At 54.0% G+C, this 115343-nt stretch carries 101 protein-coding genes, 3 tRNA genes and 2 pseudogenes (2 of these 106 cut by a window edge); 41 read left to right on the forward strand and 65 right to left on the reverse strand.

The window, feature by feature from the left end; all coding sequences use genetic code 11:
• The 5 genes from AAIE03_RS15640 to AAIE03_RS15660 all read right to left on the reverse strand — a co-directional run.
• A protein-coding gene (locus tag AAIE03_RS15640) for an efflux RND transporter permease subunit (RefSeq protein ID WP_498563081.1) crosses the window boundary here: on the reverse strand, positions 1 to 2588 show its 5' portion. Its footprint begins 514 nt before the window's first position; 2588 of the gene's 3102 nt are visible here — the first part of the coding sequence; it begins with the start codon at positions 2586 to 2588; its stop codon lies off the left edge, out of view.
• Positions 2585 to 5788 (reverse strand): efflux RND transporter permease subunit, encoded by a 3204-nt coding sequence (locus AAIE03_RS15645; protein WP_498563082.1) that lies wholly within the window; start codon positions 5786 to 5788, stop codon positions 2585 to 2587. The genes AAIE03_RS15640 and AAIE03_RS15645 overlap by 4 nt, the downstream gene beginning before the upstream one ends.
• A complete protein-coding gene (locus AAIE03_RS15650) occupies positions 5785 to 7008 on the reverse strand; it encodes an MdtA/MuxA family multidrug efflux RND transporter periplasmic adaptor subunit (RefSeq protein WP_014606735.1) in 1224 nt (407 codons plus the stop codon). Before AAIE03_RS15650 ends, AAIE03_RS15645 begins: the two co-directional genes overlap by 4 nt.
• A gap of 405 nt (positions 7009 to 7413) precedes the next feature.
• The gene (locus AAIE03_RS15655; RefSeq protein ID WP_498563083.1) at positions 7414 to 9153 is read right to left on the reverse strand and encodes a penicillin-binding transpeptidase domain-containing protein; all 1740 of its coding nucleotides are present in this window, start codon (positions 9151 to 9153) and stop codon (positions 7414 to 7416) included.
• A 276-nt stretch (positions 9154 to 9429) separates the two neighbouring features.
• Positions 9430 to 11703, reverse strand: coding sequence for a molybdopterin guanine dinucleotide-containing S/N-oxide reductase (locus tag AAIE03_RS15660; protein ID WP_024472194.1), 2274 nt, complete (start codon positions 11701 to 11703; stop codon positions 9430 to 9432).
• A gap of 187 nt (positions 11704 to 11890) precedes the next feature.
• On the opposite strand from AAIE03_RS15660, the gene galR reads away from it, so the two are divergent.
• The gene (galR, locus tag AAIE03_RS15665) at positions 11891 to 12901 is read left to right on the forward strand and encodes an HTH-type transcriptional regulator GalR (protein WP_013024371.1); all 1011 of its coding nucleotides are present in this window, start codon (positions 11891 to 11893) and stop codon (positions 12899 to 12901) included.
• Positions 12902 to 13661: 760 nt separating this feature from the next.
• On the opposite strand, the gene AAIE03_RS15670 is transcribed toward galR, so the two are convergent.
• A complete protein-coding gene (locus AAIE03_RS15670) occupies positions 13662 to 16037 on the reverse strand; it encodes a beta-N-acetylhexosaminidase (RefSeq protein ID WP_015701088.1) in 2376 nt (791 codons plus the stop codon).
• A 247-nt stretch (positions 16038 to 16284) separates the two neighbouring features.
• On the opposite strand from AAIE03_RS15670, the gene nrdD reads away from it, so the two are divergent.
• Complete coding sequence (gene nrdD, locus AAIE03_RS15675) at positions 16285 to 18423, forward strand: anaerobic ribonucleoside-triphosphate reductase (RefSeq protein ID WP_019106708.1); 2139 nt, start codon at positions 16285 to 16287, stop codon at positions 18421 to 18423.
• Entirely contained in the window at positions 18420 to 18887 is a 468-nt protein-coding gene (gene nrdG, locus AAIE03_RS15680) for an anaerobic ribonucleoside-triphosphate reductase-activating protein (protein WP_014606739.1), read from the forward strand. The genes nrdD and nrdG overlap by 4 nt, the downstream gene beginning before the upstream one ends.
• On the opposite strand, the gene AAIE03_RS15685 is transcribed toward nrdG, so the two are convergent.
• On the reverse strand, positions 18879 to 19514 hold the full coding sequence (locus AAIE03_RS15685) for an NAD(P)H-binding protein (RefSeq protein WP_015701089.1): 636 nt from the start codon (positions 19512 to 19514) through the stop codon (positions 18879 to 18881). The two genes, nrdG and AAIE03_RS15685, sit on opposite strands and share 9 nt — an antisense overlap.
• A 146-nt stretch (positions 19515 to 19660) precedes the next feature.
• Between AAIE03_RS15685 and AAIE03_RS15690 the strand changes: the two genes are divergently transcribed.
• Positions 19661 to 20182: a type 1 glutamine amidotransferase domain-containing protein gene (locus AAIE03_RS15690; RefSeq protein ID WP_013024366.1), complete on the forward strand. Its 522-nt coding sequence runs from the start codon at positions 19661 to 19663 to the stop codon at positions 20180 to 20182.
• Positions 20183 to 20221: 39 nt separating this feature from the next.
• Here the strand turns inward: AAIE03_RS15690 and AAIE03_RS15695 are convergent, their stop codons facing one another.
• Positions 20222 to 20650 (reverse strand): YhbP family protein, encoded by a 429-nt coding sequence (locus AAIE03_RS15695; protein WP_014606741.1) that lies wholly within the window; start codon positions 20648 to 20650, stop codon positions 20222 to 20224.
• An 82-nt stretch (positions 20651 to 20732) separates the two neighbouring features.
• On the opposite strand from AAIE03_RS15695, the gene AAIE03_RS15700 reads away from it, so the two are divergent.
• On the forward strand, positions 20733 to 21020 hold the full coding sequence (locus tag AAIE03_RS15700; RefSeq protein WP_013024364.1) for a GIY-YIG nuclease family protein: 288 nt from the start codon (positions 20733 to 20735) through the stop codon (positions 21018 to 21020).
• Here the strand turns inward: AAIE03_RS15700 and AAIE03_RS15705 are convergent.
• Together AAIE03_RS15705 and ubiT are read right to left on the reverse strand one after the other, a co-directional pair.
• Complete coding sequence (locus AAIE03_RS15705; protein WP_013024363.1) at positions 21004 to 21510, reverse strand: GNAT family N-acetyltransferase; 507 nt, start codon at positions 21508 to 21510, stop codon at positions 21004 to 21006. The genes AAIE03_RS15700 and AAIE03_RS15705 overlap by 17 nt on opposite strands.
• Positions 21504 to 22028, reverse strand: coding sequence for a ubiquinone anaerobic biosynthesis accessory factor UbiT (gene ubiT / locus AAIE03_RS15710; protein ID WP_033770460.1), 525 nt, complete (start codon positions 22026 to 22028; stop codon positions 21504 to 21506). The genes AAIE03_RS15705 and ubiT overlap by 7 nt, the downstream gene beginning before the upstream one ends.
• A 205-nt stretch (positions 22029 to 22233) precedes the next feature.
• Here ubiT and ubiU point away from each other — a divergent pair, with 205 nt between their 5' ends.
• The 3 genes from ubiU to AAIE03_RS15725 all read left to right on the forward strand — a co-directional run bounded on the left by ubiU (position 22234) and on the right by AAIE03_RS15725 (position 25246).
• On the forward strand, positions 22234 to 23229 hold the full coding sequence (ubiU, locus tag AAIE03_RS15715) for a ubiquinone anaerobic biosynthesis protein UbiU (protein ID WP_014595166.1): 996 nt from the start codon (positions 22234 to 22236) through the stop codon (positions 23227 to 23229).
• 9 nt (positions 23230 to 23238) lie between these two features.
• Positions 23239 to 24123 carry a U32 family peptidase gene (locus AAIE03_RS15720; RefSeq protein WP_013024360.1) on the forward strand — a complete coding sequence of 295 codons (885 nt, stop codon included), beginning with the start codon at positions 23239 to 23241 and terminating at the stop codon, positions 24121 to 24123.
• Between the two features lie 112 nt (positions 24124 to 24235).
• The gene (locus AAIE03_RS15725; RefSeq protein WP_013024359.1) at positions 24236 to 25246 is read left to right on the forward strand and encodes a luciferase-like monooxygenase; all 1011 of its coding nucleotides are present in this window, start codon (positions 24236 to 24238) and stop codon (positions 25244 to 25246) included.
• A 91-nt stretch (positions 25247 to 25337) separates the two neighbouring features.
• Here AAIE03_RS15725 and AAIE03_RS15730 read toward each other — a convergent pair whose 3' ends face one another.
• The 17 genes from AAIE03_RS15730 to rlmE form a co-directional block, all read right to left on the reverse strand.
• Positions 25338 to 27230 carry a DEAD/DEAH family ATP-dependent RNA helicase gene (locus AAIE03_RS15730; protein ID WP_014595165.1) on the reverse strand — a complete coding sequence of 631 codons (1893 nt, stop codon included), beginning with the start codon at positions 27228 to 27230 and terminating at the stop codon, positions 25338 to 25340.
• Entirely contained in the window at positions 27223 to 27303 is an 81-nt protein-coding gene (gene yrbN / locus AAIE03_RS15735) for a protein YrbN (protein ID WP_100208641.1), read from the reverse strand. Before yrbN ends, AAIE03_RS15730 begins: the two co-directional genes overlap by 8 nt.
• Before the next feature lie 104 nt (positions 27304 to 27407).
• A complete protein-coding gene (gene nlpI, locus AAIE03_RS15740) occupies positions 27408 to 28292 on the reverse strand; it encodes a lipoprotein NlpI (protein ID WP_013024357.1) in 885 nt (294 codons plus the stop codon).
• 129 nt (positions 28293 to 28421) lie between these two features.
• Complete coding sequence (gene pnp / locus AAIE03_RS15745) at positions 28422 to 30551, reverse strand: polyribonucleotide nucleotidyltransferase (RefSeq protein WP_014606747.1); 2130 nt, start codon at positions 30549 to 30551, stop codon at positions 28422 to 28424.
• A 306-nt stretch (positions 30552 to 30857) separates the two neighbouring features.
• A complete protein-coding gene (gene rpsO / locus AAIE03_RS15750) occupies positions 30858 to 31127 on the reverse strand; it encodes a 30S ribosomal protein S15 (RefSeq protein WP_006121766.1) in 270 nt (89 codons plus the stop codon).
• Between the two features lie 123 nt (positions 31128 to 31250).
• Positions 31251 to 32195, reverse strand: coding sequence for a tRNA pseudouridine(55) synthase TruB (gene truB, locus AAIE03_RS15755; RefSeq protein ID WP_014595163.1), 945 nt, complete (start codon positions 32193 to 32195; stop codon positions 31251 to 31253).
• Complete coding sequence (gene rbfA / locus AAIE03_RS15760; protein WP_014606748.1) at positions 32195 to 32602, reverse strand: 30S ribosome-binding factor RbfA; 408 nt, start codon at positions 32600 to 32602, stop codon at positions 32195 to 32197. The genes truB and rbfA overlap by 1 nt, the downstream gene beginning before the upstream one ends.
• Before the next feature lie 65 nt (positions 32603 to 32667).
• Positions 32668 to 35352: a translation initiation factor IF-2 gene (gene infB, locus AAIE03_RS15765; protein ID WP_013024353.1), complete on the reverse strand. Its 2685-nt coding sequence runs from the start codon at positions 35350 to 35352 to the stop codon at positions 32668 to 32670.
• Between the two features lie 17 nt (positions 35353 to 35369).
• Complete coding sequence (gene nusA / locus AAIE03_RS15770; RefSeq protein WP_014595162.1) at positions 35370 to 36857, reverse strand: transcription termination factor NusA; 1488 nt, start codon at positions 36855 to 36857, stop codon at positions 35370 to 35372.
• A 24-nt stretch (positions 36858 to 36881) separates the two neighbouring features.
• Positions 36882 to 37334, reverse strand: a complete 453-nt coding sequence (gene rimP / locus AAIE03_RS15775; protein ID WP_006121761.1) for a ribosome maturation factor RimP — start codon at positions 37332 to 37334, stop codon at positions 36882 to 36884.
• A 211-nt stretch (positions 37335 to 37545) separates the two neighbouring features.
• Positions 37546 to 37622: transfer RNA gene (locus tag AAIE03_RS15780), tRNA-Met, on the reverse strand.
• Positions 37623 to 37681: 59 nt separating this feature from the next.
• Positions 37682 to 37768: transfer RNA gene (locus tag AAIE03_RS15785), tRNA-Leu, on the reverse strand.
• Between the two features lie 56 nt (positions 37769 to 37824).
• Positions 37825 to 38160: a preprotein translocase subunit SecG gene (gene secG / locus AAIE03_RS15790; protein WP_014606749.1), complete on the reverse strand. Its 336-nt coding sequence runs from the start codon at positions 38158 to 38160 to the stop codon at positions 37825 to 37827.
• Positions 38161 to 38378: 218 nt separating this feature from the next.
• Positions 38379 to 39713: a phosphoglucosamine mutase gene (glmM, locus tag AAIE03_RS15795; RefSeq protein WP_013024349.1), complete on the reverse strand. Its 1335-nt coding sequence runs from the start codon at positions 39711 to 39713 to the stop codon at positions 38379 to 38381.
• A 6-nt stretch (positions 39714 to 39719) separates the two neighbouring features.
• Positions 39720 to 40553 carry a dihydropteroate synthase gene (folP, locus tag AAIE03_RS15800; protein ID WP_014595161.1) on the reverse strand — a complete coding sequence of 278 codons (834 nt, stop codon included), beginning with the start codon at positions 40551 to 40553 and terminating at the stop codon, positions 39720 to 39722.
• Between the two features lie 80 nt (positions 40554 to 40633).
• Positions 40634 to 42565 (reverse strand): ATP-dependent zinc metalloprotease FtsH, encoded by a 1932-nt coding sequence (gene ftsH / locus AAIE03_RS15805; protein WP_015701098.1) that lies wholly within the window; start codon positions 42563 to 42565, stop codon positions 40634 to 40636.
• Between the two features lie 113 nt (positions 42566 to 42678).
• Positions 42679 to 43308 carry a 23S rRNA (uridine(2552)-2'-O)-methyltransferase RlmE gene (gene rlmE / locus AAIE03_RS15810; RefSeq protein WP_014595159.1) on the reverse strand — a complete coding sequence of 210 codons (630 nt, stop codon included), beginning with the start codon at positions 43306 to 43308 and terminating at the stop codon, positions 42679 to 42681.
• Between the two features lie 126 nt (positions 43309 to 43434).
• On the opposite strand from rlmE, the gene yhbY reads away from it, so the two are divergent.
• Complete coding sequence (gene yhbY / locus AAIE03_RS15815) at positions 43435 to 43728, forward strand: ribosome assembly RNA-binding protein YhbY (protein WP_013024345.1); 294 nt, start codon at positions 43435 to 43437, stop codon at positions 43726 to 43728.
• A 106-nt stretch (positions 43729 to 43834) separates the two neighbouring features.
• On the opposite strand, the gene greA is transcribed toward yhbY, so the two are convergent.
• On the reverse strand, positions 43835 to 44311 hold the full coding sequence (gene greA, locus AAIE03_RS15820) for a transcription elongation factor GreA (RefSeq protein WP_006121754.1): 477 nt from the start codon (positions 44309 to 44311) through the stop codon (positions 43835 to 43837).
• A 246-nt stretch (positions 44312 to 44557) separates the two neighbouring features.
• Between greA and dacB the strand changes: the two genes are divergently transcribed.
• Complete coding sequence (gene dacB / locus AAIE03_RS15825; protein WP_014595158.1) at positions 44558 to 45991, forward strand: serine-type D-Ala-D-Ala carboxypeptidase; 1434 nt, start codon at positions 44558 to 44560, stop codon at positions 45989 to 45991.
• 476 nt (positions 45992 to 46467) lie between these two features.
• On the forward strand, positions 46468 to 46893 hold the full coding sequence (locus AAIE03_RS15830; protein ID WP_019106705.1) for a hotdog fold thioesterase: 426 nt from the start codon (positions 46468 to 46470) through the stop codon (positions 46891 to 46893).
• A gap of 47 nt (positions 46894 to 46940) precedes the next feature.
• Here the strand turns inward: AAIE03_RS15830 and cgtA are convergent, their stop codons facing one another.
• The 3 genes from cgtA to rplU all read right to left on the reverse strand — a co-directional run bounded on the left by cgtA (position 46941) and on the right by rplU (position 48939).
• Positions 46941 to 48113, reverse strand: a complete 1173-nt coding sequence (cgtA, locus tag AAIE03_RS15835; RefSeq protein WP_013024341.1) for an Obg family GTPase CgtA — start codon at positions 48111 to 48113, stop codon at positions 46941 to 46943.
• 241 nt (positions 48114 to 48354) lie between these two features.
• Positions 48355 to 48612: a 50S ribosomal protein L27 gene (gene rpmA / locus AAIE03_RS15840; RefSeq protein WP_009092448.1), complete on the reverse strand. Its 258-nt coding sequence runs from the start codon at positions 48610 to 48612 to the stop codon at positions 48355 to 48357.
• A 15-nt stretch (positions 48613 to 48627) separates the two neighbouring features.
• A complete protein-coding gene (gene rplU, locus AAIE03_RS15845; RefSeq protein WP_013024339.1) occupies positions 48628 to 48939 on the reverse strand; it encodes a 50S ribosomal protein L21 in 312 nt (103 codons plus the stop codon).
• Between the two features lie 255 nt (positions 48940 to 49194).
• Between rplU and ispB the strand changes: the two genes are divergently transcribed.
• Together ispB and AAIE03_RS15855 are read left to right on the forward strand one after the other, a co-directional pair.
• Positions 49195 to 50166, forward strand: coding sequence for an octaprenyl diphosphate synthase (ispB, locus tag AAIE03_RS15850; RefSeq protein ID WP_013024338.1), 972 nt, complete (start codon positions 49195 to 49197; stop codon positions 50164 to 50166).
• A 233-nt stretch (positions 50167 to 50399) separates the two neighbouring features.
• Positions 50400 to 50681, forward strand: coding sequence for a helix-turn-helix domain-containing protein (locus tag AAIE03_RS15855; RefSeq protein ID WP_022622359.1), 282 nt, complete (start codon positions 50400 to 50402; stop codon positions 50679 to 50681).
• A gap of 73 nt (positions 50682 to 50754) precedes the next feature.
• Here the strand turns inward: AAIE03_RS15855 and murA are convergent, their stop codons facing one another.
• The 7 genes from murA to mlaF form a co-directional block, all read right to left on the reverse strand.
• Positions 50755 to 52014, reverse strand: a complete 1260-nt coding sequence (gene murA, locus AAIE03_RS15860) for a UDP-N-acetylglucosamine 1-carboxyvinyltransferase (protein ID WP_014595155.1) — start codon at positions 52012 to 52014, stop codon at positions 50755 to 50757.
• 64 nt (positions 52015 to 52078) lie between these two features.
• Positions 52079 to 52336 (reverse strand): BolA family iron metabolism protein IbaG, encoded by a 258-nt coding sequence (gene ibaG / locus AAIE03_RS15865; protein ID WP_010251880.1) that lies wholly within the window; start codon positions 52334 to 52336, stop codon positions 52079 to 52081.
• Between the two features lie 122 nt (positions 52337 to 52458).
• Positions 52459 to 52755 (reverse strand): lipid asymmetry maintenance protein MlaB, encoded by a 297-nt coding sequence (gene mlaB / locus AAIE03_RS15870; RefSeq protein WP_498563084.1) that lies wholly within the window; start codon positions 52753 to 52755, stop codon positions 52459 to 52461.
• Positions 52755 to 53387, reverse strand: coding sequence for a phospholipid-binding protein MlaC (gene mlaC, locus AAIE03_RS15875; protein ID WP_498563170.1), 633 nt, complete (start codon positions 53385 to 53387; stop codon positions 52755 to 52757). Before mlaC ends, mlaB begins: the two co-directional genes overlap by 1 nt.
• A 16-nt stretch (positions 53388 to 53403) precedes the next feature.
• Positions 53404 to 53958, reverse strand: a complete 555-nt coding sequence (mlaD, locus tag AAIE03_RS15880) for an outer membrane lipid asymmetry maintenance protein MlaD (RefSeq protein WP_014595154.1) — start codon at positions 53956 to 53958, stop codon at positions 53404 to 53406.
• 4 nt (positions 53959 to 53962) lie between these two features.
• Positions 53963 to 54745, reverse strand: a complete 783-nt coding sequence (gene mlaE, locus AAIE03_RS15885; RefSeq protein ID WP_013024331.1) for a lipid asymmetry maintenance ABC transporter permease subunit MlaE — start codon at positions 54743 to 54745, stop codon at positions 53963 to 53965.
• Positions 54746 to 54749: 4 nt separating this feature from the next.
• Positions 54750 to 55565, reverse strand: a complete 816-nt coding sequence (gene mlaF, locus AAIE03_RS15890; protein ID WP_014595153.1) for a phospholipid ABC transporter ATP-binding protein MlaF — start codon at positions 55563 to 55565, stop codon at positions 54750 to 54752.
• 212 nt (positions 55566 to 55777) lie between these two features.
• Between mlaF and AAIE03_RS15895 the strand changes: the two genes are divergently transcribed.
• The 11 genes from AAIE03_RS15895 (at position 55778) to npr (ending at position 63772) form a co-directional block, all read left to right on the forward strand.
• Entirely contained in the window at positions 55778 to 56758 is a 981-nt protein-coding gene (locus AAIE03_RS15895; protein WP_013024329.1) for a calcium/sodium antiporter, read from the forward strand.
• A gap of 16 nt (positions 56759 to 56774) precedes the next feature.
• Complete coding sequence (gene kdsD, locus AAIE03_RS15900; RefSeq protein ID WP_013024328.1) at positions 56775 to 57761, forward strand: arabinose-5-phosphate isomerase KdsD; 987 nt, start codon at positions 56775 to 56777, stop codon at positions 57759 to 57761.
• 13 nt (positions 57762 to 57774) lie between these two features.
• Positions 57775 to 58341, forward strand: a complete 567-nt coding sequence (kdsC, locus tag AAIE03_RS15905; protein ID WP_013024327.1) for a 3-deoxy-manno-octulosonate-8-phosphatase KdsC — start codon at positions 57775 to 57777, stop codon at positions 58339 to 58341.
• Positions 58338 to 58919 (forward strand): LPS export ABC transporter periplasmic protein LptC, encoded by a 582-nt coding sequence (gene lptC / locus AAIE03_RS15910; RefSeq protein ID WP_019106703.1) that lies wholly within the window; start codon positions 58338 to 58340, stop codon positions 58917 to 58919. Before kdsC ends, lptC begins: the two co-directional genes overlap by 4 nt.
• Complete coding sequence (gene lptA, locus AAIE03_RS15915) at positions 58888 to 59442, forward strand: lipopolysaccharide ABC transporter substrate-binding protein LptA (protein ID WP_019106702.1); 555 nt, start codon at positions 58888 to 58890, stop codon at positions 59440 to 59442. The genes lptC and lptA overlap by 32 nt, the downstream gene beginning before the upstream one ends.
• Positions 59443 to 59447: 5 nt before the next feature.
• Positions 59448 to 60173, forward strand: a complete 726-nt coding sequence (lptB, locus tag AAIE03_RS15920; RefSeq protein WP_013024324.1) for an LPS export ABC transporter ATP-binding protein — start codon at positions 59448 to 59450, stop codon at positions 60171 to 60173.
• A gap of 48 nt (positions 60174 to 60221) precedes the next feature.
• Positions 60222 to 61658, forward strand: coding sequence for an RNA polymerase factor sigma-54 (rpoN, locus tag AAIE03_RS15925; RefSeq protein WP_013024323.1), 1437 nt, complete (start codon positions 60222 to 60224; stop codon positions 61656 to 61658).
• Positions 61659 to 61679: 21 nt separating this feature from the next.
• Positions 61680 to 61967 (forward strand): ribosome hibernation promoting factor, encoded by a 288-nt coding sequence (gene hpf, locus AAIE03_RS15930; RefSeq protein ID WP_013024322.1) that lies wholly within the window; start codon positions 61680 to 61682, stop codon positions 61965 to 61967.
• Positions 61968 to 62119: 152 nt separating this feature from the next.
• Positions 62120 to 62599 carry a PTS IIA-like nitrogen regulatory protein PtsN gene (gene ptsN, locus AAIE03_RS15935; RefSeq protein WP_013024321.1) on the forward strand — a complete coding sequence of 160 codons (480 nt, stop codon included), beginning with the start codon at positions 62120 to 62122 and terminating at the stop codon, positions 62597 to 62599.
• Between the two features lie 49 nt (positions 62600 to 62648).
• Positions 62649 to 63503, forward strand: coding sequence for an RNase adapter RapZ (gene rapZ, locus AAIE03_RS15940; RefSeq protein ID WP_013024320.1), 855 nt, complete (start codon positions 62649 to 62651; stop codon positions 63501 to 63503).
• Positions 63500 to 63772, forward strand: a complete 273-nt coding sequence (npr, locus tag AAIE03_RS15945) for a PTS phosphocarrier protein NPr (protein WP_013024319.1) — start codon at positions 63500 to 63502, stop codon at positions 63770 to 63772. The genes rapZ and npr overlap by 4 nt, the downstream gene beginning before the upstream one ends.
• 2 nt (positions 63773 to 63774) lie before the next feature.
• On the opposite strand, the gene mtgA is transcribed toward npr, so the two are convergent.
• Positions 63775 to 64494 (reverse strand): monofunctional biosynthetic peptidoglycan transglycosylase, encoded by a 720-nt coding sequence (mtgA, locus tag AAIE03_RS15950; RefSeq protein ID WP_013024318.1) that lies wholly within the window; start codon positions 64492 to 64494, stop codon positions 63775 to 63777.
• 796 nt (positions 64495 to 65290) lie between these two features.
• Positions 65291 to 67710 (reverse strand): annotated as a pseudogene (gene arcB, locus AAIE03_RS15955) (aerobic respiration two-component sensor histidine kinase ArcB).
• Positions 67711 to 68600: 890 nt separating this feature from the next.
• On the opposite strand from arcB, the gene AAIE03_RS15960 reads away from it, so the two are divergent.
• Both AAIE03_RS15960 and AAIE03_RS15965 read left to right on the forward strand, forming a co-directional pair.
• Complete coding sequence (locus AAIE03_RS15960) at positions 68601 to 74132, forward strand: glutamate synthase-related protein (RefSeq protein ID WP_022622360.1); 5532 nt, start codon at positions 68601 to 68603, stop codon at positions 74130 to 74132.
• A gap of 177 nt (positions 74133 to 74309) precedes the next feature.
• The gene (locus AAIE03_RS15965; protein ID WP_013024315.1) at positions 74310 to 76067 is read left to right on the forward strand and encodes a sulfite reductase subunit alpha; all 1758 of its coding nucleotides are present in this window, start codon (positions 74310 to 74312) and stop codon (positions 76065 to 76067) included.
• A 113-nt stretch (positions 76068 to 76180) separates the two neighbouring features.
• Here AAIE03_RS15965 and sspB read toward each other — a convergent pair whose 3' ends face one another.
• The 5 genes from sspB to zapE all read right to left on the reverse strand — a co-directional run bounded on the left by sspB (position 76181) and on the right by zapE (position 79817).
• Positions 76181 to 76666, reverse strand: coding sequence for a ClpXP protease specificity-enhancing factor (sspB, locus tag AAIE03_RS15970; protein ID WP_013024314.1), 486 nt, complete (start codon positions 76664 to 76666; stop codon positions 76181 to 76183).
• A 3-nt stretch (positions 76667 to 76669) separates the two neighbouring features.
• Entirely contained in the window at positions 76670 to 77311 is a 642-nt protein-coding gene (gene sspA / locus AAIE03_RS15975) for a stringent starvation protein SspA (RefSeq protein WP_498563085.1), read from the reverse strand.
• A gap of 316 nt (positions 77312 to 77627) precedes the next feature.
• Entirely contained in the window at positions 77628 to 78020 is a 393-nt protein-coding gene (gene rpsI / locus AAIE03_RS15980) for a 30S ribosomal protein S9 (protein WP_006121723.1), read from the reverse strand.
• A gap of 15 nt (positions 78021 to 78035) precedes the next feature.
• The gene (rplM, locus tag AAIE03_RS15985) at positions 78036 to 78464 is read right to left on the reverse strand and encodes a 50S ribosomal protein L13 (RefSeq protein ID WP_006121722.1); all 429 of its coding nucleotides are present in this window, start codon (positions 78462 to 78464) and stop codon (positions 78036 to 78038) included.
• Positions 78465 to 78689: 225 nt separating this feature from the next.
• Positions 78690 to 79817, reverse strand: a complete 1128-nt coding sequence (gene zapE, locus AAIE03_RS15990) for a cell division protein ZapE (RefSeq protein ID WP_029569497.1) — start codon at positions 79815 to 79817, stop codon at positions 78690 to 78692.
• A gap of 177 nt (positions 79818 to 79994) precedes the next feature.
• Between zapE and zapG the strand changes: the two genes are divergently transcribed.
• The 3 genes from zapG to degS all read left to right on the forward strand — a co-directional run bounded on the left by zapG (position 79995) and on the right by degS (position 83039).
• The gene (gene zapG, locus AAIE03_RS15995) at positions 79995 to 80396 is read left to right on the forward strand and encodes a Z-ring associated protein ZapG (RefSeq protein ID WP_006121720.1); all 402 of its coding nucleotides are present in this window, start codon (positions 79995 to 79997) and stop codon (positions 80394 to 80396) included.
• 109 nt (positions 80397 to 80505) lie between these two features.
• Positions 80506 to 81888, forward strand: coding sequence for a serine endoprotease DegQ (degQ, locus tag AAIE03_RS16000; protein WP_014595149.1), 1383 nt, complete (start codon positions 80506 to 80508; stop codon positions 81886 to 81888).
• An 89-nt stretch (positions 81889 to 81977) separates the two neighbouring features.
• Positions 81978 to 83039: an outer membrane-stress sensor serine endopeptidase DegS gene (gene degS / locus AAIE03_RS16005; RefSeq protein WP_013024309.1), complete on the forward strand. Its 1062-nt coding sequence runs from the start codon at positions 81978 to 81980 to the stop codon at positions 83037 to 83039.
• Between the two features lie 84 nt (positions 83040 to 83123).
• Here degS and epmA read toward each other — a convergent pair whose 3' ends face one another.
• Positions 83124 to 84101, reverse strand: a complete 978-nt coding sequence (gene epmA, locus AAIE03_RS16010) for an elongation factor P--(R)-beta-lysine ligase (protein WP_029569496.1) — start codon at positions 84099 to 84101, stop codon at positions 83124 to 83126.
• 134 nt (positions 84102 to 84235) lie between these two features.
• Between epmA and AAIE03_RS16015 the strand changes: the two genes are divergently transcribed.
• Positions 84236 to 84760, forward strand: a complete 525-nt coding sequence (locus tag AAIE03_RS16015) for a lipocalin family protein (RefSeq protein WP_013024307.1) — start codon at positions 84236 to 84238, stop codon at positions 84758 to 84760.
• Positions 84761 to 84800: 40 nt separating this feature from the next.
• On the opposite strand, the gene AAIE03_RS16020 is transcribed toward AAIE03_RS16015, so the two are convergent.
• The 3 genes from AAIE03_RS16020 to efp form a co-directional block, all read right to left on the reverse strand.
• On the reverse strand, positions 84801 to 84935 hold the full coding sequence (locus AAIE03_RS16020) for an entericidin A/B family lipoprotein (protein ID WP_014606758.1): 135 nt from the start codon (positions 84933 to 84935) through the stop codon (positions 84801 to 84803).
• A gap of 104 nt (positions 84936 to 85039) precedes the next feature.
• Complete coding sequence (locus AAIE03_RS16025) at positions 85040 to 85171, reverse strand: entericidin A/B family lipoprotein (protein WP_024472200.1); 132 nt, start codon at positions 85169 to 85171, stop codon at positions 85040 to 85042.
• 48 nt (positions 85172 to 85219) lie between these two features.
• On the reverse strand, positions 85220 to 85786 hold the full coding sequence (gene efp / locus AAIE03_RS16030) for an elongation factor P (RefSeq protein WP_013024304.1): 567 nt from the start codon (positions 85784 to 85786) through the stop codon (positions 85220 to 85222).
• A gap of 40 nt (positions 85787 to 85826) precedes the next feature.
• On the opposite strand from efp, the gene epmB reads away from it, so the two are divergent.
• Positions 85827 to 86855: an EF-P beta-lysylation protein EpmB gene (gene epmB, locus AAIE03_RS16035; protein ID WP_013024303.1), complete on the forward strand. Its 1029-nt coding sequence runs from the start codon at positions 85827 to 85829 to the stop codon at positions 86853 to 86855.
• 161 nt (positions 86856 to 87016) lie between these two features.
• Here epmB and AAIE03_RS16040 read toward each other — a convergent pair whose 3' ends face one another.
• The 4 genes from AAIE03_RS16040 to AAIE03_RS16055 form a co-directional block, all read right to left on the reverse strand.
• Positions 87017 to 87367, reverse strand: coding sequence for a DUF4156 domain-containing protein (locus tag AAIE03_RS16040; protein ID WP_014606760.1), 351 nt, complete (start codon positions 87365 to 87367; stop codon positions 87017 to 87019).
• A gap of 192 nt (positions 87368 to 87559) precedes the next feature.
• On the reverse strand, positions 87560 to 89209 hold the full coding sequence (gene groL / locus AAIE03_RS16045; protein ID WP_013024301.1) for a chaperonin GroEL: 1650 nt from the start codon (positions 89207 to 89209) through the stop codon (positions 87560 to 87562).
• Between the two features lie 48 nt (positions 89210 to 89257).
• Positions 89258 to 89551 carry a co-chaperone GroES gene (locus tag AAIE03_RS16050; RefSeq protein WP_014606761.1) on the reverse strand — a complete coding sequence of 98 codons (294 nt, stop codon included), beginning with the start codon at positions 89549 to 89551 and terminating at the stop codon, positions 89258 to 89260.
• Between the two features lie 232 nt (positions 89552 to 89783).
• On the reverse strand, positions 89784 to 90245 hold the full coding sequence (locus tag AAIE03_RS16055; RefSeq protein WP_013024299.1) for an FxsA family protein: 462 nt from the start codon (positions 90243 to 90245) through the stop codon (positions 89784 to 89786).
• Between the two features lie 321 nt (positions 90246 to 90566).
• Here AAIE03_RS16055 and aspA point away from each other — a divergent pair, with 321 nt between their 5' ends.
• The 6 genes from aspA (at position 90567) to AAIE03_RS16085 (ending at position 96286) form a co-directional block, all read left to right on the forward strand.
• Entirely contained in the window at positions 90567 to 92003 is a 1437-nt protein-coding gene (aspA, locus tag AAIE03_RS16060) for an aspartate ammonia-lyase (RefSeq protein WP_015701111.1), read from the forward strand.
• 114 nt (positions 92004 to 92117) lie between these two features.
• Complete coding sequence (locus AAIE03_RS16065; RefSeq protein WP_013024297.1) at positions 92118 to 93419, forward strand: anaerobic C4-dicarboxylate transporter; 1302 nt, start codon at positions 92118 to 92120, stop codon at positions 93417 to 93419.
• Positions 93420 to 93467: 48 nt separating this feature from the next.
• On the forward strand, positions 93468 to 93791 hold the full coding sequence (gene cutA, locus AAIE03_RS16070) for a divalent cation tolerance protein CutA (protein WP_024472201.1): 324 nt from the start codon (positions 93468 to 93470) through the stop codon (positions 93789 to 93791).
• Positions 93767 to 95461 carry a protein-disulfide reductase DsbD gene (locus AAIE03_RS16075; protein ID WP_238493915.1) on the forward strand — a complete coding sequence of 565 codons (1695 nt, stop codon included), beginning with the start codon at positions 93767 to 93769 and terminating at the stop codon, positions 95459 to 95461. Before cutA ends, AAIE03_RS16075 begins: the two co-directional genes overlap by 25 nt.
• 64 nt (positions 95462 to 95525) lie before the next feature.
• Positions 95526 to 96104, forward strand: coding sequence for a division control transcriptional repressor DicD (dicD, locus tag AAIE03_RS16080; protein WP_014606765.1), 579 nt, complete (start codon positions 95526 to 95528; stop codon positions 96102 to 96104).
• Between the two features lie 106 nt (positions 96105 to 96210).
• Positions 96211 to 96286: transfer RNA gene (locus AAIE03_RS16085), tRNA-Phe, on the forward strand.
• Between the two features lie 929 nt (positions 96287 to 97215).
• Here the strand turns inward: AAIE03_RS16085 and AAIE03_RS16090 are convergent.
• From AAIE03_RS16090 to feoA, 8 genes and pseudogenes are all read right to left on the reverse strand, one after another.
• Positions 97216 to 97635, reverse strand: a complete 420-nt coding sequence (locus AAIE03_RS16090; protein WP_014606869.1) for a hypothetical protein — start codon at positions 97633 to 97635, stop codon at positions 97216 to 97218.
• 59 nt (positions 97636 to 97694) lie between these two features.
• Complete coding sequence (locus AAIE03_RS16095; protein ID WP_019105620.1) at positions 97695 to 98549, reverse strand: hypothetical protein; 855 nt, start codon at positions 98547 to 98549, stop codon at positions 97695 to 97697.
• Positions 98550 to 99317: 768 nt separating this feature from the next.
• Positions 99318 to 99529: pseudogene (locus tag AAIE03_RS16100) on the reverse strand (transposase); the annotation flags it as partial.
• Positions 99530 to 100118: 589 nt separating this feature from the next.
• Entirely contained in the window at positions 100119 to 101114 is a 996-nt protein-coding gene (locus AAIE03_RS16105) for a glycosyltransferase family 2 protein (RefSeq protein ID WP_014595139.1), read from the reverse strand.
• A gap of 402 nt (positions 101115 to 101516) precedes the next feature.
• Complete coding sequence (locus AAIE03_RS16110; protein WP_014606871.1) at positions 101517 to 102821, reverse strand: oligosaccharide flippase family protein; 1305 nt, start codon at positions 102819 to 102821, stop codon at positions 101517 to 101519.
• Positions 102818 to 103816 carry a glycosyltransferase family 2 protein gene (locus tag AAIE03_RS16115; RefSeq protein ID WP_015701205.1) on the reverse strand — a complete coding sequence of 333 codons (999 nt, stop codon included), beginning with the start codon at positions 103814 to 103816 and terminating at the stop codon, positions 102818 to 102820. The genes AAIE03_RS16110 and AAIE03_RS16115 overlap by 4 nt, the downstream gene beginning before the upstream one ends.
• 862 nt (positions 103817 to 104678) lie before the next feature.
• Positions 104679 to 107000: a Fe(2+) transporter permease subunit FeoB gene (gene feoB, locus AAIE03_RS16120; RefSeq protein ID WP_029570896.1), complete on the reverse strand. Its 2322-nt coding sequence runs from the start codon at positions 106998 to 107000 to the stop codon at positions 104679 to 104681.
• Positions 107000 to 107224 (reverse strand): ferrous iron transporter A, encoded by a 225-nt coding sequence (gene feoA, locus AAIE03_RS16125; protein ID WP_013024283.1) that lies wholly within the window; start codon positions 107222 to 107224, stop codon positions 107000 to 107002. The genes feoB and feoA overlap by 1 nt, the downstream gene beginning before the upstream one ends.
• 433 nt (positions 107225 to 107657) lie before the next feature.
• Here feoA and cspE point away from each other — a divergent pair, with 433 nt between their 5' ends.
• Both cspE and AAIE03_RS16135 read left to right on the forward strand, forming a co-directional pair.
• A complete protein-coding gene (cspE, locus tag AAIE03_RS16130; protein WP_014606872.1) occupies positions 107658 to 107870 on the forward strand; it encodes a transcription antiterminator/RNA stability regulator CspE in 213 nt (70 codons plus the stop codon).
• Positions 107871 to 108432: 562 nt separating this feature from the next.
• Entirely contained in the window at positions 108433 to 110094 is a 1662-nt protein-coding gene (locus AAIE03_RS16135; protein ID WP_013024281.1) for a methyl-accepting chemotaxis protein, read from the forward strand.
• 43 nt (positions 110095 to 110137) lie between these two features.
• On the opposite strand, the gene AAIE03_RS16140 is transcribed toward AAIE03_RS16135, so the two are convergent.
• Genes AAIE03_RS16140 through AAIE03_RS16150 form a run of 3 tightly spaced genes read right to left on the reverse strand, consistent with a single transcriptional unit; the run spans position 110138 to position 111910 of the window.
• Entirely contained in the window at positions 110138 to 110461 is a 324-nt protein-coding gene (locus AAIE03_RS16140; protein WP_013024280.1) for a YciI family protein, read from the reverse strand.
• An 18-nt stretch (positions 110462 to 110479) separates the two neighbouring features.
• Entirely contained in the window at positions 110480 to 111106 is a 627-nt protein-coding gene (locus tag AAIE03_RS16145; RefSeq protein ID WP_013024279.1) for an FMN-dependent NADH-azoreductase, read from the reverse strand.
• Between the two features lie 24 nt (positions 111107 to 111130).
• A complete protein-coding gene (locus AAIE03_RS16150; RefSeq protein WP_014595134.1) occupies positions 111131 to 111910 on the reverse strand; it encodes an alpha/beta fold hydrolase in 780 nt (259 codons plus the stop codon).
• Positions 111911 to 112029: 119 nt separating this feature from the next.
• On the opposite strand from AAIE03_RS16150, the gene AAIE03_RS16155 reads away from it, so the two are divergent.
• A complete protein-coding gene (locus tag AAIE03_RS16155; RefSeq protein WP_013024277.1) occupies positions 112030 to 113034 on the forward strand; it encodes a GlxA family transcriptional regulator in 1005 nt (334 codons plus the stop codon).
• Here the strand turns inward: AAIE03_RS16155 and AAIE03_RS16160 are convergent.
• A complete protein-coding gene (locus AAIE03_RS16160; RefSeq protein WP_228225441.1) occupies positions 113017 to 114150 on the reverse strand; it encodes an endo-1,4-beta-xylanase in 1134 nt (377 codons plus the stop codon). The two genes, AAIE03_RS16155 and AAIE03_RS16160, sit on opposite strands and share 18 nt — an antisense overlap.
• Positions 114151 to 114538: 388 nt before the next feature.
• Between AAIE03_RS16160 and AAIE03_RS16165 the strand changes: the two genes are divergently transcribed.
• Positions 114539 to 115343 carry the 5' portion of an aldo/keto reductase gene (locus tag AAIE03_RS16165; RefSeq protein ID WP_013024275.1) on the forward strand. Its footprint extends 158 nt past the window's final position, so the window shows 805 of its 963 coding nt (coding positions 1-805); the start codon lies at positions 114539 to 114541; its stop codon lies off the right edge, out of view.

Below are 115343 nucleotides of genomic sequence, written 5' to 3' on the forward strand. Positions count from 1 at the left end.
ACAATCAGCCACGGCATCGTGGCGGTCAGTTGATTAAATTCGGCCGCTGTGCCGGCATAGCCCGCCTGAATGGTTGAGGGCAAGCCAATCTGGGCCATCGCCTGTTTGATCAGCGCCTCCGCCTGCTCCAGCGAGACGCCGTCATTCAGGTTAAAGGCCACGGTGCTGGTAGCTGACTGCCCCTGATGCGTCACCGTCAGCGGGGCATTGCCGCCCGTGAAGCTGACAAAGGCCGACAGCGGAATGCGGTCGCCGCTGTCGTTAATGACGTACAGCTGCTGCAATATCGCCGGATCGCGGGTATCGCTGTCCTGCAGCGACATCACCACGTGATACTGATTGAGCGTATGGTACAGCGTGGCAATCTGGCGCTGGCTGAACGCGTTATTCAGCATCGTGTCCAGCATCTTCACATTCACCCCCAGCCGGGTGGCCTGGTCGCGGTCGATCGTCAGCATCACTTCCTGACCGCCGGTTTGCGCATCGGAATCAACGCTGTTGAGCTGCGGAATCGCCGCCAGTGCCGCCTGGACTTTAGGCGTCCACTCGCGCAGCAGGGCCAGATCGTCCGCCTGCAGGCTGTACTGATAGGTGGCATTGGCACTGCGCCCGCCGATGTGCAGATCCTGCGCCGCCATCAGAAACAGCTGCGCGCCGGGGATCTTACTGGTTTTCTGGCTTAAGCGGTTAGCCACCTGGCTGGCCGTGGCATCACGCTTGTCAAAAGCTTTAAGCCGGACAAAAAAGTCGGCGTTATTGCGCGAGCCAAACATCCCGCTGCCCATGGATGACATCACGCTTTCAACGGCAGGATCGGACCGAATGATGTTGGTGAACTGCAGCATCTTCGGCTTCATCGCCTGAAACGAAATATTCTGATCCGCCCGTAAGGCCCCCATCAGCAGGCCCGTATCCTGTTCGGGGAAAAAGCCTTTCTGCACCACCGTATAGAGAAACAGGTTAAGCAGCACGGTGAGCAACAGGCTGAACAGGGTCAGTTTCTGATGGCGCATGACCCAGTTGAGACCGCGCGAGTAGGCCGCAAGCGCGTGGTTTAACTGATTTTCAATCCACTGATAAAGCGGATGCGGGCGCTTGCTCACGTTGGGTTTCGGTTTCAGCAGCCGCGCGCAGAGCATCGGCGTCAGGCTCAGCGAGACAAACATCGAAATCACCAGGGAAACGGTTAGCGTGATCGCAAACTCGCGAAACAGCCGCCCCAGCAGGCTGCCCATCAGCAGGATGGGAATAAACACGGCAATCAGCGAGACCGTCATCGACAGCACGGTAAAGCTGACCTCCCGCGCACCGCGGATGGCCGCACGCAGCGGGCGCTGGCCGGCTTCAATATGGCGGGTGATATTTTCCAGCACCACGATGGCGTCATCAACCACGAATCCCGTGGCGATGATCAGCGCCATCAGCGACAGGTTATCCAGGCTGTAACCCAGCAGGTACATCACCGCACAGGTTCCGATCAGCGAGACCGGTAGCGCCAGGGCCGGAATGATCACCGCCTGCAGGTTGCGTAAAAAGACAAACACCACCGCAATCACCAGCAGCACCGCAATCAGCAGCGTTTCTTCGGTATCGTATAGCGAGGCGCGCACGCCGGGCGAACGGTCCACCACCACCTTAAGCTGAGTATCGGCAGGCAGATCTTTTTCCAGGGCAGGCAGGCGGGCTTTAATGGCATCGATGGTGTCCAGCATGTTGGCGCCCGCCTGGCGCTTGATGCCCACCATGACCGCCGGTTGGGCATTGAGGAAGCCGGCCTGATAGCGGTCCTCCACTGAATCGTACACGCTGGCGACGTCGCCCAGCCGCACGATATTGCCGTCTTTGTTGCTGATAATCAGGTTGCGATAGCTGGCGGCCTTGTCCAGTTGGCCATTGCCGTCCACCATCCACGACTGGCTGCTGCCCTGCAGCGAGCCTTTAGGCAGCGTGGTGGTGCTGTTGGCCACCGCGCTGCGCACCGTATCCAGCGAAATACCTGCGTGGATGAGCTTAAGCGGCTGCAGATCGATGCGGACCGCAGGCAGCGCGCTTCCCATTAATGACACGTCGCCCACGCCCTTGATCTGCCCCATCGCCTGTTCGATTTTACTTTCGGCCAGATCGTAGAGCTCACCCGGCGAGCGGGTGGCGGAGGTCAGCGCCAGCATGACAATCGGCGCATCCGAGGGGTTGGCTTTGTGGTAGGTCGGCAGCGATGCCATCGCGCTTGGCAGCAGGCTGCGTGCCGCGTTGATCGCCGCCTGCACGTCGCGTGCCGCGCCGTTGATATCACGATTAAGTTCGAATTGTAAAATGATGGTGCTGGAGCCCTGCGAGCTGTTTGAGGTCATCTCGGTGATACCGGCAATCTGCCCCAGCGAGCGTTCCAGCGGCGTGGCAACCGTTGCCGCCATGGTTTCCGGGCTGGCACCGGCCAGGCTGGCGTTAACCATAATAGTCGGGAAATCCACCTGCGGCAGCGGGGCCACCGGCAACAGGCGGTAGCCCAGCACGCCAAGCAGCAGAATCGCCATCGTCAGCAGCAGCGTGGCGACCGGGCGGAAGATAAACAGCCGGGTCAGGTTCATTGCCCGCTCCGCGCCTGTTGCTGACGGCGTTTCACCCAGGCATTGCCGCGCTGGGCAATCCCATCAAACCACAGATAGATCACCGGCGTGGAGAACAGCGTCAGTACCTGGCTGACGATCAATCCGCCGACAATCACCAGCCCCAGCGGTTGCCGCAACTCGGCACCCGATCCGGACGCGAGCATCAGCGGCAGTGCGCCCAGCAGCGCCGCCATGGTGGTCATCAGTATCGGGCGGAAACGCAGCAGACAGGCCTGATGAATGGCTTCCCGGGGGGAGAGATGCTGCTTGTTTTCGGCCTCCAGCGCAAAATCGATCATCATGATGGCGTTCTTCTTCACGATGCCGATGAGCAGAATCACTCCGATCAGCGCAATCAGGCTGAACGCCGTATTCGCCAGCAACAGGGTTAACAGCGCCCCGACCGCCGCGGAGGGCAGCGTCGAGAGGATCGTCACCGGATGGATAAAGCTTTCATACAGAATGCCCAATACCACATACATCGTCAGCAGGGCCGCCAGTATCAGCCACAGCGTGTTACCTGTGGCGCTTTGAAACGCCGAGGTTTCTCCCTGATAGCGCAGCGTAATCGCCGAGGGCAGCTGCAGCTGTGCAGTCACTTTGGTAATGGCGTTCTGCGCATCTTCCAGCGAATAGCCGTCGTTGAGATTGAAGGAGATCATCACCGCCGGAAACTGATTCAGCCGCATGTGCATCAGCGACCCGGTCCGTTGATGGATCGTGGCGATGGCGGTCAGCCTGACCATGCCGCTGCTGGTGGTTGTGGCCGTGCTGGTAGCGGTTGAGGCTGATGAGGTATCCGGGCTGCTGCTGGCAGACGTGCTGTCTGATGCGGTGCTGGACGTGCTGGCAGAGGGTTTCAGATACACATCGTCGAAAGCGGCCGGGCTTTGCTGGTATTGCGGAGCGACTTCCAGCACCACGCGATACTGATTCGACTGGGTAAAGATCGTCGAGACCAGCCGCTGTCCAAACGCGCTGTAGAGCGCAGTATCAACGTCCGCTGCGGTCACGCCCAACCGCGCGGCTTTGTCCCGGTTCAGCTCGACATAAGCCACCTGGCCCTGATCCTGTAGGTTACTTACCACGCCGTTGAACTCTGGCCGTTTCTGCAAGGCCGCCACCAGTTTCGGCGACCAGGTCACCAGGTCTTCGCTGTTGGCATCGTCAAGGGTGAACTGATACTGGCTCGGCGTGACCTGATCGTTAACCGTCAGATCCTGTGCCGGTTGCAGATAGAGCTGAATGCCGACCACGCGCGTTGCCGCCTGCTGCAGCTGTTTGATGATTGCACCGGCTTTGTCGTCGCGTTGACCAAAGGGCTTCAGGTTGATCTGCAACCGACCGCTGTTCAGGCTGGTGTTGTTGCCGTCAATACCGATGGTCGAAGAGACGCTCTCAACCGCCGGATTCTGCATGATCACCGCAGACAGCGCCTGCTGGCGCTTCGCCATCTCGGTAAAAGAGACGTCCTGCGTGGCCACGGTCACGCCCTGAATCAACCCGGTATCCTGAGTTGGGAAGAAGCCTTTGGGGACAAGGATATACAGCAGCGCGGTGAGAGCAAAGGTTGCCAGCGCCGCCAGCAGCGTCAGTTTCTGATGATCCAGCACCCGGGTCAGCAGGCGATCGTATCCGCGAATCAGCCAATCAAAAACCTCGCCGCCTTTGCGCGCGAAACGGGACTGCTTCTCGGGCGGAACAAAGTGCAGCAGGTAAGCACATAGCATCGGCGTTAAGGTCAGCGAGACCAGCATTGAAACCAGAATGGATACCGCCAGCGTGATGGCAAACTCGCGAAACAGGCGCCCCACCACATCGCCCATAAACAACAGCGGAATCAGCACCGCAATCAGGGAAAAGGTCAGAGAGATGATGGTAAAGCCAATCTGCTGCGATCCCTTTAACGCCGCCTCCAGCGGTGGCTCCCCTGCTTCCAGCCGCCGGGAAATATTCTCGACCACCACGATCGCGTCGTCGATCACAAAACCGGTGGCAATCGTCAGCGCCATCAACGACAGGTTATTGAGGCTGAAGCCGACGAGATACATCACGCCAAAGGTTCCCACCAGCGAAAGCGGTACCGCCACGCTGGGGATCAGCGTGGCCGCCACGTTACGCAGGAACAGAAAGGTCACCATCACCACCAGCGCAATGGAAAGCATCAGCTCAAACTGGACATCGCTGATGGAGGCGCGAATGGTTTGGGTACGATCGGACAGGATGGTCATTTTCACGCCGTCGGGCAGCGCGGCCTGCAGCGTGGGCAACTGCGCCTTGATGCTGTCCACCACCTGGATGACATTCGCCCCCGGCTGGCGCTGCACGCCGATCACGATGGCCGGGTGGTTGTTGGCCCAGGCAGACTGAAAGCTGTTCTCCGGTCCCTGCTCAATATGGGCGATGTCCTTCAGCCTCAGGGCGGCGCCGTTCTGGTAGGTCAGAATCAGGTTGCCGTATTCGGCGGCGGTGCGCAGCTGGTCGTTGGCGTCAATGGTGACGGAGTGATAGCGGCCATCAAATCCGCCCTTGGAGCCTTTGACGTTGCTGTTGCCGATAAGCGTATTCACGTCTTCCAGCGTCAGGCCATGGGCCGCCAGCGCCTGAGGGTTCATCTGCACGCGAATTGCCGGTTGGTGACCGCCCGCGAGCGTTACCATGCCCACGCCGGAAATTTGCGAGAGCTTGAGCGCAACGCGGGTATTCACCAGGTCCTGAACCTGCGTCAGCGGCAGAGTATCCGAGCTGGCAGCTAAGGTGATGACCGCACTGTCGGCCGGATTGACCTTTTTATAGGTGGGCGGCGTGGGCAGATCGGTCGGCAGCAAATTATTGGCGGCGTTGATGGCGGCCTGCACCTCCTGCTCGGCCACATCCAGCGACAGATCCAGGCTGAACGTCAGGGTGATGATCGACGATCCGCCTGAGCTGGTCGAGCTCATCTGGCTCAGGCCTGACATCTGCCCCAGCTGGCGCTCCAGCGGTGAAGTTATCGTCGATGCCATTACGTCCGGGCTGGCACCGGGATAGAGCGTTGTCACCTGAATGGTTGGGTAATCGACCTGCGGCAGCGCCGACGTTGAGAGAAACCGGTAAGCAAACAGGCCAGCGATCAGCACGCCCGCCATCAGCAGGATGGTGGCGACCGGACGCAGAATAAAGAGGCGTGACGGGTTCATTGTGCCTCAGCCGGTGGAGTCGGTTGGGTGCTGTCCGCGACCGAAACTTTACTGCCGTTGGTCAGGCGATCGATCCCTTCCGTGACCAGACGGTCGCCAGGCTTCACGCCCTGCAGAATAGCCTGCCACGTCTCACCGTAAGCCGGACCTGCCGTAACCGGCTGGCGCGTCACGGTGTTGTCTTTATTGATGATAAAAACAAAGCTGCCGTCGCTGCTCAACTGTAACGCCTGCGCCGGAATAATGGTGGCGCCTTTCAGCACGCTGGTTTGAAGGCGTAGGTTCACAAACTGGTTGGCGTACAGCGCCTCGTCGTCGTTAGCGAACATGGCTTTCAGCGTAATGGTGCCGGTCGCCGTGTCGATCTCGTTGCTGATAAATTTCACCTGCCCCTGACTCAGGGCATGCTGGTTATCCTGATCGAAGGCGGTGGCGGGCAGTGTCCGATCGTGATGAAGGGCTTTTACCAGCGTCGGGATATGACTTTGGGGCACGCTAAAAGTAACGGCGGCAGGCTGCATCTGGGTAATGGTCACCAGCCCGGTCGTGGAGGCACTCTGAATCATATTGCCCGGATCGACCTGACGCAGCCCTACCCGACCACTGACGGGTGCGGTGATGCGCGCATAGCCAATATTCAGCCTGGCGCTGGCAATCTGGGCCTGATCGGCAGCCACTGCGCCGCGATACTGTCCCACGGTCGCGATTTGCGTATCTAAATCCTGGCGGGACAGCGAGTCCTGGGCCGCCAGTTTACGGTAGCGTGCCAGCGTCAGTTCGGCACTTTTCAGCAACGCCATATTTTCGCTGAGCTCCCCCTGATACTGATTCAGCGTGGCCTCGTAGCTGCGGGGATCGATCTGCGCCAGCAGCTGGCCCGCTTCAACCTTCTGCCCTTCGGTGAAGTAGACCTTCTCCAGTTGACCGTCTACCCGGCTGGTGACCGTTACGCTGGCATTGGGGATCACCGTACCCAGCGCGTAGAGATAGACCGGCACATCGGCGGTGCTGGCGGTGCCGCTGTGAACCAGCGTCGTGCCGCCTTTCAGCATACCAGGGCCGCCATGGCGTCCGGCATGACCGCGCGCGGGCAGGGTGCCACCTGCGCCTTTATGGCCCATCAGTCGCCATGCCACGGCGGCAACGATTAACAGCGCAATGAGCAGAAGCAGCCATTTCAGCCAGCGGGAACCACGGGTACGGGGAGCGTGAGTAGTCATCGAACTCTTCAGGTAAACAGGGATAAAAGAAATCCTCCGGATAGGAGGCATCGTCGAAACGGCATCTGCAAAGATTATCGGCTACTTGTGTTACGACTTTCCATCGCCAAACCGTAAGGGTTGCGTTAAGAAACCTTACCAGTCCCCTGTCCACGGGGTGGACCCGCACGGATAGCAGGGGCTGACGGCCGGAATAGTGGGCAAAAAAAACCCACGCATCTGCGTGGGTTGGTGTAATAACGATTGGCCTTGCCGGAGCAGTGCCCGTTTTCACACCCATCAATACCTCTGGGATGTCCATACTCTCACCCTGCAGGAGTCAGTGACAGGTGAAAAAGGAAAATGAATTCGGCGAAATGAAACGAGGTGTAAAAACATCCACACCTCACTTACAGTTTGATTTGGTTAGGATTTATCTGAACCGCTATCCACAGGCTTGCTGTAGATGGCATCCGGGGCAATATTCATGTGCTTGAGCACCGGACCCATGATGTTACCGAACACCGGCGCGGCCACGGAGCCGCCGAAGTGATCGCCCGCGGTAGGATGGTTAATCATTACCACCAGCGCCACCTCAGGATGGCTGGCCGGGGCAATACCTGCGGTGTAGTTCACATAACCGCCGTCATACTTCCCGCTGCTGCCCATCTTTTCAGCCGTACCGGTTTTGGTGGCCAGTCGATAGCCCGGTACCGCCGCTTTCAGTCCGGTACCGCCCGGCAGGACGTCACTTTCCAGCATGTGCACCACTTCCTTGACCGTTTCCGGATTAGCGACCTGCTTGCCCAGCACCGGCGGCGTCACTTTGGTGATCGACAGCGGACGATAAACGCCATAGGAACCCAGCGTGGCGTATTCACGGGCAATTTGCAGCGGCGTGACGCGCAAACCGTAGCCGAAGGAAAAGGTCGCGCGTTCGATATCGGCCCAGCGCGTGCGGTGCAGCGGGAAATACCCCACGCTTTCGCCGGTCAGCCCCAGCCCGGTGGGTTTACCCAGGCCAAATGCGTGGTAGGTGTTCACCAGGGCTTCCGCCGGCATCGCCAGGGCGATATGAGAAACGCCGATGTCGCTCGATTTTTGCAGAATGCCGGTCATGGTCAGGCGCGGCCAGTGACCGACGTCGCGGATCAGGTGGCCGTTAACCCGGTAAGGCGTGGTATCCAGCACGGAATCCGGCCGGACGAGGTGACGTTCCAGCCCTTCCATCACCACAAGGGGTTTTACCGTTGAACCCGGCTCGTAGCTGTCATTAATGGCGGTATTGCGCATCTGCGCCGGGGTTGCCCCCTGATAGTTGTTGGGGTTGAACGAGGGATAAGAGGCCATCGCCAGAATCTCGCCCGTATCAATTTTAACCAGCACCGCCGCGCCCGAATCCGCCTTGTTTAACAGTACGCCATCGCGCAGCTTACTGTAGAGCGTGTACTGGCTGAATTTATCAATGCTGAGCTGCACCGTCGGCGGCTGAGTGGGCGGCTGATAGCTAATCATCGCGATAATATTCCCTGCCGCATCCTGCCGGTAGACTTCTTTGCCCGGCTGGCCCTGCAGGACTTTATCAAAGCCCTTTTCCAGTCCGTTGAGGCCGGTGTTATCGGCCCCCACAATACCAATCAGCGGCGCGGAGGCTTCGCTCATCGGATAAAAGCGACTGTCGTCGTAGACTTCACTGATGCCTTTAAGCTTCAGATCTTTAATATCTTTGGCGATCCCCAGTTCGACTTTGCGCCCGAGATAGAGAAAACGACGTTTGGGGTTAGCGGTGATCTGCGCCGCGACCTCTTCTGGTCGCATACTTAATGCCGCCGCCAGATAGGCCCACTTGGCGCTGGTAAAATCAGGGTTGCTCTCCAGCACGCGCTGCGGATCGGCGATGACATCCCGCGACGGTACGCTGAGCGCCAGCGCTTCGCCGTTGCGATCCAGTAAGGTGCCACGGCTGGTCGGAAGCGTAACGGTACGCAGCGAGCGCTGATCGGCCTCGTGTTCCAGCATGGGCTGATTAAGAAACTGCAAATCGGCGACGCGCACCAGCAGAACAGCCATGCAGGTAAATACGCCCAGGCAGATCAGGCGAAAACGGAAAGGGTTAAACGGGGCTTTTATCTGGTCTTTACCCAGTAATTTTTTAATCCGGGGCATGGCAATCCGCTGCGCTTAAAAAAAAGAGGTCAATCCCGCAGTTATAATCAAAGCACGGGTAAAAACACAGGAAAACTGTGTATCAGTTCGTTATCGTTCAGTTTATTTCGGGCAAAAAAAACCTGCGTATCTACGCAGGTCGGTGTAATCAAGAAAAAATCAGTTGATGTTCACCCATCAATACCTCTGGGATCCTGAATGTAGCAAGCGAAACGGCTTTTTCGCCACGACTGAAACGCAACAGATGCCTGCAAAATGTAACCAGCCGTGTGAACCTTAGGCTTTTGTGCAAACGGCATGTTTTTTAATGTCAACCAGGCAACTCATGGCGTTGGGTCCCTGCGTCAGGGATGACGTGCCGATATCCAGGGTTAACACATTGGGGTTGCCCGCCCGGTCAAACGGCTGCCACGCTTTGCCAAAACCGGGATCAAACCAGGCGCCGGTGGAAATGATCACCACGCCCTGCTTCAGCCCCTCAGTCAGACGCACGCCGGCCAGTATTCTGCCGCGCGCATTGCTGACCTCTATTTCGTCACCGTCTCCGATATCCCGCACCGCCGCATCCTGCGGATGCATATACAGGGTTTCATGCCCGGCGGTTTTGTTACTCTGAACGGTAGCCGTCGCATCTAACTGGCTGTGTAACCGGTCCGATGGCTGAATGGAGATCATGTGTAGCGGATAATCACGGCTGGCTGCCGCGCCCAGCCATTCCTGAGGCTCACGCCATTCCGGATGCCCGGCCATATCCTCCAGGTGGTAGTCAGCGATGGTCTGGCAGAACAGCTCAATCTTACCGCTGGCAGTCTGTATCGGGTTGGCCTCGGGATCGGCGCGGAAGTCTTCCATAAAGATATAAGGCTTACCGCCTTCGGGGATCTCCACAAAGCCACGCTGCCAGAACTCACCGAACTCAGGGAAAGGAATGCCACGACGGCCGTGCGCCACCGCACATTGCTGGTAGAGATGTTCTATCCACTGCATCTCGTTGCGCCCTTCGGTGAAGGTATCGCGATAGCCTAAGCGCTCGGCGAGATCGGCAAAAATATCAAAATCGTTCCGTGCCTGATGTTGCGGCTTAATCGCCTGGTGCATTGCCAGTACAAACCGGTCACGTGATGAACCGCCGATGTCATTACGCTCCAGCGTGGTGGTGGCGGGCAGCACGATATCGGCCATCTGCGCCGCAGGTGTCCAGACGATATCCTGGACCACTACGGTATCCGGCTTCTGCCAGCCTTCCACCAGCCGGTTAAGCTGCTGATGATGGTGAAACGGATTGCCGCCCGCCCAGTGCACCATATGAATGTCCGGATAGTGCAGAGTTTCGCCCTGGAAACCATAAGGCTGGCCGGGATTTAGCAGCATGTCACTGATGCGGGCAACCGGAATGGACAGGCCTGAAGGGTTCGGTCCGGTGCTCATCATCGGCGCGGGGCCTTCCTGACGCGGATTGCCCACGCTGTTCATCGAGCCGTGTCCAAACGAGAAGCCCGCGCCCGGCAAGCCCGGCTGCCCGAGCATGGAAGAGAGCGCGATCATCATCCAGTAAGGCTGTTCGCCACGGTGGGCGCGCTGAACCGAATAGGAGCAGGTGATAAAACTGCGTTTGCCGATCAGCTGTCGGGCCAGATGTACAATGCGATCCGCCGGGATATCGGTGATCTTGCTGGCCCAGCCGGGCGTTTTGGCGATGCCGTCGCTTTCACCCAGCAGATAGGCACGTAGCTGTGGCCAACCGGTGCAGTGACGGGCCAGAAACGCCTCGTCTGTCGCACCACGCTGACAAATTTCGTAACCGAGTGCCAGCATCAGCGCCACGTCGGTATTCGGCCGGATCGGGATCCACTCCGCGTTAACAAACTCTGGGCAGTCATCGCGCATCGGGCTGATGTTAATCACCGGCGTGCCTTTTGCCGCCAGCTGCTCCAGCGCCGGTTTCAGGCTGTGCTGGCCTGCGCCGCCGGATGCCACCTGGGCATTTTTTAACGCCAGCCCACCGAAGGCGACAAACACCTCCGCATGTTCCACCACCTGCGGCCAGTCGGTGACGCGCCCGGTCAGCGGCATGTAGGTGCCCATCACGTAAGGCAGGAAAAACTGCGCGGCGCCCCAGCTGTAGTTGCCTTGCTGATCGACGCCCCCGCCGCCCTGGAAATAGAAGCGGCGCACCAGGGTACGCGCATGATTGACGCGCCCTGCCGATGACCAGCCGTAAGAGCCATTAAAAATGCCGGATGCACCGTAGCGTTCGCGAATACGGCGATTTTCCTCTGCCACCAGATCCAGCGCCGTCTCCCAGTCAACGGCAACAAAATCTTCGCGTCCGCGCAGCGTGCGGTCACTGTTTTCGCGCGATTTCAGCCATGAGCGGCGCACCATGGGCTGGCGAATACGTTTGTCTGAGTAAACCAGTTCCGGGATGGTGTTGAGCATCGGCGAGGGATCGGCGTCGGCAAAAAAAGGTTCGCAGCCGATAAGACGATCGTTTTCGCTTACCGCGGTAAAGGCGCCCCAGTGCGCCAGATGTGGCACTTTAGTTTTCATGGTCATCGCTATGGCAGGTGTTGGGATCAGCAGCATAGCATGGGCCGCAACCTGAACAGAAGGCATCACCAACCGTCTGATTTTACCCTGTTTGCGACAGCGCTGGCATTCTGTTGTCTTGATGTGCGCCCGCTTTTCCGTAACACTGGTGCGATGTGTAAACGTTTCCCCAAAATCAGGTAATCGCATGGCCACCATTAAGGATGTTGCCCGGTTGGCGGGAGTTTCCGTCGCCACGGTTTCCCGCGTCATCAACAATTCGCCTAAAGCCAGTGACAGTTCACGTCAGGCGGTCAGCCAGGCGATGGAGTCGCTGCAGTATCATCCAAACGCCAATGCACGGGCGCTGGCGCAGCAGTCCACTGAAACGCTGGGGCTGGTGGTCGGGGATGTTTCCGACCCGTTTTTTGGCGCGATGGTGAAAGCCGTTGATGAAGTAGCGGGCCAGACAGGCAACTTTCTGCTGATTGGTAACGGTTACCATAATGAGCAAAAAGAGCGGCAGGCTATTGAGCAGCTGATGCGCCATCGCTGCGCGGCGCTGGTGGTGCACGCCAAGAAAATCCCCGACAGCGAGCTGGAAGTGTTGATGAAGCAGATGCCGGGCATGGTCTTACTGAACCGTCTGCTGAAGGGTTTTGAAAAGCGCTGCATCGCGCTGGACGACCGCTACGGCGCCTGGCTGGCGACGCGCCATCTGATTCAACTGGGCCATCAGAATATTGCGTTTATCTGCTCCACTCACACGATTTCCGATGCGGAGGATCGCCTGCAGGGTTATTACGACGCGCTGCAGGAGCACGGCCTGCCCTGCAACGATCGGCTGGTCGCCTGGGGCGAGCCGGACGAAGTCGGCGGCGAGCAGGCGATGACGGAGTTGCTGGGGCGCGGTAAAAACTTCAGCGCCGTGGCCTGCTACAACGACTCCATGGCCGCCGGTGCCCTGGCGGTGCTGAGCGACAACGGCGTGCAGGTGCCGGAAGAGATGTCACTCATCGGCTTCGATGACGTGCTGGTTTCCCGCTACGTTCGGCCTCGCTTAACCACGGTGCGTTACCCGATTGTCACCATGGCGCAGCAGGCCGCTGAACTGGCTCTGGCGCTGGCACATCAACAGCCGCTGCCGGAAGTGACCAATATGTTCAGTCCCACGCTGGTCCGCCGTCATTCAGTCGGCGGCCCGGCAACCTCATCCTGAGTTCATCTTTACCTTGCCGCGACGCTCAGCGCGGCATAACCGCCCCCTGGAAACCCATCCGCCAAATCATCCCCAAAACCATTGTTCCGTATCTCTTTTCCATCCCTCATCTTCTGCGGAATAAGCCGGTGGCATTCGTGTTGCAGGAAGGCGGCAAGGAGAGTCATCCCCGGGAGCTTACTGCAGTAAGTGAACAATATGTTCAGTCCCTCGCTGGTCCGCCGTCATTCTGTCGGCGGACCAGCGACCTCATCCTGAGTTGATCCTTGCCTTGCCGCGACGCACAGCGCGGCATAACCTCCCCCTGGAAACCCACCCGCCAAATCAGCTTCAGGTCATTGTTCAAAATGTCTTTTCCATCCCTCATCTTCTGCGGAATAAGCCGTTGGCATTCGTGTTGCAGGAAGGCGGCAAGGTAAGTCATCCTCGGGAGCTTACGGCAGTAAGTGACCACTATGTATAGTCCCACGCTGGTCCGCCGTCATTCAGTCGGCGGCCCGGCGACCTCATCCTGAGTTCATCTTTACCTTGCCGCGACGCTCAGCGCGGCATAACCTCCCCTGGAAACCCATCCGCCAAATCATCCCCAAACCATTGTTCCGTATGTCTTTTCCATCCCTTATCTTCTGCGGAATAAGCCGGTGGCATTCGTGTTGCAGGAAGGCGGCAAGGTGAGTCATCCCCGGGAGCTTACTGCAGTAAGTGACCGGGGTGATGAGCCGCGGCCAACGCACCTGCGGCGCGAAGGACACCCGCTTATTCATTTGAAGGCGCGGAGGAGGGCCTCAAGAGGCCTGACAAGGGCGATGACGGTTTCGTCCTGCACCTGCGCCGCCGCATCCAGCTTCGCATGCATTTGCGCCATTTCGCTGGCCCCAAACGCCTGGTTACGGACATAGGCATTCACCATGTTGATGCCCATGACGCTCAGCTCATCCACCTGTTTCGCGCTGCTTTCCAGCGCCTTAAGTGGCGCGCTGCCGTTGAGTAATGGCGCAACCTGAGCAGCGTTATCGTGCCAGCGTTGGAGTTGAGAGCGAATAGCTGCGGCAGCCGCCACGTTGCTTCTGTCTTCAACCAGCGCGACCACCTGCTTATCCAGTGTTCTGACGGCGTCGCTTTCTGCCGGTAAAACATCGGCCAGCCGGTTCAGCGGCTCAAAGTAGTTGTAATGCCCGGCCTGAAACTTGAGATGCTGTCGAGTGTAATACTGGGCCGGTTCCAGCGCCTGAGCCAGCACGCGCAGCGGCTGAATATCCGTGCTGTTTGCAAGCCGCGTCATCTGTCGGTCTGCCTGATAATGCTGCTGCAGCCCCACCGATACGGTCGTCCAGCGGTCCATTGCCGCCAGCCGCTGGTACATGCTGTCGGGATCGGTGACATCCTGGGCTGACCATAACCGCTCCGCAACCACAAACGCACGCGGCCAGAGTTTGGTATCAATAATCGCGCTGTTGACGTTTTCGGCCCACAGCGCGGCCTCACCGCCCAGCAGGTTTTGCTGCATCTGGCGCGCATCCGGCAGCACAGGCTGAATCCCCCTGGGCACCGCGTCGAGCCGCTGCCCTTCGGCCGCGTAACGGACGTTACCCACCAGCATGTATCCGCTCAGTTGATTGTTCGCCAGGGTGACGACCGGTTTGAACGGTCCCATCCAGGTATCCACCGTGAACGTCAGCCGGTTCGCCGAAAGCCAGTCGATGGCGTTCACCAGACGACGCGATTTTCCGGCAAAGTCGATAAAACCGCGCCAGCCGTCGCGGCCTTTAATCAGGGTGAAACTCCCCGTTACCGGGCTGCCTTTTAACCGTGGCATGGTAAAGGACCAGCTCTGAGCCTGTTCGCCCGACTGCACCACATCCTGGCCGTTAAGGCCCTGAGGATAGATTTCGTTGCGATAGTGATAGCTGGCCGGCTGAGGCTGATCGAGATAAAAACCCGTGGACAGAATGCCGCGATAGCCGTTTTTCGCTACCGTGCCCAGTGCATCCTGTCCCTGCCAGGACTGAATCAGAATGCTGTGCGGCAGATCGGGATGGGCAATTTCATCCCAGCCCACCATGCGCCGCTGGTGTTTTTCGAGGATTTTCTCAACGCGCTGATTGAACCAGGCCTGCAGCGCATGGGGATCGGCTAATCCACGATCGCGCATAAACTGCTGAACAGCGGCGGATGCCTGCCACTGGCTGGGATCCACCTCATCGCCACCGATATGCAGGTAGGGATCGGGGAAGATCGCTGCCATCTCCCCCACCAGCGCGTCAATAACCTGATAAACCTGTTCGTTGCTGGGATCCAGCAAGGGTTTGAAAACGCCCCACCCGCGCTCCATCTGATACGGCCCCGGCGCGCTGATCAGTTCCGGCATCGCCACCGCCAGCGCGGAGGCATGGCCGGGTATATCCAGCTCCGGCACCACGCGCACGCCACGCTCAGCCGCATACTGCACCACCTCACGCATCTCCGCCTGAGTATAGAAAAGCCCGTCGCTGGCTTTCTGCTGCAGTTGCGGATAGCGGAGGGAGGCAAAGCGCCAGCCCTGATCGTCGGTGAGATGCCAGTGCAGCACGTTCATTCGCGCCGCCGCGATCCCATCGATCTGGCGTTTCAGCGTTCTGACCGGCATAAAATGGCGGGCGCTGTCGATAAGGATGCCGCGCCAGGCAAAGCGCGGTTTATCGTGAATCGTTATCCAGGGAATACGGGTGCCTTCGGCACTGTTTTCTATCAGCTGCAGTAACGTTTCCATGCCGCGCATCGCGCCAAAGCGGCTGTTGGCTTTCAGCAGCACGCCGTCGCGGTTGACGTCCAGTTGGTAACTTTCATCGCTGTCAGGCTGAGGGACAGGGTTGACCGCCTGCGCGATGGCAATACGAATTGTGGGATGCTCAACCGGCTGATCGGCGGGTAACAGCGGCCAGCCGGTTTGGCGAGCGATGCGCGACAGCCAGCGTGTTTCGGCGCCGGGCAGCGTGTCCCCGACAATCTGTAGCGTCAGCTGTGGGGTGAGCGTCAGCCAGCCTGCGTGGGCAGGTTGCTCAACCTGCTGTGGCCACGGCATGAGCGGCAGCGTATCGGCGGCGGCGGAAAAGGTCAGCGCACAACAACAGATCAGCACATTTCGACGTAACGGCATTGGCACGGCTCCCTGCGGGTCAATGGTTAAAAAGAACGATAAACAGAGTTAAGTCATTTTGCTCCGCTAAGCAAATTCGCCCGCCGGAAAAGGCGATCTCGGGTCTGTTTTTTTTCAGTGTCGATTTTATCTTCTTGTTCAAGGCTTCTTTGCTTCAGGTCAAAAACAAGCCGATTAATTCACTGCAATTACTACATGTTGAGTCTAAAATCCAAAAACACACCCATATGTAGTTAACGGAGAAAAAATGGCAACGGTGGTGGTGAAGCGCGACGGATGCCGCGTAGGCTTTGATTCACAGCGTATCGCCGCAGCAGTGAAGGCTGCGGCACGGGCGGCAAACGTGGAAGATGCACGGTGGTGCGACACGGTGGCCGATCGGGTCAGCACTCAACTGGCCCATCGTCAGGAAGTGGATATCGGTGACATCCAGTATGCGGTGGAAGAAACGCTCATGGCCGGGCCTTACCCGCAGCTGGCACGCACCTATATTGAGTATCGTCACGATCGCGACGTGGAACGCGAGCGCCGCAGCCATCTGCATCACGCCATTCGTGGTCTGGTGGATCAGACCAACGCCGCCCTGCTGCATGAAAATGCCAATAAAGACAGCAAAGTGATCCCCACCCAGCGCGATCTGCTGGCCGGGATCGTCGCGAAGCACTATGCGCAGCAGCAGATCCTCCCCCGGGACGTCGTTCAGGCGCATGAACGCGGCGAGATCCACTATCACGATCTCGATTATTCCCCCTTCTTCCCCATGTTCAACTGCATGCTGATCGACCTGAAAGGGATGCTGACCAACGGCTTCAAGATGGGTAATGCCGAGATCGAGCCGCCAAAATCCATCGCCACCGCAACGGCCGTCACGGCGCAGATCATTGCGCAGGTCGCCAGCCATATTTACGGTGGAACCACGCTGAACCGCATTGATGAAGTGCTGGCACCCTATGTGGAAAAGAGCTTCGCAAAACACCTTGCCGTGGCGCAGGACTGGCACATTCCTCAGGCGGACGCCTATGCTCGCGAACGTACCGAAAAAGAGTGCTATGACGCCTTCCAGTCGCTGGAATACGAGGTAAATACGTTACACACGGCAAACGGGCAAACCCCGTTCGTGACCTTTGGTTTTGGCCTGGGCACGAGTTGGGCGGCACGGCTGGTTCAGACCTCCATTTTGCGTAACCGCCTGGCGGGGCTGGGTAAAAATCACAAAACCGCCGTGTTCCCAAAGCTGGTCTTTACGATTCGGGAAGGCGTGAACCGCCGTGCGGGAGAGGTTAACTACGACATTAAGCAACTGGCGCTGACCTGTGCCAGTAAGCGGATGTATCCCGACATTCTGAATTATGATCAGGTGGTCCAGGTCACTGGCTCCTTTAAAACTCCCATGGGCTGCCGCAGTTTTCTGGGCGTTTACGAGGAAAACGGTGAGCAGATTCATGAAGGCCGGAATAATATCGGCGTCATCAGCCTTAATTTACCGCGCATTGCGCTGGAAGCAGACGGAGACGAAACCCGTTTCTGGACCTTGCTGGATGCGCGGCTGGCGCTGGCGAAGCGGGCGCTCATGACGCGCGTTGCCCGACTCGAAAAAACCAAAGCCCGCGTTGCGCCTATCCTGTACATGGAAGGCGCCTGCGGCGTGCGGCTTAATGCCGATGATAAGATTGGCCCCATTTTCCGCAATGGCCGCGCCTCGCTGTCACTGGGCTATATCGGTCTGCATGAAACCCTGAATGCCCTGAGTGGCGCGCAACACCATCCTTTCGATGATGCGGCGCTGCGCGCTAAAGGCGTTGCCATCGTGGCCCATATGCGTGCGGCTACCGATGCCTGGAAAGACGAAACCGGCTACGGCTTTAGTCTCTACAGCACGCCCAGTGAGAACCTGTGCGACCGCTTCTGTCGTCTGGATGCCGCGCAGTTTGGCGTAGTAAAGGGGGTAACCGATAAAGGCTACTACACCAACAGCTTCCATCTGGACGTTGAGAAGAAGGTGAATCCCTACGATAAGATTGATTTTGAAGCGCCCTATCCGTCGTTGGCTAACGGCGGGTTTATCTGTTACGGCGAATATCCCAACGTGCAGCACAACCTCAAGGCGCTGGAAGACGTGTGGGATTACAGCTATGACCGCGTGCCCTACTACGGCACCAACACGCCGATTGACGAGTGCTACGACTGCGGGTTCAACGGGGAATTCACCTGCACCAGTCGCGGCTTTACCTGCCCCAACTGCGGCAATCACGATCCTGCCCGGGTTTCGGTTACGCGCCGCGTATGTGGCTATCTCGGCAGCCCGGATGCGCGTCCGTTTAACGCCGGTAAACAGCAGGAAGTGCAGCGTCGGGTGAAGCACCTGGATAGCGGACAGCTGGGATGATGCGCATCCATCGTTACTACGATGTGGATATCGTGAACGGGCCCGGCACGCGCTGTACGCTGTTTGTCTCAGGCTGCGAGCACCAGTGTCGCGGCTGTTACAACCAGAGCACCTGGCGGCTGGATTCCGGCGTGCCGTTTACGCTGGAAATGGAGGAGCAACTGTTAGCGGATTTACAGGATACGCGTATCCCGCGTCAGGGTTTATCGCTGAGCGGCGGCGATCCGCTGCATCCTCATAACGTGCCGCATGTTCGTCGGTTAGTGAAACGGGTAAAACAGACGTGCGCAGGCAAAGATATCTGGTTGTGGACCGGCTATGACATGCAGGCACTCAGCCCGGCACAGCGCGCGATCCTGCCCTGGATAGACGTGGTGATTGACGGGCGGTTTGAAGAGGCAGAACGCGATGCCACGCTCCTGTGGCGCGGCAGCCGAAATCAGAAAATCTGGTATCTACGCTGAAACACGGGGGATCGCGCCGGACTCGATCAGCGTGAACCCCGTATTTTCTTCGGCAAACGCCTGGTGATGCAGGCAGCGAGCCACGTCCTGAGCCGACACGGCACGCCAGTTGCCTGGCAACCAGGCGAACAGCGGAGCCATCAGGCTTTCTCCCCGACGTTTATCTTTTCGTTCACCCAGCAACAGCGAAGGCCGGACCACCGTCAGGCTCGGCCACGCCTGATGGCGCAGCGCATTTTCCATCTCACCTTTCACGCGATTGTATAAAAAGGGGGAGTGACGGTTAGCACCGTGCGCACTGACCACCAGCATCTTTCTGGCCCCCAGACGTAACGCGTTCAGGGCGGTATCCACCACCAGCGTGTAATCCACGTGAATAAAGGCCTCTTTACTGCCCGCCTGCTTACGCGTGGTGCCCAGACAGCAAAATACCGTCGTCAGCGGTGCCTCCAGCGGGCGCAGGACATCCGTGAGATCGGCTTCAACAGGGTTGACGACCTTGTTCATTGCGGGAAGCGCACGACGGCTGGGCGCAATAATTTCATCCACGCGCGGATCGTCGATCAGTAAACGCAGCAGACAGGATCCCACTAAGCCGGTTGCGCCCGTCAGTAATACACGATTCATCTCAGAATATTCCCTGTTTCGCTGCCAGCCGTGCAAAATCTGGCCAATGTGAGCCGCCTGGCTTGCGTTCTCAGAATCGACAACCAGGCTTAACAGGTCATCAGGATAGCGCAGTATGCGCCTGACATGCCTAAAGGAGAGTATAGATGAGCACCAGAATTGCGGTTCTGATCACCGATGAATTTGAAGACTCTGAGTTTACCTCGCCAGCCGAAGTCTACAAACGTGCGGGCTATGAGGTGGTTACCATTGAGGAGCAGGCGGGTAAAACCGTGAAGGGCAAACAGGGCGATGCTGAAGTCACTATCGATCGCAGCATCGACGACGTTAGCCCGGCGGAATTTGACGCACTGCTGCTACCGGGTGGACACTCGCCGGATGCGCTGCGCGGTGATGACCGCTTTGTTGCCTTTACCAAAGACTTTGTGGCCAGCGGCAAACCCATCTTTGCTATCTGCCACGGGCCACAACTGCTGATCAGCGCCAACGGCGTTCGCGGTCGTAAAATGACCAGCGTGAAGGCCATTGCGATCGACCTGATCAATGCGGGTGCCGACTTCCGTGATGAGGAAGTGGTGGTTGACGGTGACAAACTGGTCACCAGCCGTACGCCGGCGGATCTGCCTGCCTTTAACCGTGAGTCCCTGCGTATTCTGCAGGCACTGTAACGGCCCACGCCCTTTTCCGCCAGGAAGGGGGCGCTTTATTTACGCCTCGCGTTGCCAGACAATTTTTTTGCCGAAACCCAGCGCATTGTCGGTCATTTTCAGCTCATCAAGCGTAATTTCCCACAGGGGCGCAGAAACCTTGCGCGAAACCGGGAAGCGACGTTGGTACGCGGTGCGCGCCTCAGACGCGTCTTCTTCGCTGAGCGGCCGGATATGACCCCGATACTGCACGCCTTTTATCAGCAGTACCGTCTTCGGCTGTCCATTGATTGTCCCCGCCACGCGGTTATTTTTCATTGCTAACAGGCCATGGCGCGTATCCGACTCCGTCATGAGCCAGAAAGCCATGCGTAATTCATCAAACACGTAGTAGCAGTTTGCACACCACAGATCATCGTCAGCACAGCAGCACAGGGACAGCACATGCTGCTTTTTCAGGTAGCGAACAAGATGAGCAAGGTCAGACACAATCAACTCCGGGTAAGGGCAACGGATAGCACGGCGCAAAGAAGCGCGCTACACTGCCGGGCGGGCATTTCTGGAACACATTATGAGTCAGCACTGGCAACTTTACCTGATACAAACGGCCGCAGGCATGCTGTATACCGGCATCACAACCGACGTTGCGCGCCGCCTTGGACAACATGCCTGTGGGCGCGGGGCCCGGGCCCTGCGCGGTAAGGGCCCATTGGCGCTGGTCTATGCCTGCGCGGCGGGCGACCGGTCGCAGGCTTCCGCGCTGGAGTACCAGGTTAAGCAACTGACCCGTCAACGAAAACTACAGTTGGTTGCCGAGCAACCCGTAAGCCTTACCGCCTGGCTCAGCGCAGTGGATTAAAAGGCGCGGAATACTCAATGCGCCCTTCGGCCCCGTCAAACGCGTTGTCTGCCAGAGGGTACACCAGGAAAGAGGCTTCGCTATCCGGCCAGCGGCAGTGCAACCCATGCCGTGCTGCGGGCTCGAAACCCAGGTGGCTATACAATGCGGGATCGCCCCTTACCACAACGGCGCTGTAGCCAAACTCATTCAGCGTATCCAGACCTTCGTAGACCAACTGTTTCGCTATGCCCTGACCACGCAGGCTTTCATCCACGGCCAGCGGAGCCAGTCCGACCCAGTTGCGATCTTCCCCCTGCAGGGTAACCGGGCTGAAGGCGGCATAGCCCAGCACCTGCCCTTCATCGTCTGTGGCGACGACGCCCAGCGTTAGCAGCCCGTCTTCACGCAGGGCCTGAGTCAGCTCGGCTTCGGCTGAGGTGGGAAAACAGCGTCGCAGTAATGCATCGATACCGGCGGCATCCACGCCAATTTCTGTACGTATTAACATGAGACACCCGCGCGTGCCTGTGCGGCTTTCGCGTCCTGTTGCATTGTTGTCTCCACGATTGCGGCCATCTGTTGAATGGCGGTACGTAACCCCTTGGGCATGGTGTTGAGTTCAATTGCATCCATTACGTTCTTAACCTCCAGTCCCAGTTCCGTATCCCCTTCGATCAGCAGTCGGCGCTGAAAGAAAAGCATATCAGGATCCGCTTTGCGTGCTGCTACCAGCAACAAATCATTGGCGTTGCCCCGGAACCAGACATCTGCTTCGGCATGCTGCAACACCCTCAGTTGGCCGCCTTCCAGCGTGGTGATCCACGTGAGATTAATATCGCTAATCTCAATCCCCAAAAAGCGTCCCTGAAGAAAGTCTAACTCACCTTCGGCTAAAACATGACGAAATTGCCAGTTTAAGAGTTGTTGCAAGAGCTGCTTCTTCAATATGAAGGGAGCAAGTGTTGCAGGTAAGCTAAGGATTTTAGGGCCGTTTTTGACTAAACTGGCAGATAACCGCTGGAACACGTTTTGCACTCCTGTCACAAAAATTTTAGCTATATTGCCATAGAGTGCCATTCCCGCCTCCTTTGAGATCAATAAAACCTATCGTAAGCGGGTTAAAAAAAAGCCAGGCTATCTCATCAATGACCGTTTCACTGCCCTAAATCAACATTTACCCAAAGCGCCATGACTAGACTCGTGCTCCATCTGCATCACGAGAGGATTGAGTATGGAGCTGCTGTGTCCGGCCGGAAACCTGCCTGCGATACGAAGTGCGGTCGAAAATGGTGCCGATGCGGTTTATGTCGGACTGAAAGATGACACCAACGCGCGTCACTTTGCAGGATTGAATTTTACAGATAAGAAACTGCACGAAGCGGCGTACTACCTTCATCAGCATCGCCGTAAGCTGCACGTGGCGATCAATACCTTTGCACATCCTGACGGCATGCAGCGCTGGCAGCGGGCTATCGATGTGGCGGCAGACAGCGGTGCTGATGCGCTGATCCTGGCGGATATTGCAACGCTGGAATATGCCACCGCGCGCTATCCTCACATCGAACGTCATCTGTCAGTGCAGGCTTCCGCCACCAACCTTGAGGCCATTCGTTTTTATCATCGCCATTTCAATTTGCACCGAGTGGTACTGCCGCGCGTACTGTCGATTCATCAGGTAAAACAGCTGGCGCGCAGTACACCTGTTCCGCTGGAGGTCTTTGCCTTTGGCAGCCTGTGCATCATGGCCGAGGGCCGCTGCTACCTCTCTTCCTGGCTAACCGGTGAATCGCCAAACAGTAAAGGCGCCTGCTCCCCCGCGAAGTTTGTTCGCTGGCAACAAACGCCGGCCGGCATGGAGGTACGCCTTAATGACGTGCTGATCGATCGCTATCGCGCAGAGGAAAGCGCCGGCTATCCCACGCTGTGCAAAGGCCGTTATCAGGTTGACGACCAGCGCTATCACGTGCTGGAAGAGCCCACCAGCCTGAATACGCTTGAACTGTTGCCAGAGCTGATGCGGGCAGGCATTGCCTCCGTAAAAATCGAAGGCCGTCAGCGCAGCCCTGCCTACGTATCCGATGTCGCCCGCGTCTGGCGTCAGGCTATCGATCGCTGTCAAGCTCAGCCGGATAACTTTGAAGTGGCACAACAGTGGACGAAAACGCTGGGGGCCCTGTCAGAAGGCACGCAGACCACCTTAGGCGCCTATCATCGTGACTGGCAGTGAGGAAAAACCATGAAATACTCTCTCGGCCCCGTGCTCTGGTACTGGCCCACCGCCACGCTGGAACATTTTTATCACCTCACTGCTGACAGCAGCGCTGACATTGTTTGTCTTGGGGAAGCCGTCTGCAGCAAGCGACGCGCCACGCCTTTTGCCGCCTGGATGGATTTAGCACGAATGCTGTCAGCCCGTGGGAAGCAGGTGGTCATTAGCACGCTGGCTTTGCTGCAATCCCCTTCTGAGCTCAAAGAGCTACAGCGCTATGTAGAGAACGGCGAGTTTATTATTGAGGCCAACGACCTGGGCACCGTGAATATGGCGGCAGAGCGCAAGCTGCCCTTCGTTGCGGGGCCCACGCTCAATGTTTATAACGCCGATACGCTGCAGCTTTTAGTCAAAGAGGGCATGACGCGCTGGTGCTTGCCCGTTGAAATGCCGCGCGACTGGCTAGTGGAGCTGCTCCAGCAGTGTGAGACAAGAGGCATCCGCCAGCAGTTCGAGGTGGAGGTGCTGGGTTATGGTCATTTGCCGCTGGCCCTGTCAGCCCGCTGCTTTACAGCACGTTCGGAGAATCGCGCCAAAGATGCCTGCGAAACCTGCTGTATTCATTATCCTCATGGACGCCGGGTCCTCTCACAGGAATCGCAACAGGTTTTCGTCCTGAACGGTATCCAGACCCTGAGCGGTTACTGCTATAACCTGGGGAACGATCTGGTTGGTATGCACAACTATGTAGATATCGTGCGGTTGTCACCTCAGGATGAGGAAACCTTAAGCCTTATTGACCGTTTCCGCGCAAATGAAGAGGGGCAGGCGCCCCTGGATCTGGCGAAAAATCGGGACTGTAATGGCTACTGGCGCAAGCTGCCGGGCATGGTTTTGCAGGCTGGCGACTGAAAGGCACATACAGGCAACATACGGCGAGTGTAAAAAGTTTTAATATGGCGGATGTTACGCAATACTTGATGGCGCAGGGTATGACACCTGCGCTATACACTCTGGAGTACTCATGTCTGAGAAAAAAAGCGTTCGCCTCTCCGTACTCGATCTTGCCCCTGTTCCTCAGGGTGCCACGCCTCGTGATGCGTTTCACCATTCACTCGCGCTGGCGCGTCAGGCTGAAGCCCTGGGATTCGAACGTTACTGGCTGGCTGAACACCATAATATGACCGGCATTGCCAGTGCCGCCACGTCTGTGCTGATTGGCTATCTGGCCGCGAACACCACAACGCTGCGTCTGGGTTCGGGCGGCATTATGTTGCCGAATCACGCGCCGCTGGTGATTGCAGAACAGTTCGGCACTCTGGCCTCGCTTTATCCCGACCGTATCGATCTGGGATTAGGCCGCGCCCCCGGCTCGGATCAGCGCACCATGCTGGCCCTGCGCCGCAACCTGTCGGGCATTCAGGCCGATACCTTCCCGGACGATGTCGCTGAGTTGATCGACTGGTTTGATGCGGAAGCCGGCGCGCAACCACCTGTTCAGCCGGTGCCCGGCTTAGGCCTGAAAATTCCGGTGTGGCTGCTGGGTTCCAGCCTTTACAGCGCACAGCTGTCGGCCAAAATGGGACTGCCGTTTGCCTTTGCCTCGCACTTTGCCCCGGACCAGCTGTTCCAGGCTCTGCATGTCTATCGCGAGAACTTTACGCCTTCAGCCCGTCTCGCCGAGCCGTACGCTACGGTGTGCATTAACGTGGTTGCCGCTGACAGCGAAAGCGACGCGCGTTTCCTGTTCACTTCAATGCAGCAGCAGTTTATTAATCTGCGCCGCGGCAAGCCGGGCCCGCTGCCTGCCCCGGTCCAGAACATGGACAGCCTGTGGTCGCCGTCAGAACAGTATGGCGTTCAGCAGGCGCTGAGCATGTCGCTGGTAGGGGATGTCGAGAAAGTGCGTCACGGACTGGCTTCACTGCTGCGTGAAACCCAGGCGGATGAGATTATGGTTAACGGTCAGATTTACGATACGCAAGCCCGTCTGCACTCGTTTAAGCTGGCGATGGACGCTGCACGCAGCCTGTAAATCAGCAGCAGCCCTTCTGGGATAAGCCAGAATCAGGACAAAAAAAGGGAAGCCCGCAGGCTTCCCTTTTTATTACGACGATTTAGCTCGCTTACGCGTCACGACGACGTGGTGCAGCCGCACCGTCTTCACGACGTGGACCACGACCGCCTTCGCGGTTGAAGCTGCGTCCGCCTTCACGACCACCTTCACGGCGCTCAGAAGAGAAACGACGCGGGCCCTGACCTTCAGGACGTGCACCGCCGCCACGACGTTCGCCAGCACCAGCGCCAGGACGACGCTCGCCACGGCCACCTTCGTGCGGCTGAGCATCACCCAGCAGCTGCATATTCATTGGCTTGTTCAGAATACGCGTACGGGTAAAGTGCTGCAGCACATCACCTGGCATGCCTTTCGGCAGCTCGATGGTGGAGTGCGTACCAAACAGTTTGATGTTACCGATGTAACGGCTGCTGATATCGCCTTCGTTGGCAATTGCGCCCACGATGTGACGCACTTCAACACCGTCGTCACGGCCCACTTCAATGCGGTACAGTTGCATATCGCCAACGTCACGACGTTCGCGACGTGGGCGGTCGCCATCACGGCTTTCGCGTGGACCACGTGCATCACGGCTCTCACGACGATCGTCACGCTCACGGAATTCACGACGCGCTGGACGTGGTGCATCAGCAGGAACGATCAGCGGACGCTCACCCTGTGCCATTTTCAGCAGCGCAGCAGCCAGCGTTTCGATATCCAGCTCTTCTTCAGGCTGCATCTTCGCCAGCAGCGCACGGTACTGTTCCAGATCGCTGCTTTCCAGCTGCTGCTGAACTTTTGCCGCGAACTTAGCCAGACGACGCTGACCCAGCAGTTCTGCATTTGGCAGCTCAACTTCTGGAATGGTCAGCTTCATGGTGCGTTCGATGTTACGCAGCAGACGACGCTCGCGGTTCTCTACGAACAGCAGTGCGCGACCTGCACGACCAGCACGACCGGTACGGCCGATACGGTGAACGTAAGATTCTGCGTCCATCGGAATATCGTAGTTAACAACCAGGCTGATACGCTCAACGTCCAGGCCACGGGCCGCAACGTCGGTAGCAATCAGGATATCCAGACGACCATCTTTCAGGCGCTCCAGCGTCTGCTCACGCAGTGCCTGGTTCATATCGCCGTTCAGTGCCGCACTGTTGTAACCGCTGCGCTCCAGCGCTTCAGCCACTTCCAGCGTTGCGTTTTTAGTGCGCACGAAAATGATCGCAGCATCGAAGTCTTCTGCTTCAAGGAAGCGAACCAGCGCGTCAGTTTTACGGCCGTAAGCCGTCCAGTAACTCTGGCTGATGTCTGGGCGCGTAGTCATGCTTGACTGAATGCGCACTTCCTGCGGATCTTTCATAAAACGCTTGGTAATACGACGAATCGCTTCTGGCATGGTGGCAGAGAACAGTGCGGTCTGATGACCTTCTGGGATCTGCGCCATGATAGTTTCAACGTCTTCGATGAAGCCCATGCGTAACATTTCATCGGCTTCGTCCAGCACCAGACCACGCAGGTTAGACAGATCTAACGTGCCACGTTTCAGGTGATCCAGCAGACGGCCTGGAGTACCTACGACAACCTGTGGTCCCTGGCGCAGGGCGCGCAGCTGCACGTCATAACGCTGGCCGCCGTAAAGGGCAACCACGTTCAGACCGCGCATATGTTTAGAGAATTCGGTAACAGCTTCAGCTACCTGCACCGCCAGTTCGCGGGTCGGTGCCAGCACCAAAATTTGCGGTGCTTTAACAGTTGGATCGATGTTGTGTAACAGCGGCAGCGAGAACGCTGCAGTTTTACCACTCCCGGTCTGCGCCATACCTAATACGTCACGGCCCGCCAGCAGGTGAGGAATACACTCAGCCTGGATTGGGGATGGCTTGACATAGCCCATGCCGTTCAGTGATTCAAGGAGTTCGGCGTTCAGGCCAAGTTCTGCAAAAGTGGTTTGAATATCAGTCATGTAGTACACGTGCCTCGTTGATTGCGGCGGCCAGTCTACATAACTCGTCGTGAAAACTTTCAGTCATTTTCATCAAAAAGTGTGAACCGGCTCAAATTAGAAGTTTTGACGAACAGAAAAGCCCTCATCCCTGAAGATGATGACTTGACAGGTTTTACAGGCAAAAAAGTTCGTCAGCTATTGCTGGTCAGATTCTGATAAATCGTCTTGTGCCTGGCCGAGTTGCGCCAGTTCCAACAATGCGTATCGGTGTTCAACAAAGTTATTCACGTTGTTGGCAACCGCCAGTTTGAACAACGCTTCTGCGTTGTCCTTCTCCCCCAGACTTAGGTAATACTTACCTAAATAGAAGTTGGTTTCACTGAGATGTTCAGCGAGCGAGGTGTTATCCGTTGCGTCCGCCTTGAGACGTTCCATCAGTGTTGCTTCGCTGATGTCGCCCAGGTAGAACTCGACAATATTCCATCCCCATTGGTCCTTGACCGCTTTGTCGTAACGCTGCTTAAGCGCCACTTTTGCTTTGTCGGCATCCATCCTGCTTTCAACCAGGTAGAGCCACAAGCTGCGGAAAGGATCGTTAGGATCGTCTTGATAAAACGCCAGCAGATCATCTTGCGCTAACTTGTATCGACCGCCGTAATAGAGGGCGATACCACGATTTAAATGCGCATAGTTGTAAGTTGGATCAAGCTCAAGTACAGAATCAAACGCTTCATAGGCGGCATCAAAGTTGCCCGCCTGCGTTAAGTATATACCAAGATAGTTAAACACTTCTGGCATATCTGGTCTTATAGACAGCGCTTGCGAAAAATCGTTCCGCGCTAATGCCCTCAGACCCAAACTATCATACAACACTCCGCGCTCATATAACAGCTGTGCGCGTTCATCATCGGTAAGGGCTCGACTGGCAAGAATTTGTTCCATGCGAGCCAGAATCACTTCCTGTTGCAGTGTGGGCTGTAAAGGTACTGCAAGAACTTCGTTCTTACGCCAATTGGAGTTGCTGCATCCTGCCAGCGTCAAAGCTGTCGCAACAAAACACCAGCGCAAAAAAGGCTTCATTTCCCACTCCCGAATACAAACATTGGGACAACCATCCTGTTATCCGCCTGCTGTGCACAAGGATTCCCGCCCTCGCGATGACACAAAAGCCTCTCCCTGCCAGGCAAGGAGAGGCAAATCAGGAAAGACTTATTCAGCGTCAGGTGCGCTCTCAGCTGCAACAGCTTCAGGCTTGGTTTCTGTCGCTTCTTTGATGCTCAGACGTACGCGGCCCTGGCGATCGACTTCCATCACCTTCACCGGGACTTCCTGACCCATCTGCAGATAGTCAGTCACTTTCTCAACGCGCTTATCGGCGATTTGAGAAATATGCACCAGACCTTCTTTACCACCGCCGATAGCGACGAAGGCACCAAAGTCTACGATACGTGTGACTTTACCGCTGTAGATACGGCCCACTTCGATTTCTGCGGTGATCTCTTCGATACGACGAATCGCTTCTTTCGCTTTCAGACCATCGGTTGCTGCGATTTTCACGGTACCGTCATCTTCGATTTCGATGGTTGTACCGGTTTCTTCGGTCAGCGCACGGATCACAGAACCGCCTTTACCAATCACATCTTTGATCTTGTCTGAATTGATCTTGATGGTGTAAATGCGCGGTGCGAACTCAGAGATTTCCTGACGCGGCGTGCTGATAGCCTGTTCCATTACGCCCAGAATGTGCAGACGCGCACCTTTGGCCTGGTTCAGCGCAACCTGCATGATCTCGCGGGTGATGCCTTCAATTTTAATGTCCATCTGCAGCGCAGTGATACCTTCACGGCTACCGGCGACTTTAAAGTCCATATCGCCCAGATGATCTTCATCACCCAGGATGTCGGACAGGACAACAAACTTGTCGTCTTCTTTCACCAGGCCCATTGCGATACCCGCAACAGAGGCCTTGATTGGCACACCGGCATCCATCAGTGCCAGAGAGGCACCACAGACCGAGGCCATAGAAGAGGAACCGTTAGATTCGGTGATTTCAGAAACCACACGCACGGTATACGGGAAATCTTCAGCTTTAGGCATCACGGCCAGCACGCCGCGCTTCGCCAGACGACCGTGACCGATTTCACGACGCTTAGGCGAGCCCACCATACCAGTCTCACCAACGGAGTACGGAGGGAAGTTATAGTGGAACAGGAAGCTGTCGGTGCGTTCGCCCATCAGCTCATCCAGGTTCTGCGCATCGCGGGTGGTGCCCAGCGTCGCGGTCACCAGCGCCTGTGTTTCACCACGGGTGAACAGTGCGGAACCGTGTGTACGTGGCAGAACGCCCGTGCGCACGTCCAGACCACGGATCATGTCTTTTTCACGGCCATCAATACGTGGCTCGCCGTTCAGGATGCGGGTACGAACCACATTCTTTTCCAGGCTGTGAACGATATCGCCGATTTCGGCCGCATCGAGTGATTCATCTTCTGCCAGAAGCGCAGCAATGGTTTCGTCTTTAATGACGCCAACCTGGGTGTAACGCTCTTGCTTATCGGTAATGCGGTATGCATCGCTGATACGGGTTTCGGCCAGCGCCGCAACGCGTGAAATCAGTGCAGTATTTGCCTGCTCTGGCTGCCAGTCCCAACGCGGTTTGCCCGCTTCGGCAACCAGTGAGTTGATGTTTTCAATCACGATCTGCTGCTGATCGTGGCCAAACACCACCGCACCCAGCATCTGCTCTTCAGACAGGATTTCCGCTTCAGATTCCACCATCAGAACGGCGTTCTGTGTACCGGCAACAACCAGGTCCAGACGGGATGTTTTCAGCTCATCAGCCGTTGGGTTCAGTACATACTGGTCATTGATATAACCTACGCGTGCCGCACCGATAGGGCCGTTGAAAGGCAGACCTGACAGCGCCAGGGCTGCAGAAGCACCGATCATGGCAACGATGTCCGGGTGAACCTGTGGGTTAACTGAAACAACGGTCGCAATAACCTGCACTTCGTTGACGAAACCTTCCGGGAACAGCGGACGCACCGGACGGTCAATCAGACGTGAAATCAGGGTTTCACCTTCGCTTGGGCGACCTTCACGACGGAAGAAGCTACCTGGGATACGACCAGCAGCGTAAGTACGCTCCTGATAGTTAACGGTCAGTGGGAAAAAGTCCTGACCTGGCTTGGTTTTTTTCTGACCAACAACGGTGACAAATACTGCGGTATCGTCCATGCTCACCATCACGGCGGCGGTCGCCTGGCGAGCCATCATGCCGGTTTCCAGCGTGACGGTATGTTGACCATATTGGAATTTGCGTACGATCGGATTAAGCAAAATCAAAGTCCTTAACATCGGGGCAGTGCTATATTGAGCCTGCCATTGATTACCGATCCTCGTTGCATCCTCGCGACTAATGACAACCCTTAACCGCCCCTGCGGTAAAAGCCTCTCATTAGCCGCGCGAACCTCTGCAAACAAAGATCACACCCAACAACAATACATGAGTTTGCTCAGGATTGCTGCGCATTGCTCGAAAAAAGGGGCCATAAAGGCCCCCTTTTCATGAAACTCGCACAAATCAGATCGCCAGTCGGGTTTTAGCGCACTTAAGTGGCATCCCTGACGACCCAATTTTAAGACTTAGCGACGCAGACCGAGACTTTCGATCAGGCTGCTGTAGCGTGCAACGTCTTTACGCTTCAGGTAGTCCAGCAGCTTACGACGCTGAGATACCATGCGCAGCAGACCGCGGCGGCTGTGGTGGTCTTTCTTGTGCTCAGAGAAGTGGCCCTGCAGATGGCTGATCTGCGCGGTCAACAGTGCAACCTGAACTTCGGTTGAACCGCTATCGTTAGCACCACGACCATATTTAGCAACGATCTCTGCTTTAGCTTCTACGCTTAGAGACATAATAAACTCCAGTTAAATGAATGTATGGGCGCCGATCTCTAATTCAGCATCCCGCTTTAAAGCCGCGCCATTCTACTCTTCGCCAGAGGGCAACGCAAATGCCCAACGCGGAAAGCGCACAACTTAATTCTGATACTCCACCACTAAACGGCGGGGGGCAATTCGGCCATCCTCGGCAATTTCGGCCATGCCGATAAATTTGCCCTCTTCACCTTCGGTGACGCGGACTAAGCCCTGGGCTGGCGCCTGACTGGCGTGAACCGGCTGGCCCTGCTTAAAGTACGCGGCGACATCGGATGAAACGTTAACCGCCGGATAATCGGACGCCGGGCTATCCATTGGCAGAAGCAGCGGATCAAGGTGCTGCGCCAGATCTTCACCTGTCTCACTGGCGCGATGCTGCAGTGCCTGGAGCTGCTCCAGTGTGACCATCTTCTCAAACGGATAACGGGCAACCTGTACCCGGCGCAGCATGATAACGTGCGCACCGCAGCCAAGCTTCTCGCCCAGATCGTCAATAATGGTGCGAATGTAGGTGCCTTTGGAACAGTGGACGTCCAGCTCCAGCTCATTGCCCTGCCAGCGAATAAACTGCAGCGCATAAACGGTAATCGGGCGGGGTTCACGTTCGATGGTGATGCCTTCACGTGCGTACTCATACAGTTTTCTGCCCTGATGTTTCAGTGCAGAAAACATGGAAGGCACCTGCATGATATCGCCACGAAAACTGTCCAGCGCCGTGTCGAGTTCTGACTGAGTGAAGGTCACAGGACGGGTCTGCACCAGATTGCCGTCCGCATCGGAGGTATCGGTGCGTTCACCCAGGCGGGCAATCACACGATAGCGCTTATCGGAGTCCAGCAGATACTGAGAAAACTTGGTGGCTTCACCCAGGCAAATCGGCAACATGCCGGTGGCCAGAGGATCGAGCGCGCCGGTATGTCCTGCACGGTTAGCGTTGAAAATACGCTTGACCTTTTGCAGGACATCGTTGGATGACATCCCTTGTGGTTTATCCAGCAATAAGACGCCATGGACGTCGCGACCGCGACGACGAGGACGACTCATTACGCCTCCTCGTCATCGTCCGTGGCCTCAGGACCACGACGCTCAACGTCTTTTTTCACCACGTTGGTGACGAGGTTAGACATGCGCATCCCTTCGATCAACGAGTTGTCGTAGAAGAAGGTCAGTTCCGGCACGATACGCAGGCGCATGGCTTTACCCAGCAGCGTGCGAATATAACCCGAGGCTTCTTTTAACGCTTTCAGGCCATTTTGTACGGCTTCTTCATCTTTATCATTGAGGAAGGTAACAAACACTTTGGCGTAAGCGAGGTCACGGGATACCTCAACGCCAGAAACGGTCACCATCATGCCCAGGCGCGGATCTTTAATTTCACGCTGCAGGATCATGGCTATCTCTTTTTGCAGCTCCTGCGAAACACGCTGCGGACGGCCAAATTCTTTCGCCATTTTTATTTCTCCCAAATAATTCGGGAGGCCAGCGGCCTCCCAAATTGCATCATTAACGCTAAGACTTAAGCGATAGTGCGTTTAACTTCAATCACTTCGAAGACTTCGATCATATCGCCGACACGAACGTCATTATAGTTCTTCACGCCGATACCGCACTCCATGCCGTTACGCACTTCGTTCACGTCATCTTTAAAGCGACGCAGTGATTCCAGTTCGCCTTCGTAGATCACCACGTTATCGCGCAGTACGCGGATTGGGTTGTGACGTTTGATATTGCCTTCCGTCACCATACAACCTGCCACTGCACCAAATTTCGGTGATTTGAACACGTCACGCACTTCAGCCAGACCGATAATCTGCTGTTTGTACTCTGGAGCCAGCATACCGCTCATCGCGGCTTTCACTTCGTCAATCAGGTTATAGATGACGGAGTAGTAACGCAGATCCAGGCTTTCAGCATCGATCACGCGGCGCGCGGACGCGTCAGCACGAACGTTGAAGCCCAGCAGGATAGCGTTGGATGCCGCTGCCAGCGTGGCGTCGGTTTCGGTGATCCCACCTACGCCTGAACCGACAATCTTCACCTTCACTTCGTCGGTGGAGAGTTTCAGCAAGGAGTCGGAGATCGCTTCCACAGAACCCTGTACGTCAGCTTTGAGCACGATGTTCAGTTCGGACACTTCGCCTTCGGTCATGTTCGCAAACATGTTTTCCAGCTTAGATTTCTGCTGACGCGCCAGTTTCACTTCGCGGAATTTGCCCTGACGATACAGTGCCACTTCACGCGCTTTCTTCTCGTCACGAACCACGGTCGCTTCATCACCCGCTGCCGGTACACCGGACAGGCCGAGGATCTCAACCGGGATTGAAGGACCCGCTTCCATCACTTCGCGGCCCAGCTCGTCACGCATCGCACGGACACGGCCGTATTCGAAGCCGCACAGGACGATGTCGCCCTTGTTCAGCGTACCTTCGCGTACCAGCACGGTGGCAACCGGACCACGACCTTTGTCGAGGAACGATTCAATCACCACGCCGCTCGCCATACCTTCACGGATAGCGGTCAGCTCAAGGACTTCAGCCTGCAGCAGGATAGCATTTAACAGGTCATCGATACCGGTACCCGCTTTCGCAGAGACGTTAACGAACATGTTTTCGCCGCCCCACTCTTCCGGGATGATCCCGTACTGCGTCAGCTCGTTTTTAACACGATCTGGATCGGCTTCTGGCTTATCGCACTTGTTCACCGCAACCACTACCGGCACTTTCGCCGCTTTGGCGTGTTGGATAGCTTCAACGGTCTGTGGCATCACGCCATCATCCGCCGCGACGACCAGGATAACGATATCCGTTGCCTGCGCACCACGTGCACGCATCGCGGTAAACGCGGCGTGGCCCGGGGTATCCAGGAAGGTTACCATGCCGTTTTCAGTTTCGACGTGATACGCACCGATGTGCTGCGTAATACCGCCCGCTTCGCCAGAGGCGATTTTGGTCGAGCGGATATAGTCCAGCAGGGAGGTTTTACCGTGGTCAACGTGGCCCATGATGGTCACGACCGGCGCACGGGATTCCTGTGCGGCATCGGTATCACGATCGTCCATTACCGCTTCTTCCAGCTCGTTCTCACGACGAAGGGTCACTTTGTGGCCCATTTCTTCGGCAACCAGCTGTGCGGTTTCCTGGTCGATGACCTGATTGATGGTCGCCATGGCGCCCATTTTCATCATCGCTTTAATGACCAGTGAACCTTTGACGGCCATTTTGTTAGCCAGTTCGGCAACGGTAATGGTTTCGCCAATGATGACATCACGGTTAACCGCCTGCGCTGGCTTGTTGAAGCCCTGCTGCAGTGCGCTTGGTTTGCGATGTTTACCGCCTTTACCGCCACGAACCTGCGCACGCGCTTCTTCGCGGTCAGTTTTGGCTTCTGAATGCTTGTTGCCTTTTTTCACCGGACGGGCAGCTTTCGCACTGCGGGTACGGGCACGGCCTGCTTCAACCTGACGATCGTTCTCGTCTTCGGCCTGGCGGGCATGCGTAGAGGTGGTGACGTGATAGTCGCCCTTATCCTCTTCTTCAGGCTTTTCCCATTCAGCCGCTTTTTCTACGGCTAAACGGCGGGCTTCTTCCGCAGCGAGGCGGGCAGCCTCTTCCAGCTTACGGCGCGCTTCTTCTTCCGCTTTACGCTTCAGTTCGGCGGCTTCCGCTTCACGACGTGCTTTATCGGACTGCGCGGCCTTGGTCACTTCGTCGGTAGGTTGATTAGTCACTTTCTCATTTTCCGCTGCTGCACGCTTGGCCTTTTCAGCGGCTTCGCGCCTGGCTTTCTCTTCGGCTTCACGTTGCGCTTTCTGTTCCGCTTCACGACGCGCTTGTTCAGCGGCCTCGCGTTGCGCCTGCTCTTCCGCTTCACGCTGTGCCTCAGCTTCCGCTTCTGCCTGAGCTTGCTCAGACTCTGCATCACCTTTCACGTACGTACGCTTTTTGCGGACTTCGATTTGCACCGACTTACTTTTACCCCCGGTGCCAGGAATATTCAAGGTGCTACGCGTTTTGCGCTGCAATGTCAGTTTGCCTGAACCGGCCTGACCATGCTTCAGGTGAGACAGTAAGGTTTCTTTCTCGTGCTGGGTCACCGCATCATTTTCAGACTTTGGGATCCCCGCATCAGCAAACTGCTGTACCAGGCGATCGACCGAAGTCTGAATTTCTGCTGCCAGCGATTTTACGGTTACATCTGTCATGCTGTTCCTTCCTGTTATTACGCGTCATCGCCGAACCAGCAGATATTGCGTGCGGCCATAATTAGCGCGCCAGCTTGCTCATCAGTCAGCCCTTCAATATCCGTCAGGTCGTCAACACCTTGCTCGGCGAGATCTTCCAGCGTGCAAACGCCTTTCGATGCCAGACGGAAAGCCAGTGCACGATCCAGACCTTCGAGATTCAGGAGGTCTTCTGCAGGTTCCTGATTACCCAGGCTCTCTTCTTTTGCCAGTGCCAGGGTGGTTAACGCATTTTTTGCTCGTTCACGCAGGGCTTCAATGGTCTCTTCGTCGAGGCCGTCAATTTCCAACAGCTCGTTGATTGGCACATAGGCCATTTCTTCCAACGTTGAGAAGCCCTCTTCCACCAGAATGGTGGCGAACTCTTCGTCGATGTCGAGATGTTTAGTGAACATATCGATCGCCGCATGTGCTTCAGCCTGATGCTTGGCCTGCAGATCATCGACGGTCATCACGTTCAGCTCCCAGCCACTCAGCTGTGAAGCCAGACGCACGTTTTGGCCATTACGGCCGATCGCCTGGGCCAGATTGCCAGCCTCAACAGCGATATCCATCGTGTGGTTATCTTCATCAACCACGATTGACGCCACATCGGCCGGAGCCATGGCGTTAATCACAAACTGTGCCGGGTTGTCGTCCCACAGCACGATATCGATTCGCTCGCCGCCCAGCTCACTAGACACTGCCTGAACACGCGCACCGCGCATACCCACACAGGCACCAACGGGATCGATACGTTTGTCATTGGTTTTTACTGCAATTTTGGCACGCGAACCCGGATCGCGGGCAGCGGCTTTAATTTCAAGGACTTCTTCGCCAATTTCTGGCACCTCAATGCGGAACAGTTCGATCAGCATTTCAGGTTTAGAACGCGTCACAAACAGCTGCGCGCCGCGTGCTTCAGGACGCACGGCATACAAAACGCCGCGGATACGGTCGCCCGGGCGGAAGTTTTCACGTGGCAGCATGTCTTCACGCAGGATCACGGCTTCAGCATTGTTGCCCAAGTCCAGCGAGATGTTGTCGCGGTTAACTTTTTTCACCACACCGGTGATGATTTCGCCTTCCTGCTCGCGGAACTGATCCACCACCATCGCACGTTCGGCTTCGCGCACTTTTTGTACGATAACCTGCTTTGCCGTCTGCGTCGTGATACGGTCAAACGTAACAGATTCAATCTGGTCTTCTACGTATTCGCCCAGATTGAGAGACTCGTCTTCGTAGCGCGCCGCATCCAGCGTAATTTCGCGCGTAGGCTGCGTAACCTGCTCTACGATTTCCCAACGACGGAACGTGTCGAAATCGCCGCTCTTACGGTCGATGCTGACGCGTACGTCAATTTCCTGCTCGTACTTTTTCTTGGTCGCAGTCGCCAGCGCGCTCTCCAGCGCTTCGAAGATTTTCTCACGCGGCAGGGCTTTTTCGTTAGAAACGGCTTCTACAACAGCTAAGATCTCTTTGTTCATCCTGGTTAGCCTCAATCCGGACTTTTAAAAGTGGGGGACCAGGTTCGCTTTCTGAATATTACTCAGCGCGAACACCTCGTCGTTACCCTCAACGTTTACCGTTATCATCTCGCCCTCAACAGACTTGATGATTCCCTGCCATTTACGGCGGTTTTGAACGGCCATACGCAGCACCAGGCTCACCTCATCGCCGGTAAAGCGTGCATAATGTTCTGCAGTGAACAGAGGACGATCGAGCCCCGGTGAGGACACTTCAAGGTGGTAAGGCACCGTGATGGGATCTTCCACATCCATCACCGCACTCACCTGGTGGCTGACGTCCGCGCAATCGTCAACATTGATGCCATCTTCACTATCAATATAGATGCGCAGGGTTGATGTGCGACCACGAACGAATTCAATTCCGACCAGTTCGTAGCCGAGCGCTTCTACCGGAGCAGATACCAACTCTGTCAATTTTTGCTCTAATGTGGACAAGCCCACCCCCAAGACATAAAAAAAGGGCCTATAGCCCAGTATTACGATTCGCTAATAACAAAAAACCCCGAATATTCGGGGCTTTTTATCACTGGACCCTGTATGCCGCACTGCGGCCCGGACGCCCATCCAAAAGAATTTTTTTCAAAATTCGCTGCTTATGCGCCCGTCGATGCACACAGTATATTTGAAAAAGAACTCTAAGGGAAAGTGGTTGCGGGGGCCGGATTTGAACCGACGACCTTCGGGTTATGAGCCCGACGAGCTACCAGGCTGCTCCACCCCGCGTCCGAAAACGTGGCGAATATTACGCCGAACATGCATAAAATGCAAGTAATACTAAGATTTGGTACCGAGGACGGGACTTGAACCCGTAAGCCCTTTCGAGCACTACCACCTCAAGGTAGCGTGTCTACCAATTTCACCACCTCGGTACTGCACTGACTGCGACGCTGCTCTGCCGCTTTTTCCTGACGCTATATTGCTGCTATTAGTGCGGGATATCATTGCCCGGCGTAGCCGGTTTAGCTGGCTGAGTCTGCTGTTGAGACTGAGCTGGCGCAGTGAGGTTTTCCCACTCGCTTCCTTTGGAGGTCTTGTTACTGTTCAGGTTACCCAGAATCAGGCTGATCACGAAAAACAGCGTAGCCAACACTGCGGTCATGCGAGTCATAAAGTTACCCGACCCGTTAGAACCAAACAGCGTGCCAGACGCGCCTGCACCAAATGATGCTCCCATATCAGCGCCTTTGCCTTGCTGCAGCATAATAAGACCCACAAGGCCAATCGCTACAATAAGGAAAACAACTAACAGAGCTTCGTACATAATCAACCTGTTTCCTTGCGCGTAATCCGCACAGTTAAAGCTTCAACCAATATGACGGGGAGTATGTTCATCACCCATCAGAAGCGGGTGTGAATACTAACCAATGGCGCATACCTCTGCAAGTGCAATTTAGCTGTGGCAGGCTGATTGCAGAAAAAAGCGCCAGTGCGATGATTTTACAGGCAGGAACAGCACGCTGTCCCGGCCTGTCACCTGCGTCAGACCGCTTTCACCGCATCCGCAATCTGGTTAGCCAGCGCCGTCACCTGGGCTGCATCCTCGCCTTCTACCATCACGCGGATTAACGGCTCAGTACCGGATTTACGCAGCAACACGCGCCCACGGCCGGCCAGGGTTTTCTCCACGTCCTGCGCCACGGTTTTCACCGTTTCGCTTTCCAGAGGATCGTGTTCACCCGTAAAGCGCACGTTGACCAGCACCTGAGGCAGCATCTTCATCCCAGTGCACAGGTCATGCAGGCTCATGTGATTGCGCACCATCGCAGTAAGCACTTGCAAACTAGCTACGATCCCATCACCGGTAGCGATTTTATCCAGCAGAATCACGTGGCCTGAGTTTTCAGCGCCGAGCCGCCAGCCTTTTTCCTGTAATTTTTCGAGCACATAGCGGTCACCCACTTTGGCCCGCACAAAAGGAATGCCTAACTGCTTCAGCGCCAGCTCCAGCCCCATATTACTCATCAGCGTGCCGACAACGCCGCCGCGCAGTTGCCCCTGACGCAGACCTTCACGGGCGATGATATACAGAATCTGATCGCCATCGACCTTCTCGCCTAAGTGGTCCACCATCATGATGCGATCGCCATCGCCATCATAGGCCAGGCCGATGTCCGCCTTCTCGGCCAGAACGCGCTGCTGCAGCATTTTCAGATCGGTCGCACCGCACTCTTTGTTGATGTTCATGCCATCAGGCTGTACACCAACGGCAATCACCGTTGCGCCCAGCTCACGCAGGACATTCGGCGCGATGTGGTAGGTGGCACCGTTAGCACAGTCCACCACAATTTTCAGACCACTCAGGCTCAGCTCACTGGGAAAGGTGCCCTTACAGAACTCAATGTAACGTCCGGCGGCATCCACAATTCGGCTGGCGCGACCCAACAGGGATGATTCCACACAGGTCAGCGGCTTTTCCATTTCCAGTTCAATCGCTTCTTCTACTTCGTCAGGTAGCTTGGTGCCTTCGGCTGAGAAGAACTTAATGCCGTTGTCGTCAAACGGGTTATGGGAGGCGGAGATAACAATACCGGCCTCAGCGCGAAACGTGCGGGTCAGATAGGCAATAGCAGGCGTCGGCATTGGGCCGGTAAATGCCGCTGACAGCCCTGCGGCGGCCAGTCCTGCCTCCAGTGCAGATTCCAGCATATAGCCCGAAATGCGAGTGTCTTTGCCGATAATGATTTTTTTTGAACCGTGGCGCGCCAGCACTTTGCCCGCAGCCCAGCCGAGTTTTAAAACAAAATCCGGGGTAATCGGAGACTCTCCCACTTTGCCGCGAATGCCATCTGTACCAAAATATTTACGATTACTCATGCTCTGTCATCCTTTAGCTCTTTGTGTCGCCTCGACCACCCGCATCGCCTCGACCGTTTCTTTTACATCATGAACGCGAATAATGTGTGCTCCCTGCATGGCGGCGATCACCGCGCAGGCCAGGCTGCCGGTCAGACGCTGGCCAGGCCCGACATTCAGCAGCTGACCAATCATTGATTTTCGTGACATGCCAACCAGCAGGGGCAGACCAAAATGGTGAAATTCGCCGAGTCGAGCCAACAGTTCATAATTGTGGCTGAGATTCTTACCGAAACCGAAGCCCGGGTCGAGCAGCAGATTCTCTTTTTTTATTCCGGCCGCCTCGCAGCGGGCCAGTTGCTCAACGAAGTAAGCATCCACTTCGCTGAAGATATCTTGATAGGCCGGTGCCTGCTGCATGGTGCGCGGCTCGCCCTTCATATGCATCAGGCATACCGGCAGGCCAGTCGCGGCGGCGGCGGCCAGCGCTCCTGGTTCAGACAGAGAGCGCACGTCATTGATGATGTGCGCCCCCACGCTCGCCGCTTCCCTGATGACCTCAGCCTTAGAGGTATCCACGGAGATCCAGACTTCAAAGCGCTGAGCGATTGCTGCCACCACGGGGATGACCCGCTCAAGTTCTTCCTCAACGCTGACCTCATCCGCGCCGGGACGCGTAGACTCGCCTCCCACGTCGATAATGGTTGCGCCGGCATTCACCATTTCATTGGTATGCGTGAGTGCATCCACCAACGCATTGTGTTTACCACCATCCGAAAAAGAGTCCGGCGTGACGTTAAGAATGCCCATCACATGTGGAAACGACAAATCAAGATGGGAATCACGGGCGAACAATTTCATGGTGATGTACTCCTTATAGCGCAATGTATAGATGTAAAAAACCCCGGACCAGCCGGGGTTTTATTAAAAGACGTGAAGTCTTATTTGTCGAACTGTTCTGACATGGTGTTGCCTGGATTTGGCGTACGCGGCTCATCGACCGGACGCGGTGCCTTTGGCGTGCCATTATTATCAGAATTGCTGCTGGTGCCGGGATCTTCCCAGCCCGCAGGCGGACGCACTTCACGGCGGGCCATCAGGTCGTCAATCTGCGGTGCATCAATGGTTTCATACTTCATCAGCGCATCTTTCATCGCATGAAGGATGTCCATGTTTTCACCCAGAATCTGACGCGCACGCTGGTAGTTCGTATCAATCAGGTGTTTAACTTCCTGATCGATAATACGCGCGGTTTCATCTGACATATGCTTGGCTTTCGCCACAGAACGGCCGAGGAACACTTCACCGTCTTCTTCTGCGTACAGTAACGGACCGAGTTTTTCAGAGAAGCCCCACTGGGTCACCATGTTACGTGCCAGGTTGGTCGCCACTTTGATGTCGTTTGATGCGCCGGTTGAGACATGCTCAACACCGTAGATGATTTCTTCTGCCAGACGACCACCGTACAGGGTCGAAATCTGGCTTTCCAGTTTCTGACGGCTGGCGCTAATCGCATCGCCTTCAGGCAGGAAGAAGGTCACACCTAATGCACGACCACGCGGGATAATGGTGACTTTATGCACCGGATCGTGTTCCGGCACCAGGCGACCAATAATGGCGTGACCGGCTTCGTGATAAGCCGTGGACTCTTTCTGCGCTTCCGTCATCACCATGGAGCGGCGCTCTGCACCCATCATGATCTTGTCTTTGGCTTTTTCGAACTCCACCATCGATACAACGCGCTTGTTGCTGCGGGCAGCAAACAGCGCGGCTTCGTTTACCAGGTTAGCCAGATCGGCACCTGAGAAGCCCGGCGTACCGCGCGCGATGATCGCCGCGTCAATATCCGTTGCTAATGGCACGCGGCGCATGTGCACTTTCAGGATCTGCTCACGGCCACGCACGTCTGGCAAGCCAACAACAACCTGACGGTCAAAGCGGCCCGGACGCAGCAACGCGGGGTCAAGCACGTCTGGACGGTTGGTTGCGGCAATCACGATGATACCTTCGTTGCCTTCAAAACCGTCCATCTCAACCAGCATCTGGTTCAGGGTTTGTTCACGTTCATCGTGACCGCCACCTAAACCGGCACCACGCTGACGACCGACCGCATCGATTTCATCGATAAAGATAATGCACGGTGCCGCCTTCTTGGCCTGTTCAAACATATCGCGCACACGAGATGCACCGACACCGACGAACATTTCAACAAAGTCAGAGCCCGAAATGGTAAAGAAAGGCACTTTCGCTTCGCCGGCAATCGCTTTTGCCAGCAAGGTTTTACCGGTACCCGGCGGGCCAACCATCAGCACGCCTTTCGGAATTTTACCTCCGAGTTTCTGGAAGCGGCTCGGCTCACGCAGGTATTCAACCAGCTCACCGACTTCCTCTTTCGCTTCGTCGCAGCCTGCAACGTCAGCAAAAGTGGTTTTAATCTGATCTTCCGTCAACATACGGGCTTTGCTTTTACCAAAGGACATCGCGCCTTTGCCACCGCCGCCCTGCATTTGACGCATGAAGAAAATCCACACACCAATCAGCAGTAACATTGGGAACCATGAAATGAAGATAGATGCCAGCAGGCTCGGCTCTTCAGGTGGTTCACCAACCACTTTGACGTTCTTGGTCAACAGGTTATCGAGTAACTTGGGGTCATTGACAGGAATGTAAGTGGTGTATTTATTGCTGTCTTTTTTGATAACGTTAATTTCACGCCCGTTAATACGTGCCTCGCGGACCTGATCCTGGTTCACTTCCGACAGGAAGGTTGAATAATCAACCCTACGGCCATTCGACTCGCTGGGCCCAAAGCTCTGGAAGACCGACATCAGCACGACCGCGATGACTAGCCAGAGAATCAGGTTTTTCGCCATGTCACTCAAGGGATTAACCTCATATTACAACGGTGTTAACAGATAGCGTAGGGTACTATAGATCCTTCGTACATGGAATCGCAGCAGGAATGCCGGGTTATCCATCACGTCGGTTACAGTTTGCGCCCAGTCGCCACAATATAAACTTCACGTGAACGTGAACGTGAAGCGTCAGGCTTACGTATTTTCACTTTCGTAAACAGGGAGCGAATTTCCCGCAGGTATTCATCAAAGCCATCTCCCTGGAACACTTTCACAACAAAACTGCCGCCTGGAGCCAAAATATCACGGCACATATCCAACGCCAGCTCAACCAAATACATCGACCGGGGAATATCTACGGCAGGTGTACCACTCATATTCGGTGCCATATCCGACATGACGACCTGGACCTTCTGCTCGCCCACACGTTCAAGTAACGCTTTGATCACCGATTCTTCACGAAAATCACCTTGAAGGAAATCGACACCAACAATAGGATCCATCGGCAGAATATCACAAGCGATAACGCGACCTTTGGACCCAATTTGCTGTACCACATATTGCGACCAGCCACCGGGTGCAGCACCCAGATCTACCACGGTCATCCCGGGTTTGAAAAGCTTGTCACCCTGTTGGATTTCATCAAGTTTAAACCAGGCGCGCGAACGCAACCCTTTTTTCTGTGCCTGGAGCACGTATTTATCGCTAAAGTGTTCCTGTAGCCAGCGGCTGGAGCTGGCTGAACGCTTTTTACCGGTCATAAAATTTCCAACTAAATCGTCATCGTAGCGATAAATCTGCACGCGATAGGCTGCGTCGATTTGGCGATATACCCGAGATGGCGGTAGAATGAACCGTTTTCAATCCCCGAGTAAGTAAATAATACGATGAATCTAAGTACCAAACAAAAACAGCACCTCAAAGGCCTCGCCCATCCGCTCAAGCCAGTCGTCATGCTCGGAGGCAATGGCCTGACCGAAGGTGTACTGGCTGAGATTGAACACGCGCTGGAACATCACGAATTGATCAAGGTGAAAATTGCCTCTGAAGAACGTGAAACCAGGCAGCTGATCGTTGAAGCTATCGTACGTGAAACCCGTGCCAGCAACGTTCAGGTCATTGGCAAAACGCTGGTGCTGTATCGCCCCGCTAAAGAGAGCAAAATTTCTCTGCCACGCTAGGTGGGCAAAGAAAGTGCCATGCTCTTACATGGGATAAAAGGCCGCAGCGCGGCCTTTTTCCTTTCTTTACACTGTACGGCAATGCTTTTCAGACAATTGCACTCTGTCAGATGTACTCCACCTTCAGGATTTCGTACTCGACATCGCCGCCTGGCGTTTTGATAATCGCCACGTCATCAGCTTCTTTCCCCACCAGGCCACGGGCCATCGGCGAGTTAACAGAAATCAAATTCTGCTTAAAGTCTGCCTCATCATCACCCACGATGCGATAGGTAAACTCTTCATCCGTGTCCACGTTCAACACGGTTACCGTTGCGCCAAAAATCACGCGGCCGGTTTTCGGCATCTGTGTGACGTCAATGACCTGCGCATTAGAGAGTTTGGCTTCAATCTCCTGAATGCGTCCCTCACAGAACCCCTGTTCTTCACGCGCGGCGTGGTATTCGGCGTTCTCTTTCAAATCGCCGTGCTCGCGGGCCTCCGCGATGGAGGCAATAATGCGCGGGCGCTTCACCGTTTTCAGCTCATGCAGCTCTTCGCGCAGCCTTTCAGCGCCTCTTAACGTCATCGGAATCTGGTTCATTTTAGCTCCTCGTCATCATTCCTGTTTCACGGTGCATCCTGACCGGTGACTGCAGAAAAAAGCGTTCTGCGGCGCAAGACCTCGTTTTGCAAATAAAAGAAGACTGACCCGGAAAGTGTTCCAGGCCAGAAAAGGTTTTGCAATTTGATACGTATTTTAACCCAGAGTTCCCTGCGGGTCATCGTTTACTTTCCACCGTCCAGGGACGTAGTATTGTCGCCTTCACCTGTCAGTTGCCGCGAGATTATGCGATTTTCACGACTTGTTACCGGATTAACCTGTGCTTTTATGCTGCAGGCACAAGCAGCGCCAGTTGATGAATACATGCAATATCTGCCAGATGGTGCCAATCTGGCTTTGCTGGTGCAAAAAGTGGGCGCATCCACGCCAATTATCGATTACCACGGGAAACAGATGGCACTTCCCGCCAGTACCATGAAAGTGATCACCGCCCTGGCGGCATTGCTGGAACTGGGCGGTGATTACCGTTTTCAAACCACCTTTGAAACCAAAGGCGCGCTGGTCGATGGCACGCTTAATGGTGATTTAGTAGCCCGGTTTGCTGGCGATCCCACGTTGGGTCGTCAGGATCTGCGGAATATGGTCGCGGCGTTAAAAAAACAAGGCATCACACACATCAAAGGTAATCTGGTCATCGATACCTCGGTGTTTGCCAGCCATGATGCGGCGCCTGGCTGGCCGTGGAATGACATGACCCAGTGCTTTAGCGCACCGCCGGCGGCGGCTATTGTGGATAAAAACTGCTTCTCGGTTTCACTCTACAGTGCCGACAAACCGGGCGAAAATGCCTTTATCCGCATTGCGTCCTACTACCCGGCTCACATGTTAAGCCAGGTGCGGACGATTGGGCGCAACAGCGGTGACGGACAATACTGCGAGCTGGACGTGGTGCCTGGCGAGCTGAACCGCTACACCTTAACCGGCTGTATGCGTCAGCGTAGCGATCCGCTTCCTTTAGCCTTTGCGGTTCAGGATGGCGCGGCCTGGGCAGGCGAAATCCTGAAAGCAGAACTGCGTTCCGCCGGTATTGATTACAGCGGCCATCTGCTACGTCAGACGCAGGTGACCGAGCCGGGCACCGTGCTGGCATCAACGCAGTCAGCGCCGCTGCATACGCTGCTGCATATGATGCTGAAGAAGTCCGACAATATGATTGCCGACACGGTGTTCCGCACCATTGGCCATCATTACTTCAACGTACCGGGTACCTTCCGCGCAGGATCAGATGCGGTTCGTCGCATCCTGCGTGAAAAAGCCAATATTGATTTGGGTAACAGCATCCAGGTGGATGGTTCGGGCCTGTCACGTCACGATCTGATCTCGCCCGCCACCATGATGCAGGTGCTGCAATATATTGCGCAGAACGACAGCAAACTAGATTATATTTCGATGCTACCGCTGGCCGGACACGATGGCACGCTGCAGTACCGTGGCGGACTGCACGAAGCCGGTCTGGATGGCAAGGTCTCGGCTAAAACCGGCTCACTGCAGGGCGTATATAACCTTGCAGGCTTTATCACCACCTCTAGCGGGGCACGCGTGGCGTTTGTGCAGTTCCTTTCTGGCTATGCGGTTCCGCCGCAGGATCAGCGCACACGCCGTATTCCGCTGGTGCGCTTTGAAAGCCGGCTCTATCGCGATATCAATAAGAATTACTGATTTATGTTAGGAAACGCAGCGGGCGACCACCTGCTGCGTTTTTTTTATCATCGCCAAAAAGTCAGGGATAACGCCTCGGCTTCAGGCGCGCAACAGTCTGTTCAGGATACCTTCGCCTGCGCGCCAGGCCGCATCACTCCCAGCCGCATGGCTTTTTTTATGCCAGGATCTTACAGAATCGGTACCTGTTTAGCGGGTTATCTGCGCCCCGCCTCACGCTGGCACCCTGGGTAATCGCATAAATTTTCTTAACCTAATCCACCCGGATTCAGGGACGATAACGGGGATCGCAGGCAGAGGCTGCAACGCCCTGTCGCCCGGCCCAGTAAACGCCCTTCTTTTACCCTTGAGATGCAATGCTGATGTAAAACTGGACAGCCGCAGGCGGTTATCACTACGCTAATTCTTTCGCCTCTGCGTTACGTCATGTGACATCGCAGCGTGGAAGACGATGGCGCAACCCTGGGAGCCTGACAATGGCAACGATCTGGAAACGCGTAGTTTGTCTGGATGCGCTCAATGCGCAGAGCACTCATACGCTGGTGGCGCATGTGGGCATCATTTTCACCGCAGTGGGTGATGACTATCTTGAAGCCACCATGCCAGTAGACAGCCGCACGCAGCAGCCCTTTGGCCTGCTGCACGGCGGCGCCTCAGTGGTGTTAGCCGAAACGCTGGGTTCTGTGGCGGGTTATCTGGCATCAGAGGATGGCAGCCGCGTGGTGGGCATCGAAGTGAATGCCAGCCATCATCGGGCCGTTTCAGGTGGTATGGTGCGCGGTATCTGTCGTCCGCTGCATGTGGGGAAGCGGAATCAGACGTGGCAGATTGAGATTCGTCACGAGCAGGATAAATTATGCTGTAGCGCACGGCTTACCGTTGCGGTGCTGGCGCAGCCCTGAAAGAAATCTGCCCCCGTTCCGGTGGAAAGGGGGCAGTCATAAGCGGTCTAGCGCTGGTAGATGATTTCGACGCCTTCGTCGTCATCCTCATCCCAGTCGTCATCCCACTCTTCATCTTCTTCAACCGCCGCGGTTTCAATGGCTTCTTTGTGGTAATCGTCCCACATGAACTCCACTTTCTCCGGCTGTTTTTCTTCAACGTCAGCTTCTTTCGGATTGGCGTTGATAAAGCTCATGACGTCCCAGCACAGGTCCGTAACGCCCTGACGGCTGGCGGCAGAGATAAGATAGTATTTATCTTCCCAACCCAGCGCCTCGGCAATGGCTTTTGCACGCGCCTGAGCTTCTTCTTCATCAATCAGATCGACTTTGTTGAATACCAGCCAGCGCGGCTTGTTAAACAGCTTATCGCTGTATTTCTCCAGCTCACCCAAAATAATACGGGCGTTCTCAACCGGATCGCTCTCGTCAATGGGCGCAATGTCGATCAGGTGCAGCAGCACGCGGCAGCGTTCCAGGTGCTTCAGGAAGCGAATACCTAAACCTGCGCCCTCGGCTGCGCCTTCAATCAGGCCGGGGATATCGGCCACCACAAAGCTCTGCTCGCTATCCATACGCACCACGCCCAGGCTTGGCACCAGCGTAGTAAAGGGATAGTCCGCCACTTTTGGTTTAGCAGCAGAAACCGCACGGATAAAGGTCGATTTCCCGGCGTTAGGTAAACCCAGCATGCCTACGTCAGCCAACAGCATCAGCTCCAGCTGCAGGTCGCGTTTCTCACCGGGCGTACCCATGGTTTTTTGACGCGGACTGCGGTTTACCGACGATTTAAAGCGGGTATTTCCCAGACCGTGCCAGCCGCCTTTTGCCACCATCAGGGTCTGCTGGTGGCGCGTCATATCGCCCAGCGTTTCGCCCGTTCCCTGGTCGATAACACGGGTTCCTACCGGCACTTTAACGGTGATATCTTTACCACGCTTACCGGTACAGTCGCGACTCTGACCATTCTGTCCCCGCTCGGCGCGGAACGACTTTTCGAAACGATAATCGATCAGGGTGTTAAGGTTTTCGTCAGCCACTAAGAATACGTCGCCGCCGTCACCGCCATCACCGCCGTCCGGGCCGCCTTTCGGGATATATTTTTCACGGCGGAAACTGACACAACCATTACCGCCATCACCTGCGACGACCAAAATTGTCGCTTCATCTACAAACTTCATTTTCTTTCTCCGTCACACAATCGTCTGCAATACGCTGCAGACGGGTCCGCCAGGGTCTTCTGCGCGACCAGCGGCGGATAAATCAAAACTGGCTGACGCCAGCGTGTACATAAAGTGTACAGCAAACATTCAGGCGATGTCGCCTGTCGGGCAAGGGGTCGCAGAATGTAAAAAGCCCCGCAACAGTTGCGGGGCCTTCAATTCGTGCGTTCAGACGTTAATCGTCTGCGTCACGACAACCTTACTCAGCAACGATGCTGATGTATTTACGGTTGTTCGGACCTTTAACTTCGAATTTTACTTTGCCGTCTGCAGTAGCAAACAGGGTGTGGTCACGACCACAACCAACGTTGCTACCTGCGTGGAATTTGGTGCCACGCTGACGAACGATGATGCTACCTGCCAGAACAGATTCGCCACCGAAACGTTTTACGCCCAGACGTTTTGCATTGGAGTCACGACCATTTCGAGTCGAACCACCAGCCTTTTTATGTGCCATTTGTCAGATCTCCTCTTACGCCGTGATACCAGTGATTTTCACATCAGTGAACCACTGGCGATGGCCAGCTTGCTTACGGTAGTGCTTACGACGACGAAACTTAACGATCTTAATTTTCTCGCCACGACCATGAGCAACAACTTCTGCCTTGATCACACCGCCTGAAACCAGTGGCGCGCCGATTTTCACGTCTTCGCCATTTGCAATCATCAGAACCTGGTCAAACTCAATGGTTTCACCGGTTGCGATGTCCAGCTTTTCCAGGCGAACGGTCTGACCTTCGCTTACTCGGTGTTGTTTACCACCACTTTGGAAAACCGCGTACATATAAAACTCCGCTTCTGCGCTTGCCTTTCAGTTCATCAGGCGGCGCGCTAAATATTCACAATAGGGCGCGAATTCTACGCAAAACTCAAACAGAAGACAAGAGCACTTTGCACACTCTTGCAGAAAAAAAACACAGGCTCAATGCAAACGTTTCTCAACCTGAAAATTCAAGTACAATCAGTAACAGATTACTGAACGCTGGCTGGGTAAAACCGCTTACCATGGCAAAGAAACGAGTCATAGCTGAAAAGACGAATGAACTTAGAACAGATTAACGAATTAACCGCACAGGACATGGCTGCCGTTAACCAGACCATACTCGACCAGCTGAATTCAGATGTCTCGCTCATCAACCAGCTGGGTTATTACATCATCAGTGGCGGCGGTAAACGCATTCGCCCCATGATTGCCGTGCTGTCGGCGCGCGCCATGGGTTATCAGGGCGATCTCCACGTCACCAACGCGGCGCTGATCGAATTTATCCACACCGCCACGCTATTGCATGACGATGTCGTGGATGAATCCGATATGCGCCGTGGCAAGGCCACCGCGAACGCTGCATTTGGTAATGCAGCCAGCGTGCTGGTCGGTGATTTTATTTATACTCGCGCCTTCCAGATGATGACCAGCATGGGATCGCTACGTATCCTGGCGCTGATGTCTGAAGCGGTGAACGTTATCGCGGAAGGGGAAGTGCTTCAGCTGATGAACGTCAACGATCCTGACATCACAGAAGAGAGCTATATGCGGGTGATCTACAGCAAAACAGCTCGCTTATTCGAAGCCGCCTCTCAGGCCTCGGCGATTTTAGCGGAGGCAACGCCAGCGCAGGAAAAAGCCCTACAGGATTATGGGCGCTATCTGGGAACCGCTTTCCAGTTAATTGACGATTTACTTGACTACAGTGCCGATGGGGAAACCCTGGGTAAAAATACCGGTGACGACCTCAGCGAAGGTAAACCTACCCTGCCACTGCTTCACGCCATGAACCATGGTTCGCCTGAGCAGGCGAAAATGATCCGCGATGCGATCGAACAGGGTAACGGTCGCCATTTACTGGCGCCCGTTCTGGAAGCGATGAACCAGTGTGGCTCACTGGAATGGACGCGTCAGCGTGCGGAGCAAGAGGCCGATAAAGCCATTGCAGCCTTGCAGATTCTGCCAGAAACCCCGTGGCGCTCCGCCCTGGAAGCGCTGGCGCACATGTCAGTCCAACGCGATTTCTGATTTCTGTTCATGACGGAGCCACCACGGCTCCGTGACCTTCTCCCACTCCTCCTTCTTCTTTCACGCGTTACACTCCTTTTGCGTCAGGCCGCTCAGTTCTGTCTGCTTGCCTAAATATTACTGGAATCTTATGGAAATTTTCTGATATAAAATTCGACAACTTTCCAGATAGGATGTAGACAAGTCAGCATCACTCGCGCGTTACGCACTGACAAGGACAAGGAGAAAAGGTTATGCAGAGCAGGACAGAGGACTGGCATCCCGCCGATATCATTGCCGCACTACGTAAACGTGGCACCACGCTGGCGGCGCTTTCACGTCAGTCGGGATTAAGTTCATCAACCCTGGCCAACGCGCTCTCGCGCCCCTGGCCCAAAGGCGAATGGCTGATTGCCGATGCGATCAATGTTCATCCGTCAGAGATATGGCCAAGTCGTTATTACGATCCCGAAACCCATTGTCTCCTGGATCGCAAAAAGCGTGTGCGACCGACTCACAACGCGACCAAAAGCTAGCGTAACGCAATCGGTAGCCGAAAAAAAACCAGCCTTGTGATAAGGCTGGTTTCATTAGCACGACGCCGCGAGATTATTCGCCGCTGATGCGCTCAATATTCGCCCCCATCGCTTTGAGCTTATCTTCGATATGCTCGTAGCCACGGTCAATATGGTAAATACGATCGACCAGCGTTGTTCCTTCCGCAATACAGCCTGCCAAGACCAGACTGGCCGAGGCACGAAGATCCGTTGCCATCACCTGCGCACCTGACAAGGTTTCTACACCGTGACAGATTGCAGTATTGCTCTCAATTTCTGCATGCGCGCCCATACGAATCAGCTCAGGGATATGCATAAAGCGGTTTTCGAAGATGGTTTCGGTAATCAAACCCGTTCCTTCTGCCACCAGATTCAGCAAGGTAAACTGTGCCTGCATATCGGTCGGGAATCCCGGATGCGGAGCCGTACGCACGTTAACCGCTTTAGGTCGCTTGCCGTGCATATCCAGGCTGATCCAGTCTTCACCGGTTTCGATGTCTGCCCCTGCATCGCGCAGCTTCGCCAGCACCGCATCCAGCGTATCGGGCTGTGCATTGCGGCAGATGACTTTACCGCCGGAGATGGCTGCCGCAACCAGGAAGGTGCCGGTTTCAATGCGATCGGGCAGTACACGGTAAACGCCGCCGCCCAGACGCTCGACGCCTTCGATAGTAATTTTATCGGTACCGGCACCGCTGATTTTGGCGCCCAGCGTGTTGAGGAAGTTGGCGGTATCAACGATTTCGGGTTCACGCGCCGCATTCTCAATCACGGTAGTGCCGGTTGCCAGCGTCGCTGCGCTCATGATGGTGACGGTCGCGCCCACGCTGACTTTGTCCATCACGATCAGCGCGCCCTTCAGGCGTCCGTTAACGGATGCTTTGACATAACCTTCTTCCAGCTTGATCTCTGCACCTAACTGCTCAAGGCCCGTAATATGCAGGTCAACCGGACGCGCACCGATGGCGCAGCCGCCCGGCAGTGACACTTCGCCCTGGCCAAAACGCGCCACCAGCGGACCCAGCGCCCAAATTGAGGCACGCATGGTTTTCACCAGTTCGTAAGGCGCACAAAAAACGTCTACACCGCTGGCATCAACGTGTACAGAACCGTTGCGCTCAACCTTTGCACCCAGTTGCGTCAACAGCTTCATGGTGGTGTCGATGTCACGCAGCTTTGGCACATTCGTGATCTCTACCGGCTCTTCAGCCAGCAAAGCAGCAAACAGAATGGGTAGCGCGGCGTTTTTCGCGCCGGAAATGGTGACTTCACCACTTAAGCGGGTGGGGCCTTGCACACGAAATTTATCCATTAACACGGTTCTCAATTAACTGGCTATAAAACGGTCACGCTCAGGCGAGCAGCCCCGGAGGGAATCAAAAACCGTTGAGTTTACGGTCACGCGCCCACTCTGCAGGCGTGTAAGTTTTGATGGAGACGGCATGAATACGGTTGTCCGCAATAAATTCCATCAGCGGCGCATAGACAGCCTGCTGCTTCTTCACGCGGCTTAACTCACCAAACAGCTCACCCACGGCGATAACCTGGAAATGGCTGCCATCATTGCTCATGACATGAACTTCATCTAAGGGCAGCGCTGCCATCAGCACGGCCTGAATCTCACTGTTTTCCATTGCTCTTAACTTCACTTAATAATAATAAGGCTGACATAGTAGAGGAAAGTGCCTGATTCTTAAATACGCAAAAGCCCCTGTACGGGACCGGGGCTTTGACGAGAAAGGCCAGTTCAGGCGCTTTAATCCGCAGAAACAATAATTTGTTGCAGGTTGTAAAGGGTGATCAACGACTGCAATTTGTCGCCGATTCCCACAAAGCGCAGCGAGCCTCCCTGCTGCGAGGTAATCTCCCGCAGGTGAACCAGCAGCGCAAGTCCCGATGAATCCACCCTTTGCAGGGCGGAAACATCGATCAGTTCGACCGCGTTAACCAGCGCTTCACGCTGCTCCCACAGACTCATCAGCGTGTCACGATCCAGCTCGCCTTCCAGCCGCAGCGTGTTTGCCTCGCGTGACCAGTGCAGTGATGCCTGCATTATTTGTTTTGATCCAGGGTGATAGGCTGTTTCGCTGAGGCTTCCAGCTGAGCGGTCAGCGCATCGATCCCCTTGGTACGCAGCAGATCGCCCCACTCATTCTGTTTGGTGGTGATCATGCTCACGCCTTCCGCGATCATATCGAAAGCCTGCCAGTTGCCGGTCTGGCTGTTCTTACGCCACTGGAAGTCGAGGCGTACAGGCGGACGGCCCTGAGGATCGATAATGGTCACGCGGATAGCCACAATATTGGTGTTGCCAATCGGCTTCTCAGGTTCAATCTGATAAGTCTGACCGTGATACAGGGCCAGCGCCTGGCCATAAGCCTGAGCCAGATAGTCGCCAAACGCTTTGAAGTAAGCTTCACGCTGTGCAGGTGTGGCATCGCGGTAGAAACGGCCCAGCACTAATGCACCGGCATATTTGATTTGCACGTAAGGCAGGAGCTCCTGACGAACGATCTCACGCAGATAGTTTGGATCCTGCTTAATTTTCGGCTGTTCGTTCTTGAGACGGGTGAACGTTTTGTTAGCCGCTTCGTTCATCAGTTTATAAGGATTGCTTTGATCGGCCGCGATGGCTGCCAGTGGCGTGACCACCAGCATGGCGATCATCAGAAAACGTTTAAACATCATGTTATCCCTCTATTTAAGGTTGAGCCGCTGCTGCCGGTGCGGCCATCTCGCCGCCCTGCGCGTCCTTACTGTCACTGGTTTGCTTGTTGCCTTTATTGTCGCCGCTTTTATACAGGAACTGGCCAATCAAATCTTCCAGCACCATCGCCGACTTGGTATCGCGAATCGTCCCGCCGTCATTCAGCATTGACGATCCTAGCTCAGGATCGTCAAAGCCGATATTTAACGACAGAAACTGCTCGCCCAGTAACCCCTGAGTGCGGATCGCCAGCGAACTGGTATCCGGAATCTGGTTGGCATATTTATCACTGATATCCATTGTGACGCGCGGCAGTAACGTTTTAGGTTCAAGAGAAATGTCCGTTACGCGACCAATCACCACGCCGCCAATTTTCACTGGCGAACTGGCTTTCAGGCCGCCGATGTTATCGAAGGTGGCATACAGTTTCCAGGTGGGCTCCGTACCTAAAGATTTGAGATCTGCCACGCGCAGGCAGAGAAACAACACGGCAATCATTGCCATGATCATAAACACGCCAACCCAAATTTCGCTTTTTTTGCTTTGCATCGCATCAATTCCCAAACATCAGTGCTGTCAGCACAAAATCTAAACCGAGCACCGCCAGTGATGCATGCACCACGGTGCGCGTCGTGGCGCGGCTAATCCCTTCAGAGGTCGGGATGGCATCGTAACCGTTGAACAATGCAATCCAGGTGACAGTGACGGCAAACACAGCGCTTTTAATAATGCAGTTGACCACATCGCTACGAAAATCGACGGCGTTTTGCATCGCCGACCAGAAGAAGCCAGGGTCAATCCCTTTCCAGCTCACGCCTACCAGCGCTCCGCCCGTAATCCCTACAGCAGTAAAGATTAACGCCAGCAGCGGCATGCTGATAAAACCCGCCCAAAAGCGCGGCGAAACGACACGGCGCAGGGGATCGACCGCCATCATCTCCATACTGGAGAGTTGCTCCGTGGCTTTCATCAGCCCGATCTCTGCCGTTAAGGCCGATCCTGCGCGCCCTGCAAACAGCAGCGCCGTCACAACCGGACCCAGTTCACGCAGCAGCGACAGCGCCACCAGCATGCCCAGACTGGTTTCAGCGCCATAGGTGGTTAACACCAGATAGCCCTGGAGGCCCAGCACCATGCCAATAAACAGACCGGAGACGACAATGATGACCAGAGACAGTACGCCGATGCTGTAAAGCTGTTTGATCAGCAGCGGAAAGTGTTTACGGAACGCGGGCTTACCGACCAGCGCATGAAAAAGCATTAAACCGGCACGCCCAAAGCTGGCGCAGGTTCCTATTCCCCGGCGTCCTAATGACGCCAGTGCTTTCAACAACATCAGCTTAGATTCTCCCTGAGCCGGTTAAGTCGGCCAAATAGTCGCCCGCCGGAAAACGAAACGGCACTGGCCCATCCGCAATGCCGTCAATAAACTGGCGCACACGGGGATCGTTGTTAGCACGCAGGTCTGGCGTCGTGCCGTGCGCAATAATTTTTTGTCCTGCCACAATGTAGGCGTAATCAGCAATACTCAACACTTCGGGCACGTCGTGGGAAACCACGATGCAGGTCAGGCCCAGCGCATGATTCAGTTCATCAATAAGCTTAACCAGCACGCCCATGGTAATGGGATCCTGCCCTACAAAGGGCTCATCGAACATAATGAGTTCAGGCTCAAGCGCAATCGCGCGCGCCAGCGCAACCCTGCGGGCCATCCCGCCTGACAGCTCCGCAGGCTTCAGCTGCGCAGCACCGCGTAGACCCACGGCTTCCAGCTTCATCAGTACGGTACTGTGTAAAATCGGCGCGGGCAGCCGGGTATGTTCACGCAGCGGCCAGGCCACATTTTCGTATACCGTTAAGTCGGTAAACAGCGCGCCTGACTGAAACAACATGCTCATCTTTTTACGCGCTTCATACAACTTTGTGCGCGACAATGTCGGAATGTTCTCATCCCGAAACCAGATCTCACCGCTGTCAGGTTGCAGTTGCCCGCCGATTAAGCGTAGCAGCGTTGTTTTCCCGATCCCCGACGGCCCCATAATCGCCGTCACTTTACCTTTTGGCACCGTCAGCGAAATATCGTCGAAAATTTTGCGATCGCCACGTGAAAAACTCACGCCACGAACCTCAACCAGGTTCGTTTTTTGTTGGATCATTATCACCTCTATTACGGATCGGGCGTCAACATAGGGTACGATGGTAGCCTGTTAAGGCTAAACGCACGATAGCTTTACAGAAACTTAATACAAAGATTTGGCGAAAACGGTCATAAAATTTACTTTTGCCGCTCAGAAGGTCAAAATCAGCGCCTGTTTTGTCACAAAGAACCTGAAGGCGAGCCGACAGGGGTTTTAAGCAAGGATTTTCCATGTTCGTCGCTACCGCACTGCTGATTATCGGACTGCTTTTACTGGCTTATGGTGCCGATCGTCTGGTGTTTAGTGCTGCAATACTTTGTCGATCCTTTGGCATCCCGCCCCTGATAATCGGCATGACCGTCGTCAGTATCGGCACCTCGCTCCCGGAGATCATTCTCTCTTTCTCGGCAGCGCAGTACGGACAGATGGATCTGGCGGTGGGCACCGCGCTTGGCTCAAACATCACCAACATTCTTTTGATTCTCGGTGGCGCGGCCTTGCTGCATCCCCTGAGCATCCATTCCAATTTAATACGCCGTGAACTGCCGCTGATGGTGCTGGTCTCACTTCTTAGCGGCATCATGTTATTTGATAACTATCTTAGTCGCCTGGATGGCCTTGCACTGATTGCTATCGCCGCGATTTATCTGATAGTGACCATCCGCATCGCGCGCAAAGCAGAGAAGGACAATAACGATACGTTAACGCGCGAACAATTAGCCGAACTGCCGCGTGAAGAGAGCGGAAATACCGTCGCCTTTCTCTGGCTGGCCGTCGCACTGATTATCCTGCCCATGTCGACGCACATGGTGATCGATAACGCGACCGTATTTGCGGATTACTTTGGCGTCAGCGAGTTGGTCATGGGGCTGACGCTCATCGCGGTCGGCACCAGTCTGCCAGAGCTGGCAACGGTCATCGCGGGCGCGCTGAAAGGTGAAGATGATATCGCTATCGGCAATCTGATTGGTGCCAATATTTATAATCTGGCTATCGTTCTGGGTCTGCCGGCCCTGATTCATCCCGGCAGCGTAGACTATCACGCATTTGCGCGCGATTACTGGATAATGCTGGGTGTCAGCGTGCTGTTCGCCATGCTTTGTCTGCTGCGTCGCCGCCGGGTTGGCCGTACGGCGGGCTCGCTTTTACTCTGTGGTTTCTTCGTCTGGGTAACGCTGCTGTGGCTACAGCCGGCGTTTATGGACGGCTAAAAAGGACAGATTCGCCATGTCATATCAGCAACCAACGGTAAATTTTGATTTTCAGAAAGCCGGTAAAACGGTATTACGCATCGAGCGCGAAGGCCTGGAGCAGCTTGATCAATATATTAATGAGGCTTTCGCCGACGCCTGCGCACTGATTTATGCCTGTCAGGGAAAAGTTGTGGTCATGGGGATGGGCAAGTCGGGCCATATCGGGAAAAAAATGGCGGCCACCTTTGCCAGCACCGGCACGCCGGCGTTCTTTGTGCATCCCGCTGAAGCCAGCCATGGCGATCTTGGCATGGTAGGTAAAGACGATGTCGTCATCGCGATATCTAACAGTGGCGAATCCAGTGAGATTTTGGCGCTGATACCGGTAATGAAACGCCAAAAGATTCCGTTGATCTGTATGACAAGCCGTCCTGAAAGCGCCATGGCCCGCGCCGCAGATATCCACCTGTGCGTGAAAGTCCCACAGGAGGCCTGTCCGCTCGGCCTGGCCCCCACCACCAGCACAACCGCAACGCTGGTCATGGGCGATGCGCTGGCCGTTTCCCTGCTGGAAGCCCGCGGCTTTACGCCAGAAGACTTTGCATTGTCCCATCCGGGCGGTGCGCTGGGCCGGAAGCTGCTGCTACACGTCAGCGACATTATGCACAGCGGGGATGAACTCCCGCACGTCACTCGCGATGCTTCCCTGCGTGATGCCCTGCTGGAAATCACCCGTAAAAATCTCGGCCTGACGGTTATCGTGGACGATCTGATGAAGATCGAGGGCATCTTTACCGATGGTGACCTGCGCCGCATCTTTGATATGGGCATTGATTTTCAACACGCCACTATCGCTGAAGTCATGACCCGGGGTGGCATTCGCGTGCGGCCTAACGTGCTGGCGGTGGATGCGCTGAATTTGATGCAAACCAAAAACATTACTTCCCTGCTGGTGGCCGATGACGACCGTCTGTTGGGTGTGGTACATATGCATGACATGCTGCGCGCTGGCGTAGTGTAAACAGGAAGACATAATGCAGTCGGAAAATGCCACTTTAGAAACGTGCTACGGCCCGGTCAGTTCAGATGTCATGACGCGCGCCAGTAAAATTCGCCTGCTGATCTGCGACGTTGACGGTGTGATGTCGGATGGTCTGATTTATATGGGGAACAGCGGCGAAGAGCTGAAAACCTTTAACGTGCGCGATGGCTATGGCGTTCGCTGCCTGCTGACCTCTGACGTCGAAGTGGCTATTATTACCGGCCGCACGGCCAAATTACTGGAAGACCGCTGTAAAACGCTCGGGATTCGCCACCTTTATCAGGGGCAATCAGATAAGCTTTTGGCCTATGGTGAACTTCTGGATACACTGTCGCTCTCTGACGATCAGGTCGCCTATATTGGCGACGACCTGATTGACTGGCCAGTGATGGCGAAAGTCGGGCTAAGCGTGGCTGTCGCCGATGCCCATCCATTGCTATTGACGCGCGCGAACTACGTTACCCGTATTGCCGGTGGGCGCGGTGCGGTGCGGGAGCTGTGCGATCTCATCTTAATGGCGCAAAATAAATTCGAGGATGCCAAAGGGCAATCAGTATGAGTAAAAGCAGGCGTTGGATAACGTTGGGTCTGGCCTTGATTGCGCTGGTGCTTATTGGCTGGAATTTCACTAACCGGGATGGCGACAACAGCGCGCCGGTAGCGAATAATAATCAAACGCCAACCTACACCAGTGCTAACTCCCATACCGTAGTCTACAACCCGCAAGGTGGACTGGCTTACAAGCTGGTATCGGATAAAGTCACCTATTTCGAAGACAGCGGAATAAGCTGGTTTGATAATCCGGTGATGACCACCTATGACGAAAATAAAATGCCGACCTGGACGATACGCGCAGATAAAGCAAAGCTTACCAAAGATCGGATGCTGTATCTTTATGGCCATGTTGAGCTGAATGCTCTGGCTCAGGACTCCCAGCTTGAGCGTATTAAAACGGATAACGCTCAGGTCAATCTTGTCACTCAGGACGTCGCCTCTGACGACCAGGTGACGTTATATGGCCGCAGTTTTAACTCCACCGGTATGAAAATGCGCGGTAATTTACGGACAAAGAACGCCGAGTTAATCGAAAAGGTCAAAACTTCTTATGAAATTCAAAATGAACAAAAACAACATTAAGTTTTTACTGGCCAGCCTGCTGCTTGCAGCCAGCCTGCCTGCTCTGGCGCTGACCGGTGACTCGGACAAACCCGTGAATATTGACTCTGAGAATCAGTCTCTGGATCTGCAAGGCAATGTCGCGACCTTCACCGGTAACGTTATTGTCACCCAGGGATCGATCAAAATCACCGCGGATAAAGTGGTGGTCACGCGTCCGGGCGGCGACAGCAAAAAGACCATAGTTGATGCTTACGGTAATCCTGCCACCTTTTACCAGATGCAGGACAACGGCAAACCGGTTCAGGGCCATGCGTCCAAACTGCATTATGAGCTTGCCAATGACTTTGTTGAGCTGACCGGCAACGCCTACATTGAGCAACTGGACAGCAACATCAAAGGCGACCGCATCACCTATCTGGTAAAAGAGCAAAAAATGCAGGCTTACAGCCAGGGCCAGAGCAAGCGCGTAACGACCGTGCTGGTGCCGTCGCAGTTGCAGGATAAGCCCGCGTCAACCAACAGCGAAAAAAAGAGTAACTGATCACTATGGCCACATTAATCGCAGAAAACCTGGCAAAGGCTTATAAAGGCCGCCGCGTGGTTGAAGACGTCAGCCTGCAGGTAAAGTCCGGTGAAATCGTCGGGCTGCTGGGTCCAAACGGTGCGGGTAAAACGACCACCTTTTACATGGTGGTGGGCATTGTTCCGCGCGATGCGGGACGCATCATTATTGATGACGAAGATATCAGCATCCTGCCGCTTCATGCGCGTGCGCGCCGCGGCATTGGCTATCTGCCGCAGGAAGCCTCAATCTTTCGTCGCCTGAGCGTTTACGACAACCTGATGGCGGTCCTGCAAATTCGTGATGACTTAACCGAAGAGCAGCGACAGGATCGGGCTAACGAGCTAATGGAAGAGTTTCATATTGCTCATCTCCGCGACAATATGGGGCAATCGCTGTCGGGCGGTGAGCGCCGTCGCGTAGAAATTGCGCGTGCGCTGGCAGCGAATCCGAAATTTATCCTGCTGGATGAACCCTTTGCCGGGGTCGACCCGATTTCCGTTATCGACATTAAAAAAATCATTGAACACCTGCGTGACAGTGGCCTTGGTGTTCTCATCACCGACCACAACGTGCGAGAAACGCTGGCGGTCTGTGAACGCGCCTATATCGTCAGTCAGGGAAATCTGATTGCGCACGGTACGCCGAATGAAGTCCTTGCAGATGAGCAAGTTAAACGGGTTTATTTGGGTGAAGAGTTCAGACTCTGATAAGGTGTCGTTAATACTGATGTTTACCCGGGAATATCCATCCTGTCTATGAAGCAAGGTTTGCAACTCAGGCTCAGCCAACAACTGGCGATGACCCCACAACTGCAGCAGGCGATACGTCTACTGCAGCTCTCTACGCTCGAACTCCAGCAAGAGTTACAGCTGGCGCTGGAAAGCAATCCCCTGCTTGAGCAAACCGATCTGCACGATGAAATAGACGCGAAAGAGTATCAGGAAGGCGAAGCGGGACTGGATACCCGAGAAGCGCTGGAACAAAAGGATATGCCTGAAGAGCTGCCGCTTGACGCCACGTGGGACGAGATTTACACCGCAGGCACGCCTTCAGGAACCGGTACCGATTATCAGGATGACGAGCTGCCGATTTATCAGGGCGAAACCACACAGTCACTGCAGGACTATCTTATGTGGCAGGTCGAGTTAACGCCCTTCAGCGATAACGACCGTGCCATTGCGACCTCTATCGTCGATGCCATTGATGACACCGGTTATCTTACCGTTTCACTTGAAGAGATTCTCGACAGTATCGGTAACGACGAACTGGAAATCGACGAAGTCGAAGCCGTGTTAAAGCGCGTTCAGCGTTTCGATCCTGTCGGCGTCGGCGCGCGTGATTTGCGCGACTGCCTGCTGGTGCAGCTGTCGCAGTATGCGCCTGAAACGCCGATGCTGGCGGAAGCAAAATTGATCGTCAGCAGCCATCTCGATTTGCTGGCGAACCACGATTTCCGCAGCCTGATGCGCGTAACGCGTCTGAAAGAAGACGTACTGAAAGAGGCGATGCTGCTGATTCAGTCGCTCGATCCGCGCCCGGGTCAGTCGATTAACACCGGTGAACCCGAATACGTGATTCCCGATGTGCTGGTACGTAAAGTGACGACGCGCTGGACGGTCGAACTGAATACCGACAGCCTGCCCAGGTTGAAGATCAACCAGCAATATGCCGCCATGGGCGGAGCCGGACGCAACGACAGCGACAGTCAGTTTATCCGCAGTAATTTGCAGGAAGCCCGCTGGCTGATTAAAAGCCTTGAAAGCCGTAACGAGACATTGTTAAAAGTCTCCCGCTGTATTGTGGAACAGCAGCAGGCCTTTTTTGACCAGGGTGAAGAGTTTATGCGTCCTATGGTGCTGGCCGATATTGCCCAGGCGGTGGACATGCATGAATCGACGATTTCCCGCGTGACCACGCAAAAATACCTTCACAGCCCACGAGGCATTTTTGAACTGAAGTATTTTTTCTCCAGTCATGTTAATACTGAAGGTGGCGGAGAAGCGTCATCTACCGCTATTCGTGCGCTGGTGAAAAAATTAATCTCGGCGGAAAACCCCGCCAAGCCCTTGAGTGACAGTAAACTGACCTCCATGTTATCTGATCAAGGGATAATAGTGGCACGTCGAACCGTCGCTAAGTACCGCGAGTCTTTGTCCATACCGCCTTCAAATCAGCGTAAACAGCTGGTTTGACAGAAATGAGAAGGAAGACCTATGCAGCTGAACCTTACCGGGCAAAATGTTGAAATCACCGAACCCCTGCGTGAGTTCGTGACAACGAAATTTGCCAAACTGGAACATTACTTTGATCATATCAATCAGGTGTATGTTGTCCTGAAAGTTGAGAAGGTGACGCAGATTGCTGATGCAACCCTGCACGTCAACGGTGGCGAGCTGCACGCCACATCTGAAGCGGAAGATATGTATGCGGCAATTGACGGATTGATTGACAAGTTGACCCGTCAACTGACCAAATATAAAGACAAGCTAAAAAAACACTAACCTTCACGCTGGCAGGCGCGCCCGGCGCGCAAAGCTGAAAGGATGGGGCGGATTAACCGCCCCGTTTTGTCATCTGTGCCAGCGCCATTATTCCGCGACGTGATGTTTACGTACCGGGTTGATGGCTATGTGAACTCGCAAGTGAAACGACAATGAACAATGATTTAACACTGGAACTGAGCACGGTGCTTTCGCCAGACTGCACCCGCAGTAGCGTACACTGCCAAAGCAAAAAACGGGCGCTGGAGATTATCAGCGAACTGGCCGCTAAGCAGCTCAACCTGCCGCATCAAACGCTGTTTGAAGCGATCCTAACCCGTGAGCGCATGGGGAGCACCGGTATCGGTAACGGTATCGCGATCCCTCACGGCAAGCTGGAGGAAGATACTTTACGGGCCGTAGGCGTCTTTATCAGCCTGGAGCAACCCATCGCTTTTGATGCCGTGGATAACCAGCCTGTCGATCTGCTTTTTGCGCTACTGGTGCCGGCTGACCAGTGTAAAACCCATTTACATACGCTGTCGTTAGTGGCAAAACGACTGGCGGATAAAACGGTTTGCCGCCGCCTGCGTGCCGCGCAGAGCGATGAAGAACTGTATGCGATTATTACCGAAGCACAAACAGAGCAATAAAGCGCGTGATTTACCGGCGTAAGCCGGCTTTAAAACGGGAGAGAAGGTCATGGTGCTGATGATCGTCAGCGGTCGGTCAGGCTCGGGAAAGTCAGTGGCGCTTCGCGCGCTGGAAGACATGGGTTTTTACTGCGTTGATAACCTGCCAGTGGTGCTGTTGCCTCAACTGGCTGAATCACTGGTCGAGCGCAATATCTCTGCGGCCGTGAGTATTGACGTACGCAATATGCCCGAATCTCCTGAGATTTTTGAGACGGCGCTCAGCAGTTTGCCTTCAGCATTCTCACCGCAGTTGCTGTTTCTTGATGCCGATCGCAACACGTTGATCCGCCGTTACAGTGATACGCGCCGTCTGCATCCGTTATCCAGCAAGAATCTGTCGCTGGAAAGCGCGATTGACGAAGAGAGCGACCTGCTTGAACCGCTGCGTTCCCGTGCCGATCTGATTATTGATACTTCAGAGATGTCGGTACACGAACTGGCGGAGATGCTGCGTACCCGCTTGCTGGGTAAACGTGAGCGTGAGCTGACAATGGTGTTCGAATCGTTTGGCTTCAAGCACGGCATTCCCATTGATGCAGATTACGTTTTCGACGTGCGCTTTTTGCCTAACCCGCACTGGGATCCTAAATTACGTCCCATGACCGGTCTGGACAGGCCCGTGGCCGCGTTCCTCGATCGTCATACTGAAGTCCATAACTTCATATATCAGACGCGTAGCTATCTGGAACTCTGGTTGCCGATGCTGGAAACCAACAACCGTAGCTATCTTACCGTGGCAATTGGCTGTACTGGCGGCAAACATCGCTCCGTGTATATTGCCGAACAGCTGGCTGACTATTTCCGCTCCCGGGGTAAAAATGTACAGTCTCGTCATCGCACGCTGGAAAAACGCAAATCATGACCGTTAAGCAAACCGTGGAAATCAGAAATAAGCTCGGCATGCATGCACGTCCTGCTATGAAGCTGTTTGAACTGGTGCAGAGTTTCGATGCCGAAGTGCTGTTGCGTAACGAGAGCGGAACAGAGGCCGAAGCCAGCAGCGTTATCGCGTTGCTGATGCTGGATTCGGCCAAAGGCGGTCATATTGAGATCGAAGCCAGCGGTCCACAGGAAACGGAAGCCCTGGCCGCCGTCATTGAGCTGTTTGAAGCCGGATTCGACGAAGACTAACGTCAGTTCAGGTGATTGCGCTGCAGGAAGCCTTCGCCACCCAGCTGACGCATCTGGCGCAGGATCCACTGCTGGCGTTGACGGACATAGCCTGAAGGTGCATCTGCGCGAAAGCGCAGCGGATTAGGCAAGACAGCAGCCAGCAGCGCCGCTTCGGACAGGGTTAATCGGCTGGCAGGTTTATGAAAGAAGCGGCGTGAAGCCGCCTCTACTCCGAACGTGCCTTTGCCAAACTCCGCGATATTCAGATAAACCGTCAGGATCCTCCGTTTGGTCCATACGGTTTCCAGCCCGACGGTTAATCCCGCCTCCAGTCCTTTACGCACCCAACTCCGGCCATCCCATAAAAACAGATTTTTTGCCGTTTGCTGTGACAGCGTGGATGCTCCGCGCATCCGGCTGTCACTGTCGTCCAGTACGGACCGGATTGCCGCTACGTCAAACCCCCAATGGTCGGGGAAGTGTTGATCTTCAGAAGCGATGACGGCCAGTTTCATCCAGGGTGAAATTTCATCTGCTCCTACCCAGTCCGAATGAGAGACGTAGCCAAAATCGCCCCTGAACCAGGCACCTACCTGACGTTCTGCCATCACGGCTGAAAAGGGGACAGGAATGAACGAAAAGAGCAGAATGCCCGCCAGCCACAGCCCCAGCCAAATAAACACAATGCGCATCACTACAGGCTTCACGCGCCGCCACAGGTTCCCTTTATGCTTACTCATGCGCTCGTCTCAAGATTTTTATGCGTTAATTAATTTCAGGCGTGACCACTGCCCGGCGTACACTTTTTTACTGACAAATGCGCTGCTACATTGTGCAACGTTTATAACAAAACAATGAAAATGCATTCTGAATGCAACAATAGTTTGAATGAGTTCAATTACTTCCACGCGTAAGGAATCGGTTCCATCTTTTTTGTAATGCGCTCACCGTTCTAAAAAGATGATACCATTTTGTGACAATCCCACACCTCAATGTTTCACAAAACTTATATATAATTCTGCGGACTGTAAAAAGCCCTCACGGCACCTGCTGATAAAATGTTCACTCAGTGACCTTGCTAAGGGATTTATTTGTCACACAGCGTTATTTTAACTCTATGTTTTTGCCGAATTATAAAAGACTTTCTATCGGCAAAACCTTTTGATGATGAGATAAGATCCGGTGACCCGAAACGTTTTGGGTCCGATCGACCTGTTTTCTTCATTATTCTTTATTATCATAAGTTTATATCTATTTTACTCGCAAGCTACGGCAAAAAATTTTGGTTACCGCGCGCAACACAGGTTTTGTTAACAAATTTGGCTTAAGCCCGTACAAAAAACAGTAGGTTTGATTAAAAAACAACCAATACGACGGTAAAATTGATTCATTGCTTGACTATGTTGTCGAATTAATGTTTCCTGTATTTAAACGCGGTTCAACATCACAAATTTTAATGAATCTTGTCACAAAGTAATTTGAATTTGCTAAGGTGTTGCAAGTGTTAACCAATACCCCGCTGTTGCATGAATAACATTAAGCATAGCAGCAGCGTCTTTTTCCCTGGTGTTGGCGCAGTATTAGCGCACCCCGGCTTCGGCTGGGGTCATTTTTTTGTATCAACGCTGTTTTTCAGCAACCCACTCGCGCAGTACCTGCACATCGTGTTGCCATTCACGCTTCAGTTCTTCGACCCATTCGCCCACGTTGTCCCACCATGCCGGTAGTTCAGGGCTTTGAATCTGCTTTGCCACCTGCTGAAGATGCTGTAACCCAACCGAGCCTGCTGCACCCTTGATTTTATGCCCTTCCTCAGCAATGCCTTTTTGGTCACGCGCCATCATGTTGGAATCCAGCACCTCAAGATAACCCGGCATCATCTGTTCAAACATAGTCAGGCTTTGCGTAATCAGCTTCGGCCCCACCAGATCCAGATATTGTTCGAGCATAGGAACATCCAGTATTGCATCGGTTTTACTGTTATTCACGAACCTGGCCGGCTGCGCATCGCTCTCAGACTGATAGTCCCAAAACTTTTTAATGATGGCCGTTAACGCGGGCACGGCAAGGGGCTTACTGAGCACGTCGTCCATGCCAGCGTCGAAGTACTCTTTTTTGTCTTTCAGCACGTTGGCCGTTAACGCCACCAACGGCGGCAGGTTTGCGTCTGGATGTTGCTGACGGATGGCGCGTGACACATCCATCCCGGTCATGTCCGGCAGCTGGATATCTAACAGCACCAGATCAAACTCAAGCGGATCAAACATCTCCAGTGCCGCCTTGCCAGTCATCGCCACTTCTACGCTGCATCCGAGTTTTTCCAGTACCGAGCGTGCAACAACGACATTCAGCTCAATATCTTCCACCAGCAGGACGTGCAAAGCAGGGAGCGGAAGCGGGTCGTCCACGCCTTCATCTTCCACTTCTTCTGCAATGCGTGGCGCTTTTATCACAACGGTAAAGCAGGAGCCCTGCCCCGGTGCGCTGTTTACGCTGATATCCCCGCCCATGGCCTGTGCCAGGCGGCGTGACACTGCCAGACCAATACCGGTTCCGGTCGCCGGCTTCCCGCCGTGTTGATCGGTAACCTGATAATACATCGCAAAAATTTTATCCTGCTCTTCCTGCCGAATCCCCTGCCCTGAGTCCTGAACCTCAAAGCGCAGCGTTTCATCCTGCTCGTACGCGACGCGTACGACGATCTCTCCCTGCTGGGTGAATTTCACCGCGTTACCAATCAGATTCCACAGAATCTGCCGCAGGCGCGTGCCATCAGTCGAGATCTTATGCGGCAGCGGGAGTTGTGGCGCCATGACAAACTTCAACCCTTTAGGCTGAGCCAGCAGGCCTGAGAGGTTTTCCAGATCGGCCAGGAAACTGGTGAAGTCGACCGGCTGGTTATCCAGCTGAACCTTGCGGCGTTCGATCTTATCGACTTCAATGACGTCATTGAAAATGTTGCCCAACGTAATCGCGGAAACGTGGATCGTTTTCAGGTACTTAAGCTGCTCCTGGTTCAGATCGGTATCCAGCAAGATGCGACTGAGCCCGACAATGCCGTTAAGCGGCGTACGAAGCTCGTGGCTGATCGTTGAGATAAAGGTGGTCTTCTCGCGGCTGGCACTCTCCAGCGCGTCCTGATAGCGTTTACGCTCGGTAATATCGCGTCCGAAGCCCATCAGCCCACTGCGCTTACCCACGCGGTCATAATAGGGCACTTTGCGGATCTCAAAACAGGCTTTACGGCCATCGGGATACTGCAGCCACTGCTCATAGGTCAGCGAGACGTTATGCCGGAAGACTTTTTCGTCTGTCTCCAGCACCTTGGTGGCCGTATCGTTGTCATAGATGTCGCGAGGCGTCAGACCAATAAGCTGTTTTTCGCTTTTGCCGGTTAACAGCTCCATGGCCCGGTTACAGCCCGAAAACTGTTTGTCGATATTGCGGTAAAAGACCAGATCCGGTGAGGCATCCAGGAACGAACGCAGAAAGGAAGACTGTTGCTCCAGCTCAATTTGCGCCTGCTCGCGGCGCGCCACCTCTTCACGCAGCTTCGCCATCACCTGCTCACGTGCTTCCTCAGCTTTTTTACGATCGGCGATTTCATTATTAAGCTGTGAGATGGTCTCTTTCATCTGTTGATTTAGTTCGAGATCGCGCGTGCGCATCTCTTCCAGCTTATCCACCAGCCTTGCCAGACGCTGACGAGACTCTTCCAGTTGGTCAACCACCACAGAAAGGAAGTAGACCGCCCAGGGCGTGATTAAGAGGCCAAAAAAGACCGAACGCACCATATCGATACTTTCGACGTGGCCACGCAGTACCATGGTGACCGCCATCTGCACAATCATCGCCAGCACGACCAGCGCGGAGGCCAGCAGCAGCGAGAAACGTACCAGGCCAAGCTTGACCATTAAATCAACATAATATTGCGCCAGCAGGCGAATCTGTTTCATAAACACTCCCTGGATGAGAACAGCCACATGATAGCGTATTTATTTCGCTGTCGTCGCAGTGCATAAGGTAAGATCGCCGCGCGGATGCACTTATATGGTGCAAAACACGGTCTCTTCGCCGACGTTCAGCTCCTTAATGCTAAAACCCTTGACTAATTGTGCTAACTCAATGAATCTGTAAGGCCGCCTTTTTGCAAGGCGGGCTATTACTGCCTCTGCTTTTTCGCCAAATAACCTCCTGTTATCGCGACGCCATGCTTTTCATGCATACTCATTCATATAAATTGCAGTTTTAAGCAACCTGACGTGATTAATTTTGCTAATCATGATGCCCTTATTCATTCAAATTTGGTGCTATAAGAAAAACAGATACATCCTGTGCTTACACTGCCTGCAGCAGCATTTGATGCTGTTTAGTCCCTTATCGCCAGCATACTTCAGTGATTTCACGCCTTCTGCACAGTGATACAGTTCACATTTCATCCCCTATACCTGAATGGCAAACTGACACATTTTAGACATAAAAAAATAATAAATTCATTCAGTTAAGGATACAAAGACGGGATTAAACTGTGTCAGTATCACTATTTGACCTCGATTCGCTTTCCCGATAAGTTGGAATTCCGCTGAAAGCTTTCATGATGGATACGTGTCACGGCATATCTATGCAACATGACGCCCACATGGTTTGAGTCATCTCCTTTCGAGAACGGAAAAATCAAGCGCAACGCCTCAAGGGACCTTTCTCCTGGCGATGAAAAGTGCGTAAAACCCAATCGCGCAGGCTGTCAGGCGCGGAAATGAAAGAATTTGCGCTGGGAAGTGTGCAGTTGAACTCAGTGCCTGAAACAATGCAGGTAATGTCTAAAGCAGTTTTAAGGAGACCCTCAATGTCCAGTAAAAAACCTGATTCCTATGGCTTATATGACCCAGCAGCAGGAAGTGACAGCTGTGGTGTAGGTTTCATTACCCGTAAGGACGGCGAGCAGACTCATGAAATTCTGCGCATGGCGCACAGCGCACTCTGTACGGTTCCGCACCGTGGCGGTATGTCCGCCGAAGGCGTGGGCGATGGCGCCGGGGTTAACGTCGATCTTTCCCTGCATTTTTTCCGTAAAATTACCGGTCAGGCGCTTGAGGCCGGACGCTTTGGTGTAGGTAACTTCTTCGTGCCGAAAGACACGGAACTGCGCGCCAATGCCGAACGTTTAGTCGAAGAGACGCTAAATCGCTTTAATCTGCCGGTTATCCTGAAGCGTGAAATGCCGCTGGATAACAGCGTCACGCGCCCGGCTGCCATGCAGTTTCAGCTTCCCATTGTGCAGTGGATTTTTGCCGCACCTCAGGACATCAGCAATCAGATCGATTTCGAAAAACTGATTTATCGCGCCCTGCTGACGATCGAGGCACAAGCCTTTACCCAAACCGAATTTGGCGGGTTATATCCACTGTCATTGTCGTCGCGCACCCAGGTCTTTAAAGCGCGCCTGAATTCGAATGAAGTGATCCCTTACTTCAAAGATCTGACCGATCCCGATCATCACGTACGCGGACTGTTTTTCCATACTCGCTTCTCAACGAATACCGATCCGCACACCACCATGGCACAGCCTTTCCGGTTGATGGCCCACAACGGTGAGCTGAATACCGATCGTAAAAACCGCATCGCCGAATCTGCGTTGGCTTCCGCCCGTGGCAAAACTATTGTGCGTCCGAAAGGCCAGTCAGACAGTTCGCGACTGGATCAGAGCATTCACAGCCGCCTGATGGAAGACGATCTGGACCTGATCACCGCGGTGGTGTCGATGATGCCGCCTGCCTGGGAAAACGATACCGCGCTCTCCCCTGCCGTGCGTGACATGCTGGAATACTTTTCGCTTTATGAAGAGAAAAACGATGGCCCGGCCGCCTTAATTTTTGGTAACGGCGAGGTAATCGGTGCGCGTCTTGATCGCCTGGGGCTGCGCCCGCTGCGTTCAATCGAAACGGCGGAATACATCGGTGCCATGTCCGAAGCGGGACAAATTGCCTTTCCCCCTGAAAGCGTGCTGCGCCGTGGCCGTATTGAAGCCGGCGGCATGCTGTATTTTGACCATCGCGAAAAGCGCAGTTACACCACGCACCAGGCGCTGGAGAAGCTGGCTGCTGAAAAAGACTATGCGGCATTGCTCGGCAAGTCGCGTGTCGATTTACGAGAGCTGCCGGTTATTCCTGCTGAACAACAGGGTTCTCCCCTGCGCTATCGCGGCGATCTGAAAACCTATCAGCGCTTCGTGGCGTACTACTACAACCAGGAAAGCTTTAAGTTCATGATGGATCCGATGCTGAACACCGGCGCCGAGAAAATCTCTGCGATGGGTTACGGCAATGCGATTAACGGCCTCTCCGATCATGAAGGCGGCATGGCGCACTACTTCTCGCAGCGCTTTGCCCAGGTGACCAATCCACCACTGGACTCCATTCGCGAAGCGGATGGCATGACGCTGCGCGTGGCGCTGGGCGCTAAACCGCATCTGGGCCGCAGTAAAGGTCGGCAGATCATTGTGCCAACCCCGATTCTGACCCATCTGGACATGCTGCAGCTGCGCGAGCAGAACGTGGCCCCTTACGCTCGCTTCGAAATGCTTTACGAGCCGGTCACCGGCAAAGATCTGCTGAGCCGCACAGCGAACGCCAGCGCGCTGGAAAAAGCGATTGACGATCTGGCACAGCAGGTGGTGGATTTTGCCCGCTCAGAGGGCGGCATTGCCGTACTGACCGATCGCCATATCTCTTCTACCCAGGCCGCATTGCCCATGCTGCTGGTCATTTCTGCCGTTAACCAGCGTCTGGTACAGGAAGGTTTACGCCTGGATGTGTCGCTGGTGGTGGAGAGCGGACAGATCATCTCTTCTCACCATATTGCGGCTACGCTGGGCTTTGGCGCGTCAGCCGTTTATCCGCTCGGCGTGCAAATGCGTGCTGAGGAAAAATTTGGTGAAGGCGAAGAAGGCAACAAAGCCTTTAAACGCTACGCTAAAGCGGCCGAAAAAGCCCTGATGAAAACCATGGGTAAAGTGGGGCTGTGTACCGTTGAGAGCTACAGCAGCGGCGAGTTCTTCGAGCCTAACTTCCTGAATACCGATGACCCGGTACTGAGAAAGTATTTTCCAAACATCAAAACGCCAGTGGGCGGCGCGGGCTTCGCAACCATCGCTCAGATGGCGGTGGACTGGCATCAGAGCGCACTGAAAATTCAGGGCGAGTCCGAAGTGCCGCTGTTAGGCCTGTTTAAAGAACGTGCAGAGGGCGCAGGCCACTCTTACGGCACCATTGCCGTACGCACCTTTATTGATATGACGGAAGAGCCGATTCGCTTCGCGGACAAAGCGCGTGAAGAGGATAACTTTATTCGTCTGATGACGCTGGCCCGTCTGGACAATGCCTTTGGCATCAAGCCGGAGACGTTTAAAGACAGCAGCTTTGAGCGCATCCCGGATGAGGTGATGAATGATTTTGCCATTACGGCCGATTATCGTCAGTTCTCCAGCCTGATGTACGAAGAGCGCAAACGCCGCCCAGCCGCGCTGCGCGATATTCTGGCCTTCCCGGCAGATCTTACCCACATCGACAGTGAGGCCGAATTCCGGCGTAAGCTGGGTCGCTACTCGCTGACTAACAATGGTTTTGCCACCCGCGGCCTGGTCTGTGACGCCATTGAGGGCAGCCAGAATGCCTTTATGCTGCGTCTGACCGATGCCATTGCCGGACTGAAACCAGAAAGTGAACGCCTGCTCAACCTGTCACGTGCGCTGAAAGCCCGTTTTAACGACGAGATTGAAACCGCAGAAGTGGTTGCTGGCGGCCTGAAAGTCACCGCCAGCGGCAAAGCGGCGGACTACCTGTCACGCATTTTCACGGCGCTGCCGTCGCTGCCGTTGAGCGATATTCAGCCCGCGAGCGAAATTACCCGCACTTTCGCGTCTGGCGCGATGAGTCACGGTGCGCTGGTCGCACCGGCGCATGAAGCCGTTGCGCATGGCACCAACATGGTCGGAGGCATGAGTAACTGTGGAGAAGGCGGTGAGCACTACTCCCGTCACGGCACCATTCGCGCTTCACGTATCAAACAGCTGGCGTCAGGCCGCTTTGGCGTCTGGGCGGCCTACCTGGCCGATCCGATGCTGGAAGAGCTTGAGATCAAAATCGGCCAGGGCGCCAAGCCCGGTGAAGGCGGTCAGCTTCCGGCGGCAAAAGTTACCGTAGAGATCGCCGCCGCACGCGGCGGCACGCCAGGCGTTGAGCTGGTTTCTCCGCCGCCGCACCACGATACCTACTCTATCGAAGATCTGGCGCAGCTGATTCACGACTGTAAAGCGGCCCGCGTGCGCGTCATTGTGAAGCTGGTGTCATCTGAAGGTATTGGCACCATCGCCGTGGGCGTGGCGAAAGCCGGTGCTGACGTGATTAACGTTGCCGGTAACACGGGTGGTACAGGCGCCGCCTCGGTGACCAGCCTGAAATATACCGGTCGCGTTGCCGAAATCGGTATCGCCGAAGTTCACCAGGCCCTGTGTGCAAACGGCCTGCGCGACAAAGTTCTGCTGCGTTGCTCAGGCGCACAGCAAACCGGCAGCGACGTGGTGAAATCCGCACTGCTGGGCGGCGACAGCTTTGAGTTTGGTACCACCGCGCTGATGATGCTGAAGTGCGTGATGGCGAAGAACTGTAACGTTAAATGCCCGGCGGGATTAACCACTAACGCCGAAGCCTTTGATGGCGATCCGCGCCAGCTGGCACAGTACTTCCTGAACGTGGCGCATGAAGTGCGTGAGATTCTGGCGCGTATGGGCCTGCGTTCCCTGCGTGAAGCCCGTGGCCGCGCCGATCTGCTTCATCTGATGGATCACCCGTTGGAAGTCGGTAAGCTGGACCTGCGTGCCATGCTGACCGTGGTGCCCGAGCTGAAGATTGCTAAGCCAGTTTATCTGGAGAAAGATTTTGAACTGGATGACCGCTGGGTTGAAGAACTGAGCCAGCAACTGGTCGATCAGGGTAAAACCTCTCTGCAACTGGGTAAGGATGTCGTACTCAACAACCGCAATAAAAGCGTGGGCGGCCAGTTAGCTATCGATATTGAGCGCATGCTGAATCACACCCTGACGGCTGCACAGATTCAGGCAATGCCGGCCGTGCTGCGTGACGATCGCGGTCGTCGCTATCTGGCACCTGCCACCGTAGAAATCACCACGACCGGCTCTGCTGGTCAGTCCTTCGGGGCCTTCTGCAATGACGGCATGCTGATGAAACATCGTGGGACCTGCAACGATGGCGTCGGCAAAGGTCAGTGCGGCGGCGAACTGGTCGTGCTCTCACCGGGCGGCGGCGCGCAGGACAGCGATGGCAACGTTCTGATCGGTAACTTCGCTCTGTTTGGCGCCACCGGCGGCCGTCTGTTCGTTCAGGGCCAGGCCGGCGATCGCTTCGCGGTGCGTAACTCCGGTGCCACTGCGGTGGTGGAAGGCGTCGGTGACTTTTGCTGCGAATACATGACCAACGGCGCAGTGTTAAACCTGGGCACCTTTGGTAAAGGCTTCGGTAACGGCATGAGCGGCGGCTTTGCTTATCAGTACGATCCCTATGGTTCACTGGCGAGCCATGCGGCGGGCGACTCCGTTCTGTTTGGCTCAATCGCTGACCCGGATGAGCTGGCACAGATTCATAAGCAGGCGGTTCTCACCATGCTGAACTGGCACCTGGAGGCCACGCAGTCTCCGCGTGCCGCCTGGCTGCTGGAGCACTGGGAAACCGAATGTCAGCACTTTGTCTACGTTATGCCGCGTTCCCTGCTGCTTTACCAGGATGGCGGTGAAATTCTGAAGGCCAAGTCCCGCAAGGATCTGCTGGAAGAGCTGTCAACGGCGCTGGCAGGCCATCAGGTTGCCAAGTTTAAAGCCGCCTGGCGCGAAGGCAAGACCATTGCCGACGGCGCGGTTCCGGCTTATGGCGCGACAGATACGCAGGAAATGTTTGTTTTACTGAATAACTACACCGTACTGAGCTTTGCCCAGCAGTTGGCACTCAGCAAGCTGCCGAAAGGCACGCCGGTTGAAGACGCCGCCGTGGAGAAAGCCGTGCGGAATCTGCTGATGACCGAAGACTTTTCACTGGTGAGTAAGCTGCAACGCCATGCGCGAGCAGCGATTGAAAGCTATAGCGACAGCGAGTTGGCCAGCCTGATCGGTTCAAAACGCATGTCCGATTACAAAGCGGCACTGACGCAACGTAATATCCGCTCAATGGACAGCCTGGCCACTTACGGCTGGATCATGTATCAGGATGCCTGCAACCGCGACATTCTCGGTCGCCTGCCTGATTTTGAAGAGTTGTTTGCGCGTGCGGCGTTACCTGAAATTGCAGCGGCCGTGGGTAAACTGGCCTGACAGCAGGCTCAGTGAACAGAACTGTGTTTAATGATGATGACCCTGATTTGTTCGACGTGCCGGGCGCAGCGGCATCCTTATCCTCTCAGCAGCAGGCTGTTGCTGAGGGCACAGGAACCGCCCGCCATCGGCACAGCGAAGCATGACGGTTAAGAGCGGGATTGAGTAAAGGTATCCATGAAAATTCCATATATTCCTGAAGATGCACCTTTCAATGGTGATCAGAAATACTGGCTGGCGGGCTTCCTGGCTGGCCTGCACTCCCGTTTGTTGGTGCTGGAAGACAAACAGCAGCCGGCTGCGGGCAGCAGCGCTGCCGCGACCACCCAACTGCACATCCTTTATGGTTCTCAGACCGGTAATGCTGAGGCGCTGGCCCAGTCAGCGGCGAAGTCAGCCCGTGCCAAAGGTCTGGTGCCGGTCGTTCAGGCATTAGGCGATGTGGATCTCGACGTGTTCGCTACCATGCGGCACGTGCTGATTGTCACTTCGACCTATGGTGAAGGTGAAATGCCCGACAACGCCCAGCTGTTTTGGGACGCGATTTCCGCCAGCACCGCGCCACGTCTGGAGCAGATGCACTTCGCCGTGCTGGCCATTGGCGATACCGGCTATGACGGATTCTGTCAGGCAGGTAAGTTCCTGGATATGCGCCTGGAACAGCTTGGGGCAAAGCGCGTTGTTGACCGCATTGACTGCGATATTGATTACGAAGAGCCGTCAAATGAGTGGATTAACAGCACGATGCCCCAGTTTGCCAGCAGCGCAGGCAGCAGCGGCACGGTGCTGGAGAGCGCCCCGGAAGCGCCGGTTATTCCTGGCAGCAACAAATCGAATCCGTATGCGGCAGCCCTGATCACCAATAAACGCCTGTCGAGTGAGCAATCGGCAAAAGATATTCGCCACGTCGAGTTTGATCTCACCGACAGCGGCCTGAAGTATGAAGCCGGTGACGCACTTGGCGTGATTCCGGTCAACGAGCCGTCGCTGGTCAGCCTGCTGCTTACCCAGTTGAACGCCGATTACCAGACGCCGGTGCCGGGATTCGACAGGAGCCTGGGCGACCTGCTGACCTACCAGTTTGAAATTTCAGAGCCTTCACGCAAGCTGATCGAGTGGGTGGGCCAAAACACCACCAACCAGGAGCTGCGTCACGTGCTTCAGCACGACGACAAAGATGCGCTCGGTGTCTGGCTATGGGGCAAAGATACGCTGGATCTGCTCCAGCTCGAACTGACGCGTAGCCTGAGCGTACCCGAGTTCGTCGCCCTGCTGCGCCCGCTGCAGCATCGCGCCTACTCCATCTCGTCCAGCTCAAAAGCGCATCCGAATCAGGTTCACCTGACCATCGCCTCAGTGCGCTATCACAGCGGTGGCCGCAACCGCAGCGGCGTGTGCTCTACCTATCTGGCTGAGCGTGTACGCCGTGGTGAAAAGCCCGCGATCTTCATCTCACCCAACAAAGCCTTTCGCGTTCCGGCTAACGGCAACGCTCCGCTGATTATGGTCGGCCCCGGCACTGGTATCGCCCCGTTCCGCGCCTTTTTGCAGGAGCGTCAGGTAACAGGCGCTCAGGGTAAAAACTGGTTGTTCTTTGGCGATCAGCATCAGGAACACGACTTCATTTATCGCGAAGAACTGACGGCCTGGCAGGAAAGCGGGCTGCTCACGCGTCTCGATCTGGCGTTCTCACGCGATCAGGACAAGAAAATCTACGTGCAAAACCGGATGCTGGAACAGGGTGCAGAGCTCTATGCCTGGCTGCAGGAAGGCGGTCACTTTTACGTGTGTGGCGATGCATCACGCATGGCGAAAGACGTGGATAGCGCGCTGTATGAAATCGTACGTCAGTTTGGCGGGCTCTCCAGTGAACGGGCCGCTGACTACATCGATCAGCTGAAGAAAGAGAAACGCTACCTGCGCGACGTTTACTGATCGCTGCGGCAGAAAGCAAAAATCCGGGCAACCTGTGTTCCCGGATTTTTTTATGCCTGTTACCGGCTGGCAGACAGGCAAAAAAATACCCGTCAGGTGACGGGTATTCTGTGTTATTTCACCACGCGCAGTGCGGGACGGCCACCACGTGGCGGGGGATCGTCATCCGGTGAATTATCGTCATCGCTGGCATCATCAGGGCGGTCGCCGTCAATCACTGACATGACCGTCTCTTCCTGATTCTCAGCAAATTCCTGTGTGCCGCCTTCATAGGCCGGTTCAGGTTCAAACATCGTGCCTGCGCCGTTTTCACGCGCATAGATGGCGAGTATGGCCGCCATTGGGACATTCACCTGACGTGGTACGCCACCAAAACGTGCGTTAAACGAGACTTCGTCATTGCCCAGATCAAGGTTACCCACGGCACGCGGCGCAATGTTCAGTACGATCTGACCATCGCGGGCATATTCGAGTGGAACCTGAACGCCAGGCAGGTTGATGTCGACGACCAGATGCGGTGTGAGCTGGTTATCCAGTAACCAGTCATAAAAAGCACGCAGCAAATAAGGTCGGCGGGCTGTGAGTTGCGACATTTCCATACGTTAGCCCCGGGCTTGCAGGCGCATTTCACGTTCAGCTTCAGTCAGTGAAGCAAGGAAGGAGTCACGCTCAAATACGCGGTTCATGTAGCCTTTCAGCTCTTTAGAGCCCGACCCGAGCAGATCGATACCCATTGACGGTAAACGCCACAACAGCGGAGCCAGATAGCAGTCTACCAGGCTGAACTCGTCGCTCATAAAGAATGGCGTACGCCCAAACAGAGGAGCAATAGCCAGCAGCTCTTCACGCAGCTGCTTACGCGCCGCTTCAGCTTCCTGACAGCTACTGTTCTCAACCTTTCTCATCAGGCTGTACCAGTCTTGCTCAATACGGTGCATCATTAAACGGCTTTCGCCACGTGCAACCGGATAGACAGGCATCAATGGTGGGTGGGGAAAACGCTCATCCAGATATTCCATGATGATGCGTGATTCGTACAGCGTCAGTTCGCGATCTACCAGCGTCGGCACAGTGCGGTACGGATTGAGGTCAATCAGATCCTGCGGCAGGTTATCCATTTCGACCTGCTCGATCTCTACGCTGACACCTTTCTCGGCAAGCACGATACGTACCTGATGGCTAAAAATGTCAGTAGGACCAGAAAACAGCGTCATTACCGAACGTTTGTTGGCAGCGACAGCCATGAAAACCTCCCAGTTTGTTCACAAAAAGTTACTGCGAATGGCCAACCACACGGCGACTCACCTGCTCATAGAACTCGCTCGCAATCCGCGCTAACCACCCCCGACTAATGCGAGGCGCATAACGCGCCAGCTTGCGGGCGCAAAGTGACACAGAGTTTACCAGATTTTAGGCAGCTTGTGGGTGGGGGAATGCATTTTTGCGGGTAAAATGCGAACAGTATTGTGGTTTTATACGACAGGATGACCTGAGAATAAAAATAAAAAACCCGCCGGAGCGGGTTTTTTGTGCCAACTGTGTCTGCCGAAGCAGCAACAATTAACGCTTGGAGAACTGAGGACGACGACGTGCTTTACGCAGGCCGACTTTCTTACGTTCAACCTGACGAGCATCACGGGTAACGAAGCCTGCTTTACGCAGTTCGCCACGCAGTGACTCATCATACTCCATCAGAGCGCGGGTGATACCATGACGGATCGCGCCTGCCTGACCAGAGATACCACCACCTTTAACGGTGATGTACAGGTCCAGTTTACCAACCATATCAACCAGTTCCAGAGGCTGACGCACGACCATGCGTGCAGTCTCGCGACCGAAATACTGCTCCAGAGAGCGTTGGTTGATTACGATGTTACCGCTACCCGGCTTGATGAAGACGCGTGCGGATGAGCTTTTGCGGCGACCAGTGCCGTAGTTTTGAGTTTCAGCCATTGCCTTTAATCCCGATTAAATGTCAAGAACTTGCGGTTGCTGTGCCGCATGGTTGTGCTCGTTACCTGCGTAAACTTTCAGTTTACGGTACATAGCACGACCCAGCGGGCCCTTCGGCAGCATGCCTTTAACCGCGATCTCAATCACGCGCTCAGGACGGCGAGCAATCATCTCTTCAAAGGTCGCCTGTTTGATACCACCGATGTGACCAGTGTGGTGATAGTAAATCTTGTCAGAACGCTTGTTGCCGGTTACAGCAACTTTCTCAGCGTTCAGAACGATGATGTAATCACCAGTATCAACGTGCGGAGTGTATTCCGCTTTATGCTTACCACGCAGACGGCGCGCCAGTTCAGTCGCCAGGCGACCCAAGGTTTTGCCAGTTGCGTCAACAACATACCAGTCACGTTGGACGGTTTCTGGTTTAGCTGTAAAAGTTTTCATCGAAAAGCTTACCCAAATTAAGTTACACGTTGGTGAAATCCCAAACGCTTAAGTAAACGAATGAGGCTCACACGACCATTTTGACCAGCAAGCCACCCCTTCGGATAGCGTTACCGGAACGCAGAGGATTTGGGAAAAAAATCCTGTGCTGTAACGTGGGGTCGCAAGATTATAGAGAAGTCGATTACAAAAATCGAACCCTATTTTCATTTATTACCTGGAATCTCAGGGTAAATGCGCCAGCCGCAGGTACTCTTCGCTCTGCATTTCCTGCAAACGGGACAGACAGCGCTGATATTCAAATTTCAGGCGCGTCCCCTGATAAATTTCGAACAAGGAGGTTTCTGCAGCGACAACCAGTTTGACATGGCGCTCGTAAAACTCATCCACCAACGCCAGAAAACGCCGCGCCTGATCTTCCGTCTTGTAGATCATGACCGGTACATCGAACAGCAGGACGCTGTGAAAGCGGCGTGACAGCTCAATATAATCATGCTGGCTGCGCCCTTCTCCACACAGGGTTTTAAAATCAATCGCAATCACCCCTTCTGCCACGCCCAGGGTCGGCATTTTACGGTGATTGATCTCCAGCACCGGTGCGCTGTCGCGTTTTTCGCCTGACAACGCCTGGAACATGCGGTCCATCTCGGCGTAGGTTTCCGGCCCCAGAGGAAACGTCCACAAATGCGCGGACGTCAGCGTACGCAGACGGTAATCAATGCCCGCATCGACATTCATTACCTCACAGTGCTGCTTAATCTGCTCGATGGCGGGCAGAAAACGGGCACGCTGCAGGCCGTTTTTGTACAAGTTATCAGGCGGAATATTCGAGGTCGCAACCAGGCTGATGCCGCGCGCAAACAGGGCTTCCATCAGCGTTCCCAGCAGCATGGCATCCGTGATGTCAGACACAAAAAACTCATCAAAACAGAGAATATCGGTTTCTGCTCTAAAGCGGTCGGCGATGATCAGCAACGGATCGCTGTGCCCCTGCAGTTCGGTCAGCTCTTCATGCACGCGCAGCATGAAACGGTGAAAGTGTAAGCGCAGTTTGCGGTCGCCAGGAATAGACTGAAAAAACAGATCCATTACCCAGGTTTTCCCCCGGCCAACACCGCCCCACATATACAAGCCACGGACGGGCGCTTTGGGCTGCGACTTTTCTTTTCCCATCAGCTTCGACAGACGACCTAACAGCCCCTGCGAGGGAAGTTCGGTGGTGTGCTGACGCGCGATCAGCCCTTGCTGGATAGCATCTAAGCGGGTAATCGCTTCACGCTGTACGTCGTCGGGCTTGAAATCGCCCTGTGATAGCGCTTGCTCATAGCGGGCAAGCGGAGATGAGGTTTGCATGGTTCGCTCAGTGTCCCTGAATTTTGTCTTATTCAAACGTCGTTTGTCGAAAAAAAGGCCGCTCTACACTAAGGCATGGCGCTCCAGAGTTCCACATCCATAAGATTAACGGGTATAGTGACTATTATTAAGTGGTGCAACGCCCTACGGAACAACGGAAATAACACGGGAGTCATTATGACCTGGGAATACGGGCTAATTGGTTTAGTGGTAGGTATTATTGTCGGCGCAGTCGCAATGCGTTTTGGCAACCGGAAGCTGCGTGAGCAGCGCAGCATGCAGTACGAACTGGATAAGACGAAAGCCGAGCTGGCAGATTATCGCGAAGAGCTGACCAACCACTTTGCGCAGAGCGCAGAGCTGCTGGATAACATGGCGCGTGATTACCGTCAGCTCTATCAGCACATGGCGAAAGGGTCCAACGACCTGCTGCCGAACATGCCCGGGGACAAAAACCCCTTTGCATGGCAACTGACCGAAGCCGAAGCGGATAACGATCAGGCACCGGTGCAAATGCCGCGTGACTACTCTGAAGGCGCCTCTGGCTTACTGCGTGGTGAACGCGCCGTCCGCGACTAAGCATGATCGGGCACAGTGACGCTGTGCCCGCTGTTTTTGCGAACCCCGGCCGCAAACGGCTGTCTCATTGATTTACTCCCCCCATTTTTGCAGCGAGAGCGTTGTAGCAATGAAAAAACAAGCACGACTGTTAAGCGCATTAGCCTTGAGTATTGGAATGAGTCTTGCCGCTGCGCCCGGCGCGATGGCGACGCTACCTGCACAGATTCAGAGCCAGCCGCTTCCCAGCCTGGCACCGATGCTGGAAAAAGTGTTACCTGCTGTGGTCAGCGTGCACGTTGAAGGCACCCAGTCTGATGCCCAGGCCCAGACACAGGATATTCCCGAGCCGCTTAAGCGTTTCTTTGGCCAGTTGCCCGGTGGCGCCCCAAGCCAGCCTCAACCCTTTGAGGGGCTGGGGTCCGGTGTCATCATTGATGCCGCCAAAGGCTATGTTCTGACCAATAACCACGTGGTCAACGGCGCGGATAAGATCAACGTCCAGCTCGGCGATGGCAGCGAATATGATGCCAAACTGATTGGTCACGATGAGCAGACCGACATTGCTCTGATCCAGATTCAGGGCGCGAAAAACCTGACGCAGATAAAAGTCGCCGATTCGGATCAGCTGAAAGTCGGTGATTTTGCCGTGGCCATCGGCAATCCTTTTGGCCTTGGTCAGACAGCGACCTCCGGAATTATTTCGGCACTGGGCCGCAGCGGCCTGAATCTCGAAGGGCTGGAAAACTTTATCCAGACCGATGCCGCCATTAACCGGGGTAACTCGGGCGGTGCGCTGGTTAATCTGAACGGCGAGCTGATCGGCATTAATACCGCCATTCTGGCCTCCAGTGGCGGCAATATCGGCATTGGCTTTGCGATTCCGAGCGATATGGCCATGAACCTGGCCGAGCAGTTGATTAAGTACGGCGAAGTCAAACGGGGTCAGTTGGGTATCAAAGGTACCGAGATGACCGCGGACATCGCAAAAGCGTTTAACGTTGACGCACAGCGCGGCGCGTTCGTTTCTGAAGTGCTGCCCCAGTCTGCGGCGCAAAAAGCTGGTATCAAGTCAGGCGATATCATTGTTTCGGTCAACGATAAACCGATTACCAGCTTCGCAGAACTGCGGGTGAAGATCGGCACGACGGCACCAGGTGAGAAAGTGAAGCTTGGCCTGCTACGTGAAGGTAAACCGGTGAGTGTTGATGTCACCCTTGAGCAAAGCGCCCAGACGACGGCCAGCGCACAGCTGCTTTCTCCAGCCCTGCAGGGCGCGACTCTGAGCGATGGTCAGACCAAAACCGGTGATAAAGGCGTGAAGATTGATGCCATCGAAAAAGGCACTCCGGCTGAACAGGTCGGCCTGCAAAAAGATGACGTGATCATTGGCGTCAACCGCACGCGAATTCAGAATATTGCCGAAATGCGCAAGGTGCTGGAAGCCAAACCGCCGGTGATGGCGCTGAATGTGGTTCGTGGTGAGGAAAGTATCTATCTGTTATTGAGATAAACCCCGCACGATGGCGGACACAAGCACGTGTGTGTCCGCCGCTCTCATGTTATTCTCCCCAACGTTCTCCCCTGACGTGATTTAACACCATGTTTCTTAAACTCTTGCGTTCAGTGGTGTTGGGACTGATTGTTGCGGGCATCTTGCTCGCAGCGCTGCCCGCACTGCGTTTGGGCGGTGCTGCCCTGTATAGTCAAAATGACAGTAACGATGAAACGCCCTTTGGCTTTAATCAAGGGGTGAGGCGTGCCGTGCCTGCCGTTGTGAATGTTTACAACCGCAGCGCGCATGGGAACAACAACCGCGGTATTACCACGCTGGGCTCTGGCGTGATTATGAATAACCGGGGTTATATCCTGACCAACAAGCACGTTATCAATAATGCCGATCAGATCATCGTCGCTCTACAGGATGGCCGTTTTTTTGAAGCCACGCTGGTGGGTTCAGATGCCATGACCGATTTGGCCGTGCTAAAAATTACCGCGTCAAACCTGCCGGTTATTCCGATTAATCCCAAACGCGTCGCACACATTGGCGATGTGGTGATGGCCATCGGCAACCCCTATAACCTGGGACAAACGGTCACACAGGGCATTATCAGCGCCACGGGCCGCGTCGGACTTAGCTCGTCAGGCCGCCAGAACTTCCTGCAAACGGATGCATCAATCAATCAGGGGAACTCCGGTGGCGCACTAATTAACTCGCTGGGCGAACTCATGGGCATCAATACCCTGACGTTCGATAAAAGCAGCGATGGCGAAACGCCCGAAGGCATTGGTTTTGCTATCCCCACCGCGCTGGCAACCAAAATAATGGATAAGCTCATCCGTGATGGTCGGGTCATTCGCGGCTATATCGGCATTACCGCCCGCGAAGTGCCGCCGCTTCACGGCCAGGGCAACAGTCTCGATCGGGTTCAGGGCATTATCGTCAGCGTGGTGACGCCGGGCGGCCCGGCTGAGAAAGCCGGTATCCAGGCCAATGATGTGCTGCTGAGCGTAGACGGTAAACCGGCGCTCTCCGCACAGGAAACCATGGACCAGGTTGCGGAAATTCGTCCCGGCTCGGTGGTGAATGTGCAGGTGCTGCGTAATGACAAAAAGCTGACCTTCCCGGTGACGATTCAGGAGTTTCCGGACAGCAGTCAGTAGCGGTGAACGCAAACAAGGCCCACTGGAGGCCTTGTTTATCAGCTTAAACGGCGCTGCGCCATTCTGTCAGCACGGCGTTAAGCGTCAGCAGCGGTCTACCGGAAACGCAATCACCTCCGACAGCGACTCTGCCTTCAGCGCCAGCATAATCAACCTGTCCACGCCCAGTGCAACGCCCGAACAGGCCGGCATGCCGTGCTCCAGCGCGGCCAGCAGGTAGTGATCAATGGGATGTTGCGGCAACCCTCGCGCCGCACGCCGACGATTATCCTGCTCAAAGCGTTGGCGCTGTTCACGGCTGTCGGTGAGTTCGCGGAAGCCATTCGCCAGCTCAATGCCCTTGTAATACACCTCAAACCGCTCTGCCACCCGATGATCTTCCGTACTGATCTCCGCTAATGCCGCCTGGCTGGCCGGAAAGTGGTAGATAAAACACGGCTTGTCCTGACCAATCTTCGGTTCCACGCCCAGCATAAACAGCAGCATCAGCAAGGTATCGCGATCCTCTTCCCGACTGGCCAGCTCGCCCTCACCCAGTTTTTCCGCCGCCTCACGCAGCTGCGCTTTGTCGGCAGAAAGCGGGTCCAGCTCAAGGTGACGAATAAAGGCCTGCTGATAAGAGAGCGACTCCGCGCTGTCGCACTCCAGCACCTGCTGCAGCAAATCGTCGACCTCATTCATCAGGCGGTACATATCGTAATGGGGGCGATACCACTCCAGCATGGTGAATTCAGGGTTGTGGTAGCGCCCGGCCTCTTCGTTGCGAAAGCTGCGGCCCATTTGATAGATAGGGCCACTTCCGGCCGCCAGAAGGCGTTTCATGTGGTATTCCGGGCTGGTCATCAGCCAGAGATCGCGGCCTTCAGACAGGCCAGGGCCGACAAAGCGCGTCTGGAATGGCACCAGATGAATGTCGGTAATCGTGGCCTGACTCATCGCGGGCGTGTCGACTTCCAGTACGCCACGATCGGCAAAGAAACGACGCACTTCAGCAATAATGGCTGCGCGTTTAATTAAATTGGCAATCGAAGCGCCAGGTTGCCAGCTTGTCGTTTCACTCATGGTGACGGCTCCTGATACAAATAAGGGAGGGAAGTCTACTCGTAATGTCAGTGGCAAACAATCGTGGCGCAAGCCTGTCCAATAAACTGACCGGCTTCTATAATTAACAGGTTAAATAACAAAGGAATCTTTTTATGTCTCCATGGAAAACATTGGTCGCCAGCCTGAGTGCCTTCCTGTCCGTCGCCTGCACGACCACACCGCCAAAAAACGTTACCGTCGTTGAAAACTTCGACAGTCAGCGTTACCTCGGTCAGTGGTACGAGATAGCCCGGCTGGATCATGGCTTTGAACGCGGCCTCGAACAGGTTACGGCAAATTACAGCCCACGTGAGGATGGCGGCCTGAAAGTCGTTAATCGCGGCTATAACGTTAAAAAGCAGCGCTGGCAGGAGAGCGTGGGTAAAGCCTACTTCACCGGCGATAAACAGCGTGCGGCACTCAAGGTCTCGTTCTTTGGGCCCTTCTACGGTGGCTATAACGTGATAGCGCTGGATCCTGACTACCGTTACGCACTGGTATGCGGGCCTAACCGCCACTATCTGTGGATACTGTCACGGACGCCGCAGTTGGATGAAGGTGTGAAACACAAGCTGGTGCAGCAGGCACGCCAGGCCGGTTTCCCGGTAGATGAGCTGATTTGGGTGAAACAGGGCTAGAGAAAGGCCGGTACGAAAAACGTTCGTACCGGTTTTACCGTTACTGCGCGCTACGCTGGATTGCATGGCCGCCCGCTTCAACGTCTTCGCCGACGCCGCGCGTGGTGTTGCAGCCAGAAAGCAGTGCAGAGAACATCATCACAGAGAAAATCGCAACAATACTTTTCTTCAACATATCCATATCCTTTTTGGTTGCATTATAGGTACAGCTTTTAAAGCATAGACTGATTATGCAACGTCGCGAGCCTGAGCCGCCGAAAAAAGGAAGGCAGGAATAACTTATTTAGCCGCGCGCGAGATTGCGCCGCCCAGGTGAGATACGTCTTCGCCAAAACCGTGGAAGGTGTTACAGCCGCTTAGTCCAGAAGCCACCAGCAACGCCAAGGCGATAAGTTTTGCTCGTTTTTTCATGGTGAACTCACTCAAAAAAAGGCGCATCACAGGATGCGCCTTTCAGGGTTATTTTACGCGTGACACGTATTCGCCAGAGCGGGTATCAACCTTCACCACCTCGCCAATCTGCACGAACAATGGCACTTTAATGACTGCACCCGTAGACAGCGTTGCTGGCTTACCGCCCGTACCGGCAGTATCACCTTTCAGGCCTGGGTCAGTTTCAATGACTTCCGCTTCAACAAAGTTTGGTGGCTGAACCGCAATCGGTTTATCGTTCCACAAGGTTACGATACACTCCGCGTTGTCCTGCAACCACTTCTGCACTTCATCCAGCACTTTTGCTTCAACCTGGTATTGCTCAAAAGATTCCGGGTGCATGAAGTAGTAGAAATCGCCGTCGTTGTAAGAGTACTGCAGCGTCATATCCTTCACGTCTGCGCCTTCGGCAGAATCAGTTGATTTGAAGGTTTTCTCAACGCGTGAACCGGTCAGCAGACGACGCATTTTTACACGTGCAAACGCCTGACCTTTACCCGGCTTAACGAACTCGCTTGATTCGATGGCATAAGGTTCGCCTTCGAACATGATTTTAAGACCGGGACGGAAATCGTTGCTAAGATAAGTCGCCATAAAGGCCCTCTGTAGATATTAACTGGTAATAGCCAAAAAAATGGCACACATTGTAACCCTAAATTCCCCTTCCAGAGAAGATTGGTTGCAGCAACTTGCTGATGTTGTCACTGATCCTCATGAATTACTGCAACTTTTAGCGCTCGACCATCATCCGGATCTGGCTGCTGGCGGCGACGCACGCCGACTTTTTGCCCTGCGCGTGCCGCGCGCCTTTATCCGGCGAATGAAAAAAGGCGATGCGCAGGATCCCCTTCTACTCCAGGTCCTGACCAGCCGTCAGGAGTTTGTCGACGCGCCAGGTTATAGCACCGATCCGCTGGACGAACAAAATAGCGTCGTGCCGGGATTACTGCATAAATATAAAAACCGTGCATTGCTGCTGGTCAAAGGCGGCTGCGCGGTGAACTGCCGCTACTGCTTCCGCCGTCATTTTCCCTATCAGGATAATCAGGGCAACAAGCGTAACTGGCAGGCCGCGCTGGATTATATTACCGCCCATCCTGAACTGGATGAGATCATCTTTTCGGGTGGCGATCCGTTAATGGCAAAAGATCATGAGCTGGCCTGGCTCATTGACGCGCTGGGCGCTATCCCGCATCTGAAACGGCTACGTATTCACAGTCGACTGCCGGTCGTGATTCCGGATCGCATTACCGAGGCGCTGTGTCAGACGCTGGCGGAAACGCGGCTTCAGGTCTTGATGGTCACCCACATCAACCACGCCCGTGAGATTGATGAGGCGCTTTGTGATGCCATGCTGCGCCTGAAACGTGCTGACGTGACGCTGCTTAATCAGAGCGTACTGCTGCGCGGCGTGAATGATGATGCACAAACCCTGGCGGCGCTGAGCAATGCGCTGTTTGATGCCGGCATTCTGCCCTACTACCTGCATGTGCTGGACAAAGTGCAGGGCGCAGCGCATTTCTTCGTTTCTGATGAAGAAGCCCGGGCGTTGATGCGTAGCCTGCTGCCGCGGGTGTCCGGTTATCTGGTGCCGAAGCTGGCACGTGAGATCGGCGGGGAACCCAGTAAAACCCCGCTGGATCTGCAACTTCGGCAGGAATAAATCACGGGCGGCACACAGCCCGGTAGCCGCAAGCCTCATTTCCGCCGAGCAGCGGGCTGCCAACCCGTTGCACTGGCGGCTAAAAGCCATTGATAAACGCTAAAAAAACGACCGGCACATTGGCCGGTCGTCTCAAAAAATGTTGCCTGTTCAGCGCAGGATCAGTTAGGGCATTTATAGACCTGGCCGGTCATCTTGCTGTCGAGTGGTGCAAAGGCTGAAAGCAGGTTTTGTGTAGGACTGGTTGCGCCATAAATGACGTTTCCGCCCATTTCGGCAGCACGGTTCCGCAGGTCGTTAGCTGCACCGCGCAGCGCGCTGGTTTCGCCACCGGCTCCGCTTAACCAGTTACTTTGCGAGCCGGTCAGGCTGCCCAGAAGCTGACATTGTTTGCCAGGCTGCTGATCGGTAAAGGTGACGCGCTGTCCAGCAGAAGTCAGGTCGGTTGAGCTGCTGCAGCCTGCAAGCAATAACGCACCAGCCGTAAGACCGAGCAAGAGGTTAATACGCATTATAATCCCCATTTATTATCATCAGTGTCGGATGGCAGCGTAGCAGAAAAACACGCATTTTTTCTGAACATTCATTGCCCTAATCCGTGCCAACGTAACCGTTGCGCCCCTACTTATACCCTTTCCTCTGCAAAAGAAAAACCCCCGACCGTTTCCGATCGGGGGTTCTTATGACGCAAGCGTCAGGGGCGATTACATCATGCCGCCCATACCGCCCATGCCACCCATACCGCCAGCGCCTGCACCTAAGTCTGGCGCATCGCCTTTCGGCAGGTCAGTGACCATACATTCGGTGGTGATCATCAGGCCAGCAACCGATGCCGCGTACTGCAGAGCAGAACGGGTCACTTTGGTTGGGTCCAGAATACCGAAGTCGATCATGTTGCCGTATTCTTCAGTCTGCGCGTTGTAACCGTAGTTACCGTCGCCTGCTTTCACGTTGTTCGCCACAACAGAAGGCTCTTCGCCGGCGTTAGAAACGATCTGACGCAGTGGAGATTCCATTGCGCGCAGCGCAACTTTGATACCCACGTTCTGGTCTTCGTTCTGACCACGCAGTTCGGTCAGCTGTGCTGCAACGCGAACCAGCGCCACACCACCACCTGCAACCACGCCTTCTTCAACCGCAGCACGGGTTGCGTGCAGGGCATCTTCAACGCGTGCTTTTTTCTCTTTCATTTCAACTTCAGTTGCTGCGCCCACTTTCAGAACGGCAACGCCGCCTGCCAGTTTCGCTACGCGCTCCTGCAGTTTTTCTTTGTCGTAGTCAGAGGTGGCTTCTTCAATCTGCTGACGAATCTGAGTGACACGACCCTGAATAGTGGTTTCTTCACCCACGCCATCGATGATGGTGGTGGTGTCTTTGTTGATCACGACACGCTTCGCCTGGCCCAGATCTTCCAGTGCTGCTTTTTCCAGCTCCATACCGATCTCTTCAGAGATCACGGTACCGCCGGTCAGGATAGCGATATCCTGCAGCATGGCTTTACGGCGGTCGCCGAAGCCCGGTGCTTTAACCGCAGCCACTTTCACGATGCCGCGCATGGTGTTCACCACCAGCGTCGCCAGCGCTTCGCCTTCTACGTCTTCCGCGATGATCAGCAGTGGTTTGCCTGCTTTCGCAACGGCTTCCAGCACTGGCAGCATTTCACGGATGTTAGAAATCTTCTTGTCAGCCAGCAGGATGAATGGGGTTTCCAGCTCAACAGCACCTGTTTCTGGCTTGTTGATGAAGTACGGAGACAGGTAGCCACGGTCGAACTGCATACCTTCAACCACGTCCAGCTCGTCCTGCAGGCCGGTGCCTTCTTCAACGGTGATGACGCCTTCTTTGCCCACTTTTTCCATCGCCTGAGCGATCAGGGTACCGACGGTTTCATCAGAGTTAGCAGAGATAGTCCCTACCTGAGCGATAGCTTTAGAGTCTGAGCAAGGAACAGACAGTTTTTTCAGCTCTTCAACCGCAGCGATGACCGCCTGGTCGATACCGCGCTTCAGATCCATCGGGTTCATGCCCGCTGCAACGGCTTTCAGGCCTTCGGTGATGATGGACTGCGCCAGCACGGTTGCCGTGGTGGTACCGTCGCCTGCCGCGTCGTTCGCTTTAGAGGCAACTTCTTTCACCATCTGTGCGCCCATGTTTTCGAACTTGTCTTCCAGCTCGATTTCACGCGCAACAGAAACACCATCTTTAGTGATGGTCGGTGCACCAAAAGATTTATCCAGAACCACGTTACGGCCTTTCGGGCCCAGGGTAACTTTTACTGCATCTGCCAGTACGTTCACGCCACGCAACATTTTTACGCGTGCGTCATTACCGAATTTTACGTCTTTAGCTGCCATTTCAAATTTCCCTTAAATTCGTTTCGTTCAGTGAATTACGCGTAAAACTTACGCTTCAACAATCGCCAGAATGTCGCTTTCAGAGATGATCAGGACTTCTTCGTTGTCGATTTTTTCAGTTTTGGCACCGTAGCCTTCGCTGAAGATCACGACGTCACCAACTTGTACGTCCAGCGGCTTCACTTCGCCACTCTCAAGGATACGGCCTTTGCCCACAGCCAGGACTTCACCACGCGTGGATTTGCCTGCTGCAGAACCGGTCAGCACAATGCCACCCGCTGACTTAGCTTCAACTTCTTTACGCTTCACGATGACACGATCGTGTAATGGACGAATTTTCATTTGATAGCTCTCCTTTGAGAAGTCCAATCATTCATTTTTGGGTTGAATACCGGGCTGTGTGGCTTCCGGCCTCGTGACCAGAGAGATAGGGCCGCGACCTGACACTTTCAAGGGGGCAACCCACAAATTTTTTTAGTCTGATGATGCAACTGATGACTTTTTAGACAAACCGCGCGGACGGGTCAGAAGACAAACAAAAAGCGCGACCTGATGTCGCGCTAAGAGGATGAGATTAACGATCTTTTGGATCGTCATGATGTTCAAGGCGATCGCTGTCTTTGCGTTCGAACTCGCCATCCATTGTATAACCGCTGTCCGGGCCTGCACCCGGCCCCCGCCAGACGCGCAGATGCGGCATCAGTTTTAAGGTCAGGTGTTTTTGCACCGGTGGCAGTAAGAGCAGCAGGCCCAGCATGTCGGTAAAGAAACCCGGCAGCAGCAGCAGGAAACCGGCAATGATCAGCGAAACGCTTTTTACCATTTCCTGCGCCGGGCTTTCGTTACGAGCCAGCTTCTCCTGCATCAGTATAAAGTTTTTCATGCCCTGATTTTTTACCAAAGACACGCCGATGCAGGAGGTGAAAACCACCAGCAGCATGGTGAGCAGCACGCCAAGGACGTGTGCAACCTGAATGAAAAGCGAGATCTCAATCCAGGCCAGTACGAAAAAGATCACTAACGGTAACCAGCGCACCGGATTCTCCTGTGAGTCAGGCTGCCCGGCTGATGACCCGGCAGCGTAAAAATGATGATAACAAGATACAGAGATGGTCATTCAGGCCGCCCATTTCAACCGTGCCAGGCAAATTTTTGCTGCAGGGTTAAATTTGTGAGCAATTTCACATATTGTTAACGTCATAAGGCCAGTAAGGTGATCTCTGTTCGCGCTTTAGGGCTGGGTCAGAATAGGATCGTGCTCACCCGCCTGAATACGGATAAAATAGCGGTTCTGGCGCTTCCCCACAAAACAAACACATCATCTGCGATGGTTAGCAGTGACAACAAGAAGGTTATCATGGCGAACAACATTCGTATCGAAGAAGACCTGTTAGGCATGCGCGAAGTTCCGGCGGATGCTTATTATGGCGTTCATACTTTGCGTGCGATTGAAAACTTTTACATCAGCAACAGCAAAATCAGTGATATTCCTGAGTTTGTGCGCGGCATGGTGATGGTAAAAAAAGCGGCGGCGATGGCCAATAAAGAGCTGCAGACGTTGCCGCGTGACATCGCCAATACCATTATTCAGGCCTGCGATGAAGTGCTGAACAAAGGTCGCTGCATGGATCAGTTCCCGGTCGATGTGTATCAAGGCGGCGCGGGCACCTCGGTCAACATGAATACCAATGAGGTGCTGGCCAATATTGGTCTGGAGCTGATGGGGCATCAGAAAGGCGAATACCAGTATCTGAATCCCAACGACCACGTGAATAAATGCCAGTCCACCAACGATGCTTACCCGACCGGCTTTCGCATCGCCGTTTACAGCTCGCTGTTGAAACTGCTCGACGGCATCAGCCAGTTAGCCGAAGGTTTCCAGCGTAAAGCTGACGAATTCCAGACGATTTTAAAAATGGGCCGTACTCAGCTACAGGATGCGGTGCCGATGACGCTGGGTCAGGAATTCCATGCGTTTAGCGTGCTGCTCAATGAAGAGACGAAAAGCATTTTGCGCACCGGCGAACTGCTGCTGGAGGTTAACCTGGGCGCGACCGCTATTGGTACTCGCCTGAATACGCCGGATGGCTACCAACACTTAGCCGTTCAGAAACTGGCAGAAGTCAGTAACCTGGCGGTGGTGCCAGCCGAAGATCTGATCGAGGCCACCTCCGACTGCGGCGCCTACGTTATGGTGCACTCTTCGCTGAAGCGTCTGGCCGTGAAGCTTTCTAAAATTTGTAACGACCTTCGCCTGCTCTCGTCGGGTCCGCGTGCCGGCCTGAACGAAATTAACCTGCCAGAATTGCAGGCCGGCTCCTCAATCATGCCTGCCAAAGTGAATCCGGTAGTGCCTGAGGTGGTAAACCAGGTGTGCTTCAAAGTGATTGGCAACGATACCACGGTCACCATGGCGTCCGAGGCCGGGCAGCTGCAGCTTAACGTTATGGAACCGGTGATTGGCCAGGCGCTGTTTGAGTCGGTCAGCATCCTGACTAACGCTTGCTACAACCTGCTGGAAAAATGCGTTAACGGCATCACAGCCAACAAAGCGGTCTGTGAAGCTTATGTGTTTAACTCCATTGGCATCGTCACTTACCTGAACCCCTACATTGGGCACCATAATGGCGATATCGTCGGTAAAATTTGTGCCGAAACCGGTAAAAGCGTTCGCGAAGTGGTGCTTGAGCGCGGCCTGCTCACCGAAAGCGAGCTGGACGATATTTTCTCTGTGCAAAACCTGATGTATCCGGTTTATAAAGCCAAACGTTACACCGACGAAAACGAACAGTAAGGCTTAATTGTACTTACTGATGTAAAAGGCACATCGTAATCAAAACGATGTGCCTTTTTGTTTGTTAAAAGGATGAGTTTGCTTACCGGCTAATCCTGTTTGAGGAAGTGACAGATGTTCCTGATTGAGCTGTTTATCGTGTTGATGGCGATCTGGCTGGGCGCACGCCTGGGCGGCATCGGCATAGGTTTCGCAGGCGGCACAGGCGTCCTGATCCTGACGCTGGGCTTTGGCATGAAGCCCGGTGCGATCCCTTTTGATGTGATCGAAATCATCATGGCCGTGATCGCCGCGATTGCCGCCATGCAGGTGGCGGGCGGCATGGATTATCTGGTCAGCCTTGCCGAACGTTTGCTGCGTCGTCATCCACGTTATGTCACTTTCCTTGCGCCGCTGGTGACCTACATGATGACCCTGCTGGCGGGTACCGGCCACACCGCCTTCTCCACCTTGCCGGTCATTGCTGAAGTGGCGAAAGAGCAAGGCGTCCGGCCTTCCCGCCCGTTATCGATTGCGGTTGTCGCCTCTCAGGTCGCCATTACCGCCTCTCCCATTTCGGCAGCGGTGGTGTTCTTTGCCACGCTGCTGGAACCGCGCGGGGTGAGCTATATCATGCTGCTGGCGATTGCCATTCCGGCCACCATGGTGGGGCTGTTTCTTGCCGCCCTGGTGACCAATTTTCTGGGTAAAGAGCTAAAAGATGATGAGGTTTACCAGGCAAGGCTGGCGAAAGGTGAAGTGACGCTACGCGGCGAGACGGTTTATCAGACTCAACCCGGCGCTAAAAAATCGGTACTGCTGTTCCTGGCCGGTATTGCCGCCGTGGTGATTTACGCCACCGCCACCAGCGAAAGCGTCAACCTGATCGCTAACCCACCGCTGCCGCGCAATGAGGCGATCGTCGTGTTTATGCTCACTATTGCCACGCTGATCAGTCTGACCTGCAAAATTGATACCGGTGCTATCCTCAGCGCCAGCACATTCAAGTCTGGCATGAGCGCCTGCATCTGTGTGATGGGCGTGGCCTGGCTGGGCGACACCTTTGTAAAAGCCCATCTGGCTGATATCCAGATGCTGGCGGGCGATACCTTAAAAACCTATCCGTGGATGCTGGCGCTGGTGCTGTTCTTCTCTTCCATGCTGCTTTATTCCCAGGCCGCCACCGCCAAAGCCCTGCTGCCTGCCGCGTTAGCGCTTGGCGTAACGCCACTGACAGCCATCGCTTCATTTGCCGCCGTGTCTGCGCTGTTTGTGTTACCGACCTATCCCACCCTGTTAGCCGCCGTGGAGATGGACGATACGGGTTCGACCCGAATCGGTAAGTTTGTCTTCAACCATGCCTTTATTATTCCTGGCGTCCTTGCTATCACCTTGTCTGTCATGTTCGGCTTTATTTTTGGTGGGCTGTTACTGTAACTCCAGCCGGGCAGGGAACGTGCTACTATCGGCGTTATTTTCAACAGGATCGTTACGATGAACGCCGTTATCATCCTCTGTACTGCGCCAGACCAGGCCTGTGCGCAACAGCTTGCCACACAGGCGCTGCAGGCCAGGCTGGCCGCCTGTGTCACCCTCTTGCCGGGTGCAACGTCATATTATGTCTGGCAGGGCCAACTGGCGCAGTCCAGCGAAGTTCAGATGTTACTCAAATGCGACACAGCCCATCAGCAGGCCTTGATCGAACTGCTTAAGCTCGCGCATCCTTACGATGTACCAGAACTGCTGGTACTTCCGGTTCAACATGGAGACAGTGAATACTTGTCATGGCTGCACGCATCTCTCGCTTAATCACACTGGTACTGGCGCTGTTTATCTGCCTGCAGGCGCAGGCTGCCTTATTTTCCCCCAAAACCACCAGCCGCTTTTTGCCCGTTGATCAGGCTTTTGCCTTTGATTTCGATCAGCAAGGCTCGCAGCTTAACCTGCACTGGAAAGTCAAAGAGGGCTATTACCTTTACCGCCAACAGATTAAGGTCGTGCCCCATGATGCACGTATTGCGCCGTTAGCCCTGCCTGCGGGCCAGCCGCATGAAGATGAATTTTTTGGTAAAAGCGAGATTTACCCGCAGGATCTCAACGTGCCCATCATGCTGCAGCAGGCCGCGAAAGGAGCGACCCTTAGCGTAAGTTATCAAGGCTGTGCCGCCGCCGGCTTCTGTTATCCACCGGAAACCCGCAGCATCCCCCTTTCCCCGGTAGCCGCCACAATGTCCCCGCCAGCCGTTGCGCCTGCCAGCGCCAACCCTCTGCCCTTTTCGCCGTTGTGGGCGCTGCTGATTGGCATCGGCGTGGCCTTCACGCCATGTGTATTGCCGATGTATCCGCTGATCTCTGGCATTATCCTTGGCGGTAAGCGTAACTATTCACTGGGCAGGCTGTTTGCGCTGGCCATGGTCTATGTGCAGGGAATGGCGCTCACTTATACCTTACTGGGCGTGATTGTGGCGGCGGCGGGCCTGCGCTTTCAGGCGGCGTTGCAGCATCCTTATGTGCTTATTGGCTTATCGGCGCTGTTTACCCTGTTAGCCCTGTCGATGTTTGGCCTGTTTTCGCTACAGCTTCCCGCCAGCGTGCAAACGCGTCTGGCACTGTGGAGCAATCGTCAGCAAGGCGGCTCACTGCCGGGCGTTTTCCTGATGGGCGCGCTGGCAGGCCTAATCTGCTCGCCCTGCACCACTGCGCCACTCAGCGCGATTCTGCTTTATATCGCGCAGAGCGGAAACCTGCTGGCCGGTGCCGGTACGCTGTGGCTGTATGCCGTCGGGATGGGATTGCCGTTGATTGCCGTTACCCTGTTTGGCAACCGCTTTCTCCCTAAAAGCGGCCCCTGGATGCAGACCGTCAAAGAAGGATTTGGTTTTGTTATTCTCGCGCTGCCGGTCTTCCTGCTGGAGCGGATACTGGGCGATCTGTGGGGCATGCGTTTGTGGAGCCTTTTGGCCGTGGCATTCTTTGCCTGGGCATTCAGCGCGAGCTTACGCGCCAGCGGCGGCAAATGGCGCGTGATGCAAATTATGATGCTGGTCGCCGCCCTGATCAGCGCCCGCCCGTTGCAGGACTGGGCCTTTGGCAGCGGCGCGCCGCAGCAAAACATCGCGCACCTTCCCTTTCAGCCTGTTCAAACCCTTGAACAGGTAGACCAGGCCCTGCAGCAGGCTCAGGGCCGTATCACCATGGTGGATCTCTATGCGGACTGGTGCGTGGCCTGTAAAGAGTTTGAAAAATATACTTTTAGCGACAGCGCGGTACGTGACAGCCTGAACAATGTGCAGCTGTTGCAGGCTAACGTCACGGCGAACACCGCCACCGATAATGCGCTGTTGCAGCATTTGCACGTGCTCGGGTTACCCACGATTTTGTTCTTTGATGCGACAGGAAAAGAGATCCCGGAATCGCGTATTACCGGCTTCCTGAAGGCGAATGATTTTCGCGCGCATTTGCAGAAATTGCATGAGTAAACAACACTGGAACCAGGACACAGTCTGCTGAACAAAACAGGCTTGCACACCAGAGGAGAACGATTTGCAACGTGAACAGATACTTGACCATGCGTTAAACGTACTGGAACAAAACGGTCTGGCGGCGACCTCATCGCTGGCAATCCTGGCCGATGATATGCAGCTCAGCCTGACACAGCTTGAACAGTTTTGGCCCGATCGTGACGCGCTGCTCTACGATGCACTGCAGTTTCACGCCCAGCAGATTGAACAGTGGCGCCATGACATTCTGCAGAACGACGCTCTGCGTCCTGATCAGAAGCTGATGGCACGCTATGAAGGATTAAACGAGCAGGTCAACAAGGGCCGCTTTCCCGGTTGCCTGTTTATCGCCGCCTGCAGTTTTTATCCCCAGCCCGATCAGCCCATCCATCAGTTGGCAGAAAAGCAGAAGCGCGCCTCATGGCAATTTACGCATACCATCTTAACCTCGCTTGGTCTGGATAATCCCAGTATGGTTGCCGATCAAATGGAACTGATACTGGAAGGCTGCCTGAGCAAACTGCTGGTTAAACGCAACGTGCAGGACGTTGATGTGGCGAAACGCCTGGCGGAAGACGTATTGAGTATCGCCCTCTGCCGTAAAAACGGCGCACTGGCCTGAGTTTCATCGTCTTTGACTGAAATTCAGGCAATCAGTCACGTTTTGCGTGGTTTTTTTATCAAAGCCGTTGACGGCCTGCGGCCTTTACGGTTTAATGCGCCCCGTTGCCCGAATAGCTCAGTCGGTAGAGCAGGGGATTGAAAATCCCCGTGTCCCTGGTTCGATTCCGGGTTCGGGCACCATATTATTGTCTTGGGATAGCTTAGTCAGTCCGGAGACATAAAAAATCAGTACGTTAAATAAACCCGATGATATCACTGAATATCAACGGGTTTTTTTAAATCTGGATTTTAGGGTATAACTGCAAGCTCGTGGGTTCGATAAACGCTGGAACCCCCATCAATACGCCATCCGCACTGCCACGCTGCACAATGAACCTGACAAGCTGCAGCAACATCATTCAACGAACAGCGCTATGCTCTGGCAACCCATGCAAGCACGACACGCGTCGCCAGTAGGGTTATATTTCGGCGTGACAATCCCGGCAGCTGATTTTGCAGATGTGGGGGCAAAATGGCGATCGGTAAAGGCCCGCAAACAGTTTTATGCGGTTTAGCGAGGCGCGACGCTGATATCGGATCCGCCCTGCAAAACCCTATTAGGGAATAATGTGATCGCGGCCTGTCCGTTGATTAGCAGACAGGAATCCCTCACGGCGTGCAGCGAGTCGCTGATTTCAGGCTCTGATTTTTTCTGGTGGAAAAGGGAATTCATCGCTGTTTAGATAAATTTGTGCACAACCGACACGTCTTAAAGCGTAGTGTCAATCACCTGAGAACAGAGCCTGACATTTCTTTCAATGTGTGCCCGACGCATTACTGAAGATGGATGGGCGTACAGGGTATTTAATTCCCTGCCGGATACATTTAATTCAGCCAGACCGAAACTGGCTAGCCCTGATTATAACTGGATTAAACTCGGGGTCAGGATTAGACGTTAGGATATAATGATAAGGTTAAATCTGATTGAGGCGGCGCGGTGCCAGAGCGCTAACGACGAAATCCGTTCTACATCAATTATTCATAAAAAACGAAAGTCAGTCGTAAAGCATTGGCAATAAAAATTTAAAAAAGAGGGTGACATATAATCTCACCCTCTTTAACTTCCAGTTTTACATATACCAATTACTTACAACGTTGTTTTTATCAAACCAAACGGATAAATAATCACTATGTTGCTCAGTATTGCCAGTCAGTTTGCCGGATGCTTTTGTCATTGACTCAGAGGCACCTTGCGCACTCGAAGCCATGCCAACGGCGCTTGAGAGGGCACTCACGCCCGGAATATATCCTAAGACGCTTGACGCAGTACTTAAGTTTCCACCCTTTCTATAACGCCAGTTGACCGAACCATCTGAGGATGAACTTTGATCGTCAGGTACGCCATAAAGCGCCTTGACTTCAGCCTGTGTGGTTTTGTTGGCTATGATATGGGATGAAACATAAGTGCGGCTAAATTTATCCTCCCCACCCGATGTGCTACATCCTGTTAATACGAACATTATTGTGAAAAGAACCATGATGCTTTTCATTTTTTTCTCCATGAGTTGTGAACGACTGACCGCTTTATGGAATCGATAAAAAAGGTGAGTTAGCTTTTATTAATATTGAATGTCTTGAGTTTGAATAAACACCCGCTTGCCCCTTTTAAAGGCTTCGCGTCAACAGGTATAGACGTGAGAAAATCACCGGCAGTACTTACAGAACATCCCGCGGTATCCATTGCTGAATCATCAAAACCCCATTTTAATCCACCTGACCACATACAGACCTCTTGTTTACCATTACTCCAGGCAGTACAGGGAATACCTTTATATTGCTTTTCTCCCGTTATTTTCCAGCCGACAGACTGGGCATTCTGATGATTTTGAATGCGACTGTCGCTGTCGATAGCCTGATACATTCCTTCCTCTGCAGCATCTTTAACTTCGTTTTGGTCTGTGTGTTCTTCGAGTGTAATCATACAGGCATGCTGAGCATCCTCACCCTCAGCGCCCATCGTCCAGCTGACTTCCTTAGCAACCTGATGATGTCCATCAATAGATATCTCTACCTCTCCCTTACCCAGCCTGGCCTCATCTTGTGCTGAAAGCGCTTTGAAAGGCATACCGGAACCCTTGCAGGCATCAAGTTTCACTTGATAATTCTTGCGTGCAAGGTTTTCACCATTTGGCAACCACTCCCATTCAAGTACCACATGCATTGTCGGGAGCGCCAGGGCACTACCCTCTGAATGAGAGGCTTTGTCACTGTTTTCTTTATAGTCGTCTTGATTATCTGTGGCAGATAATATTCCAGCAGACTGGGCATAAGCACCACCGCCAGAAAAAAAACAAAAAATAAAAGCGATAAGCGCTGAAAAGAGCGCCGCTATGCTTCTGTTAAAAACAGCGTTGCGTGTCTTTTTTACGAAGCATAATGGAATGTTTTTTTTGTTTTTTTTCATTTTTACCTTCAAGTAATTTTTACTATAAAGCTTCAATGAAAGTTAATATCAAGTAAATCTGGCATGACAGATTTATTTGATATCAATATTATGACCAGGTAGCTTTAACGCGTTGATTTTGATACCGGTGTATTGGGAATCAACTTCGCACCTTCAGGTCTTTTCGGACAAACGCCAGAAGAATACCCTCTGGTTATTAGGCCATTTTCAACACGAAAACGCTGAAAGCAGGTGGCATATTGAGGAATAGAGTGCCATGTGGTTGAGTCGCTGCCATTTATTTGCCACCTGTACTGGTAAGCCAGTATGGTGCAACCCTTACTCAGGATTCCGCTTTTTTTTGGCGGCCTCCATGACATAACAAGGTCATCTGCCGATTCCCCAACCTGTGATGCAGCGATATTCGAACTTGTCTGGTATCGTTGATTCATCATTAAATTACTCAGGGGCAATCCTGCACATCTATTTAGAGATTTTAGGGTTAACAACGCAGAAAGTCTTTTCATTTCCCTCTCCAGACAGAAGTGAAAGCTATCAGGTGTGTCAGTGTAAAACTTTATTAAATGTTGCTAAATTGTAACCTTTCTATGCTTTTTTTACGGTTAATGCAAGCGCAAAACTTACAAAAAATTACATAGGCTGCTATTAATTCAAATCGGAATGATTGCCGATATCGTTACCCATTGTTTTTTTTATATTTTATATTTCGTAATATTTTAATGAATCGTTTGATACTTTTGCATCTCTTTCCAATTCGGCAAAATGCGTTTCATGCATTCGATTCAGAATTATTAATTTATATTCTGACTGTTCATTATTACAGAAAGAATCCGGACCTGACGTCTTTATCCCTGCGTGAAGCGGTGGGTGGGGATATCGAGGCGTAGTGCGAGACTGGAAACAGAATGGCCGCGATCAACGACCTGTTTCACTGTTTCGATTTTAAACGCTTCGGGATAACGCTTACCGCTCATGGACACCTCTCATTAAGTCATTTCTACTGACGCTGAGATGGCGGTTAAACCCGTGGCGATTGACTGAAAATGGGTGTCGATCCTTTAAAAGACATCAGGCCACACACTATCGCGGCTATTTTGGAATTCGTCTACAGTTCAGCTTACGACATCTGGAAAGAACGCGAGTCTGAAGCCACTTATTATAATGTTCTTGATGACGTTTTTTCTCTTATTGAAGAGGGGATAAATCACTCTTGTGTATCATAATCCATCAATCTCATGGGGTCGTTGCCCGATGCTGGCATTGATCAAAGCGATAAAACCCACCCAGCGTGCTCTTATTCCGCGTTTCAACTGGACGTGACGACCTGCCAGACGGGTTGTTATATCGCTCAAGGACACTGACTGAATTTGGGAAAATCACAGAGCGTTGGCTGACGGCATTCAACAGCCCGCGCTCTTATGCATGCCTCAACAAACTGACGCTTGAAAAACAGCGCCTGATGCTGGCGATCCGGAAATCGCAAAACCAGGTAAAGTTAAAACAACAACATGCCCCGCCCTGCACCAGAAGGCTAGTAGTGAATAATGAAAACAGGCGACAGTTTGAATCTTAAAAAAAACGCAATCTGTAGAGCATATACAGCACCAGATAGGCCGCTCTGGCATTGACGTTCATGACATGATACTTCACTTTCTCGCTTCTGTTTAACAGCCCCAGGACATTCTCAGGATAACGCTTCTCTTTAATACGCTTGATGCTGTTACGCACCTCATTAATATTCAGCGTGGTGTAGTACATCGCGGTCACGATCTGCATATCCAGCGTCAGCTTACGTTTGGTTATTCCAGTAGAAAAGCGGGCCATATCGCCGTTTTTATACTTAACCAGCAGCCTTTGATATAAGTCGTTGAGGTAATGTTTACGATCCAGCAGCTCTTCATACAGTACGCGTTTCTTTGAAAGCGAGTTCTCTACATCATCATAGTGATAGGAGGCACTGTCGAAAACAAACAGGTTATCGATGTAGTAGAAATAGTTAAGATTAAACAGGAGATCTTCACTCATCGAAATGCCTTTAGTGAAGCGAATACTAAAATCATCGATAATTTTTTTTCTGTAACACTTGTTATGAAGATAACCAATATTATCGCTGAGCTCTATCTCGCCCAGGACGGCCGGAATCTCGGGTTGCGTAAAATAACCGTAAGTCGAAAGGTCGCCTACGCGATCACACTTGAGGTTCCCTACCATCAGATCAACAGGTTGTGGAATGCCTGAGTAAAGGTGCTGATGAAATACAGCAAGAAAATCACTGTCAACCCAGTCGTCGGAATCGATAAAGATAACATAGTCACCCGATGCCGCTTCCAGTCCAGTATTGCGGGCGACGCTAACCCCGGCATTATCCTGAGTAATGACTTTAAAATTATTGTACTGTTTGAACTCCTCAAGGATCGCAGCGCAGTTATCTTTACTGCCATCATTGACCAGAATGATTTCATAATTTTTAAATGTCTGGAGAAGAAGGCTTTGCAGCGTACGCATCACCGTTTTCTCGGCATTATAAACCGGTATTATTATACTGAATAAATATTTATCATTCATTTTAAAACCTCGTAACCAGCATACGTCATGGCACTATCGGGCAGAGGAAAACTGGCGCTGTTTAGCCGCCTTCATTCCTTATCTCCCTGGAGAAAATGAGCTTTTTAATTATTTATAAATCCACGATCACAGTATAAAAGCGCTAAATTAAACTGACTGTAAACAGGTATAATTCCGGCATCGAAGATCAGTAATTAACCTTAATCAAATACTGTAGATAAAATAATGAATGAAATAATAAAGGCATACGTACGCCTCCCGCAGGTTTGCAGGATTATAAAAATAATATTTATCTGAAGCCTACAGATAATCGACGAGGAAATTAAATCTCAAAGAATGTATTTCAATATGATGAAAGGTATTATTTCTCAAAAATAATAATACCTTTCATAAAAGCTTAACTTACCGGCCAGAAAACAGGGTACGGTTAATCAGGAACCATAATTTACCCGGCTGGATGAATATTTTATGAATATTCATCATCGGCTGACCACGGAAAAAATAATTAAGAACGGTGAAAGCCATAAACTCGGTAATGACAACGCTTATCGCCGCTCCGGTGATGCCAAACAGCGGCACCAACGTTACCGTCGTTGCCAGACACACGGCCAACACACAAAACGTTTTTTTGATCAGATAACGATAACCGTTGTACTTGATGATGAATCTGTCCATTACGCTGCTCAGCACACCGAACATGGCACCAACGCTTAACAGCACCATGGGCGCAATTGCTTCGGTGTAGGCCGCGCCATAGAAATGCGCAATAAACCACGGGCCGACAAGGATGATGCCAAGGATCACACCAAGTGAAACGGCAATGACCAGCAACTGCAGTTTTTGGGCCCGCACCACGGCCACGTCAGGATCGCGTTCGGCAAACAGAGCCGGATAGAAAGAAGCCAGCAGCGCATTAGGCAAAAACACCCACGCCACTGACAACGTCATCGCGACCGAAAAAATACCCGCCTCTTTCAGGCCTAAAAACCAAGAGACGCTGAGCTGATTCAGTCGGGTGTAAATGGTAATCGCGATAACCGACATCACCAGCGAACGCCCGGCCTGAAGGATATAGCGGCTGTAACGGCGAATATGGCTCAGCCTGGGAAGCGGCGGTCGTACCTGAGAATGCCTGTGGTACCAGCCAAACACGCAAATTTTAATGACGAAAGGAATAAAAGTCGCCAGTACAATCGGAATCGCCAGCAACTCAGGTTCGAGCTGGTAGTACGAAATTCCATAGCGAATGCCCAGACTGATGAGCAGACCGGTCAGATTCGCCATGACATTCAGCCTGGCATTCAACACCGCTTCGTTATAGATGTTAATCAGGTCGATAGCAGAAAACAGGCAGGCCAGCGCGGCGGCGCAGATAAAGACAAAAGCCTGAGCACTCATCTCCTCACGCATCACGATGATGCCAATCACAGACAACACGCAGTAGATGGCAAAGACCAGCATGACGGCGGGCACCATAAGCCGGATGCCAGAGCGGTGGTTCTGCGCAATGCGTTTGAGCAGAATGACGTCGCAGCCCATCATGGCAACCGACTGGATAAACTGGAATATCAGCATCGAAATCGCGATGACGCCGAACGTCACAGGCCCCACGTATTTCGCCACAAAAGAGGTGACGAACATCAGCCCAAAGACGGCAACCAGCTTCTCAATAATCATCCACAGGGAGTTTTGTAGCTTCTGTTTCACGACCGTGCCCTCAGCACATTCTGTGCGAAGTGACGCAGCCCCGATACCAGCCGCGGAGACAGAAAGAAAAAGGTGAAGTACAGGCTCCATGCATCCGGAATGACACCGGCGGCGCAATAAGCACGGTAATTTTGACGGTAGAGATCGATATATTGCTTAACAAACGCAGCGTTGAACTCCCTACTGTGCAGTGCTTTGTAAATGTGCGAAGCGGTCACCTTCAGGAACAAAAAGTAGTAAAAGCGTTCATGGGGGCGCAGCAGCAGCATTTTAATTCCTGCAAACGCCCGGACATAGGTGAAGTGTTTTTCTTTAAGATCCGAACGCGTGGCAGAGTTTCTTGATTCGACATAGTGATAAACCACACGACGGCTAAACACGACCTGCCCGTGGCGCGCAGCAGACAAATAACTGATGACAAACAACAGATCTTCAAAGTTAAAGATATCTTCACGGAAGCGCAACTGCTGCTGCTGCACGATGTCTCGGCGGAAAAACTTATCGCAAAGACCGTGCCTGGGCGTGTGATACAGCAGTTCACTTATCGCCTTATCCGCACTCATACAGCGCTGTGTGTCGTTTTCTGTTACCTCTGACAGAGGTTCCCCATCATGAGAAAACGTACGCGATTCGCCTACGGCTAAAATTGCATCGTCCTTCATGAGCATCAGCCAGGTATCAAGTACACGTGGGGGCAGGAAATCGTCAACATCAACGAAAGAAATAAAGGTACCCTTTGCGGCGTCCAGCCCACAGTTACGCGCTGAAGAAACCCCGCCATTAGGCTTATCGATGATCAATACACCAGGATAATTCTGGTATTCATTCAACAGTTCAAGTGAATTATCGCTGGATCCATCATTCACCAGAATCAGTTCACAGCGCTCAGCCTGTGGCTGCTTAAGAATACTCTTAACGCAGCGCGCAATAAATTCGGCGCCATTGTAAACGGGCACAATAAATGACACTAAAGGGCCCTGCTGATTATTAATCATATAACCTCTGGTGTGACAAATTTATTAAAATGAAATGCAGAGAGATGGCCAGTTAGTCCCAACTATTTTTTATTTGAACAATTTTTGGCTACTCTAAATCAGTCGTATGTAGGCACATCGTCAATTTTTGTATCAAAATGTTTTAAAGAACTCCAGTGATAAAAAAAACCAAAAAAAACAAAACAATAACAGATAAATTAGGAGTATTCTGTAATTTATAAAGGACCTGGAATACCGTCTGAAATGCACAAAGGATGGTATATTCCACTTTACACAAATGCGGATCGTTTTCGCAATAAGCCGGCTCTACAAACCGCCCCACAATGCGAAATCAGGACTCTCTTAATCGTAGTCTTACGGGGAGGAAGTGAGGATTCTGTCTCAGGAATAAGAATATCCTTATAATAGCCATCAAAATGCTAAAGGCGGCATAACTAAAAAAACAGCAAAGTCCACAACTAAATAAATATATAAAGCAGAAGACGCCATCGTGTTTAATTAACGTTTAACTTCATGCATCGGTGTATTGAAGATATATCGCCACGCTAAATATTCACGCGGCTGATATATCGAATACTCTTTTTTGCTTAAACGGCCTGTTTTTTTAAACATCACATTTTGGCCGGTAGCCGTCATGCTCACACGGGCCTATGAGCACGCACTATGTATTGTACCTAAATCGAAACAGGCTGAGGGCCAATCAACTGCCGCGTGATTAAGGCTGTTGTCAGCGGGCACAGTGGTTTTCAGGATCGGGGCAACTGACAACGCCCTGGCGTCGGACCATCAGTACCATTGCGCCCATCACGCCAACAGCAACAGAGGCGAGTTCCGGGCGCTGATTCGTCGCACGGCAAACGCCCTAACCTGTATGCTGATGTTTGGCGCATCCCTGGCAGCCCCCACAACCCACTGAGGTTGCCACGCTGGAAAAAGGCGTCACCTTCACGCGCGTGCTGAATCGCCGCAGCAGAACAAACACCACAGCGTTGACCATTACGACACCGATCAGGCAAAGCGCACTCACGCCAGGGTGGCTGCGGAAGCTGACGCTCTGATAAAACAGCGTGGCGACGGAATAGGCGACGTTTAAACCCCAAAAGAATGAAAACAGCATCCAGTTTCTTCCAGCCTCGCGGGCAATCGCCCCCATAACCGAGACGCAGGGCACGTAAAGCAGCACAAAAATTAAGTAGCTGTAAGCGGCAAAGCCGTTGCCAAACTTCGCACTCATCACGCCCATCTGCCTGGCATTTATTTCACTGTCTCCTTTGCTGGCCTCGATAGGATTTGCCAGCGCGCTCAGGCGAAACGCCGCTTGCAGACTGTTGCCGGTTTCTGTGAGTGCGTCGCCCAGCTCACCTAACAGATCAAAGTGCTGCGGATCAAAGGCACCGCTTTGCACATCTTCTCCGACATAGAGGCTGTTCAGCGTTCCAACCACCACTTCCTTTGCCATAATGCCGGTGACCAGGCCCACAGTGGCCTGCCAGTTATCCGGAGTGATCCCGATTGGCCGCAGTGCTGGCGTGACGACTTTGCTGGCTGAGGCCAGGGCGGACTGGTTGATATTGTCCACCGTCGATCCGTTAAACGAAAAGCTGCTGAGCAGACCGATAACCATGCTCACTAAAATGATGACCCGTCCGGCACGGATGATAAACATTTTCAGGCGCTGCCAGGTCTGGATCAGCAGGCTCTTGAGATGGGGACGATGATAGACGGGCAGCTCCATCACAAACGGAGACGCTTCTCCACGCAGCAGCGTATGTTTCAGGATCAACCCGGTGATAATCGCCACAGCAATGCCCAGCACGTAAAGGGAAAAGACCAGGCTGGCGCTGTAAGCCCCAAAAAACGTGGCGGCAAATACAGCAAAAATGGCCAGACGAGCGCCGCAGGACATAAAGGGCGCAATCAGCACCGTAAGTAAGCGCTCACGGGGTGTATCGAGCGTGCGGGCGCCCATAACGGATGGCACATTGCAGCCAAAGCCGACGATTAAGGGAACAAAGGATTTACCGGGCAGGCCCAGCGACTGCATCAGGCGATCGATAACAAATGCCGCACGCGCCATGTAACCGGAGTCTTCCAGAAAAGAGAGAAACAGATACATTAGGCCAATCTGCGGCAGAATCGGTAGCACGGTATTGATTCCGGCACCGATTCCCTGTGCCAGAAATACCGTCACCCAGTCGGGAAAGTGAAAGTGAAAACCCAGCCATTGCGTGCCATGAATAAACAGCGCCACCGAACCGCTATCGAATAGTGGCTGGAGGGCGGCACCAATATTGATCGACAGAACAAACATCAGGTACATCACACCCAGAAAAACTGGAATACCTGCCCACCGGTTGAGCACGATGCTGTCCAGTCCTTCAGTCAGCGTGCCCGGCGCCGACTGCTGAATATTACTGACGGCGGCACAGAGCGTCGCAATGGCCTGATAACGGCTGTCGGCGATCACCATCGCCGGATCGCCGCCAGCCGCCTCAACAATCTCGGGCAAATGCGCTACGGCCGCAGGACAAACCTCACGGCTGTGAACATCGCCTTCCAGTAGCTGTAACGCCAGCCAGCGCTGTTTTTGCGCGCTGATATCGCCGGGCATCATAGCGCGGAGCCGGGAAATCGCTGCTTCGATCCCGGACGGGTACACCACCGGCGGCGGCGCGATCTCTTTTTGCCAGCTATCAATGGCGTCTTTCAGCTTAGCGATGCCGTCAGCACGGGTAGAAGTCAGGGTGACAACCGGACAGCCCAGACGGGCTGAGAGTGCAGCGATATCAATGCGAATGTTATGGCTGGCCGCAATGTCCTGCATAGTCAGCGCCACAATGCAGGGAACCCCCAGTTCCAGTAACTGAAACGTCAGGAAAAGATGGCTCTCCAGGTTTGAACTGTCGATCACGTTCACAATCAGGTCGGCGTGATCGTCAAACAGGTATCGGCAGGCGATGCTTTCATCAACAGAGCCGTCCGCCGAACAGGTGGTGAGCGAGCGGGTGCCTGGCAAATCCACCAGTCGCACATCCGTTGTGGCGGTAAAAAACTGCCCTTCTTTACGTTCGACAGTGACGCCGGCCCAGTTGCCGACGCGCTGACGTGCGCCAGTAAGCTGGTTAAACAGCGTGGTTTTGCCGGTATTTGGGTTGCCAATCAGGCCTAGAGTCAATGTTTTCATCAGCGTATTTCTTCCAGCATGACGGACGCCAGGTCCTGCTGCCTGACCGCAAGGCTCACGCGACGCGTGCGGACCTGAACGGGATCGCCCAGCGGTGCGATCCGAACGACCTCAATCAGCGTGCCGGGTAACATGCCCATAGTTAATAATTTTTGCCGCCAGGCGGGATGAATAGAATGTTGGTATCCCCTGATGCGATAGGTTGTACCTGGTGTAATTTGCATGGCCTTATCCGTTCCGGTAACAGCAGAAAGGGATTATACAAATGATAACTATTCTTGTTTATTGATCTGGATGGGCAGAACCCCAGGAAAGCAGAAATGAATGGGGTGGTGGCGATCGGGATAAGCGGGCCTGTTCAACAACGGGCCGTGGCCAGCGCAAGGCCGTGCGCTGGCCGGGTTTGTTACATGGCCGCCTGCCTGTCTGACTTAAATAAAATTAAACCTTGCTTAATACGTTCAACCTCTATAGTGTAGCGACATCGGTTTGGAACACAGACCTTATGAAAGCAGTTTTAGTAAAGCAGTCCTCAGTTCAAGCGTCATTCCCAGATGCCCTTCTTCATGAGCCTCCTCCTAAGTGCCCAATAAGTAAAATCTGCAAAACAGGCCATCTTCGTCACCTTGCGTGGCTCAAAATGAAAAGGACACATCTATGTCAACTAAAATGACTGGTTTAGTAAAATGGTTTAACGCTGATAAAGGCTTCGGCTTTATTTCTCCTCAGGACGGCAGCAAAGATGTATTCGTACATTTCTCTGCTATTCAGAGCAGCGATTTCAAAACATTAGATGAAGGCCAGAAAGTGGAGTTCTCAATCGAGAACGGTCCTAAAGGTCCTTCAGCTGGCAATGTTGTTGCTCTGTAACAGCTGATGCCCTCACGACCGCTTACGATAGCGATGATGGCAACAGCCTGAGCAGTTAAGTCGTTGTGAAAAGAACCCGCCTTGTGCGGGTTTTTTTATGCCTGTCATAAACTGCATTCGCCCTTGCTGCAGCCTTCCAGAATATTGTTCGCCCTCCATTGCGCCAGCACGCCTGACATCCGCTAACCTCTGCATCGCTTGCACGAATAACGCCAGTGGGAGAAAAGCGCCGGGCATCAGGTTTTCATTATTATTTCAAAGCGTTATTATATTCACGTGAAAATACAGGCATCGGGTGTGCAAAATAACGACGCATGGGCGCAAACCGTGGACCTTTTTATTATTCTCAGATCACAATAATGTATCTGATGGTACATTTTAGCCGCGCTGCCTTTTATCATTGAGACGATGTTCCCCAAGGGCTCGCTAACATTTTCTCTCTTCAGAAAAGCCGCTTTTATTTCTTAGTTATTGTCATAGATCACATTATTTATCGCGTCACTATTAAGCTAATCATTTTAATACCGATAAACCTGTATCACCTTTTACCGGGATTACTGCAATGCTTAAAAACCTTAAAATCACGACGGGTATTGTTGCCGTGTTATTTCTTTTTAGTGCGCTATTGACCATTACGGGCTTTCTTTTTTATTCCTCTGTCAGTCAGGCCGGGCGCAATTTCTCGCATACTGAACAACTTACGCTGCAGCAACAACAGTTGAGCGACAGTGTACAAACGCTGATTAAAACCCGCGTGACGATCAGCCGCGTGGCGATTCGCTTCCTTAAAAACCAGAAAGATCCGGCGTCACTGGCGTCTATTGCCAAACTGCTGGAGGTGGCAAAACAATCCGCCGATAAAGCTGATGAGTATTTCCAGGCTTATAAGACCGCACCCGCATTACCGGGTCAGCATGCTGAGGTGACAAAAAATGTCGAGGCGGCTTACAACAAGATGCACGAAACAATGCTCGCCTCAGTAGACTTCCTGAAAAATAATAACTATCAGGGTTACGGGAATCTTGATGCGCAGGAAGCTCAGGATAATCTGGATAAGGCTTATCAGACATGGCGCAGTGCGAACTACCAGTTAATGAAGCAGATAGCCGCTGAAAACGATAGCAACTACAGTAATATGCTGTGGACGTTGCTGATTATCGCGATCATTGCCCTTGTCACCGTTGCCACTGTTTGGGCCGGTCTGAGAACCCTGCTGCTGAAACCGCTGAGCATGGCGACGGATTACATGCGTGCTATCTCTGCCGGTGATCTGACTCAGGAGATCGCCAGTGAGAGTCAAAATGAAACCGGCAGACTGCTTCGCCAGCTCGAAGAGATGCGCAGTGCGCTGGTTGTCACCATCCGCTCTGTGGATGATGCCACGCAGTCAATTTTTACCGGCGCGGCAGAAGTTTCTGCCGGCAGTACCGATCTCTCCTCGCGCACCGAACAACAGGCCGCAGCCCTTGAGGAAACCGCAGCCAGCATGGAGCAGCTCACCTCAACGGTAAAACTGAACGCGGAAAATGCTCAGCAGGCAACCACCATGGCGAAAGATGCCTCCGTGATGGCCTCGCAGGGTGGGCAAATCGTCGCGAAGGTGATCGCCAACATTGAACAGATAAGTGAAAGCTCAAAACAGATCGCCAGCATTATTGGCATTATTGACAGCATCGCCTTCCAGACCAATATCCTGGCGCTTAACGCCGCAGTGGAAGCCGCGCGTGCGGGCGAGCAGGGACGTGGTTTTGCTGTGGTGGCCGGTGAAGTGCGGTCTCTGGCCGGTCGCAGCGCCAGCGCGGCCCAGGAAATACGCACGCTGATTGACCAGTCCACCCAACGCGTAAACAGTGGTTCGACGCACGCCTCAGAAGCAGGCGATGTGATGGGCAGCATTGTGAATTCCGTTAACAGCGTGACGCAGTTGATGGCAGAGATTGCCTCAGCCTCGGCCGAGCAGACGCGCGGCATTGAGCAGGTGAGTAAAGCGGTATCTGAAATGGACGGCGTCACGCAGCAAAACGCCGCGCTGGTTGAAGAGTCGGCCAGTGCCGCTGCATCGCTGGAGGATCAGGCAACGCAGTTACGCCAGTCGGTAGCGGTGTTTAACACAGGCAGAACCCCGGCCGCAGGTCAGAATGTGCTGCGTAAACCATCGCTGAAGAAGCCTTTAGCGGAGAGCACTAGCGCTGGCCTGTCAGCGGAAAACTGGCAGTCCTTCTGATTGCATTGCTGCGGGGCAAGTGCCTGCCCCGCAGCATCGCGTTTTAGTGACCAGAAACGTCAATGACCTTCGTATCCTTGCCCCAACCAGATAAAAATGCTGACGAGACCAGCGCCGGATGCACGCCTGTCACCACCACATCGACTAACGCTGATGCAACAAAAGGATCGTCATCCAGCATAGTCCTGACGGCATGCTCATCGGGTGCCGCCGCTAATACCAGTCCGCCGCGCTGATGCTCCAGGGGGCCGGCAAATATCACCTTGCCTGCTTTGATATTGTCAGCCAGCCATGCTTTATGACCTGGATTGTATTTTTCTCGTTCCGCTTCAGAACGACGATAAATGAGCGTGATAACGTAAAGCATGAGCTATCCTCCGATTTATTACAGATTTAGGGACTGAATAAGCGTCGCGGCAGCATGGCGAGCGTTATCCATTTCGCGCAGCAGAATTGCTTCGCCTTTTGACGCCCCTTCTGCACGAACAAAATGAATGTTCTTGATGCCTAGAAATCCAAAAAAGGCAGAGAGATAGCGCTCCTGAAAATCCATATCTTCAAACTGACCACCGTGGTAAAAGCCGCCTCGTGCTGAAGCAATAATCACGGTTCGCCCACCGGATAATCCTACCGGACCGTTCTCGGTGTATTTGAAGGTCTTGCCTGCCTGAGCGAGCCGATCCAGCCAGGCTTTAAGCTGAGTTGGCACCGAGAAGTTATACATAGGTGCACCTACCAGGATGACGTCACTGGCAAGGAATTCCGCCACCAGGCTTTCAGATAATCGATGCTGCTGGATAACGCGCTCATCGAACACGTCTCCGTCCAGCGATCTGAATCCTGCTGCAATGGGTCCTGTAAGGTGGCTGATCTCATCCGCTACCACGTCGCGGTAAACCACGTGAGTATCCGGGTATTTTTCAGTCAGTCTGCTAGCGATATCTGCCGTCAATTGACGAGTAACGGATTGCGCTTGAAGAATACTGGCGTCGATATGAAGTAATCGGATCATGTCATTCCCCTGGTAAAGTTAACGCTACGGAGTGGTAAGGGTCCTGGCGGCGCGATCTATCAAAGCCGCAACCTGTTCAGGATGTGAAACAAGAGACATATGACTGGAGGCGATGCGCTCAATGCTGGCTCCGATGGAGGCAGCAATGCGCGTCTGGACGGCAGGCGGTAGCGCCTTGTCATCTGTGGTCAGCAAATACCATGAGGGTTTGCTTTTCCATGCGGCCCGTTTCACCTTGTCATCAAACGCCCGCGCCGCTATGGGCTGCTGGACCGCAGTCAGTTCACGCACCAGTGCTTCAGGCACGTCACCGGCCATGATCTCAGCGAAATGGTCTGCACTATCGAGCCAGATCAGTCCATGACTGTCAGCCAACATCCCTGTCATCGGGGCATGAAGTCGCTGCAACAGATCGGCGGCAGATTCACCGCTGTCAGGCACCAGCGCAGAGAGAAACACCATCCCTTTGACCTTTGGATCATTTGCCGCGTCGGCAACCACCACCCCGCCCCAGGAATGCCCCACCAGCAGCACCGGCCCCTGTTGACGCGCAATGACATGCTCAGTGGCATTGACATCATCCTGCAGCGAGGTCAGCGGATTCTGTACGGCAGTAACGTGATAGCCTTTATGCTGAAGCTGGGTAATCACGGCTTTCCAGCTTGAGCCATCGGTAAAAGCGCCGTGAACTAACACAATGTTTTTGATGGCTGCTGCCTCCGCCATGATTTGCGTGCTGAGTAACGTCAGGCCCAGCAGAACGGCGAGTTTTAAACGTATCGCTTTTCCTGTTTTTCCCCACATCCGTCTTTCCACCCATTAGCCGTTATCATGCAGACCATCGTAACCCTGTAAAAAACACCTTGTAAGATGGCGAACTGGACAATTAACATGCAAAACTCGCCATTAAGAGGAAAACGCATATGCGCATTGCGATTGTGGCGCTGGAAGGCAGCCTGTCTTCAGCGATTAACGGGTTTTGTGACACCTTATGGATTGCTCGCCAGGTTATCGCTTCCCGCCCCGACTATGCTGAACGCGTTGCCAGCACGCTGTTAGAAACGCAAATTGTCAGCGCAGATGGTCAACCGGTTCGGGATGCGCAAGGCCGATGGCTTCATGTCGATGGGGATTTTGCCCAGGCCGCTCAGGCCGACATCGTACTGGTAGGTGGAATGGCGCTCGGCAGCGACAGGTTTCCGCTTCATGCCGGTGCGGTCACGCATGCGGCGCAGTGGATAAAAAAAATGCATCAGCAGGGCGCAACGGTAGGTGCCGCCTGCGCTGGGGGTTTAGTGCTGGGCGAGGCGGGATTGCTCGATCGCCGACGTTGTACCACCACCTGGTGGCTTTTTCCTACACTGCGGGAGCGTTACCCTCACGCCCGTCCTGTCTGGGGAAAAACGCTGGAACAGCAGGACAACATTATTACCACAGGCGGCCCGCTTTCCTGGACCGCCCTCACGTTGCACCTGCTCCAGACGATGCTGGGGGCTGACATTACCAGACAGATTGCCGATATGACGGTGGCTGATGCCCAACCCTTGTCGCAACGTCTCTACGCACCGCCCGGCTTTATCAATACCCAGCACCCCTTGCTCATGCGGGCTGAAGAGATTATTCGTTATCAAAACCCCGGCATTACGGCAGAACAGTTGGCATCCGCCCTGCATACCAGCGAACGCACGCTTCACCGCAAAATGAAATCGCTGACCGGGGAAAGCCCCAAGACCTTCATCACCCGGGTAAGAATTGAAGGTGCCTGTATTCAGTTGGAAAACCCCGCCGTGAGCATTCGCAAAGTAGCGGCCGACTGCGGTTATTCGGATGAGACGAGTTTTCGTAAAGCATTTAGCCAGATGATGGAGATGACGCCGCTGCGTTATCGCCAGTGGATAGCTGCACGCGCGTCATCTGAGATCCGGTGATGAGCGGAGCGCGTGCAGCGCCGCCCAACTGGCCTCTTTAATGCTGCCGTCTTTACCAAACAGCAGCGGCCCGGTCGCCAGCGCGTCCCCCGCCTTCGGTGTCGCAGCCGTGCGGTGCGGCGTATCCCAAACGCCCCACGTTAAAATGGCGGCAACGCCCGCCTCCAGAACCAGTGAAAGATAGCGTTTATACAGCGCGGCAACCGCCATCGGCCGGCTCTCCATCGGCACGCTGCTGTCATCCACGTCCAGTTCGGTGATGTACACCTTCAGGCCAAGCGATTTCACGTCGTGAATAAATGCCGCCAGCCCCGGCCCAAAAGCGGGATGGGGACCGGCTTTGAGATGAGACTGGATGCCGAGCGCGCCAATCGGAATATGTCTGGACTGCAAGTCGCGCAGCATAGCCAGTACCGCCGCCCGTTTCCTTTGTCCACTCACATCGTCACTTTCCAGCCCGTAATCGTTGTAACAGATGACCGCATGGGGATCGGCCTGGTGCAGCGCCTCGCAGGCAATATCCATATAACGCGTACCAAGCCGCTGATACCAGAAACTGTTGCGCCATCCACCAGGTTGTCCGTCGGCGAGATTGATGATTTCGTTAGCCACGTCCCAACTGTGAATCTGCCCGCGGTAGCGGCCCGCAACGGTCGCTATATGCTGCCTCAAAACCTTCTCCAGCTCAGCCTCATCAGCAATAGCCTGTACCCAGTCCGGCAGGGCGCGGTGCCAGCAAAACGTATGCCCGCGAAGCCTTATCCCCTGCTCGCGGGCAAAGGCGGCGATCGCATCGGGCCCGGCGAAATCGTAGCGATCGCGCGCGGGATGGACGGCCATCCATTTCAGCGCATTTTCCGGCACGATAATGCTCGCCTGACTCGCCACAAACTGCCGATAGTGCGCATCGGATTGCAGACTGTCGGGCCTGACGGCAAAGCCAAACAGCCGATGACTTTGCGCCGCAACAGTTTTAAGGGCGGGAAAAGGTGGGATGGATGCCAGAACTGGCAACGGCAGCGCGCCCGCCAGCATCAGCGCCGCGCTGCTTTTCAGAAACCGGCGTCGGCATGGCGAGGTTGAGGTAAAGACGGTATCGGTAAGACGTAGCGCCACGATGCCTCCGGATTCCAGTGGGCAATATTCCGGCCACGTTGGCCCGGCCCCTGCTTTTTTATAGCGCCAAACGACCTCGCCGTCTGCCGCGATTCTTTGCATTCTGGTTAAGATGGGTTTCAGACTGTAAAAAATGCAAGGTCAGGTTCCGTGCCGGGAAAAGATGGCCTTATCAGCTGGCATCGCCGGCGCCTGATGGCGGGCAAAACAGATGAAAATACGTTCCCTTTCATCTGCCCTATACGGGCTAAATTCATCTCACCCTTCTCATCCGTCTCGGCACATTGCATTCGCCTGGCGCACGGGTTGATAAGCCGAATTAAATAACGAGGATTTTCCTTTGCTAAGCTGAAAGATATACCTTATTCGTTTAACCAAGGAGAATGCTATGACGCAGCTTAAAACCCGCCAGCTCGGCAACAGTGGTATCAACGTGCCGCTTCTGACTTTTGGCGGCAATGTGTTTGGCTGGACGGTAGACGAGAAAACCTCGTTTTCCCTACTTGATGCGCTGGTTGAAAAAGGTCTGTTCTTTATTGATACCGCAGACGTCTATTCCCGCTGGGCACCAGGCAATCAGGGTGGCGAGTCAGAAACCATCATCGGCAAATGGCTGAAGAAAAGCGGCAAACGCGACAAGATCGTGCTGGCGACAAAAGTCGGTATAGAGATGTCGCCAGAGAAAAAAGGGCTGAAACCCGCCTATATTCGCCAGGCCGTGGAGGATTCCCTGCGCCGCCTGCAAACGGATGTTATCGACCTCTATCAGGCACATCGTGACGACGAATCCACGCCGCTGGCCGATACGCTGGGCACTTTCGACGCACTGGTGAAAGAAGGAAAAGTGCGGGCGCTGGGTGCATCCAATTACAGCGCGCAGCGGTTGCAGGCGGCGCTGGATATCAGCAAGCAGCAGGGGCTGGCGCGCTATGAAACCCTGCAGCCGGAATACAACCTTTACGACCGTGAAGGTTATGAAAGTGAACTGGAGCAGGTCGCACGCGACAACCACCTTGGCGTGATCAATTACTATGCGCTGGCCAGCGGCTTTCTGAGCGGTAAATACAAGAAACCTCAGGATGCCGCGAAAAGTCAGCGCGGCCAGGGCATTGTGGATAAATACCTGAACGAACGCGGCTTGCGGATTGTTGAGGCGCTCGAAGATGTCGCCGCCTCGCATGATGCTTCGGCTA

Source organism: Pantoea sp. Ae19-2 (assembly GCF_059801205.1).

Bases quoted from the DNA above. Each gene is read 5' to 3' on its own strand.
- AAIE03_RS15645 (WP_498563082.1), bottom strand. From the start codon at position 5,788: ATGAACCCGTCACGCCTCTTTATTCTGCGTCCGGTCGCCACCATCCTG.
- AAIE03_RS15650 (WP_014606735.1), bottom strand. From the start codon at position 7,008: ATGACTACTCACGCTCCCCGTACCCGTGGTTCCCGCTGGCTGAAATGG.
- AAIE03_RS15655 (WP_498563083.1), bottom strand. From the start codon at position 9,153: ATGCCCCGGATTAAAAAATTACTGGGTAAAGACCAGATAAAAGCCCCG.
- AAIE03_RS15660 (WP_024472194.1), bottom strand. From the start codon at position 11,703: ATGAAAACTAAAGTGCCACATCTGGCGCACTGGGGCGCCTTTACCGCG.
- galR (WP_013024371.1), top strand. From the start codon at position 11,891: ATGGCCACCATTAAGGATGTTGCCCGGTTGGCGGGAGTTTCCGTCGCC.
- AAIE03_RS15670 (WP_015701088.1), bottom strand. From the start codon at position 16,037: ATGCCGTTACGTCGAAATGTGCTGATCTGTTGTTGTGCGCTGACCTTT.
- nrdD (WP_019106708.1), top strand. From the start codon at position 16,285: ATGGCAACGGTGGTGGTGAAGCGCGACGGATGCCGCGTAGGCTTTGAT.
- nrdG (WP_014606739.1), top strand. From the start codon at position 18,420: ATGATGCGCATCCATCGTTACTACGATGTGGATATCGTGAACGGGCCC.
- AAIE03_RS15685 (WP_015701089.1), bottom strand. From the start codon at position 19,514: ATGAATCGTGTATTACTGACGGGCGCAACCGGCTTAGTGGGATCCTGT.
- AAIE03_RS15690 (WP_013024366.1), top strand. From the start codon at position 19,661: ATGAGCACCAGAATTGCGGTTCTGATCACCGATGAATTTGAAGACTCT.
- AAIE03_RS15700 (WP_013024364.1), top strand. From the start codon at position 20,733: ATGAGTCAGCACTGGCAACTTTACCTGATACAAACGGCCGCAGGCATG.
- AAIE03_RS15705 (WP_013024363.1), bottom strand. From the start codon at position 21,510: ATGTTAATACGTACAGAAATTGGCGTGGATGCCGCCGGTATCGATGCA.
- ubiU (WP_014595166.1), top strand. From the start codon at position 22,234: ATGGAGCTGCTGTGTCCGGCCGGAAACCTGCCTGCGATACGAAGTGCG.
- AAIE03_RS15720 (WP_013024360.1), top strand. From the start codon at position 23,239: ATGAAATACTCTCTCGGCCCCGTGCTCTGGTACTGGCCCACCGCCACG.
- AAIE03_RS15725 (WP_013024359.1), top strand. From the start codon at position 24,236: ATGTCTGAGAAAAAAAGCGTTCGCCTCTCCGTACTCGATCTTGCCCCT.
- AAIE03_RS15730 (WP_014595165.1), bottom strand. From the start codon at position 27,230: ATGACTGATATTCAAACCACTTTTGCAGAACTTGGCCTGAACGCCGAA.
- yrbN (WP_100208641.1), bottom strand. From the start codon at position 27,303: ATGAAAATGACTGAAAGTTTTCACGACGAGTTATGTAGACTGGCCGCC.
- nlpI (WP_013024357.1), bottom strand. From the start codon at position 28,292: ATGAAGCCTTTTTTGCGCTGGTGTTTTGTTGCGACAGCTTTGACGCTG.
- rpsO (WP_006121766.1), bottom strand. From the start codon at position 31,127: ATGTCTCTAAGCGTAGAAGCTAAAGCAGAGATCGTTGCTAAATATGGT.
- truB (WP_014595163.1), bottom strand. From the start codon at position 32,195: ATGAGTCGTCCTCGTCGTCGCGGTCGCGACGTCCATGGCGTCTTATTG.
- rbfA (WP_014606748.1), bottom strand. From the start codon at position 32,602: ATGGCGAAAGAATTTGGCCGTCCGCAGCGTGTTTCGCAGGAGCTGCAA.
- infB (WP_013024353.1), bottom strand. From the start codon at position 35,352: ATGACAGATGTAACCGTAAAATCGCTGGCAGCAGAAATTCAGACTTCG.
- nusA (WP_014595162.1), bottom strand. From the start codon at position 36,857: ATGAACAAAGAGATCTTAGCTGTTGTAGAAGCCGTTTCTAACGAAAAA.
- secG (WP_014606749.1), bottom strand. From the start codon at position 38,160: ATGTACGAAGCTCTGTTAGTTGTTTTCCTTATTGTAGCGATTGGCCTT.
- glmM (WP_013024349.1), bottom strand. From the start codon at position 39,713: ATGAGTAATCGTAAATATTTTGGTACAGATGGCATTCGCGGCAAAGTG.
- folP (WP_014595161.1), bottom strand. From the start codon at position 40,553: ATGAAATTGTTCGCCCGTGATTCCCATCTTGATTTGTCGTTTCCACAT.
- ftsH (WP_015701098.1), bottom strand. From the start codon at position 42,565: ATGGCGAAAAACCTGATTCTCTGGCTAGTCATCGCGGTCGTGCTGATG.
- rlmE (WP_014595159.1), bottom strand. From the start codon at position 43,308: ATGACCGGTAAAAAGCGTTCAGCCAGCTCCAGCCGCTGGCTACAGGAA.
- yhbY (WP_013024345.1), top strand. From the start codon at position 43,435: ATGAATCTAAGTACCAAACAAAAACAGCACCTCAAAGGCCTCGCCCAT.
- greA (WP_006121754.1), bottom strand. From the start codon at position 44,311: ATGAACCAGATTCCGATGACGTTAAGAGGCGCTGAAAGGCTGCGCGAA.
- dacB (WP_014595158.1), top strand. From the start codon at position 44,558: ATGCGATTTTCACGACTTGTTACCGGATTAACCTGTGCTTTTATGCTG.
- AAIE03_RS15830 (WP_019106705.1), top strand. From the start codon at position 46,468: ATGGCAACGATCTGGAAACGCGTAGTTTGTCTGGATGCGCTCAATGCG.
- cgtA (WP_013024341.1), bottom strand. From the start codon at position 48,113: ATGAAGTTTGTAGATGAAGCGACAATTTTGGTCGTCGCAGGTGATGGC.
- rpmA (WP_009092448.1), bottom strand. From the start codon at position 48,612: ATGGCACATAAAAAGGCTGGTGGTTCGACTCGAAATGGTCGTGACTCC.
- rplU (WP_013024339.1), bottom strand. From the start codon at position 48,939: ATGTACGCGGTTTTCCAAAGTGGTGGTAAACAACACCGAGTAAGCGAA.
- ispB (WP_013024338.1), top strand. From the start codon at position 49,195: ATGAACTTAGAACAGATTAACGAATTAACCGCACAGGACATGGCTGCC.
- AAIE03_RS15855 (WP_022622359.1), top strand. From the start codon at position 50,400: ATGCAGAGCAGGACAGAGGACTGGCATCCCGCCGATATCATTGCCGCA.
- murA (WP_014595155.1), bottom strand. From the start codon at position 52,014: ATGGATAAATTTCGTGTGCAAGGCCCCACCCGCTTAAGTGGTGAAGTC.
- ibaG (WP_010251880.1), bottom strand. From the start codon at position 52,336: ATGGAAAACAGTGAGATTCAGGCCGTGCTGATGGCAGCGCTGCCCTTA.
- mlaB (WP_498563084.1), bottom strand. From the start codon at position 52,755: ATGCAGGCATCACTGCACTGGTCACGCGAGGCAAACACGCTGCGGCTG.
- mlaC (WP_498563170.1), bottom strand. From the start codon at position 53,387: ATGTTTAAACGTTTTCTGATGATCGCCATGCTGGTGGTCACGCCACTG.
- mlaD (WP_014595154.1), bottom strand. From the start codon at position 53,958: ATGCAAAGCAAAAAAAGCGAAATTTGGGTTGGCGTGTTTATGATCATG.
- mlaE (WP_013024331.1), bottom strand. From the start codon at position 54,745: ATGTTGTTGAAAGCACTGGCGTCATTAGGACGCCGGGGAATAGGAACC.
- mlaF (WP_014595153.1), bottom strand. From the start codon at position 55,565: ATGATCCAACAAAAAACGAACCTGGTTGAGGTTCGTGGCGTGAGTTTT.
- AAIE03_RS15895 (WP_013024329.1), top strand. From the start codon at position 55,778: ATGTTCGTCGCTACCGCACTGCTGATTATCGGACTGCTTTTACTGGCT.
- kdsD (WP_013024328.1), top strand. From the start codon at position 56,775: ATGTCATATCAGCAACCAACGGTAAATTTTGATTTTCAGAAAGCCGGT.
- kdsC (WP_013024327.1), top strand. From the start codon at position 57,775: ATGCAGTCGGAAAATGCCACTTTAGAAACGTGCTACGGCCCGGTCAGT.
- lptC (WP_019106703.1), top strand. From the start codon at position 58,338: ATGAGTAAAAGCAGGCGTTGGATAACGTTGGGTCTGGCCTTGATTGCG.
- lptA (WP_019106702.1), top strand. From the start codon at position 58,888: ATGAAATTCAAAATGAACAAAAACAACATTAAGTTTTTACTGGCCAGC.
- lptB (WP_013024324.1), top strand. From the start codon at position 59,448: ATGGCCACATTAATCGCAGAAAACCTGGCAAAGGCTTATAAAGGCCGC.
- rpoN (WP_013024323.1), top strand. From the start codon at position 60,222: ATGAAGCAAGGTTTGCAACTCAGGCTCAGCCAACAACTGGCGATGACC.
- hpf (WP_013024322.1), top strand. From the start codon at position 61,680: ATGCAGCTGAACCTTACCGGGCAAAATGTTGAAATCACCGAACCCCTG.
- ptsN (WP_013024321.1), top strand. From the start codon at position 62,120: ATGAACAATGATTTAACACTGGAACTGAGCACGGTGCTTTCGCCAGAC.
- rapZ (WP_013024320.1), top strand. From the start codon at position 62,649: ATGGTGCTGATGATCGTCAGCGGTCGGTCAGGCTCGGGAAAGTCAGTG.
- npr (WP_013024319.1), top strand. From the start codon at position 63,500: ATGACCGTTAAGCAAACCGTGGAAATCAGAAATAAGCTCGGCATGCAT.
- mtgA (WP_013024318.1), bottom strand. From the start codon at position 64,494: ATGAGTAAGCATAAAGGGAACCTGTGGCGGCGCGTGAAGCCTGTAGTG.
- AAIE03_RS15960 (WP_022622360.1), top strand. From the start codon at position 68,601: ATGTCCAGTAAAAAACCTGATTCCTATGGCTTATATGACCCAGCAGCA.
- AAIE03_RS15965 (WP_013024315.1), top strand. From the start codon at position 74,310: ATGAAAATTCCATATATTCCTGAAGATGCACCTTTCAATGGTGATCAG.
- sspB (WP_013024314.1), bottom strand. From the start codon at position 76,666: ATGGAAATGTCGCAACTCACAGCCCGCCGACCTTATTTGCTGCGTGCT.
- sspA (WP_498563085.1), bottom strand. From the start codon at position 77,311: ATGGCTGTCGCTGCCAACAAACGTTCGGTAATGACGCTGTTTTCTGGT.
- rpsI (WP_006121723.1), bottom strand. From the start codon at position 78,020: ATGGCTGAAACTCAAAACTACGGCACTGGTCGCCGCAAAAGCTCATCC.
- rplM (WP_006121722.1), bottom strand. From the start codon at position 78,464: ATGAAAACTTTTACAGCTAAACCAGAAACCGTCCAACGTGACTGGTAT.
- zapE (WP_029569497.1), bottom strand. From the start codon at position 79,817: ATGCAAACCTCATCTCCGCTTGCCCGCTATGAGCAAGCGCTATCACAG.
- zapG (WP_006121720.1), top strand. From the start codon at position 79,995: ATGACCTGGGAATACGGGCTAATTGGTTTAGTGGTAGGTATTATTGTC.
- degQ (WP_014595149.1), top strand. From the start codon at position 80,506: ATGAAAAAACAAGCACGACTGTTAAGCGCATTAGCCTTGAGTATTGGA.
- degS (WP_013024309.1), top strand. From the start codon at position 81,978: ATGTTTCTTAAACTCTTGCGTTCAGTGGTGTTGGGACTGATTGTTGCG.
- epmA (WP_029569496.1), bottom strand. From the start codon at position 84,101: ATGAGTGAAACGACAAGCTGGCAACCTGGCGCTTCGATTGCCAATTTA.
- AAIE03_RS16015 (WP_013024307.1), top strand. From the start codon at position 84,236: ATGTCTCCATGGAAAACATTGGTCGCCAGCCTGAGTGCCTTCCTGTCC.
- AAIE03_RS16020 (WP_014606758.1), bottom strand. From the start codon at position 84,935: ATGTTGAAGAAAAGTATTGTTGCGATTTTCTCTGTGATGATGTTCTCT.
- AAIE03_RS16025 (WP_024472200.1), bottom strand. From the start codon at position 85,171: ATGAAAAAACGAGCAAAACTTATCGCCTTGGCGTTGCTGGTGGCTTCT.
- efp (WP_013024304.1), bottom strand. From the start codon at position 85,786: ATGGCGACTTATCTTAGCAACGATTTCCGTCCCGGTCTTAAAATCATG.
- epmB (WP_013024303.1), top strand. From the start codon at position 85,827: ATGGCACACATTGTAACCCTAAATTCCCCTTCCAGAGAAGATTGGTTG.
- AAIE03_RS16040 (WP_014606760.1), bottom strand. From the start codon at position 87,367: ATGCGTATTAACCTCTTGCTCGGTCTTACGGCTGGTGCGTTATTGCTT.
- groL (WP_013024301.1), bottom strand. From the start codon at position 89,209: ATGGCAGCTAAAGACGTAAAATTCGGTAATGACGCACGCGTAAAAATG.
- AAIE03_RS16050 (WP_014606761.1), bottom strand. From the start codon at position 89,551: ATGAAAATTCGTCCATTACACGATCGTGTCATCGTGAAGCGTAAAGAA.
- aspA (WP_015701111.1), top strand. From the start codon at position 90,567: ATGGCGAACAACATTCGTATCGAAGAAGACCTGTTAGGCATGCGCGAA.
- AAIE03_RS16065 (WP_013024297.1), top strand. From the start codon at position 92,118: ATGTTCCTGATTGAGCTGTTTATCGTGTTGATGGCGATCTGGCTGGGC.
- AAIE03_RS16075 (WP_238493915.1), top strand. From the start codon at position 93,767: ATGGCTGCACGCATCTCTCGCTTAATCACACTGGTACTGGCGCTGTTT.
- AAIE03_RS16090 (WP_014606869.1), bottom strand. From the start codon at position 97,635: ATGAAAAGCATCATGGTTCTTTTCACAATAATGTTCGTATTAACAGGA.
- AAIE03_RS16095 (WP_019105620.1), bottom strand. From the start codon at position 98,549: ATGAAAAAAAACAAAAAAAACATTCCATTATGCTTCGTAAAAAAGACA.
- AAIE03_RS16105 (WP_014595139.1), bottom strand. From the start codon at position 101,114: ATGAATGATAAATATTTATTCAGTATAATAATACCGGTTTATAATGCC.
- AAIE03_RS16115 (WP_015701205.1), bottom strand. From the start codon at position 103,816: ATGATTAATAATCAGCAGGGCCCTTTAGTGTCATTTATTGTGCCCGTT.
- feoB (WP_029570896.1), bottom strand. From the start codon at position 107,000: ATGAAAACATTGACTCTAGGCCTGATTGGCAACCCAAATACCGGCAAA.
- feoA (WP_013024283.1), bottom strand. From the start codon at position 107,224: ATGCAAATTACACCAGGTACAACCTATCGCATCAGGGGATACCAACAT.
- cspE (WP_014606872.1), top strand. From the start codon at position 107,658: ATGTCAACTAAAATGACTGGTTTAGTAAAATGGTTTAACGCTGATAAA.
- AAIE03_RS16135 (WP_013024281.1), top strand. From the start codon at position 108,433: ATGCTTAAAAACCTTAAAATCACGACGGGTATTGTTGCCGTGTTATTT.
- AAIE03_RS16140 (WP_013024280.1), bottom strand. From the start codon at position 110,461: ATGCTTTACGTTATCACGCTCATTTATCGTCGTTCTGAAGCGGAACGA.
- AAIE03_RS16145 (WP_013024279.1), bottom strand. From the start codon at position 111,106: ATGATCCGATTACTTCATATCGACGCCAGTATTCTTCAAGCGCAATCC.
- AAIE03_RS16150 (WP_014595134.1), bottom strand. From the start codon at position 111,910: ATGTGGGGAAAAACAGGAAAAGCGATACGTTTAAAACTCGCCGTTCTG.
- AAIE03_RS16155 (WP_013024277.1), top strand. From the start codon at position 112,030: ATGCGCATTGCGATTGTGGCGCTGGAAGGCAGCCTGTCTTCAGCGATT.